Below are 105,086 nucleotides of genomic sequence, written 5' to 3' on the forward strand. Positions count from 1 at the left end.
GAGGTGACCTCCGCGGCGCTCGGCGCTACTGCCTACTCGGCGACGATCACCGTGACTTCACCGTCGGCCGCATCGGTCGGGTCGCCGGGGGCGACGAACCAGTGGGTGACCTCGCCGTCGGACAGGTCGTCTTCGACCGGGCCGCCGGGGAGGACCGACAGGGCGCCCGCGGTGGCCGAGACCAGGAATTCCTGGATGGCGGCCGGGCCGGAGGCGTGGGTGGTGAAGGTGGTGCATTCGTAGTCGACGTCGTGGGTGTCGCGCAGGGTCTTGGCGAGGGCGAGCGCGGCGCTCTGGGTGAGCGTCGAGTTCGTCTCCGCCGCGGCCAGCACGAAGGCGGGGTGGTCCTCGGACAGCGGGCGGACCCGGTCGGCGTAGGAGACGGGATGCGCCGCGGCGGCGGCGATCTCGGCTTCTACGTCGGGCAGGATCAGCCAGTCGCCCGCGACGCCGGCGACGGGAGCGTCGCTGATGCCGTAGGACGCACCGGTCGCGGCGATCTCGACGCCGGACAGCTCGCCCGCGAACAGAACCGCGGCGCCCGCCTTCTGGATGGCCCAGGCGGCGAGGACCGAATCCACGCTGCGCGGCAGCGAGATCGCGACAACATCGCCGGGGCCCGCACCGCGGGCGATGAGCACGCGGGCCAGCTGCGAGGACTTGCGATCCAGTGCGCTGTAGGCGATTTCGCTGTCGCCGCGGAGCAGGGCGGGAGCCTGCGGGTCGGCTTCGACGACCTCGCCGAGCACCTTGGCCACCGTCTGCGCACCAACGCCCGCCGTCGCGACCGGGGCCGAGACAGCAGCCGTCACACCGGATTCGGCGAGCAGCTGGGCGCGTTCGCCCGCGTCGAGGATGTCGATGTCGCCGACCAGGCCGGTCGGGTTGTCGAGCAGCTCGTCGAGCACGCGCAGCAGACGCGCGGACAGGGTGCGGACCTCGTCCTCGGTGTAGGTGCTGCGCAGGTAGCGCAGGGTGATCTCGATGGTCGACTCGGCCATCACCACCAGGGTGAGCGGGTAGTGGGTGGCGTCGTCGAGGCCGACACCGGTGACCTGCATGCCGTCGATCGAGCTCGCCGCGGTGACGGCGTCCTTGTCCATCGGGTAGGACTCGAACACCAGCAGCGTGTCGAACTGCGCGCCTGCCCCGGCTACCCGCTGGATGTCGGACAGGCCGACGAAGTGGTGGCTGAGCAGGTCGGCCTGCTCGGCCTGCACCCGCTTGGTCAGCTCCTCCGCGCTGATCCGGTCGTCGATCTGGATCCGCACCGGCAGGGTGTTGATGAACAGGCCGACCATCGACTCCACGCCGGGCAGTTCGGCCGGGCGGCCGGACACGGTCGCGCCGAACACCACGTCGTCGCGGCCGGTGAGGCGGCCGACGACGATGCCCCACGCGGTCTGCAGCAGCGTGTTCACGGTGACACCGAGTTCGCCCGCGAACTTGCCGAGCGCCCTGGTGCGGTCGTTGTCGATCTCGACGATGACCTTGCCGAGTTCGTAGCGCTCCTCGGTGCGCGGCGCTGGCGCCAGCTGGGTGGGGCCTTCGACCCCGTTCAGCGCTTCGGCCCAGACCTGCAGCGACACTTCGCGATCCCAACCCGACAGGAAGGACAGGAAGTTGCGGTAGGAGGCCACGCGCGGCAGCGCGGTGAGGTCACCGTGCACCGCGTAGAGGACCAGCAGGTCGCGCATGAGCAGCGGCATGGACCAGCCGTCGATCAGGATGTGGTGCACCGTGATCGCCAGGTGGGACTGACCATCCCCGGTCTTGTACAGACCGAAGCGGATCAGCGGGGCCGTGGCCATGTCGAACTGGTTGGCGCGGTCGGCGACCAGCAGCTGCTGCATGCGCGGCAGTCGCTCGTCCTCCGGCAGGTCGGTCAGGTCGACCTCGCGCCACGGGACCTCGAGCTCCGACATCACGACCTGCACCGGCTGACCGGCCGAGTCGGTGACGAACGCGGTCCGCAGGTTCGGGTACCGGTCGAGCACGGCCTGGGCCGCGCGCCGCAACCGCTCGGTGTCGAGGGTGCCGGTCAGGTCGAGGACGGCCTGCACGGTGTACACGTCGACGGTGGCCGAGCTGAGCATGGCGTGGAACATCAGGCCCGCCTGCAGCGGCGAGAGCGGCCACACCTCGGCCAGGGCCGGGTAGTTGCCTTCCCACAGCTCGATGTCGGACTGATCGACCCGCACCAGGGGCATGTCGGACGGGGTGAAACCGCCCGCGTCGGCGCGCTGCGCGTGGGTGGCGAGCGCGGTCAGCGCCGCCACGAACAGGTCGGCGAACTCCTGGGCCTGGTCGGCGGTGAGCAGCCCGGTCGGGAACGCGATGTTCGCGCCCAGCTGCGGGCCCTCGTCGCCGTCGTTGACGATGGCGTTGATGTCCAGCGTCGCGTTGGCGGGCATGTCCAGGTCCATCTCGGCGTCGAGCTGACCCAGATCGGCCACCGGCACCCAGCCGAGTTCGGCCAGTTCGGCGGGGATCTCGCCCGCCGTCGCGCGACCGAGGTAGTTGAAGCTGATCTGGCCGACGCTCGGCAGATCGGCACCCTCGGTGGTCAGGTACTTGAGCATGCCGTAGCCGATGCCCTTGTCGGGCACGGCGAGCATCTGCTCCTTGACCGACTTGATCACCTCGCCGAGCACGGCGCCGCCCGCGAAGGCGTCGTCGAGATCGGCACCGGCCAGGTCGAGGCGGACCGGGAAGGCGGTGGTGAACCAGCCGACGGTGCGCGAGAGGTCGGCACCGGCGACGATCTCCTCCTGGCGGCCGTGGCCCTCCAGCTTGATCAGTGCCGCTGTACCGGATTCGTCACCGCGCCAGCGGGATACGGCCAGCGCGAGTGCGGTGAGCAGGCCGTCGTTGACGCCGCCGTGGTACAGGCCCGGGATCGCGGTGAGCACCGCGTCCGTGACCTCCGGCGACAGGGTGACCTGCACCCGGTCGACGGTCGCGAAGGTGTCGACCTGTGGGTCGAACGCCCGCGCGCCGAGCCGCGGGTCGGCGGTGGCCGAGACCTCGCGCCAGAACGGCAGTTCCGCGCGACGATCGGTGGACTGCTCGACCAGGCTGTGCGCCCAGCGGCGCATCGAGGTGCCGTTGACGGGCAGCGTCACCGGCTGACCGGCGGCGATCTGGCCCCAGGCCATGCCGAGGTCCGGGATCAGGATGCGCCAGGAGACACCGTCGATCACGAAGTGGTGGCCGACGATGAGCAGCGCGTCGCGACGGCGCGGGCCGTCGGCGTTCTCGCCGAAGGCGAACCAGACGAACTGCACCATGGCGGCGTTCGCCGGATCGAGTCGGCCCATGGCCTCGTCGTATTCGACCGAAGCTTGCTTGGACAGCTGCTCGTCGGTGATCTCACCGGCCACCTCGATGCGACGCACCAGCGCGGTCACGTCGACCTCGCCCGGCGCCAGCGCCTCGAAGACCCAGCCGTTCTCGGCATCCTTGGCCACCCGCGAGCGGAGCACATCGTGGTGGTCGAAGACCGCGCCGATGGTGGCGTGCAGGACCTCCTCGGTGATGTTCTCCGGCAGGCGCAGCACCATCGACTGGGAGAACCGGTCGTAGGTGGAGCCGCTGCTCAGGATCTGGCGCATGATCGGCAGCATCGGGATATCACCGACACCGCCGCCCGGCAGTTCCTCGAGCACGATCTGGTCGGCGTCGCCCGCGAGCACGGCGATCTCGGCCAGGCCTGCCACGCTGCGCTTCTCGAACACGTCGCGCGGCTTGAACAGCACGCCGCGGTCCTTGGCGCGCGAGACGAGCTGGATGGACAGGATCGAGTCACCGCCGAGGGCGAAGAACGAATCGTCGAGGCCGACCGCGTCGACACCGAGCACCTCGGCGAAGACGGTGGCGATGATCGCCTCGACTTCGCTTGTCGGCGTGCGGAACTCGCGCGGGGCGAGGACCGGCTCGGGCAGGGCGCGACGATCGAGCTTGCCCGCGGGGGTCAGCGGGATCTCGTCGAGCACCATGACGGCAGCGGGCACCATGTGCGCGGGCAGCTGCTGCGCCGCGTACTCGACCAGCTCGGCCGGGTCGGCGGCCGCGCCGGGGGTGGCCCGCACATAGGACACCAGGATGGTGGCGCCCGCGTCGGTGGTGCGGCCGATGGTGGCGGCGAACTCGACGTCGTCGTGCGCGGTGAGGACCGCGTCGATCTCGCCCAGTTCGATGCGGAAGCCGCGGATCTTCACCTGGAAGTCGTTGCGGCCCACGTACTCCACGACCGACTTGCCGTTGACGGTGCGCCAGGCGACGACGTCACCGGTGCGGTACAGGCGCTCGCCGTCGGCGTACGGGCTGGCCACGAAGCGCTCGGCGGTGAGGCCGGGGCGCGCGTGGTAGCCGCGGGCCAGCGGGAGGCCGCCCAGGTACAGCTCACCGGCCACGCCCTCGGGGACCGGGCGCAGGCGGCTGTCGAGCACGAAGACGGTGGCGCCCGCGATCGGGCCACCGATGTTCATGGTGTCGCCGGGCAGCAGCGGGTCGGACAGGTTGGTCGCGATGGTCGCCTCGGTCGGGCCGTAGGCGTTGTAGAACCGGTGGTGCGCGGGGTCGGTGCCCGCGCTGTGCCAGTTCGCCACCAGGTCGACGGGGGCCTTGTCGCCACCGACGATCAGCGCTTCCACGTCGGCCAGCGCCGCGGGTTCCATCGACGCCGCGACCAGCGGGGTGAGGAACACGTGGGTCAGCTGCTGGCCCACGATGATCTCGGCCAGTTCCTCGCCGCCGACCACGCCGACCGGCGTGATGACGAGAGTGCCCGCCGAGCCGACCGCGAGCAGGAACTCGAGGATCGACGCGTCGAACGACGGGGACGCGAACGCCAGCGTGCGCGCGTCCTTGTCGAGCCCGAACTGCGCCACCTGGGCAGCGGCGAAGTTGGCCACACCGGTGTGGGAGACGACGACGCCCTTGGGCAGGCCCGTCGAACCCGAGGTGTAGATCATGTAGGCCGTGTTGCCGGTCCGGACGGCACCCTGGCGGTCCGCGTCGGTGATCGGCGCGGCGGACTGCTCGGCGATCTCGGCGTGCAGCGCCGCATCGTCGAGGACCAGCCAGTCGCCCAGGGCGGGCGCGGGCAGGTGATCGACCTCGGACGACACCGTGATGCCCAGTGCCGCACCCGAATCCGACATCATGTGCGCGATGCGCTCGGCCGGATACTTCGGATCGACCGGCAGGAACGCGGCACCGGACTTGATGACGGCCCAGATGGCCAGCGTGGTTTCGAGCGAACGCTGCATAGCGATGGCGACGACCGTCTCCGGTGCCGCACCACGCTCGATGAGCACGCGGGCCAGGCGCGATGAGGCCGCGTCCAGCTCGGCATAGGTCAGCGAGCGAGCCTGACCCGACTGCGCCGCCGCGAGCCCACTGGACTCGCCCGCACCTACCTCTTCGCCCGCGCGCTGCGACTCGTCCGCATCCGGCGTGCCGGTCGCGGTGAGCGCGCGGACCAGGCCGGTGTCGACCGATTCGCCGGGCGCGACGATCGCCTGACCGGCCGGGTTGGTCGCCACGGCCTGGGCCAGCAGCTCGGGCAGAGTGCTCGTCGAGGCGGCGGGACCACCGGTGCGAGTGAGCAGTTCGGCGCGCTCGACCGTGTCGAGGAGTTCGAGATCGCCGACCGGCGTGGTGGTGTCGGTGACGACCTCGGCGAGCAGACGCTGGAAGCGCTGCGCGAACGTCTCGACCGTCGACTGGTCGAACAGGTCACTGGCGTAGGAGAACTCGGCGTAGGCGCCCGCCTCGTCACCGGCCTGCGCCTCACGCACGGTGAGCAGCAGGTCGAACTTGGCGGTGTCGACGTCGAAGTCGACGGCCGAGACCGACAGGCCCGGCAGCTCGAAGCTCGCGTCGGGCAGGTTCTCGAACGACAGCGCCACCTGGAACAGCGGGTGCCGCGCGGTGGAGCGCTCAGGGTTGAGCAGTTCCACCAAGCGCTCGAACGGGATGTCGGCGTGCGCGAAGGCGGCCAGGTCGGCTTCCTTCGCCTGGGTCAGCAGCTCGGCGAAGCTGAGCTGGCCGCCGACCTGCGTGCGCAGGGCCAGGGTGTTGACGAACATGCCGATGACGTCGTCGAGTTCGGCCTCGCCACGACCGGCGATCGGGGTGCCGATGACGATGTCCTCGGTACCCGACATGCGCGCCAGGAACACCGCGAGGGCGGTGTGCACGACCATGAACAGCGTCGCGTTCTGCTCGCGGGCGATGGCGATGAGTCCGGCGTGGATCTCGGTGCCGATCGGGAACAGCACCCGGCCGCCGGCGAAGGACTGCGTGCTCGGACGCGGCCTGTCGAGAGGCAGGTTCAGCTCGTCGGGGACGCCGGCGAGGGCACGCTTCCAGTAGTCGGCCTGCTGGGAGATCAGGCTGGCGTCGTCGGCCTCGGAGCCGAGGACGTCGCGCTGCCAGACGCTGAAGTCGGCGTACTGCACCGGCATCGGCGCCCAGCCCGGGCGTTCCCCGGCGGCGCGGGCGGCGTAGGCCACCATCACGTCGCGGGTCAGCGGGCCCATGGACCAGCCGTCGGCGCTGATGTGGTGGGCGACGAAGACGAGCACGAACTCCTCGTCCGCGACCCGCATCAGCTTCGCGCGCAACGGAACTTCGTCGAGCACGTCGAAGCCTGCGGAGATCAGCGCGGCGATCCTGTCGCGAACCTGTTCGGGCGCAACGGCTTCCGGCGTCAGATCCGGAACATTGCCCTCGACCGGCAGGATCACCTGGTGCGGCGTGCCGTCCGCGGACGGGTACACCGTGCGCAGGGTCTCGTGCCTGGCCAGCACATCGGCGACCGCGAGCTGCAGCGCCTCGACATCCAGCGCGCCCGACAGGCGGACGGCGACCGGGATGTTGTTCACCGCGGAGCTGGTGTCGAACTGGTTCAGGAACCACATACGCTGCTGCGCGAGCGAGAGCGGCACCTGCTCCGGACGCGGTCCGGCGACCAGCGCGCGCCGCCCACCGGCGCCCGCACCCTGCTCGACCTTCACCGCGAGACCGGCGACGGTGGACGCCTCGAACAGCAGGCGCACGGGCACCCGGCTGTCCAGGGCGGCACCGAGACGGGCCGCGACCTGCGTGGCCAGCAGCGAGTTGCCGCCGAGGGCGAAGAAGTCGTCGTCGGCACCGACGCGCTCGGCGCCGAGCACGTCCGCGAACACGGCCGCCACGATCTCCTCGATCGGGGTGGACGGCGCGCGGAAGGCCTGGGCCTCGAACTCCGGCTCCGGCAGCGCCTTGCGGTCGAGTTTGCCGTTGACGTTCAGCGGCAGCGCGTCCATGACGACGAACGCGGCGGGCACCATGTACGACGGCAGCCCGGCGGCCAGCGTCGACTTCACCTGCGCGACATCGATATCCATGCCGACCAGGTACGCCACCAGGCGATCGCCGGTGCGCGGGTCGGACTTCGCGATGACGGCGGCCTGGGCGATCTCGGGCAGCGCCAGCAGCGCGGCCTCGATCTCGCCGAGCTCGATACGGAAGCCGCGGATCTTCACCTGGAAGTCGGTGCGGCCGCGGTAGTCGAGCTCACCGTTGTGCCAGGCCACCAGGTCACCGGTGCGGTACATGCGGGTACCGGGGGTGAACGGGTTGGCGACGAAACGGTCGGCGGTCAGGTCGGGGCGGCCGAAGTAGCCGCGCGCCAACTGCGCGCCGGCGAGGTACAGCTCGCCCGCGACGCCGTCCGGCACCGGGCGCAGCCGCGCGTCGAGGACGTACACCTGGCTGTTCCACTCGGGCCCACCGATGGAGACCGAGCCCTGGTCCGCGGCGTTCACCCGATGCGAGGTGATCGAGACCGCGGCCTCGGTGGGGCCGTACAGGTTGAACAGCTCGGTGCGCGGGAACGCGGTGCGGAACCGCTGCGCCAGCGAACCGGGCAGCGCCTCACCGATGGCCAGGACCCGCCACAGCGAATCGGGCATGCCTGTGCTCGATTGCGGCGCGCCCGAGGGCCCTGCGTGGTCACGCTTCGCTACCGCCTCCGGGCCCGCCGGGCGCGCCGTGGTGGCCAGCAGCGCGTCCAGCATCGACGGCACCACGTGCAGGGTGGTGACCCACTCGCGCGACATCAGCTCGTTCAGGTACGCCGGATCGCGATGGCCGTCGGCCGAGGCGATGACCAGGCGGCCACCGCAGACGGCGGCCGACCAGAACTCCCAGACCGAGAGGTCGAAGGTCGCGGCGGTCTTGAGCAGCACCGCGTCGGCGGCGTCCATGCCGAACTCGATCAGCTTCCACTGCAGCTGGTTGGCGATGGCGCCGTGCGGCACCGCGACACCCTTCGGGCGTCCGGTCGAACCGGACGTGAAGATCACGTAGGCGGTGTGCTCCGGACGCAGCGGCTGGGTGCGCTCCGCGTCGGAAACCGGCGTGGCGCCGACCTCGTCGAGCTCGAGCTCGTCGATGCGCACCAGCGGCGCGACATCGGTGTCGAACTCGGCCTCGGCGTTGGTCAGCACACAGACCGGTGCCGCCGTCTCGAGAATGTAGTTGGTGCGTTCGGCCGCCTGATCGGGGTCGACCGGCACGTACGCGCCACCGGACTTGCTCACCGCGTACATCGCGACGATCAGGTCCACCGAGCGGCGCAGCGCCAGCGCGACACGGGCCTCAGGGCCGACACCCAGCGAGATCAGGTGCCGCGCGAGGCGGTTCACCTTCGCGTCGAGTTCGGCGTAGGAGAGCTGGGCGCCGTCGTCGGTGACCAGGGCGGTCGACTTCGGATCGGCGGCCACCGTCGCGTCGAGCAGCGAGACCAGGGTGGCCTCGGTGTCGACGCGGTAGGCGGTGGCGTTGCGGGCGTCCAGGATCTGGGCGCGTTCGGCCGGTGCGAGCAGTTCGATGTCGCCGACCGCGGTGCGCGGGGTGGCGACGATCGCGCCGAGCAGGCGGACGAACCGCGCGACGAAGCCCTCGACCGTGGCGTGGTCGAACAGATCGGTGGCGTAGGTGAAGATGCCCGAAATGCCTTCGGGCTCACCGGCATCGCCGTAGCGGTCGGTGGCGATCAGGTGCAGGTCGAACTGCGACAGCTGGGAATCGATGTCGAGACCGGACACCGTCAGGCCCGGCAGTTCCAGGGTGGCGCGGCTGAGGTTCTGGAACGACAGGCCGACCTGGAACAGCGGGTGACGCGCGGTGGAGCGGACCGGGTTGAGGACCTCGACCAGACGCTCGAACGGCACGTCGGCATTGGCGAACGCCGCGATGTCGTCCTCACGCTGGCGGGCCAGCAGCTCGGTGAACGCCTCGTCGCCGTCGACCTTGGTGCGGAACACCAGGGTGTTGACGAACATGCCGATCATGTCGTCGAGGGCGGCCTCGCCACGACCCGCCATCGGGGTACCGATGGCGATGTCGTCGGTGCCAGAGAGGCGGGCCAGCAGCACCGCGAGCGCGGTGTGCACGACCATGAACAGCGTCGCGCCCTCGGCGCGGGCCAGCTCGACCAGCGCGCGGTGGGTGTCGGCGTCGATCTGGACGTCGACCTTGCTGCCGGCGAAGGTCTGCACGGCCGGGCGCGGGCGGTCGGCGGGCAGGTCGAGCTGATCGGGCAGGTCAGCCAGGGCCTGCTTCCAGTGCGCGACCTGCTTGGACGCCATCGAGTCCGGATCGTCCTCGCTGCCGAGCAGTTCGCGCTGCCAGATGCTGTAGTCCGCGTACTGCACGGCCAGCGGCGCCCAGCCGGGCTCCTGGCCGGTGGAGCGGGCCGCGTAGGCGGTCATCAGGTCGCGGGTCAGCGGGGCGACCGACGAGCCGTCACCCGAGATGTGGTGCACGACCATGGCGAGCACGAAGTCGCCGGAGATGGTGCGGGCGGGCCCGAAGACCGAGCTCGGCGCCGCCGGTTCGGCATCGGTGTTCTCGGCGCGGAACAGCGCGACCTTCAGCGGCACCTCGACGGTGACGTCGAACATGGTCGACATCAGTTCCGCGACAGCCGATTCCATCTCGCCGGCGGCCACGGTGCGCTCGATCAGTTCCGGCGCGGCCTGCGCGGGCGACAGGATCACCTGTGCCGCACCGGCTTCGGTCTGCGGGTACACCGTGCGCAGGATCTCGTGGCGCGACACCAGGTCGGTGATCGCGGCCCGCAGCGCGGCCACATCGAGGTCGCCGGTGAGGCGGACCGCGACGGGCACGTTGTAGGCCGCCGACTGGGTGTCGAAGCGGTTGAGGAACCACATGCGCTGCTGCGCGAGCGAGAGTGGGATGTGCTCGGGACGCGGACCGGCGGTGAGCGCCTTGCGATCACCGGTCTCGGCGTGCTGCTCGATACGGTGCGCCAGCGCGGCGACCGTGGACGCCTCGAACAGCAGGCGCACCGGAATCCGGGTGTTCAGCGCCTCACCGAGGCGGGCGGCGACCTGGGTCGCCAGCAGCGAGTTACCGCCCCAGGCGAAGAAGTCGTCGTCGAGACCGAAGCGCTTGTCGGCCCCCAGTCGCAGGACCTCGGCGAAGGTGGCGGCCACGAGCTGCTCGCTCGGGCTGACCGGCGCGCGGAACACGGCCTTCTCGACCTCGGGCTCCGGCAGGGCCTTGCGATCCAGCTTGCCGTTGGCGTTCAGCGGCAGGGCGTCGAGCTGCAGGAACACGGTCGGGACCATGTAGGACGGCAGTTCGGCGGCCAGCGCGGAACGCAGGGCCAGCTTGTCGACCTCGGCACCGGCGACGACGTAGGCCACCAGGCGATCACCGACGACGGGGTCGGTGTGGGCCAGCACCGCGGCGGAGGTGATGTCGGCCTGCCGCAGCAGCGCGGCCTCGATCTCGCCGAGCTCGATGCGGAAGCCGCGGATCTTCACCTGGAAGTCGGTGCGGCCGCGGTAGTCCAGTTCGCCGTCGGCGTTCCAGGCGACCAGGTCACCGGTGCGGTACATGCGCTCGCCGGTCACCGAGAACGGGTCGGCGACGAAGCGGTCGGCGGTGAGATCGGCGCGGCCGTAGTAGCCGCGGGCCAGCTGGGCGCCGGCCAGGTAGAGCTCACCGGAGACACCGACCGGCACCGGGCGCAGGCGCGAATCCAGCACGTAGACACGGCTGTTCCACTCCGGCGCACCGATCGACACCGACACCTGGTCGGCATCGGTCACCGCGTGGCTGGTGATCGAGACCGCGGCCTCGGTCGGGCCGTAGAGGTTGAACAGTTCCGCGGTGTTGGCGGTGCGGAAGCGCTGCGCGGTGGACGCGGGCAGCGCCTCACCGATGGCCAGCACCCGGCGCAACGTGCGCGGCAGCGCCGCACCCGACTCGGTGAGCAGTGCGTCGAGCATCGACGGCACCACGTGCAGCGTCGTGACGCCGGTGGCCCGCATCAGGTCGTTGAGGTAGGCCGGGTCGCGGTGACCGTCGGCGGTGGCGACCACCAGGCGGGCTCCCGCGACGGCGGCGGTCCAGAACTCCCAGACCGAGAGGTCGAAGGTGGCTGCCGTCTTGAGCAGCACCGCGTCGTCGGCACCGATACCGAATTCGGCCGTCTCCCACAGCAACTGGTTGACGATCGCGCCGTGCGAGACCGCGACACCCTTGGGCTTGCCGGTGGAACCGGACGTGAAGATCACGTACGCGGTGTTCGCGGGCACCAGGGCGCCACGGCGCTCGGTGATCGCGGCCGGGCTGACGGCGCTCAGGTCGAGCTCGTCGAGGACGACCACTTCGGCCGCCGCCGTGCTGAACTCGGCGTTCGCCGTGGTCAGCACGACCGCGGGCGCGGCCGTCTCCAGGATGTAGTCGGTGCGCTCGGCGGGCTGATCGGGATCGATCGGCACGTAGGCGGCACCGGTACGGGCCACCGCGTACATCGCGATGATCAGTTCCGCGGAACGGCGGATGGCCAGCGCCACCCGATCCTCGGTCCCGATACCCAGCGAGATCAGGTGCCGGGCAAGGCGGTTGACCTCGGCGTCGAGCTCGGCGTAGGTCAGCTCACGGCGACCGTCGACCTCGTCGACAACCAGCGCGACGGCATCCGGAGTGGCGGCCACGGTCGCGTCCAGCAGCGACACCAGCGTGGCGTCGGTGTCGACCGCGTGCGCGGTGTCGTTCCACGCGGTGACGATCTGCGTGGACTCCGGCGCGGTGAGCAGGTCGATATCGCCAACCGGGACGGTCGCGTCGGCGGCGACCGCGTCGAGCACGAGCAGGAAGCGGTCGGCGAAGCTCTGGACCGTCGACTCGTCGAACAGGTCTATGGCGTAACCGAATTCGGTGACCAGCTGGGCCGGTGCGCCGTCGTCGGTGTAGCGGTCGTAGAGGGTGACGTGCAGGTCGGTCTTGGCCAGCTGCGAGTCGTAGTCGACGGCGCTGACGGTCAGGCCTGGCAGTTCGAAGGTGGTGTCGGCCAGGTTCTGGAACGACAGGCCCACCTGGAACAGCGGGTTGCGCGCGGTGGAGCGCACCGGGTTGAGCACCTCGACCAGGCGCTCGAACGGCACGTCGGCGTTGGCGAAGGCTTCCAGGTCGCGTTCGCGCACGTCGGCCAGCAGCTCGGCGAACGAGGCCGCCGGGTCGATGGCGGTGCGGAACACCAGGGTGTTGACGAACATGCCGATCAGGTCGTCGAGTTCGCGTTCACCACGGCCCGCGATGGGGGTGCCGACCGCGATGTCGTCGGTGCCGGACAGGCGCGCGAGCAGCACCGCGAGGGCGGCGTGCACGACCATGAACAGCGAGGCGTTGTTGGCCCTGGCCAGCTCGTGCAGCGCGGCGTGGCGCGCCGGGTCGATCTCGAAGCGGATCGCCTTGCCCTGGAACGACTGAGCGGGCGGGCGCGGCCGGTCGGCGGGCAGTTCCAGCTGATCCGGCAGGCCCGCGAGGGCGTTGCTCCAGTACGCGACCTGCTTGGCGGCGAGCGATTCCGGGTCGGTCTCGTCGCCGAGGACCTCGCGCTGCCACAGCGCGTAGTCGGCGTACTGCACCGGCAGCGGCGCCCACTGCGGGGCCTCGCCCTGCACGCGGGCCACATAGGCGGCCATGATGTCGCGGGCCAGCGGGCCCATCGACGAGCCGTCGGCGGAGACGTGATGCACGGTGAACGCGAGCACGTGGTCGGTCGCGTTCAGCTTGAACAGGGCGACCTTGAGCGGCACCTCTTCGGTGACGTCGAAGGTGGTCATCGCGAATTCGATGACGGCGCCGAGCAGCTCGGCCTCGTCGACCTCGATGTGGTGGACAACGGCGCGGCTCTGCGAGATCGGCAGGATCACCTGGTGCGGGCCGTCGGCCGAGCGCGGGTAGGTGGTGCGCAGCATCTCGTGCCTGGCGAACACGTCGCCGATGGCCTGCTCGAGCGCGGGGACGTCGAGCTCGCCGGTGAGGCGGACGGCCAGCGGGATGTTGTCCACCGCGGAGGTGGAGGTGTCGAACTGGTTGAGGAACCAGTAGCGCTGCTGGGCGGGCGAGAGCGGGATGATCGCGGGCCGCTCCCCCGCCGTCAGGCGCGGGCGGGTCCGGCCGGAGCCGGCATTGTGCTCGGCGCGGGCGGCGAGCGCGGACACGGTGGACGCCTCGAACAGGTCGCGGACCGAGAGCTGGGTGTCCAGGGCCGCGCCGATGCGGGCGGTGACCTGGGTGGCCAGCAGCGAGTTGCCGCCGAGTTCGAAGAAGTCGTCGTCGGCGCCGACGCGGGTCACGCCGAGCACGTCACCGAAGGTGCCGGCCACGATCTCCTCGATCGGGGTCGACGGCGCGCGGAACACCTTGGCCTCGAACACCGGCGCCGGCAGCGCCTTGCGGTCGAGCTTGCCGGAGGCGTTGAGCGGGAAGGCGTCCAGGATCACGAACGCGGTGGGCACCATGTAGGTCGGCAGCGCGCCGCCGAGTTCGGTGCGCACTGCGTCGAGGTCGATGCTGGCACCGGCGGCCGGGATCAGGTAGCCGACCAGCTGGTCGCCGAGGCGCTCGTCGGAGCGGACGACCACGACCGACTGGGCGATCGACGGCAGCGCGGTGAGCGCGGACTCGATCTCGCCGAGTTCGATGCGCAGACCACGCAGCTTCACCTGGAAGTCGGTGCGACCCAGGTATTCCAGCTCGCCGTCGGTGGTCCAGGTGACGAGGTCACCGGTGCGGTACATGCGGGCGCCGTCGTCGCCGAACGGATCGGCGACGAAGCGGTCGGCGGTCAGGTCAGGACGGGCGACATAGCCGCGCGCCAGCTGGATACCGGCCAGGTACAGCTCGCCGGGCACGCCGACGGGCACCGGGTGCAGGCGTGAATCCAGCACGTACACCTGGGTGTTGAAGACCGGGGCGCCGATCGGCACCGAGGTGGTGTCGGCGTCGGTGACCTCGTGGAAGGTGACGTCGACCGCGGCCTCGGTGGGGCCGTACAGGTTGTGCAGGGCCGCGCCGGTGAGCGCGCGCAGACGCTGGGCGGTCGGTGCGGGCAGCGCCTCACCGGAGGCGAAGACCAGGCGCAGGCTGCTGCTGGTCTGCCTGCCGTCGGCCAGGGCGACGGCGGCGGACTCGGCCAGCTCGGCCACGAACACCGACATCATCGACGGCACGAAGTGCGCGGTGGTGACGCCTTCGGTGGCGATGATCTCGGCCAGGTACGCCGGATCGCGATGACCGTCGGGCTTGGCGACGACCAGACGCGCACCGATCTGCAAGGGCCAGAAGAACTCCCACACCGACACGTCGAACGTGGCGGGCGTCTTCTGCAACACCACATCGTCCGCGGTGAGGCCGTAGGCGGCCTGCATCCACACCAGACGGTTGACGATCGCGCCATGGCTGACCGCCACACCCTTCGGACGACCCGTCGAACCCGACGTGAAGATCACGTACGCGGTATTCGACGGACGCAGCGGCGCGGTGCGCTCGGCATCGGTGACCGGCGCGGCGGAGTACCTGGTCAGGTCCAGGCTCTCGATGTGCAGCGCGGTAGTCGAGCCGGCGTCGAATTCGTCAGCGGCCGTGGTCAACACGCAGACCGGCGCGGCGGTCTCGAGCACGTAGTGGGTGCGCTCGGCCGGGTGGTCGGGGTCGAGCGGCACGTACGCGCCACCGGCCACGCTCACCGCGTACATGCCGATCACCAGGTCCAGCGAGCGGCGCATGCCGAGCGCGACCATGGTGTCGGGGCCGACGCCCTGGGCGATGAGGTGACGGGCCAGGCGGTTCACCCGGGCGGCGAACTCACCGTAGGACAGACTCGTCCCCTCGAAGGTGAGGGCGGTCGCGTTCGGGCTGGTCAGCGCCTGGGCCTCGAACATCGACACCAGCGTCGCGGCCTGGTCGACCGGGTGCGTGGTGGCGTTCCAGTCGGTGACGACCTGGCGGTACTCGGCCGGAGCAAGCAGCTCGACCTCGCCGATCGCCCGATCCGGCGCGGCGACCACGGCGGTCAGCATCCGCACCATGCGCTGCGCGAGGCCCGCGATGGTGTCGGCGTCGAACATGTCGGTGGCGTAGGCGAACTCGGCGGTCATGCCGTCGGCGGAACCGTCGGCGCGGTGCCGGTCGGCCAGGTTCAGGTGCAGATCGAACTTGGCGGTGACCACGTCCAGCGGCACGCCGGCGACCTCGAGGCCGGGCAGCTCGAAGGAGGCCTCGCCGGTGTTCTGGAACGACAGCATCACCTGGAACAGCGGGTGACGTGCCTGCGAACGGGCCGGGTTGAGGATCTCCACCAGGCGCTCGAACGGCAGGTCGGCGTGGCCGAAGGCGGCCAGGTCGCTTTCCCTGGTCTGCGCGAGCAGTTCGGTGAACGTCTGGGCCGGGTCGACGCCGCTGCGCAGCACCAGCGTGTTGACGAACATGCCGATCGCGTCGTCGAGGACCGCTTCACCACGGCCCGCGACGGCGGTGCCGATGGCGATGTCGTCGTTGCCGGACAGGCGGGCCAGCAGCGCCGCGAACGCGGCGTGCACGACCATGAAGAGGCTGGCGCCGTGTTCGCGGGCCAGCGCGTTCAGGCTCGCCGCCAGTGCCGGGTCGATCGAGAACTCGTGCACGCCACCGCGGTTGGAGGCCACGGCCGGACGCGGGCGGTCGGCGGGCAGGTCGAGCTGATCGGGCAGGCCTGCCAGGTGCTGGGACCAGTACGCGACCTGCTGGGCGATCATCGAGGACGCGTCGTCCTCGGCGCCGAGGGTCTCACGCTGCCACAGCGCGAAGTCGGCGTACTGCACCGGCAGCGGCGCCCAGCCCGGCGCCTCACCGCGCGAGCGCGCGGCGTAGGCGATCATCACGTCGCGGGCCAGCGGGCGCACCGACCAGCCGTCACCGGAGATGTGGTGCACGACGAAGACGAGCACGTGGGTGTCGGGGGTCGAGCCGTCCATGGAGCCCGCGACGCGCAGCAGCGCGGCGCGCACCGGGACCTCGGCGGTCACGTCGAACCCGGCGAGCACCAGTTCGCTGATCCGATCGCGGATCTCGTCCTCGGCGACCGTGATCGGGGTGAGCGCGATCGGCACCTGGCCCGCGGGCAGCACGACCTGCACGCCCTGGCCCTCGGCGGTCTCGGGGTAGACGGTGCGCAGCACCTCGTGCCGGTCGACCACGTCGGCGACGGCCTGACGCAGGGCGTCGATATCGAGGTCGCCGGTCAGGCGGACGGCGAGCGGGATGTTGTTGACCCCGGTCGCGCTGTCGAAGCGGTTGAGGAACCACATGCGCTGCTGGGCCAGCGAGAGCGGGATCTGCTCCGGGCGCGGCCCGGCGACGAGCTCGCGGCGGCTGCCGCTGCCCGCGTGCGATTCCACCTTGACGGCCAGCGCGGCGACGGAAGGCGCCTCGAACAGCACGCGCACGGGGACGCGGGTGTCGAGGGCGGCGCCGAGGCGGGCGACCACCTGGGTGGCGATCAGCGAGTTGCCGCCCAGGTCGAAGAAGTCGTCGTCCAGGCCGACGGCGCGGTCACCGGACAGGCCGAGCACCTCGGCGAAGGTCGCGGCGACGATCTCCTCGATCGGTGTGCTCGGCGCGCGGAACTCCCGCGCCTCGAACACCGGCTCGGGCAGGGCGCGGCGGTCCAGCTTGCCGTTGGCGCTCAGCGGCATCGCGTCGAGGACGACGAACGCGGCCGGAACCATGTAGGACGGCAGCTGGGCGGCCAAATGTGTACGCAGCGAATCGATCTCGGCGGTCGCGCCCCCGGAAGGCACGACGTAGCCGACGAGCTGGTCGCCGGTGCGGGCATCCGAGCGCACGACCACGACGGCCTGCGAGACGGTGCCGTGCGCGGTGAGCGCGGCCTCGATCTCGCCGAGCTCGATGCGCAGACCGCGCAGCTTGACCTGGAAGTCGGTGCGGCCGAGGTAGGTGATGGTGCCGTCGGCGTTCCAGCGGACGAGGTCACCGGTGCGGTACATCCGCTCGCCTGCGCCGAACGGGTTCGCCACGAAACGGTCGGCGGACAGGTCAGCGCGGCCGACATAGCCGCGCGCCAGCTGGATGCCTGCCAGATACAGCTCACCCGCGACACCGGGGGCGACCGGGTGCAGACGTGAATCCAGCACGTAGGACTTGGCATTGAGCACGGGGCGGCCGATCGGCACCGGGCCCTGCACGTCGTCGGCGACCGGTGCGTAGGTGGCGTGCACCGTGAATTCGGTCGGACCGTACAGGTTGTGCAGCTCGGCGGAGCTGACCCGGCGGATCGCCTCGACGACATCGGAGGTGAACGCCTCACCGGCGACGAGCAGCGCGCGCACCGAGGCCAGCTGCGCCGGTGCCGCGACACCGGCGAACACGGCGAGCATGGACGGCACGAACGAGGTGAGCGTGACGCCTTCCGCGGCGATCAGCTCGGCCAGGTACTGCGGGTCGCGATGCCCGTCCGGCGTCGCGATCACCATGCGGGCGCCGCGGACGATGGTGCCGAAGAGTTCCCAGACCGATACGTCGAAGGTCTGCGGCGTCTTGAACAGCACCACATCGTCGGCGGTCAGCGCGTATTCGTCGGTGATCCAGCGGATCTGGTTCACCGCCGCCGCGTGCGACACCGCGACACCCTTGGGGCGGCCGGTGGAGCCGGAGGTGAAGATCACGTAGGCCAGGTTCGAATTCCGCAGCGGCGCACGACGTTCGCTGTCGTCGACCGGGGTGGCCGGGTAGCCGGACAGGTCGAGTTCGTCGACCACCAGGGTCTGGATACCGGCCGGGGCGAAGGCGTCGGACGCGGTGGTGAGCACCGCCACCGGCTGCGCCGTCTCCAGCACATAGGCGATGCGGTCGGCGGGCTGATCCAGGTCCAGCGGCACGTAGGCGCCGCCCGCGGCGAGCACCGCGTACATGGCGACGACGAGGTCGGCCGAGCGGCGGATACCGAGGGCGACCAGGGTGTCGGGGCCGACGCCGGAGTCGATGAGCTTGCGCGCCAGCTGGTGCACCCGCCCGGCGAACTCGCCGTAGGACAGAGCTGTCCCCTCGAACGTCAGCGCGGTCGCGTCGGCGTCGTGCTCGGCGAGCCGGAACAGGTCGAGCAGGGTCTCCCCGGTATCGGCCGGAACCACGAAGCTGCCGCGCCCAACACCGCCCATGCAGATGAGCTCGTTGGAGTTCCACTCCGACAAAACGAGCTCGCGTTCGCGGCCGTCGAGCAGATCGACGTCACCGACCGCACGCTCCGGCTGGGCGCCGACAGCGGCGAGCACCCGCGCGAACCGCTGCCCGAAGGCTGCCATCGTGGCCGCGTCGAACAGGTCGGTGGCGTAGATCAGCTCGGCGACGATGCCCGAGGGCGAGTCGGCGGGCTTCTCGGTGAGCACCACGTTCAGGTCGAACTTGGCCACGTCGATCGGCAGCTCGACGCCGCTGACCGTCAGGCCGGGCAGTTCCAGGTTGGACTGGCCGGTGTTCTGGAAGGCCAGCATGACCTGGAACAGCGGGTGGCGTGCCTGCGAGCGGGCCGGGTTGATGATCTCGACCAGGCGCTCGAACGGCAGGTCGGCGTGGCCGAAGGCGGCGATGTCGGCCGCGCGGACCTCGCCGAGCAGGTCGGCGAAGCTCGCGTCGCCGTCGACCTCGGTGCGCAGCACCAGGGTGTTGACGAACATGCCGATCAGGTCGTCGAGGGCACGCTCGCCACGGCCCGCGATCGGGGTGCCGATGGCGATGTCGTGCTCGCCGGACAGGCGCGAGAGCAGCAGCGCCAGCGCCGCGTGGGCGACCATGAACAGCGTCGCGCCGCGGCCGCGGGCCAGCTCGGCCAGTGCCGCATGGGTTTCGGCGTCGATCTCGAAGGTGTGGGTGGCACCGCGACCGCTGGCGACCGCGGGGCGCGGCCGGTCGGCGGGCAGGTCGAGCTGCTCGGGCAGGCCGCGCAGCTGCTGTCCCCAGAACGAGATCTGCTGGGAGATCACGGACTTGGCGTCGTCCTCGTCGCCGAGCACGGCGCGCTGCCACAGCGCGAAGTCGGCGTACTGGACCTCGAGCGGACGCCAGGCCGGTTCGGCGCCTTCCACGCGAGCGCTGTAGGCGGTCATCACGTCGCGGGTCAACGGGCCCATGGAGAAGCCGTCGGCCGAGATGTGGTGCACGACAAGGGCGAGCACGTGTTCGGTCGGGCTGATCTCGAACAGGGCGGCCCGGAACGGCACCTCGGCGGTGACGTCGAACGCGGTCAGCACCAGCTCCGAGAGGCGCTGCGGCAGTTCGGCACCCGTGGTCTCGATCGGCGCGAGATCGGGGATGACCTTGCCGGTCGGCACGATCACCTGGTGTGCCGCGCCCGCGACCTCGGGGTAGTAGGTGCGCAGCGACTCGTGGCGGGCGAGCACGTCGGCCACGGCCACCTGCAGCGCCTGCCGGTCGAGCAGACCCGACAGCCGCACGGCGGCCGGGATGTTGTCGACCGCGGATTCGGGGTCGAAGCGGTTGAGGAACCACATGCGCTGCTGGGCCAGCGACAGCGGCACCCGCTCGGGGCGATGCTGCGGGACCAGCGCGGCGCGGCGGTCGGTGCCGGAGTGCGTCTCGGCGCGCGCGGCCAGCCCGGCGACGGTGGAGGCCTCGAACAGCTCGCGGACGCCGATGTCGGTCTCCAGCGAGGCCGACAGGCGGGCGGCGACCTGGGTCGCGGTCAGCGAGTTGCCGCCGAGGGCGAAGAAGTCGTCGTCGAGGCCGACCCGCTCCAGGCCGAGCACGTCGGCGAAGGTGGCGGCGACGATCTCCTCGACCGGGGTGGTCGGGGCGCGGAACACCGCGGCCTCGAACACCGGCGCGGGCAGCGCCTTGCGGTCGAGCTTGCCGGAGGCGTTGAGCGGGAACTCGTCGAGGACGATGATGACCGCGGGCACCATGTAGGCGGGCAGGTTGTTGCCCAGTTCCTCGCGGGCGTCCTCGATGTCGACGGTGCGGCCCGGCGCGGCGATGACGTAGGCCACCAGCTGGTCGCCGGTGTGCTGGTCGCCGCGGACAACGACGACCGACTGGGCGACCTCGTCGAGGCCGGTCAGCGCCGACTCGATCTCGCCCAGCTCGATGCGCAGACCACGCAGCTTCACCTGGAAGTCGGTGCGGCCCAGGTATTCCAGCTCGCCGAGCTCGGTCCAGGCGACGAGGTCGCCGGTGCGGTACATGCGGGCGCCGTCGTCTTCGAAGGGGTTCGCGACGAAGCGGTCGGCGGTCAGGTCCGGCCGCGCGACATAGCCGCGCGCCAGCTGGGTGCCCGCCAGGTACAGCTCACCCGCGACACCGACCGGGACCGGCCGCAGGCGCGCGTCCAGCACGTACACCTCGGTGTTGAACACCGGGGCGCCGATCGGGACGGTGTCGGTGTCGGTGTCGACGACCTCGTGGAAGGTGACGTCGACCGCGGCTTCGGTGGGGCCGTACAGGTTGTGCAGCGCGGCGCCGGTGAGCTCGCGCAGGCGGTGCGCGGGCTTGGGCGGCAGCGCCTCACCGGAGGCGAACACCATCCGCAGCGATTCGCAGCGGGCGGCCGCGGCGTCGGCGACGAAGACCGCGAGCATCGACGGCACGAAGTGGGTGACGGTCACGCCTTCGACGCGAATGATCTCGGCCAGGTACGCCGGATCGCGATGACCGTCCGGCTTGGCGACGACCAGACGCGCACCGATCTGCAAGGGCCAGAAGAACTCCCACACCGACACGTCGAACGTGGCCGGAGTCTTCTGCAACACAACATCGTCCGCGGTGAGGCCGTAGGCGGCCTGCATCCACACCAGACGGTTGACGATCGCGCCATGGCTGACCGCCACACCCTTCGGACGACCCGTCGAACCCGACGTGAAGATCACGTACGCGGTATTCGACGGACGCAGGGGCGCCGTGCGCTCGGCATCGGTGACGCGGGTATCGGCGTAGCCGACCAGGTCGAGCAGGTCGATGCGGACCTGCGCCGTGTCGATCTCCAGGTCGGACTCCGAGGTGAGCACACACACCGGATCCGCCGTCGCCAGAATGTATTCCGTGCGCTCGGCCGGGTGATCGGGATCGAGCGGCACGTAGGCGCCACCGGCCACGCTCACCGCGTACATGCCGACGACCAGGTCGATCGAGCGGCGCATGCCCAGTGCCACATAGGTTTCCGGGCCGACGCCACGATCGATCAGCCAGCGCGCCAGGCGGTAGACCCGCTGGGCGAACTCGCCGTAGGACAGACTCGTCCCCTCGAAGGTCAGGGCGGTGGCCAGCGGGGTGCGCGCCAGCTGCGCCTCGAACATCGAGACGAGCGTGGCCTGCTGGTCGACCTCGTGCGCGGTCGCGTTCCAGTCGCGCACGACCAGTTCGCGTTCGGCGGCATCGAGCAGCTCGATATCACCGACGGCCACACCGGGTTCGGTGGTGATCGCGGTGAGCACCCGGATCAGGCGCTCGGCGATGCGGTGCACGGTGGCGGCGTCGAACAGGTCGCTCAGGTAGCCGGCCCGAATACGGAGCTGCGTGTCCAGCTGCGCGATCAGCGACAGCGGGTAGTGCGTGGCGTCGGCGGCGTCAAGGCCGGTGACGGCCATGCCGTCGATGTCGGCGGCCTGGGCCTTGATGCCCTCGGCGTCGACCGGGTAAGACTCGAAGACCACCAGCGAGTCGAACAGGCCACCGATGCCGGCGGCCGACTGGATGTCGGCCAGGCCGATGTAGTGGTGGTCGAGCAGGTCGGCCTGCTCGCCCTGGGTGCGGGTCAGCACCTCGCGCACCGATTCGGCGGCGTCGAAGCGCACGCGCACCGGGACGGTGTTGATGAACAGGCCGACCATGGATTCCACGCCGGACAGCTGCGCCGGGCGGCCCGAGACGGTGGTGCCGAACAGCACGTCGTCGCGGCCGGTCATCCGGCCGAGCACGATCGACCAGGCGACCTGCAGCACGGTGTTCGGCGTGACGCCGAGGTCGGCGGCGAGTGCGACCAGGCGGGCCGTGGCCGGCTCGTCCAGGTCGAACAGGTACTCGTCGGACAGGGCCGCGATCTCGCGGCTGGCGTCGGGGCGGGCCAGCAGGGTCGGCTCGGTGACGCCGCGCAGGGCGTCGGACCAGGCCGCCACCGACACCGAGTGATCCTGCTGGGCAACCCATTCCAGGAAGTGACGGTAGGAGCGGACGGCGGGCAGCGCGCTCGTGTCGCCGTGCAGGGCGTAGAGCGCGAGCAGGTCGCGCATGACCAGCGGCGTCGACCAGCCGTCGAGGAGGATGTGGTGGTTGGACACCACGAAGCGCCATTCGTCCTCGGCGATCTGGATCAGGGTGAACCGGATCAGCGGCGGCGCTGCCAGGTCGAAGCGGGCGTTGCGGTCGGCCTCGACGAGGTCGGCGAACTCACCGGTTTCGGTGCGGTCGTGCTCGGTCCAGGCCACCTTGGCGTGGTCGAGGACGATCTGGACGGCGTTGCCGTCGTGGTCGGTGACGAACGCGGTGCGCAGCGCCTCATGCCGGTCCAGCAGGGCCTGGGCGGCGGCGCGCAGACGGGTGGCGTCGACCCGGCCGGTGAGCGTCAGGACCGCCTGCGCGGTGTAGACGTCGACCGAGCTGGCGGCCAGGCGGGCGTGGAAGAACAGACCCGCTTGCAGCGCGGCCAGCGGCCACACCTGGGTCAGCTCGGGGTAGCGCTTCTCCCAGACGTCGATATCGCCCTGGGTGGAGCGCACCAGCGCGAAGTCGGACGGCGTGTGGCCGCCCGCGTCGGCCGAGTTGGCGTGCCGGGCGACGGCTTCCAGCGCGGTGACCCACAGGTCGGCGAACTCCCGCACCTCGGCGGCGGCGAGCAGAGTGCTCGGGTAGCCGATATTGGCGCTGAGCTTGTCGCCGACGACGATCGCGTTGACGTCCAGCGGCGCCATCGCGGGCATGTCGGCGTCGTAGGCGCCGCCGAGGGCGGCCAGCTCGGGCGCGGGGATCCAGCCGAAGCCGCGCAGCGCGTCGGGCACGTCGCTGTCGGCGACACGGCCCAGGTAGTTGAAGCTGATCTGGCCGGGCAGCTGGGCGGGCAGTTCCGCCGCGGTGTCGGCGTTCATGTACCGCAGCAGGCCGTAGCCGATGCCCTTGTCGGGCACGGCGAGCAGCTGTTCCTTGACGGCCTTGACCGCCTGGCCCAGCGCGGGGCCACCGGCCAGCGCGGCGTCGATGTCGATGCCGGCCAGGTCGAGCCGGACCGGGAAGATCGCGGTGAACCAGCCGACGGTGCGGGACAGATCGGCGCCGGGCGCGACCTCTTCCTCACGGCCGTGGCCTTCGAGGCGCACCAGCAGCGCGTCGCTGCCGGACCGGGCGGAGTCGGTGCGCGGGCCGTCGCGGTGCGCGGAGCCGTTGACCGGGATGCCCGCGCCGGTGGCGGGGACGCGCGTGGAGCGCCACTTCGCCGCGGCCAGGGCGAGCGCGGTGAGCAGACCGTCGTTGACGCCACCGTGGAACAGGGCGGGCACTGTGGTCAGCAGGGCCTTGGTGACCTCGGCGGACACCTCAACCGGCAGCTTCTCGATGACGCCGGAGACGTCGACCGCCGGGTCCATCGGCCGCTCGGTGAGCAGCGGATCCGGGGTGGCGACGACCTCGCGCCAGAAGTCGAGCTCGGCGGTGCGCTCGGGGGTGCGCGCCTCGTCGGCGAGCGCGTGCGCCCAGGCCCGCATCGAGGTGGCCGGGGCGACCAGCTCGGGCCGCTGACCGGCCGACAGCTGACCCCAGGCGGCGACGAAGTCGGGCACCAGGATGCGCCAGGAGACACCGTCGACCACGAGGTGGTGGGCGACGACGATCAAACGTCCGGCGCGGGTGGCCTTCGCCGGAGCCGCGGCTTCGGCGCCGGGCAGCGAAACCACGGGCGCCGATGCGCTCACGGCCGGCTCCAGCCACACGAACCGGACGACGACGCCCGCGGCCGGATCGAGCCGGTCGAGGCTGGCATCCAATGCGGCGGAGGCGATCTCGACGAGCTCCGCGTCGGTGACGGTCGCGTCGAAGGTGCTGTGGTCGATCAGCGCGTCGGCGTCGACAGCACCGGCCGGCGCGGTGTCGACGACCCAGCGGCCGTCGACCTGGTGCAGGCGCGAGCGCAGCATGTCGTGGCGGTCGATGACCGCGCCGACGGTGGCGGCGATGCCGGCGCGGTCGATGCCGACCGGAAGTTCCAGCGCCATGGTCTGGTTGAACCGGTCGAACGAGCCGGACCGCTCGGCCATGAACCGCACGACCGGGGTCAGCGGCAGCTCACCGACGCCGCCGCCGGGCAGCTCGGCCAGGGTGACCACGGAAGCCGCTGCCACATCGGCGGTTTCGGCGACCGAGGCGAGGCCGGCGACGGTGCGCTGCTCGAAGACGTGGCGCGGGGTGAACAGCACGCCACGGGCCTTGGCCCGCGAGACGAGCTGGATGGAGACGATCGAGTCGCCGCCAAGGGCGAAGAACGAGTCGTCGACACCGACGCGCTCGACACCGAGCACCTCGGCGAAGACCTCGGCGATGGTCTGCTCGATCGAGGTGCGCGCGGCGCGGAAGGTGACCTCGGTGGCGAACACCGGCTCCGGCAGCGCCTTGCGGTCGAGCTTGCCGACCGGGGTCAGCGGCACGTGGTCGATCACCATGATCGACGAGGGCACCATGTAGGCGGGCAGACGATCCTCGACGTGCGCGGTCAGCGCCGCGACATCGATCGAACGGCCCGGCGCGGCAACCACATACGCGACCAGCGAGACAGCGCCCGCGGTGCTCTTGTGGCCGACGGTGGTCGCGAAGTCGACGGTCTCGTGCGAGGCGAGGGCCGAGTCGATCTCGCCCAGTTCGATACGGAAACCGCGGATCTTGACCTGGAAGTCGGAGCGGCCGACGTATTCGACGGTGCCGGCGGCGGTCCAGCGCACGACGTCACCGGTGCGGTACATCCGCTCCCCCGGCACGAACGGATCGGCGACGAACCGGTCGGCGGTCAGACCGGCGCGGGCGTGGTAGCCACGCGCCAGCTGGATGCCCGACAGATACAGCTCACCCGCGACACCCACCGGAACGGGCTGGAGCTGGGCGTCCAGGATCAGCGAGCGCATGCCGCGGGTGGGGCCACCGATGGTGACCAGCTCGCCCGGCACCAGCGCGGCGCTGATGTTGGTCATGATCGTGGTCTCGGTGGGGCCGTAGCCGTTGTGGAAGGCACGGGTCGTGCCGTCCGCCAACGGAACCGCCCACTTGCTCACCAGATCGGCGGGCACCGCTTCACCACCGGCGACGAGGACCCGCAGCGAATCCAGGCCGCTCGGGTCGAAGGTCGCCAGCGCGGCGGGGGTGATGAACGCGTGGGTGACCCGCTCGGCACGGATCAGCTCGGACAGTTCGTCACCGCCGTAGACACCCGGCGGGACGACGACCAGCGCGCCGCCACGGGCCAGCGCCAGCAGCAGTTCCAGGATCGAGGCGTCGAACGAGGGCGAGGCGAAATGCAGTGCGCGGGTGTCGGAGTCGAGGGCATAGCGCTTGGCCTGCTCCTCGCCGAAGTTCGCCAGACCGGCGTGGGTGACGACGACGCCCTTGGGGACGCCGGTCGAACCGGAGGTGTAGATGACGTAGGCGGGCTGCTCGGGCGTGGTCGCGCGGACCAGCTCCGAGTCGTCGACCGGGCCGCCGTCGAAGGCGTCCAGATCCAGCTCGTCGAGCACCAGCCAGCGCGCCGATTCCGGCAGGCCATCGCGCACGGAGGCGACGGTGAGGCCGAGCGGTGAACCGGAGTCGGTGACCATGTGGGCGATGCGGTCGGCCGGGTAGGTCGGGTCGACCGGCACGAACGCGGCGCCGGTCTTGGCGACGGCCCAGGCGGCGAAGACCGAGTCGGCCGAACGCGGGACACCGACGGCGACGAGGTCTTCGGCGCCGATGCCCTCGGCGATCAGCAAGCGCGCCAGGCGGTTCGAGCGCTCATCCAGCTCGGCGTAAGACAGAGCTGTCCCCTGGAACACGACGGCATCGCCGGTCGGGTTCCGGTCGACGGCGTCGGCCAGCAGGCTGCGCAGGGTGCGCGCGGGCACCGGCGGTTCGCCGACGCGGAACACCAGGTCGGCCCGCTCGGCGGCGTCGAGGACGTCGATCGCGCCGATGGTCACCGCGGCATCGGCGGCGACGGCTTCGAGCACGCGCTCCCAGCGGGTCGCGATGGTGTCGACGGTCGCTTCGTCGAACAGCTCGGTCGCGTAGTTCAGTGCCAGCGCCATGCCGCCGCTGCCGGGCTCACCGAGCTCGGAGAGGGTGAACTGCAGGTCGAAGCGGGCGACGCTCTCGTCGAGATCGAGCGCCGACACGGCGAGGCCGGGCAGTTCCAGCGTGGTGCGGTCCAGGTTCTGGAAGGCCAGCATCACCTGGAACAGCGGGTTGCGCGACTGCGAACGCTCCGGCGCCAGCAGTTCCACCAGGCGCTCGAACGGCACGTCGGCATTGCCGTAGGCGTCGAGGTCGGCCTTGCGGGACTGCTCGAGCAGATCGGTGAAGGACTCGGCCGGGCGCACGCCGGTGCGCAGCACCAGGGTGTTGACGAACATGCCGACCAGGTCGTCGAGGGCCTGCTCACCACGGCCCGCGATGGGCGTGCCGATGGCGATGTCGTCGGAGCCGGACAGGCGCGAGAGCAGCACCGCGAGCGCGGTGTGCATGACCATGAACAGCGACGCGCCTTGACGACGCGCCACCTCGTCGAGCTTGGCGATGAGCTCCGGCGCGAGCTCGCGGTGCACGGTGGCGCCGCGATGCGAGGCGATGGCCGGGCGGGCCCGGTCGAACGGCAGGGTCAGCTCGTCGGGGACACCCGCGAGCTGGCGCTGCCAGTAGCCGACCTGGCGCGACATGAGCGAATCGGCGTCGTCCTCGGTGCCGAGGACCGCGCGCTGCCAGATCGCGAAGTCGGCGTACTGCACCGGCAGCGGCGCCCAGCCGGGCGCGGTGCCCTGGGCGCGGGCGGTGTAGGCCAGCATCACGTCGCGGGTCAGCGGCGCGATGGAGAAACCGTCGGCGGCGATGTGATGGACCACCACAACAAGGACGTGTTCGGTGTCGCTCACCTTGAACAGGCGGGCGCGCAGCGGAACCTGTTCGGCCACATCGAAACCGGTGGACACGAACTCGGTGACGGTGCCGAACAGCTGATCCTGCGCGACCGTGACCGGGCGCAGATCCAGCGAGATGCGTTCGGCCGCGACGATCTGCTGCACCGGGGTGCCGCCGTGCTCGGGGTACCGGGTACGCAGCGATTCGTGCCTGCGCACCAGGTCGGCCAGTGCCAGCGAGAGCGCCTCGGTGTCGAGGGCACCGGTCAGGCGGATGGCGACGGGCAGGTTGTAGGCGGCCGACGTGGTGTCGTACTTGTTGAGGAACCACATGCGCTGCTGCGCGAACGACAGCGGCACCAGTTCGCCCTCGGTGCGCTCGCGGGCGACGAGCGCCGCGCGGGCGGTGCCGCCGGTGTGCGATTCCACCCGGGCCGCGAGGGCTTCCACGGTGGAGGCTTCGAACAGCGCGCGCACCGGCACGGTGGCGCCGAGCGCGGCGCCGATGCGGGCGACAACGCGGGTGGCGATGAGCGAGTTGCCGCCGAGGTCGAAGAAGTCGTCGTCGACGCCGACCCGGTCAAGGCCGAGCACATCGGCGAAGACCGCGGCGACGGTCTCCTGCACCGGGGTGACCGGGGCGCGGAAGGCCCGCGCCTGCACCGCCGGAGCGGGCAGGGCGCGGCGGTCCAGCTTGCCGTTGACGGTCAGCGGGATCCATTCCAGGCGGACAAGGGCCGCCGGAACCATGTAGGCGGGCAGCTGCTCGGCGGCACCGCTGCGCACGACGTCGAGGTCGGGCTTGGCGTCGCCGTCGGCGACCACGTAGGCGACGATGCGCTGGTCACCCGGCTGGTCCTCGCGCACGATGACCGCGGCCTGGGCGATGCCCGGCTGCGCGAGGACGGCGGCTTCGATCTCACCGAGCTCGATGCGGAAGCCGCGGACCTTCACCTGATCGTCGGCGCGGCCGAGGTATTCGAGTTCGCCGAAGCGGTTCCAGCGCGCGAGGTCACCGGAGCGGTACAGGCGCGAACCCGCCTGGTTCGGGCCCGCGAGGGGGTTGGCGACGAAGCGGGTCGCCGTCAGGTCGGGGCGGCCGAGGTAGCCGCGCGCCAACTGCGGTCCGGCGACATACATCTCACCCGCGACACCGACCGGCACCGGGCGCAGCCGGCTGTCGAGCACGTACACGCCGAGGCCCGCGATGGCCCGGCCGACGACCGAACCGGCCGCGGCGGCAATAGTTTTCGCGTCGAGCGCGCGGAACGACACGTGCACCGTGGTCTCGGTGATGCCGTACATGTTGACCAGCGTCGGCGAGCTGTCGCCGTGGCGGGCGACCCAATCCGAGAGGCGGCGCAGTTCCAGCGCCTCGCCACCGAAGACGACGTAGCGCAGGGCCAGCGGTTCCAGGCCGGGGCCGGCGATCCGGTCGGCCTCGGCGAGCTGGTAGAACGCCGACGGCGTCTGGTTGAGCACCGTCACCTGCTCGACGCGCAGCAGTTCCAGGAACTGCTCGGGCGAGCGCGAGGTGTAGTAGTCGACGACGATCAGCGAGCCACCGAACAGCAGCGGGCCCCACAGCTCCCACACCGAGAAGTCGAAGGCGTAGGAGTGGAACAGCGTCCACACATCGCGCGCGCCGAAGCCGAAATCGCGATCGGTATTGGCGAACAGGCGCACCACGTTCCGGTGCGCGACCGCGACGCCCTTGGGGCGGCCGGTCGAGCCGGAGGTGTAGATGACGTAGGCGACATTGTCCGGCGAGAGCGGGGCCAGCCGGTCGGCGTCGGTGATCGGCAGGTCGTCGGCGTCCTCGACATTGCCGGTCTCCACGGCGAAACCGTCGAGCACCACCGAGGGCAGGTGCGCGGGCACCGTCACCTGGACGGTGGAATCGAGGACCACGCTGGTTGGGCGGGAATCCTCGAGCACGTAGGCGATGCGCTCGGCCGGGTAGGTCGGGTCCACCGGCACATAGCCCGCGCCGGTCTTGACGACGGCCAGCAGCGCGACGACCAGGTCGAGCGAGCGCGGCAGGATCACCGCGACCAGCGACTCCGGGCCCGCGCCGTCGGCGATCAGCCTGCGCGCCAGCACATTCGCGCCGCGGTCGAGCTCGGCGTAGGTCAGCGACTCGACACCGAACTTGGCGGCGATACGGTCCGGGTAGGCCGCGGCCGCCGCGTCGAACAGGTCGACCAGCGTCGTGTGCTTGTTGCCGAACAGGCCACGGCGGTGGCCCGCCGGGGTGCTGGCGTCGTGGATGACCGGCAGGGCGATCGCGTCGGCGCCGGAGGACACCCAGCGCTGCGCGACGTCGCGCTGTTCGGCCTCGCCGAGCAGGTCGATGTCGCCGACGATCACGTCGGGGTTCTCGGCGACGGTGCGCAGGACGCGGATCAGGCGGTCACCGAAGGCGGCGACGGTCTCGGGGTCGAACAGATCGGTGGCGTAGTTCCACGACATGGACAGCGAGCCGTCGGCGGCTTCGCCCACGGTCAGCTGCACGTCGAATTTCGCTGTGCCCGGGTCGAAGTCGACGACATTCAGATCGAGGCCGGGCAGGGCGACGGTGCCGGTGTCGGCGGCGGTGGCCGCCTCGAAGGTCAGCGCCACCTGGAACAGCGGGTGGTGAGCCTGCGAGCGGGTGGGGCTGAGCACGTCGACGAGGCGCTCGAACGGCACGTCGGCATTGGCGAACGCGGACAGGTCGACCTTGCGGACCTGGTCGAGCAGGTCACCGAAGCTGCCGCCGAGGTCGACCTCGCTGCGCAGCACCAGGGTGTTGACGAACATGCCGACGAGGTCGTCCAGGGCACGCTCGCCACGGCCCGCGATCGGGGTGCCGATGGCGATGTCGGTGCTGTTGGACAAACGCGCGGCCCAGGTGGCCAGCGCGGCGTGCATCACCATGAACAGGGTGACGCCGTGCGCGCGGGCGATGTCGGTCAGCGCGCGGTGCAGACCCGCGTCGACCGAGAAGCGGTACAGGTCACCGGCATTGGTGGCGATCTCGGGACGCGGCCGGTCGGCGGGCAGCTCGATCTGGTCGGGCAGATCACGCAACTGCTCGGTCCAGTAGCCGATCTGGCTCGCGGCGACCGACTCCGGATCGGACTCCTCGCCGAGCACCTCACGCTGCCACAGCGTGTAGTCGGCGTACTGCACCTCGAGCGGGGCCCACGCGGGAACCTCGCCGCGCACGCGCTCGGTGTAGGCCACGACGACGTCGCGCAGCAGCGGCCGCAGCGAGAAGCCGTCACCGCTGATGTGGTGCATGACCAGCACGGCCACGTGGTTGCGCTCGTCGACGCGCAGCAGGCTGGCGCGGAACGGCACCTCGCGGGTGACGTCGAAGTGCACGCTCGCCAGTTCCACGACGCGGGCGACGACCTCGTTGGCGGTCACCGGCTGGGCGGGCAGCGCGAAGCGGACCTCGTCGGCGGGCAGGACCTGCTGGTAGCCGGCGCCCTCGACCTCGGGGTAGAAGGTGCGCAGCGACTCGTGCCGCGCGGTCACGTCGGCGATGGCCGCCTCCAGCGCGGCGACGTCGAGGTCACCGGTCAGGCGGATCGCCACCGGGATGTTGTTGACGGCGGTGCGGTTGTCGAAGCGGTTGAGGAACCACATCCGCTGCTGGGCCTGTGACAGCGGCACCAGCTCGGGGCGCGGCTGCGGCACCAGCGGGATGCGCCCGCCGCGCCCGGTGGCGGTCTCGACGCGGGCCGCGAGCGCGGCGACGGTCGATGCCTCGAACAGCGCGCGCAGCGGCACCTGGGTGTCGAGCGCCTCGGACAGGCGCGCCGCGACCCTGGTGGCCACGAGCGAGTTGCCGCCGAGTTCGAAGAAGTCGTCGTCGAGGCCGACCTGACCGGCGCCGAGGACCTCGGCGAAGGTGGCGGCGACGATCTGCTGCACCGGGGTGACCGGTGCCTGGAAGGTGCGCGCGGCGAACACCGGCGCGGGCAGCGCCTTACGGTCGAGCTTGCCGGAAGCGTTGAGCGGGAAGGCGTTCAGCACCACGTACGCGGCCGGAACCATGTACACCGGCAGTTCGGCGCCGAGGGCGTCCTTGACCGCGTCGGTGTCGACGATGGAGCCCTGCTGCGGGATGACGTAGGCGACCAGCTGATCACCGGTGCGCTCGTCGGCGCGGACCACGACCACCGACTGCGCGATCTGCGGCAGCGCGGTGAGCGCGGACTCGATCTCGCCGAGCTCGATGCGCAGACCACGCAGCTTCACCTGGAAGTCGGTGCGGCCCAGGTACTCCAGCTCGCCGTCCGCGGTCCAGGTGACGAGGTCACCGGTGCGGTACATGCGCTCGCCGGGCGCGAACGGGTCGGCGACGAAGCGGTCCATGGTGAGGTCGGGGCGACCCACATAACCGTGCGCCAGCTGCACGCCCGCGAGGTAGAGCTCACCCGCGACACCGACTGGAACCGGCTTGAGCCGCGAATCCAGCACGTAGAGGCGGGTATTGAACACCGGCGCGCCGATCGGCACGGTGTCGGTGTCGGCGTCGGTGACCTCGTGATAGGTCACGTCGACCGCGGCCTCGGTCGGCCCGTACAGGTTGTGCAGCGCGGCACCGGTCAGCTCGCGCAGGCGCTGCGCGGTGGGCGAGGGCAGCGCCTCACCGGAGGCGAACACGTTGCGCAGCGAGACGCACTCGGCGGCAAGGGGTTCGGTGACGAACACGGCCATCATCGACGGCACGAAGTGCACCGTGGTGACCTGCTCGGCCGCGATCAGGCGGGCCAGGTAGGCCGGGTCGCGATGCCCGTCCGGCTTGGCGACGACCAGGCGCGCGCCGACCTGCAGCGGCCAGAAGAACTCCCACACCGACACGTCGAAGGTGGCCGGCGTCTTCTGCAGCACCACGTCGTCGGCGGCCAGCCCGTAGGCGGCGTGCATCCACACCAGGCGGTTGACGATCGCGGCATGGCTGACCGCCACACCCTTCGGCCGACCGGTCGAGCCGGAGGTGAAGATGACGTAGGCGGTGTTGTCCGAGCGCAGCGGGCGATGCCGGTCGGCGTCGGTGACCGGCTCGGCCGACTGGCCGGACAGGTCGAGCTGGTCGATGCGCACCTCGCGACCGGCCACGCCGGGCAGGGTCTCGCCGGAGGTCAGCACACACACCGGCTGCGCGGTGTCGAGGATGTGCTCGATGCGCTCGGCCGGGTGATCGGGGTCGAGCGGCACGTAGGCGCCACCGGCGGCGGACACGGCGTACATGCCGACCAGCAGGTCGATCGAGCGCCGCATGCCGAGGGCCACATACGATTCCGGGCCGACGCCCGCGTCCTTGAGCCAGCGCGCCAGCTTGCGCACGCGGACCGCGAACTCGGCATAGGACAGACTCGTCCCATCGAACGTGAGCGCGGTCGCGTCGGGCGTGCGCGCGACCTGCGCTTCGAACAGGGCGTTGAGGGTGGCCGGGTCGTCGTCGCTTGGGGTGCTCAGCGCGGCGTCGACGGCGAATTCGGTGTCGTTCCACCGGTCGAGCACCAGGGTGCGCTCGGCGGCGTCGAGCAGTTCGATGTCACCGACGGCGATCGACGGGTCGGCCACGATGCCGGTGAGCACGCGCAGCAGACGCGCGCCGAAGGTCGCGGCGAAACCGGCGTCGAAAAGGTCGGTGGCGTAGACGAGTTCGGCCTCCATGTGGCTGTCGTCGTCGGCGGGCACCTCGCTGAGCGCCAGCTGCAGATCGAACTTGGCCACGTGCTGGTCGATGCCCAGCTCGGAGACGGTGAGGCCGGGCAGTTCCAGGGTGGTGCGGCCCAGGTTCTGGAACGAGAGCATCACCTGGAACAGCGGGTGCCGCGCCTGCGAACGGGCCGGGTTGAGCACCTCGACGAGGCGCTCGAACGGCACGTCGGCGTGCGCGAAGGCGGCCAGGTCGTTCTCGCGGACCTGACCGAGCAGCTCGGCGAAGGAGACCGCGGGGTCGACCCTGGCGCGCAGCACCAGGGTGTTGACGAACATGCCGACCAGGTCGTCGAGCGCCTGCTCGCCACGACCGGCTACCGGGATGCCGACGGCGATGTCCTCGGTGCCGGACAGGCGCGACAGCAGCGCGGCGAAGGCGCTGTGCACCACCATGAACAGCGTGGTGCCGTGCTCGTGCGCGACGCGGTTCAGCGCGTCGACCAGCTCGCCTGGCACGTCGAAGCGGTGCGTGCCCGCCTGGTAGGTGGCCTGCGCGGGCCGCGACTTGTGGCCGAGGCGCAGCTCGTCGGGCAGATCGGCGAGCGCGCCGCGCCAGTAGTCGAGCTGCTCGGAGATCAGCGAGGTGGGATCGGTCTCCTCGCCGAGGGTTTCGCGCTGCCACAGCGCGTAGTCGACGTACTGCACCTCCAGCGGCGGCCAGCCCGGCTCGGCGTTGGCGGTGCGCGCCACGTAGGCGGTCATCAGGTCGCGCACCAGCGGGCGCAGCGAGAAACCGTCGGCGGCGATGTGGTGGACCACCATCACCAGCACGTGCTCGCGCTCACCGAGCTCGTAGACCCGCAGGCGGACCGGGGCGTGCGCGGTGACGTCGAAACCGCGGCGGGCGAACTCGTAGAGCGAGGTCGCCATGTCGGTCTCGTCGGCCTCGACGAGTTCCAGCTCGGGGATGGAAACGGCGGCCGCGAGGACCTTCTGGAAGGCGGTGCCGTCGTGCGAGGGGTAGACGGTGCGCAGCGACTCGTGCCGCGCGATGACGTCGGCGACCGCGCCGCGCAACGCGGGCAGATCGAGCAGGCCTTGCAGGCGGACGGCGACCGGGATGTTGTAGGTGCCGGTGTCGCCCAGGTCGAAGCGGTTGAGGAACCACATGCGCTGCTGGGAAAGCGACAGCGGCGGGTGCTCGGGCCGCTGACGCGCGGTGAGCTCGGCGCGCACGCCGGTGCCCGCATGCGATTCCACGCGGGCCGCCAGCGCGCCGACGGTGGGCGCCTCGAACAGGGTGCGCACGCCGACCTCGGCGTCGAGGGCCTTGCTCAGCCGCGCCGCGACCTGGGTGGCGACCAGCGAGTTGCCGCCGAGGGCGAAGAAGTCGTCGTCGACGCCGACGCGCTCGGCGCCGAGCAGGTCGGCGAAGATCTCGGCCACGATCTCCTCGATCGGGGTCGAGGGCGCGCGGAACACCTTGGCCTCGAACACCGGCGCCGGCAGCGCCTTGCGGTCGAGCTTGCCGGAGGCGTTGAGCGGGAACTCGTCGAGCACGACCAGCGCCGCGGGCACCATGTAGACGGGCAGCTCGGCGGTGATCCCCGCCTTCACCGCGGCGACATCGATGCTCGAATCCGCTTCGGGCACCACATAACCAACGAGCTGGTCACCGGCGTGCGCGTCGGCGCGCACGACGACGACCGACTGCGCGACGCCCGGCTGAGCCAGCAGCGTCGCCTCGATCTCGCCGAGCTCGATGCGCAGACCGCGCAGCTTGACCTGGAAGTCGGTGCGGCCCAGGTAGTTCAGTTCCCCGTCGCGGGTCCAGGTGACGAGGTCGCCGGTGCGGTACATGCGCGAACCGGCGGCGCCGTACGGGTTGGCGACGAAACGGTCGGCGGTGAGGTCGGAGCGGTTGAGGTAGCCGACGGCGAGCTGATCGCCCGCCAGATACAGCTCACCCGCGACACCGGGCGCCACCGGATGCAGACGCGAATCCAGCACGAACACCTTGGTGTTCCACACCGGACGGCCGATCGGCACCGACTCCACGTCGGTGTCGACGACCTCGTGATAGGTGACGTCGACCGCGGCCTCGGTGGGGCCGTACAGGTTGTGCAGCCGCGCGCCGGTGAGCTCGCGCAGGCGCTGCGCGGTGGGCGCGGGCAGCGCCTCACCGGAGGCGAACACCTGACGCAGCCGGACCGCGTCGCCATTGCCGTTGCTGCCGAGGGTCGACACGAACACCGACAGCATCGACGGCACGAAATGCGCTGTCGTGATGCCGCGTTCGGCGATGATCTGCGCCAGGTACACCGGGTCGCGGTGGCCGTCGGGCTTGGCGACGACCAGGCGCGCGCCGGTCTGCAAGGGCCAGAAGAACTCCCACACCGACACGTCGAAGGTGGCCGGAGTCTTCTGCAGCACCGCGTCGGCCGCGTCGATCGGGTACTCGTGCTGCATCCACAGCAGGCGGTTGACGATCGCGGCATGGTCGACCGCGACACCCTTGGGGCGGCCGGTCGAACCCGACGTGAAGATCACGTACGCGGTGTTCGACGGACGCAGGGGCGCCGTGCGCTCGGCATCGGTGATCGGCGCGGCGCTGAAATCGGCGGGCAGCTCGATGTTCTCGACCGCGAGCACGGTGACGCCGTCGGCCTCGAACGCGTCGCGACGGCTGGTGAGCACCAGCCGCGGCTGCGCGGTCTCGATGATGTGGCCGATGCGGTCGGCGGGCTGATCCGGATCGAGCGGCACGTAGGCGGCACCGGTCTGCAGCACCGCGTACATGGCGACGACGAGTTCGGTGGAGCGCCGGATCGCCAGTGCCACATGGTCACCGGGGCCGACGCCGGAGGCGATCAGGCTGCGGGCGATGCGGTTGGCCCGCTCCTGCAGCTCGCGGTAGGACAGCGACTCGTTGTCGAAGACGAGCGCGACGGCGTCCGGGGTCCGCTCGACCTGCGCGTCGAACAGCGAGACCAGGGTGCCCGCGGGCACCTCGCGCGCGGTGTCGTTCCAGTCGACGAGGACCTGCGCGTGCTCCTCGGGAGCCAGCAGATCGATGTCGCCGACGGCCACCTCGGGATCGGCGACGATGGCGGCGAAGATGTTGTCGAGCCTGCGCGCGAACGCGGCGACCGTCGACTCCTCGAAAAGGTCGAGCGCGTAGGAGAATTCGGCCGCCATGCCGCCGGCTTCGCCGTCGGTGTCCTGCACCTCGGTCAGCGTCAGCTGCAGGTCGAACTTGGCCAGCTGGGAGTCGTAGTCGATGCCGCTGACCGACAGGCCGGGCAGCTGCAGCGAGGCCTGCTTGTTGTTCTGGAACGACAGCATCACCTGGAACAGCGGGTGACGCGCCTGCGAGCGCGGCGGGTTGAGCACCTCGACGAGCCGCTCGAACGGCACGTCGGCGTGCGCGAACGCCTGCAGGTCGGTCTCGCGGGCCTGGTCGAGCAGGGCGGCGAACGGGGTCGCGCCGTCGACCTGGGAGCGCAGCACCAGGGTGTTGACGAACATGCCGACCAGGTCGTCGAGGGCCTGGTCACCACGGCCCGCCACGGGTGTGCCGATGGCGATGTCGCTGGTGCCGCTGGCGCGGGCAAGCAGCACGGCCAGCGCGCTGTGCATGACCATGAACAGCGAGGCGTTGTAGCGGCGGCCCAGTTCGACCAAGGCGCGCTGGGTGTCGCCGGAGATGACGAAGCCGTAGGTGCCGCCGCGATAGGTGGCGACCGGCGGACGCGGGTGATCGGCCGGGAGCACCAGCTCGTCGGGCAGATCGGCGAGTTCGCGGGTCCAGTAGTCGATCTCGGAGGAGATCAGCGACTTGGGGTCGTCCTCGGAACCGAGGACCTCGCGCTGCCACAGCGCGTAATCGGCGTACTGGACCGGCAATTCGGCCCAGGTCGGCGCCTCCCACGAGGTACGCGCGGCATAGGCGACGATGACATCGCGCGACAGCGGCGCCATCGACCAGCCGTCGGCGGAGATGTGGTGCACGACCATGCCGAGCACGTACTCGGTCTCGCTGATCTCGAAAAGCCGTGCGTGCAGCGGCACTTCGCTGGTCACGTCGAAGGCCATCGACGCCAGGTCGATCAGGTGGTCGATGAGGTTGTCCTCGGTGACCCGGTACGGGGTCAGGTCGGGGACGATCTGCGCGGCGTCGAGCACCACCTGCACCGGGCCGTTGCCCGACTCGGGGAACACGGTGCGCAGCGACTCGTGCCGGTCGATCACGTCGATGACGGCGACCTGCAGCGCGGCCACATCGAGCTCACCGGACAGGCGGATCGCGACCGGGATGTTGTTGACCGCCGAGGCGGTGTCGAAGCGGTTGAGGAACCACATCCGCTGCTGGGCCAGCGACAGCGGCACCAGGTCGGGCCGCTCGCGGGCGACCAGCGCCTTGCGCGCGCCGTCACCGGCCTGGGACTCCACCCGCGCGGCCAGGGCCGCGACCGTGGGCGCCTCGAACAGCATGCGCACGGGGACACGGGTGTCCAGGGCGATGCCGATGCGGGAGGCGACCTGGGTGGCGATCAGCGAGTTGCCGCCCAGCTCGAAGAAGTCGTCCTCGACACCGACGCGCGAGAGCTCGAGCACGTCGGCGAAGACCTGCGCGACGATCTGCTCGATCGGGGTCGTCGGGGCACGGAACTCGCGCACCTCGAACACCGGCGCCGGCAGCGCGCGGCGATCGAGCTTGCCGTTCACCGTCAGCGGGATGGCGGCGAGCACCATGATCGACGACGGCACCATGTAGGCGGGCAGGCGCTGCGCGACATGATCGGTCAGTGCGGGGATATCGATCGAACTACCCGGCACCGCGACGACATAGGACACCAGCGAGGTGCTGCCGCCCTTGTTCTTGTGGCCGATGCTGACCGCGAAGTCGACGGTCTCGTGCGAGGCGAGCGCGGAGTCGATCTCGCCGAGCTCGATACGGAAACCGCGGACCTTCACCTGGAAGTCGGAGCGGCCGACGTACTCGACATTGCGGTCGGCGGTCCAGCGCACCACGTCACCGGTGCGGTACATCCGCTGACCGGGCGCGTACGGGTTGGCGACGAAGCGATCCGAGGTCAGCGCGGCGCGCGCGTGGTACCCGCGCGCCATACCGACGCCGCCGATGTAGAGCTCACCGGCGACGCCCACCGGCACCGGCCGCAGGCGGTCGTCGAGGATCAGCGTGTGGACACCGCGGATCGGGCCACCGATGACGACCCGCTCCCCCGGGATCAGGCCCTCGGAGAGGTTGGAGGCGATGGTGGTCTCGGTGGGGCCGTAGACGTTGCCCAGCATGCGGCGCGAGCCGTCGGGCAGGCGCACCGCCCACTTGGTGACCAGCTCCGGCGGGACCGCCTCGCCACCGGCCGCGAGCACCCGCAGGTGATCCAGGCCGCGCGCGTCGAAGGTGGCCAGCGCGGCCGGGGTCACGAACGCGTGGGTGACCTCCTCGGTGATGAGGATGTCGCGCAGTTCCTCACCGCCGTACACACCCGGCGGGACGACGACGAGCGTGCCGCCGCGGCCCAGCGCCAGCAGCAGTTCCAGCACCGACGCGTCGAACGAGGGCGAGGCGAAATGCAGTGCGCGGGTGTCGGAGTCGAGCGAGTACAGGTCGATCTGCTCGGCACAGAAGTTGGCGACGCTGGCATGGGTGACCACGACGCCCTTGGGCACACCGGTGGAACCGGAGGTGTAGATCAGGTACGCGGGCTGCGCGGGATCGGTCGGGCGGACCAGCTCGCGCGGCGCCAGCGGGTCATCGGAGAAGTCGTCGAGATCGACGTCGTCGATCTCGATCCAGCGCACCGACTCGGGCAGCTCGCCTGCCTCGGAGGTGACGGTGATACCAACGGACACACCGGCATCGGTGATCATGTGCGCGATGCGGTCGGCCGGGTAGTTCGGGTCGACGGGTACGAACGCGGCGCCGGTCTTGGCGACCGACCACACGGCAAGCACCGACTCCAGCGAGCGCGGCACCGCGACGGCGACGAAGTCCTCGGCGCCGAGCCCCTGCTGAATCAGCAAGCGCGCCACCTGGTTCGAGCGGCGATCGAGCTCGCCGTAGGACACAGCTGTCCCCTCGAACACGACCGCGGTCGCCTCGGTGTCCAGGGCGGCCTGCGCCATCAGCTGCGGCAGCGTGCGCGCGACCGCGGCGGGCGCGCCGTAGCGGGTGACCAGGTCGGTGCGCTCGGCGTCGTCGAGCACGTCGATCGCGCCGACGGTGACGGCCGGGTCGGCCAGGATCGCGCCGAGCACGCGCCGCCAGCGCAGCAGCAGTTCCTCGACGGTCGACCGGTCGAACAGGTCGACGGCGTAGGTGAGCACGCCGGTCATGCCCGACAGCGAGCCCGAACCGGTGTGCTCCTCGGTGAGGGTCCACTGCAGGTCGAACTTGGCCATGTCGACCTCGACCTCGTCGGCATCGACCGACAGACCGGGCAGTTCCAGGGTGCCGTGCGACATCTCCTGGAACGAGAGGACCACCTGGAACAGCGGGTGGCGGGCCTGCGAACGCGACGGGTTGAGCACGTCGACGAGCCGCTCGAACGGCACGTCGGCATTGGCGAACGCGCTCAGATCGGTTTCGCGGGTCCGCGCGAGGAATTCGCTGAACGGCTGGGTCGGGTCGACGTCGGAACGCAACACCAGGGTGTTGACGAACATGCCGATCAGGTCGTCGAGCGCCTGCTCGCCACGGCCGGCGATAGGGGTGCCGACCGCGATGTCGGTGGTGCCCGACAGCCGCGCCAGCAGCACGGCCAGCGAGGCGTGCACGACCATGAACAGGGTGACGCCGTTGGCGCGCGCCAGCGCGGCCAGCTGCTCGTGGGTGTCGGCGTCGATGTCGAAGCCGACGCGCGCGCCGCGGAAGCTCTGCTGCTGCGGACGCGGGCGGTCGCTGGGCAGGTCGAGCTGGTCGGGCAGGCCGTCCAGCGCCCGCTGCCAGTAGTCGAGCTGGCGCGCGGCCATCGACGCCGGATCGCTCTCGGCGCCGAGCAGTTCGCGCTGCCACAGGGTGTAGTCGCGGTACTGCACCGGCAGCGGCGCCCAGCCGGGGGCCTCGCCCGCCGAGCGGGCCAGGTAGGCGGTGGCGACGTCGCGGGCCAGCGGACCGAAGGAGAAACCGTCGGCCGCGATGTGGTGGACGACGAAGGCGACCGCGAATTCCGGTGTGCCGTTGGTGGTTCCGCCGGTGACCTGGTAGATCCGCACGCGGATCGGCAGTTCCAGGGTGACGTCGAAACCGGTGGAGGCGAAGTTGATCAGCTCGTCGTGCAGCAGCGACTGGTCGATCGGGGTCACCGTGATGCCCAGGTCGAACTCGTCGGCGCCGAGCACCTGCTGGAAGCCGCCGTCGGCGTCAGGGAAGATCGTGCGCAGCGATTCCTGGCGCACGACGACATCGTTGAGTGCGGCGATCAGCGCGTCGACGTCGACGCGGCCCTTCATCCGCACGACGAAGGGCAGGTTGTAGGTCGGCGCGGCGGGGTCGAACTGGTTGATGAACCACATCCGCTGCTGCGCCAGCGACAGCGGCACCTGATCCGGATGCTGCTGGGCGACCAGCGGCGGACGCGCGGCCGAAACATCCGCAGGCGAGGCGGCTTCGGCGCGCGCGGCAAGCCCGGCCACGGTCGGGGTCTCGAACAGCGCGCGCACACCGAGCTGGATGCCGAACGCGGCGCCGATCCGGGCGACGACCTGGGTGGCGACCAGCGAGTTGCCGCCGAGTTCGAAGAAGTTGTCGTCGGCGCCGACCCGCTCCTGGCTGAGCACATCGGCGAAGATGCCGGCCACGATCTGCTCGGCCGGGGTGCGCGGTGCGCGGAAATCGCCCGCGGCAGCGCTGAACACGGGCTCGGGCAGGGCCTTGCGGTCCAGCTTGCCCGAGGTGTTGAGCGGGAACGCGTCGAGCACCATGATCGACGCGGGCACCATGTAGGTGGGCAGCTTCTCGGACACGAAACGGGTCAGCGTCGCCGGATCGGCGGACTGGCCGGGCGCGGACACGATGTAGGCCACCAGCTGCTGGCCGGTCGCGGTGTCGACCACGAGCACCGCGGCCTGGCTGACGGTCGGGTGCGCGAGCAGGTCGGTCTCGATCTCGCCGAGCTCGATGCGCTGACCGCGGAACTTCACCTGGAAGTCGGTGCGGCCGATGTACTCCAGGACGCCGTCGGCGTTCCAGCGCACCAGGTCACCGGTGCGGTACATGCGCTCGCCGGGGGCGCCGACCGGGTTGGCGACGAAGCGGTCCGAGGTCAGGTCGGGGCGGCCGCGGTAGCAGCGGGCCAGCTGACGGCCCGCCAGGTACAGCTCACCCGGCGCGCCGATCGCGGCCGGGCGCAGGCGCGAATCCAGTACGTAGACTTCGACATTCCACTCGGGGATACCGATCGGCACCGTGACGGTGTCGGCCTCGGTGGCCTCCCAGTAGGTGACCGAGACCGCGGCCTCGGTCGGGCCGTACAGGTTGTGCAGGCCCGCGGTGGAGATCGCGCGCAGACCGGCGGCGGTCTCCGGCGGCAGCGCCTCACCGATGACGAAAACCGCACGCAGCGTCGAGCATTGGGCCTGGGTGGCGTGCGAGACGAAGACGGTGAGCATGGACGGCACGAAGTCCGTCACGGTGACGCCGTGGCGTTCGATCATGTCCGCGACATAGAGCGGGTCGCGGTGGCCGTCGGGTGAGGCGATGACCAGCTTGGCGCCGACCATCAGCGGCAGGAAGTAGCCCCACAGCGACACGTCGAAGGTGGTGGCGGTCTTCTGCAGGTAGACGTCGTCCGCGGTCAACCGGTACTCGTCGAGCATCCACAGCTCTTGGTTGACGATCGCGTGGTGGGTGACCGCGACGCCCTTGGGGCGGCCGGTCGAACCCGAGGTGTAGATGACGTAGGCGGTGTTGTCCGGGCGCAGCGGCGCCAGGCGCTCGGCGTCGGTGATCGGGGTGTCGGCGAACGCGGTGGTGTCGAGGGTGTCGATCTCCACCCTGGCCACGGTGTCCGGGAGGTCCAGGTCGTCGCCGGTGGTGGTCAGCACGCAGACCGGTGCCGCGGACTCGAGGATGTAGGCGGTGCGGTCGGCCGGGTGGTCCGGGTCGATCGGCACGTAGGCGCCACCGGCCCGCAGCACGGCGTGCATGCCGATGACCAGGTCCAGCGAGCGGCGCATGCCCAGCGCCACCAGCGACTCCGGGCCGACCCCGTCGGCGATCAGGAACCGGGCCAGCTGGTTGACCCTGGCGCCGAACTCGGCGTAGGTGAGGGTCTCGCCCTCGAAGTCGAGGGCGATGTTGTCCGGGGTCAGCGGGATCTGCGCGTCGAGCAGCGCGGGCAGGGTGGTCGCGGGGACCTCGTGCGCCGAGTCGTTCCACTCGGTCAGCGAGCGCTCCAGCTCGGCCGCGCCGGTGACGGGCAGGCTCCACACCGGCGCCACCGCGTCGGCGGCCAGGAAACGGTCGAAGAACTCGAGGAACCGGCTGTGGTGGGTGGCCGCGTCGGCCGCCGAGTACAGGTTCGGGTTGGTCTCGAAGTCGATGTGCGAGCGGGTGCCGCCGTGCGACTGATAGAAGTTGACGCCGAGGTCCTCGATGGAACCGGTGGAGAGCACGTTGAGCGTGCCGTCCATGTCACCGAAGCGCAGCTCGTTGTCGAACAGCATGATGTTGACCCACGGGCCGAAGAACTCCGTGGCGACCATGCCGTCACCCGCCGAGTCGCGGCGGATGTCCTCGTGGCGGTAGCGCTGGTGGCGCAGCGCGCCGGAGACCTCGGTGGTGACCGAGCGCAGCAGGTCGGCGACGGTGGTGTCGTGGCCGACGCGCAGGCGCAGCGGGACGATGTTGGAGGTCACACCGCCGGAGCGGCGCATCACGGCGGTGGTGCGGCCGGTCACGGGCAGGCTGAGGATGACGTCCTCGGTGCCCGTGATCTGTGCCAGGTATGCCGCGAAACCGGCGATCAGCAGCGGGGCCGAGGTGGTGTCGTGGCGGGTGATGGCATCGCTGAACAGGGTGTCCTGCGCCGGGCTCAGTGCCGCGCTGGTGACATCGTTGACCGGCGACGGCGCCGCCGAGCGGCCGGTGAGGCTGCTGCCCTCTTCCAGTCCGGCCACGCGCTGAGCCCAGTGCGCCTTGTCGGATTCGAAGCGGGTGCTGTCGCGGTAGGCGATCTCCGACTCGTAGAGCGTGCGCAGATCGGTGGCCTTGTCGGCCGGTGCCTCGGTGCCGGTGACGGCCGCGGTGTAGAGCTGTGCCGTGCGGGTGACGAAATTGTTGGCGCCGAAACCGTCGAGCACGATGTGGTGGACGCGGGCATACCAGTACCAGCGCTCGTCCTCGAGCTGTAGCGCGGCGGCCTGGACCAGGCGGTCCTTGACGATGTCGAGCGGGCGGCTGTACTCGCCGCGCATCCACTCCGCGGCGGCGGCCTCGGGGTCGGCCTCGCCGCGCAGGTCGACATAGATCAGCGTGTCGTCCTGGGTGAGGTCGACGGTCTGCCTCGGTTCGCCGTCGATCTCGACGATGCGCAGGAAGCCCGACTGCTGCTCCGCGGCGGCCTCGGAGCTGGCGCGCTCGAGGGTCGCGACATCGAGGCGACCACGCAGGTCGACGAACTGGGCGATGTTGATCGGCACCAGCGGGTCGACGTGCTGCGCGTACCAGATACCCAGCTGTGCGGGCGAGAGCGGGAAGTACTCCGCAGAGTCTCCACGTCCGTCACCAGTTTCGCCGTTTCCGCCGAAATCCAGCCGGTCCAACCCAAACCTCGTTTCCGGAACACCCGAGCAGGCGCTCCCCCGACGACACCGGAACGCAGGCGCCTCAGCCAGAACTAGCTTGGCGCCTGCGTCTCGGGTTCAATTCTCGAAATCAATCAGGCAAAAAATGTCCATTGGCACTATCTGTCGGCCCGTCCGATCTTGTTACATGGCCGAGACCATGCTCATGATCGAGGACCCGGCAGCGCCGGTGTGCTCTTCGCAAACCATCGCACCAATCTACCGGTGCGCTCGCCAGGCAACCAACCACCTCCATAGCGACGCGACATCGGCCCAGGTAGACCGCAAGCGGCCCGTTAGCTGACGCTTGTCTGTGCGCTCACATCGTCGCGCGAGCACCTCCGCACCGTAGCGAGTGAGGCGTGGATCACACCAATTGGTTTGTTGTGACTACTGACTGAGGCCTCTCACCCTGACCGGGTCGTAGAGGTGGGACTGGGCACAGTCGATCGACGGGGCCAGCGCGCGGCCGACAAGGATGACGGCGGCTTGGCGGAGGCCTGCGGCTTCGACCTGGTCGGCGATGTCGGTGAGGGTGCCGCGCAGGACCAGTTGTTCGGGCTGGCTGGCGCGGTAGACGACGGCGACCGGGCAGTCGGCGCCGTACTCGGTGACGAGTTCCTCGGCGATGACCCTGATACGGGTGATCGCGAGGTGCAGGGCAAGGGTGGCACCGGTGGCGGCGAAGTTGGCCAGGGCCTCCCCCGCGGGCATCGCGGTGGAGCGGGCCTGGGTGCGGGTGAGGACGACCGACTGGACGACTTCGGGAACGGTCAGTTCGGTGCCGAGGGCGGCGGCGGCTGCCGCGTAGGCGGGGACGCCGGGGGTGATGTCCCAGGGGACGCCATGCGCGTCGAGGCGGCGGGTCTGTTCGGTGAGGGCCGAATAGAGGGACGGGTCGCCCGAGCACAGGCGGGCCACGTCATGGCCTGCCTGATGGGCGCGGACCAAGTGGTCGGTGATCTGGTCCAGGTCGAGGCGCTGGGTGTCGATCAGTTCGGTGTCCGGTGCGCAGTGGGCGAGGACCTGGGGGTCGAGGTAGGTGCCCGCGTAGAGGCAGACCGGGCTCTCGCGCAGCAGGTTCACCGCGCGCACCGTGAGCAGGTCGGCTGCGCCGGGGCCCGCCCCGATGAAATGCACCGTCATGCCAGCAGCGTAGATCCCGTCGATGCCCCTATCCCGGCCGCATCGACGGTTCGCGGTGCCGCACGGGTCCGGTCGCGGACGTCGGTGACCGCACGTCCGTGACTCAGCTCCAGCTTGCCCGGACGAAGGTCGACGCGAGATGCAGGTTGTTCAGCGGGTTCAGGTCGGTGCTCGCGCTCGACGCGTGCAGGAACGAGGTGATCAGCGCCAGCCTCCGTGGCGCTTCCAGGACGACCGTGAAGGTCCTGGTCTCGCCCGCCTCCAGCATGGGCAGCAGGAACCGCACGAGTGTCGGCCGCACCTCGCCACCGCCGGGATCGACCAGCCGGTCCCAGCCCTGGGTCGACAGCCTGGCCTCGACATCGGTGGCTTGCCGTCCGCCGACATTGGTGACGGTGATCGTCGCCGTCACCCGTTCACCGGGGTCGGCGGTGCGCGGCAGGTCGAGGTGAACGTCGACATCGCCGGGGTGGTCACCGGGTGACTGGCCGGCCTTCAGCACCCACAGCGTCATCGTGCCGCGGCTCGGCGCGATGCCCGTCGACGCGTCACCGGAGTAGTCGGCGGTGACCTGGTGGGTGCCGAAACCGAGGTGGTCGATGTCGACATCGCGGGCGATCGCCGTGCCGTTGTCGACGGGGACCGCCGCGCCGAGCGGCTTTCCGTCGGCGGAGAACTGGACGGTGCCGGTGTCGATCTCGCCCGCGGGGTCGCGGGCGACGGTCGCGGTGAGGTCGAGCTGTTCGAAGTAGGTGACCGGATTGTGGTTGGCGGTCACCGTTGTCGTCGAGGTCGCGGTGTAGACGGTGAGGTCGACCCGGCCCTGCGACCGCGCGTAGACCGCGTCGCCGAGATAGTGCGCCTCGACGGTTCCCGAACCTGCCCGCAGCGGCGGCGAACTCGCCGTGCCGTCGGCGGCGATCGGCACCGGAGCGCCGAGTGGGGAACCGTTCTGCGAGAACTGGATCGCGCCGGTTGGTTTCGGTGCGTCCGGCTTCGGGGTGGGCACGGTGACGGTGGCGCCGACGACCGCACCGGCGAGGACCGGGGGCGGCGGCACCGTCAGATGGACCTCGGTGGGCACCTTCACCGACTGCACCAGCAGACCGACACTGCCGAAGACCGGCGCGAACACCCTGGTGGGATCGTCTGCCAGAAAGGTCGCGAGTACGTGGTGGGTGCCCGGCGGCAATCCGCTGATCGCGGGCAGCGTCGCGACTCCGTCGACCAGCTCGATCGGTCCCGGCGTCGCGACACCGTCGATCTCGAACCGCACGTGCCCGGCGGGTGTGCCGAATGCCGGTGTCGTGCCAGGCTTCTGGCTCACCATCGCGCTGAAGCTGACCGGCTGACCGACCTGCGAGATCTGGCCGGGCGCGCTCGTGGTCACCTCGATCTCGGTCGGCACCTGGTCGTCGTGCAGCCGGAACACCGCGCCGCCGATCAGGTGGGCCGGGTCATCGGTGGCGGCGGCGTGCACCAGGAATCCGCCGGGCAGCTCGCCCTGCCGCACCGCGGGCAGGGCGGACAGCTCGGCCTGCGCGAAACCGTCGGCATCGGTGGTCACCTGGATGGTGTCGGCACCGTTGGCGAACACCGCGGCGGGCGGCTGGCCCGCGGGCATCGAGAAGGTGACCGACTTACCCGCCTGCGGGCCGTGGATCGCGTCGACGAACCGCACCCGCAGCGGCCGCGCGAACGGCTGCCCCGAGTACGCGCTCTGACTGTTGCCCGAGATCAGTTCCACCCGGCTGCGTTTCGACGGAATCGGCACGATCAGCCGCACCTTGCCGTCGTTGAGCCGATCGCGATTGCCGTAACTGCCGTCGGGCCCGTTGTAGAAGTGCGGCCGCTGGTTCGCGACGGGCCTGACCGCCGACTGGCCGCCGCCACCACCACCGCCACCACCGTCGTTGCCGTCCTGCGCGCCGTGGCCCTTGCCGCCGCCGTGGCTGCCACCACCGCCGCCGCCACCACCGCCACCGGTGGTGCTGCCCGTCGCGTGGCCGCCGTGCACGCCACGTTCGCTGCCGCCCTCGCCGCCGAAGCCACCACCGAACCCGCCGCTGGTGCCGTCGCCCGGTTGCGGACCACCGCTGCCCCCGTCGCCGCCGTCGGCGCTGAAACCGTTGCCGCCACCACCGCCACCACCGCCCGCGACGACGATCGGTTCGCTGTCGCGAGACGGTCGTGTCCCGCACTCGGCGTCGTTCTGGCTCACCGCCGACGCGCCACCGCCACCCGCACCGCTGTAGGACGCGCTGGAGTCGGCGGTGCCGCGAGAACCACCCTTGCCGTATCCCCAGCCGCCGCCCGGTCCGCCGTAGTGACCGACCTCGATCTTCACCTGCTTGCGTTCCTGCACGGCGATGACCGCCTGCACGCCACTGCCCGCGCCACCGGTGCCGACATCGCCGAAGTCGTTGCCGCCGCCCGCGCCCGCCGCGCCGAGCACATCGGCGAAGATCTCGTCGACGCCGTCACCGACGCAGTAGTACTGCGCGGAATCGCCGTGCACGCCGAAGGTCGTCGTCCTGACGCCGTCGGCCGAGGTGAGGAACAGGACGTAGCCGTCGCCCGAGACCGACGCGGTGGTCACGCTCGCCTTCGACAGTTGCGGCGACGCATACGAAGTCCCGCCACCGCCACCCGCACCACCCGCACCGGGCGAGGCGTGCGGACCGTGCGTGATCGGTGTCTCCGGCGCGGCCGCGCCACCACAGCCGCCGCCCTGTCCGTCGCCGCCTTGGTAACCACCGCCACCGCCGCCGCCCCCACCGCCGCCGCCGGTCTTGTCGAAGGTGTGGCCCGCACCGCCCGTGCGCGGACCGCCGCAGGTGAGGCCGCTCGGGGTGGTGCCCGCCGGATTGTTCTCGCCCGCGCCGCCGATCCACGGCGGACCTTCCTGCCAGCCGACCGCCGCGCTCCCGTCACCACCGTTCCCGCCGTCGCGACGCGAGCCGCCGCCGCAGTAGAAGAAGGTCGAATCCTGCACGGGCGACACCGAATAGCAGTCGGGCGCGTTACCGCCCGCCCCTCCGCCGCCACCCGCGACCAGCACCGGTGCGTTGTCGGCGCCGAGCACGGCCGACGCTCCCCCGCCGCCACCGCCGTCCCAGCCACTCGAATAGACCGTCCCGAAATTCGTCACCTGGTCGACGGCTTCGCCCCTCGGACCGCCGGACGCGTACGGCGAGAACCCGCCGTTCTCCCCGCCCGCGCAACCGACCTGGACCTGGAACTCCTGTTCGGGCGTGACCCGCAATCCCCCACTGACCTGACCGCCGAGCCCACCGATCCCGGTGAAGTTCGGATTCGGCGTCTGCCCCTGACCGCCGACCGCCTCGATATAGAGGCTCGTCGTCCCGGCGGGCACCTGGTAGGTCTGGGTTCGCGAGCTGCAATAGAACACGTCGATCGACAGGCCGGACGCCGGATCCTCGAAATGCTCGGAGACGCGCTCGGCGGGCTGACCCGGCGGCTGGGACCGCGCGAGGGTCGCGGTGCCGAGGACGAGCACCACACCGAGGGACGCGGCGACCCACGCGCGCATCGCAGTTCGTCCGGCCATGCCAGAGCTCCGTTCGCCAGCGTCGTTGCCTACGAAACTTGACGAAACGGTAACGGTGGTCGAGGCCTCAACTCGGCAGCGACGCGCGACTTCGGGCTGGTCACCAGGGTTGTCGGCACCGAGTACGGGTGCCGCGAGCGGCGGGCAAGTATGTTCAGAACCGTCGGCGGACGCCGGCACGACGACAGGGGACGCGGTGCGGGTTTCGAACACGACGAGCAGTGCGCGGCGCACACGCACCGCCGCAGCGGGTTTCGCGGTCGCCACCGCCGCGCTCTTCGCCGTCGGCTGCACGACAGGCGACAAGCTGGACGGCACCGCCACCGCCTCGATGGACTCCTTCGTGCCGTCCGCGGACAACCAGGATCCAGCCGGCGAGATCCCCGGCATCGTGATCACCGAGTTCCCGCCCGGCCTGCACGTGACCAGCACCCAGCGGGTCGCCTACCCCGCGATCCCGCCGCTGGGCGGACCACACGACAGCCGGTGGGCGGCCTGCGACGGCGTCGTCTACGACAAGGGCGTCCGCACCGAGAACATGGTGCACTCCCTGGAACACGGCGCCGTCTGGATCGCCTACAACCCGGACAAGGTGGATGCCGACGATCGCGCCGCGCTCGCCGCGCGGGTCAAGGACAGGCCGTACACCGTGATGTCACCCATTCCCGGCATGGACCACCCGATCTCCCTGCAATCGTGGGGCCATCAGCTGAAACTCGACAGCGCCGACGACCCGCGGATCGACCAGTTCATCGTGGCCCTGCGCGAAAATCCCTACACCACACCGGAACCCGGCGCGACCTGCTCGTCACCGCTGTTCGACCGCACCAATCCACCGCCGTTCGATCCCACCGAGCCCGGCCCCGGCGCCGTGGATCCGAACAGCGACGGGGCCGCGACGCCCGACGTTCCTACGCCGTCACCTGGAAGTGGGCGATGACCTTGGTCGGCCGCACCCGCACGACGAGCTCACCCGCGACCCCGTTGCGCTTGCCGAATTCCTCGGCCTTGTCCGGCCCCATGTAGCGAGCGGCGATCTCGGTAGCGGTCCGGACGAGCTCGCCGAGATCCTCGGACAACGTCACCGTCCCCTGCACCTCCACCAGCGCGTACGGCGGCTCCTCGAGATCCACACACAGGGCGACCCGGGGATCCCGCGCGAACGCCCGCCCCTTGGCGGTGTTCTTGCCGGTATTGAAGACCAGCTCGTCCCCTTCGACGATGAACCAGACCGGGGTGACCAGCGGACGGCCGTCGGCGCCGGTGAAAGCCACCTTGCCCGTTCGTGTTCCATGGGAGAGGAATTCGCGCACCTGAGGATCAGCGAGTGAGGCCATCCGGTCAGGGTAGGCCGGACCGGATGCACCGCGCGCGACCCACACCGAACGAGCCCGCATACGGCCGTACTTTCGCGCACCGAGCCGCCGCGCTCGGCGAACGGGGCCGAATCGAGGTTCGGCGGTCAGATCGCGCCCTGTGCTCGCGCGGTGGCGACAGCGGAAGTCCGCGACTTCACGCCGAGCTTGGCGTAGATGTGCACCAGGTGCGACTTCACGGTGGTCTCGCTGAGGAACAGTTGTTTGGCGATGTCGCGGTTCGACAGACCTGCGGCGACCAGGCGCAGTACCTCGACTTCGCGCGGGCTGAGAGTGGTGTCGGCGCGGCGGACGCGGGTCATCAGGCGGGAGGCCACGGTCGGTGAGAGGACGCTTTCGCCCGCGGCGGCGGCGCGGACAGCGGCGAGAAGCTCGGTGGGTGGGGTGTCCTTGAGGAGGTAGCCGACGGCGCCCGCTTCGATCGCGCCGAGGATGTCGGCGTCGGTGTCGTAGTTGGTGACCACAAGGACGTTCGGCGGAGCGGGCAGCGCGCGCAGGCCCGCGGTGGCGGAGGCACCGGAGCGGCCGTCGCCGAAGCGCAGGTCCATCAGCACCAGGTCGACCGGGTTGACGGCGCAGAAGGCGACGGCGGCATCGGCATCGGCGACATCGCCGACGACGGTGATGTCGTCGGCCGCCTCCAGCAGGGCACGCAGACCGGCCCGGACGATGGCGTGGTCGTCGGCGAGCAGCAGCCGGATCATGAGACCGCTCCCAGTGGGAAGGACGCGGTGACGGCGGTGTGGCCGGGCTCGGATTCGATCGTCATCGCACCACCCTGCTGTTCGACGCGACTGCGCATGGCGGCCAGCCCGAACGCGCCGGATCGCGGCCCGCGCAGGACGTCCGGCGCGATGCCGATGCCGTCGTCGACGATGTCGAGGTGCACGTCGGTGTCGTCGTAGGTCAGCGTGACCCGCATCCGCGCGGCCTCGGCGTGCTGGACGACATTGGCGACCGCGCTCTGCGCGATCCGCACCAGTGCCGCCTCCACCGGCATCGGCAACCGCTCCGGATCCCCTTCGACCAGCAGCTGGGCCGACAGCGACGGCGACTGCGCGCGCTCGCAGATTCGTTCCAGCGCTTCGGCCAGCGACTGCCCGTCCAGCGCGGCCGGTGACAATTCGTCGATGAGCCTGCGGGTTTCGGCCAGGTCCTCGGCGGCGGTCTCGCGGGCGAGCCGAATGCGATCCAGCGCTGGATGATCCGGTGCCGCCTGCTCGGCGGCGTGCAGCAGGAGCTGGATACTGCTGAGCCCCTGGGCGACGGTGTCGTGGATCTCCTTGGCCAGTCGCTCGCGTTCGGCGAGTTTGCCCGCGGTGCGTTCCTGGGCGGCGAGAACCGCTCTGGTGTCGATCAATTCGTTGATCAATCGCTCCCGTTCCACCGCTTCGCGATACAGCGCCTGGTATCCGAGCCCGATACCGATGGCGACCAGCGCGCCGAGTACCGGCCCGACCACGGCCCCGGCCGACCAGCCACGGTGCGCCGCGAATCCGACGACCCCGACGGCCGTGGCCAGCACCACCGCGACCAGATTCCACGGTCGCGGCAGCAGATGCAGGTAGACGAAGAACAACCCGAAGGCGAGATACACCGCGTCCGGGGTGAGCCCGAGCAGTGCCAGCCACAGCACGGTGAGGGCGGCCAGCCACACCGACACCACCCACGAATTCCACACCGGTGCCGGAGACGGAGGCGCGACCGCCGCGCTCCGCGGACTTGTCGCGCGCGCGGCACCCGGCTCGGCGACCGACGCCGGAGCGCCCGCGGCGACCCGGTCCCCCGAGCGCCGAGGCAGCTCGGTGCCCGCGAAGTAGACGGCCAGCCACACCACCGTCAGGACGAGCACCCACACTCCGTGCCCGCCGCCCCCGGGCAACAGCGCCCGCACCACGACCACCGCCGCCAGCACCGTCACCAGCACATGCAGGCCGAGCCGCAGCGTGGTGACCACCGGGGTCAGCGGGGACGAGCGCACCCGACCAGCTTATGTGCGGCAACCGGCCCGGCATCCATCGAAAGGTGTAAACGCGGGCAGACCTTCGGTGGACGGCGTTTCGTGCGCCGGTGCGATGGCCCGGCGGCCGGGCGCGGCGAGAGTGGAGGCATGTTCGTCGCACTCCGAGATCTGCGGGCCGCCCGCGGCCGCTTCCTGTTGATCACCACCGTCGTCCTGCTGGTGGCGGTGCTGGTCAGTTTCCTCAGCGGCCTCACCGCCGGGCTGGCCCACCAGAACATCTCGGCCGTCCAGGGCATCGACGCCGATCAGGTGGTCTTCGCCGAGACCGGCACCGATCCGTCCTTCGACTCGTCGGTACTCACCGAGCAGCAGGTGGCGCGGTGGCAGTCGGCCGGTGGGATCACCGCCACTCCGATCGGCATCTCCCGCGCCCGCGCCGAGCACGCGGGTGCCAGCCCGGAGCAGGTCGCGTTGTTCGGCGGCGACCCGTCGGCGTTCGGCAATCACCCTGCTACCGCTCCGGGAGCCGTGGTGCTGAGCTCGGCCGCGGCCAGGGAACTGGCCGCGGGCACCGGCGACACCATCCTGCTCGCCGGCCACGAGTTCACCGTGGCCGACGTCGCGGGCGACGAGTGGTACAGCCACACCCCGGTGATCTGGACCAGCATGCGGGATTGGCAGGCCGCGAGCCCGCGCTCGGGCGCGGCGACGGTGCTCGCGGTGACCGGCGACGCACCGCGTTCCGACTTCGACGCCGAGGCCGGGACGCACACGGTGCCCGCGCGGGACGCCGTTCAGGCGATCGGCTCCTACCAGGCCGAAAACAGCTCGCTCACCCTGATGACGGTGCTGCTGTTCGCGATCTCCGCGCTGGTCATCGGCGCCTTCTTCACGGTATGGACCGTGCAGCGCCAGCCCGATATCGCCACTTTGAAGGCCCTCGGCGCGACCACCGGTTCGCTGGCCGTCGACGCGCTGGCGCAGGCCGCGATCGTGCTGGTCGCCGGCGTCACGCTCGGTCTCGGTATCACCGCGGTGGCCTCGTTGTTCCTCGGTGATGCGATGCCGTTCGTGCTCTCGCTGTCGACCACGCTGGTGCCGGCCCTGGCCCTGATCCTGCTCGGCCTCCTCGGCGCCGCGGTCGCGCTGCGCTTCCTGTTCACCACCGATCCGCTGACCGCGCTCGGCGCGACCCGCTGAAGGACCTCCCATGGCACTGACCCTCACCGATGTCACCCTCACCTACCCCGACGGCGCGGGCAGGCTCACCGCCCTCGACCGGGTGTCCATGCATGTCCCCGGCGGCACGATCGCCGCGGTCACCGGCCCGTCCGGCTCGGGCAAGTCGAGTCTGCTCGCCGTGGCGGCGACGCTGATCCGGCCGGACTCGGGCGCCGTCCTCCTCGACACCGACACCGGCCGCACCGATCTCGCGCGGCTGAGCAGGCGCGCCGCGTCCGAGATCCGTCGCACCGCGATGGGCATCGTCTTCCAGCAGCCGAACCTCATCCCGGCGCTGACGGCCCTCGAACAGCTGGAGGTCACCGCCCATCTCGGCGGCAAGTCGCGCGCTGGTCGCAGCGAAACCAAGTCCCGTGCAAAAGAATTGCTCGATGCCGTGGGCTTGTCCGAGCACGCGGGCAAGCGCCCGGCCCAGCTCTCCGGCGGACAGCGCCAGCGCATCAATATCGCCCGCGCGCTGATGAACGACCCGGCACTGCTCGTCGTCGACGAGCCGACCAGCGCGCTGGACTCCGAACGCGGCGCGGCCGTCCTCGACCTGATCACCACCATCGCCCGCGAGCACAGGGCGGCGACGATCCTGGTCACCCACGATCCCACCCATCTGCACCGCATGGACGCGGTCTACCGGATGACCGACGGTCGCCTGAGCACCGTCGAGGCCGGCGCCCCCGCCCGAGCCTGATTCAGTGCGCCCGCCACGCGTCGATGGCGCACCGGGCAGACTGAACCGATGAGCGATCCGAGACAGCTGATCGTGGTCGACGCGGCCAATGTCGTCGGTTCCCGGGCCGACGGCTGGTGGCGGGACCGAGCCGGCGCCGCCCGGCGGCTGCTGTCGGAGATCGCCGACCTGACCACCCGGCTACCGGAATCGACCGACGTGACCGTCGTCCTCGAAGGTGCGGCCAAAGCCGCCGCCGACGGCGACGAACCCACGGCACCGCGGCTGACCGTCGTCCTGGCCGAACGCTCAGGCGACGACAAGATCGTCGACGTAGTGTCCGAGGCCGCCGGACACATCACCGTCGTCACCGCCGACCGCGAACTCCGTTCCCGAGTCCAGGCGCTCGGCGCCGAGACCGTCGGCCCCGGCTGGCTTGTGAGCCAACTGAACTGACAGCCGGATGCGGTCACCCGATCAACGGCGCTGGTCGTCGATCAGGCCGGAGACGATCCCGTTGCCTGGAACCGGTTCCGCCGCCGGCTGTTTGCGCTGGCGAGCAGGCTGAATCCGCGACGCCGCCTGGGGCGACTCCGACAATGCCGCGAGCGCCATCTGCCGCAGCACCGGCCGGGCCCTCGTCGCGATCGCCGGGGTCGCGCTGTGCGGGGTGGAGTTGATCAGACCGAAGGCCGCGTGGGCCTGTACGCGGGCGGTTTCCTCGGCGAGGCCGGGGTGCACCTCACGCAGCACCTGCACCCACACCTCGACGTACTGGCGCTGGGTGCGGCGCAGGGTGCGGCGGTCGGCGGCGGGGACGTTGTCGAGGTCGCGGTCCTGGATGCGGATGAGTTCGGGGTCGTCGAAGGCGAAGTCGAGGTGGAAATCGACGAGGCCTTCCAGCGCCTCGGCCGGGGACGCCGCCGCCTCGACGACAGCGCGGCCGCCGTGGAGCAGCCGCTCACTGACGCCGACGAGGAGTTCGACGAGCAGGGCCTCTTTGTTCGCGAAGTGCCGGTAGACGGCCGGACCGCTGATGCCGACCGCCGCGCCGAGGTCGTCGAGGCGGACACCGAAGAATCCGCGATCGGCGATCAGCCGGGCACCCGCGTCGAGCAACTGCTCCCGACGCTGGGCTTTCATCAATTCGCGCCGGGTCACCGGGGCGGGCTCGAGCGTGGCCAACCTCGACTCCCTTCCACCGGGTCTGGACAACTTGGTTAGTCAAGATTAACCTGAATTTCAGTTATTGGCGATTAACCGGATGGCAGGATGGCGTGATGACCGTTACGCACGACCTCGACAACGGCACCGCGGCCGCGACGAGCAACCGGGCCGCGCACCACGCGCTGGTCGACGAGCTGCGGCAGCGGCTGGCCAAGACAGCGCTCGGCGGCCCGCAGAAGTCGCGCGAGCGGCACGCGGCCAGGGGCAAGCTGCTCCCCCGGGAGCGGGTCGACCAGCTGCTCGACCCCGGCAGCCCGTTCCTCGAACTGTCCCCGCTGGCCGGCAACGGCATGTACGGCGACGAGTGCCCCGGCGCGGGCGTGATCGCGGGCATCGGCCGGATCGCGGGCCGCGAGTGCCTGGTGCTGGCCAACGACGCGACGGTCAAGGGCGGCACCTACTACCCGATCTCGGTGAAGAAGCACCTGCGCGCGCAGGAGGTGGCCGCGCAGAACAACCTGCCGTGCGTGTATCTGGTGGACTCCGGCGGCGCCTTCCTGCCGCACCAGGACGAGGTGTTCCCCGACCGCGAGCACTTCGGCCGCATCTTCTACAACCAGGCGAACATGAGCGCCAAGGGCATCGCCCAGATCGCGGCGGTGATGGGTTCGTGCACCGCCGGTGGCGCCTACGTGCCCGCCATGGCCGACGAGGCCGTCATCGTGCGCGACCAGGGCACCATCTTCCTCGGCGGCCCGCCGCTGGTGAAGGCCGCGACCGGCGAGGTCGTCACGGCCGAGGAACTCGGCGGCGGCCTGCTGCACTCGCGGACCTCCGGCGTCACCGACCACCTCGCCGAGGACGACCGCGACGCGCTGCGCATCGTCCGCGATATCGTCGCCACCCTCGGTCCGCGCCCCGAGGCGCCGTGGGAGGTGCTGCCGAGCACCCCGCCCGCCAAGCCGGAGGACGAGCTCTACGACGTGGTCCCGGTCGATCCGCGCACGCCGTACGACGTGCGCGAGGTGATCGACCGGATCGTCGACGGCGAGGCCGGATTCCATGAGTTCAAGGCCGAATACGGCAAGACCCTGGTCACCGGGTTCGCCCGCATCCACGGCCACCCGGTCGGCATCGTCGCCAACAACGGCGTGCTGTTCGCCGAATCCGCCATGAAGGGCGCGCATTTCATCGAACTGTGCGACAAGCGCAAGATCCCGCTGCTGTTCCTGCAGAACATCACCGGCTTCATGGTCGGGCGCGACTACGAGGCGGGCGGCATCGCCAAGCACGGCGCCAAGATGGTCACCGCGGTGGCGTGCGCGCGGGTGCCGAAGCTGACCGTGGTGATCGGCGGCTCCTACGGCGCGGGCAACTACTCCATGTGCGGGCGCGCGTATTCGCCGCGCTTCCTGTGGATGTGGCCGAACGCGCGGATCTCGGTGATGGGTGGCGAGCAGGCCGCCTCGGTGCTGTCGACCGTGCGCGGCGACCAGCTCGACAGCGCGGGCAAGCCGTGGTCGGAGCAGGATCAGGAGGCCTTCAAGGCGCCGATCCGGGAGCAGTACGAGACCCAGGGCAACCCCTACTACGCGACGGCGCGGATCTGGGACGACGGTGTCATCGCGCCCACCGACACCAGAACCGCGCTCGGACTTGCCCTCTCGGTGTGCGCGCAGGCGCCGCTCGAGCCCGTTTCCTACGGCGTCTTCCGGATGTGAGCGACATGCTGAACAAATCCCACCCCGTCGAATTCGACACCGTCCTGGTCGCCAATCGCGGCGAGATCGCGGTGCGCGTCATCAAGACATTGCGCGCCATGGGCATTCGCTCGGTCGCGGTGTACAGCGACGCCGACGCCGGCGCCCGCCATGTGCGTGAGGCCGATGTGGCGGTGCGGCTGGGGCCCGCGCCCGCTCGCGAGAGCTACCTGTCGATCGAGAAGGTCGTCGACGCGGCCCTGCGCTCCGGCGCTCAGGCCGTGCACCCCGGTTATGGCTTCCTGTCGGAGAATTCGGCGTTCGCGGCCGCGCTGGCCGACGCCGACATCGTCTTCCTCGGGCCACCCGCCAAGGCGATCGAGGTGATGGGCGACAAGATCACCGCCAAGAAGACCGTCACCGCGTTCGGCGTTCCGGTCGTTCCCGGCATCGCCGAACCCGGCCTCACCGACGAGCAATTGATCACCGCCGCCGCCGAAGTCGGCTATCCCGTGCTGGTGAAGCCGTCGGCCGGTGGTGGCGGCAAGGGCATGCGCCGGGTCGACCGGGCCGAGGACCTGCCCGCCGCACTGGTCAGCGCGCGCCGGGAGGCCGGCGCGTCCTTCGGTGACGACACCCTGTTCCTGGAGCGGTTCGTCACCCGGCCCCGCCACATCGAGGTGCAGGTCCTGGCCGACAAGTTCGGCAATGTCGTGCACCTGGGCGAACGCGAATGCAGCTTGCAGCGTAGGCATCAGAAGGTGATCGAGGAAGCGCCGTCGCCGCTGCTCGACGCCGCGACCAGGGCCCGCATCGGCACCGCGGCCTGCAATACCGCGCGCAGCGTCGACTACGTCGGCGCGGGCACCGTGGAGTTCATCGTCTCCGCCGACCGGCCCGACGAGTTCTTCTTCATGGAGATGAACACCCGGCTGCAGGTGGAGCATCCGGTGACCGAGATGGTCACCGGCGTCGACCTGGTGGAATGCCAGGTGCGCGTCGCCGCCGGGCAGAAGCTGGCGCGGACGCAGGACGAGATCCACCTGGCCGGGCATGCGATCGAGGCGCGCGTCTACGCCGAGGACCCGGGTCGCGGATTCCTGCCCACCGGCGGCACCGTGCTCGCCCTCGCCGAGCCGAACGGCCCTGGCGTGCGGGTGGATTCGGGCCTGTCCGAGGGCACCGTGGTCGGCAGCGACTATGACCCGATGCTGTCGAAGGTGATCGCCCGCGGCACCACGCGCGCCGACGCGCTCGCCGCGCTGGACCGCGCGCTCGAGCAGACCGTGCTGCTCGGCGTCACGAGCAATATCGAGTTCCTGCGTTTCCTGCTCGCCGACGACGACGTCCAGGCGGGCCGCCTCGACACCGCGCTGCTGGACCGCCGGGTGGCCGACTTCCGGCCCGCCGCCGTCACCGACGACGAATTCATCGCCGCCGCGGCGTATCACTGGCTGCGCCGGTGGCCGAGCACGGGTGGTGACCCGTGGTCGGTGCCGTCGGGCTGGCGCCTCGGCACACCGGCGCCGACCGTGATCCGGCTCGCCGGGGGCGATCAGATCCGCCACGTCTTCATCACGGGCACACCGGAATCCGCGACCGTTCGGCTCGAAACCGACGACACCGCGCGGCCGGGCGCGCACACCGACGAGTCCGACACCCGCTCACTCGCGGCCACGCTGCTCGCCGACCGTCTCACTCTCACCGTGGACGGACTCCGGCGTGCGCATCGCGTCGCCGAGGCCGACGGTCAGCTGTGGGTGAGCGGCGAAGCCGGTGTCGCCGTGCTGCGCGAGGTCGCCGAGGCGAGCGTGCGTGGCGACACGGCACACGTCGGCGACGCCGAAATCCGCAGCCCCATGCCGGGTTCGGTGATCGCGACACCGGTCGCCGACGGCGCGACCGTCGAGGTCGGCGACCCGGTGATCGTCATCGAGGCCATGAAGATGGAGCACGCGCTCACCGCCCCCGTCGCGGGCACCGTCGAACTCCTGGCACAGCCGGGCGCCCAGGTGAAGCTCGACCAGGTGCTGGTCCGCGTCATCGCCCATCCCACCGACACCGCCGACGCGGAAGGAACCCCCGCATGACCGACTTCCTGTCCACCGGATCGCTGCCGGACGAATACCGCCAGCTCGCCCTCACCGTGCGCGACTTCGCCCAGCAGGTCGTCGCGCCCGTCTCGGCGAAACACGATGCCGAGCACAGCTTCCCGTACGAAGTCGTCGCCGGGATGGCCGATATGGGCCTGTTCGGCCTGCCGTTCCCCGAGGAGTTCGGCGGCATGGGCGGCGACTACTTCGCCCTGTGCCTGGCGCTCGAGGAACTCGGCAAGGTCGACCAGAGTGTCGCCATCACGCTCGAGGCAGGCGTCTCGCTCGGCGCGATGCCGATCTACCGCTTCGGCGACGACAAGCAGAAGACCGAATGGCTGCCCCAGCTCACCAGCGGGCGCGCGCTGGCCGGTTTCGGTCTCACCGAACCCGACGCGGGCAGCGACGCGGGCGGCACCCGCACCACCGCGATCGAGGACGGCGAGAGCTGGGTGATCAACGGCGCCAAGCAGTTCATCACCAACTCCGGCACCGACATCACCCGGCTGGTCACCGTCACCGCGGTCACCGGGCAGACCGGCGGCAAGAAGGAGATCTCCACCATCCTGGTGCCGACCAGCACGCCCGGTTTCGTCGCCGAACCGGCCTACAACAAGGTCGGCTGGAACGCCTCCGACACCCACCCGCTCAGCTTCACCGATGTGCGGGTGCCGAAGGAGAACCTGCTCGGCGAGCGCGGCCGCGGCTACGCCAACTTCCTGCGCATCCTCGACGAGGGCCGCATCGCCATCGCCGCGCTCGCGGTGGGCGCCGCCCAGGGCTGCGTCGACGAGAGCGTGCGCTACGCCGGCGAGCGCCAGGCGTTCGGGCAGGCCATCGGCCGCAACCAGGCCATCGCGTTCAAGATCGCCAGGATGGAGGCGCGCGCCCACGTCGCGCGTACCGCCTACTACGACGCCGCCGCGTTGATGCTGGCGGGCAAGCCGTTCAAGAAGGCCGCCTCGATCGCCAAGATGGTCGCCAGCGAGGCCGCGATGGACAACGCGCGCGACGCCACCCAGATCTTCGGCGGCAACGGTTTCATGAACGAATACCCCGTGTCCAGGCACTACCGTGACAGCAAGATCCTGGAAATCGGTGAGGGCACGACGGAGGTGCAGCTGATGCTGATCGCACGGGAGCTGGGTCTGTGACGCGGCGCGTCGTCCAGCGTGGATTGTGGTTCGAGGAGTTCGAGGTCGGGACGATCTACGAGCACCGGCCCGGCCGCACCATCACCGAGGCCGACAATGTCCTGTTCACCACGCTGACCATGAACACCCAGGCGCTGCACCTGGACGCGGCCTTCGCCGACGCGCAGCCGCCGTTCAACCAGCGCCTGGTGAACTCGATGTTCACACTGTCGACGCTGGTCGGCCTCTCGGTCGCCCAGCTCACCCAGGGCACCCTGGTGGCCAATCTCGGCTTCTCCGAGATGGCGCTGCCAGCGCCGCTGTTCCACGGCGACACGATGTACGCCGAAACGCTGGTCACCGACAAGCGGGAATCGAAGAGCCGCCCGGGTGAGGGCATCGTCAGCCTCACCCACACCGCGCGCAATCAGGACGGCGTGATCGTGGCGAAGGCGGTCCGGCAGACCCTGGTCAGGAAGGCGCCCGCGGCATGAGCGGGCAACGCCCGGAGGAACTGGCGTGCCGCACCATCCCCGGGCGTCCCGGCCCGCCGAAAGGACACAGCATGACGATGACGGGAGACAGCGTGAGCGCATGGGAGCCGAGCGGACCGGCCTGGCTGTTCTGCCCGGCCGACCGCCCCGAGCGCTTCGCCAAGGCCGCCGCCGTGGCCGATGTGGTGATCCTCGATCTCGAGGACGGCGTCGCCGCGGGTGACAAGGCCGCGGCCAGGAAAGCACTGATCGAGACCCCACTCGACCCGCAGCACACCGTGATTCGCGTCAACGCGGCCGACACCGACGAGTACGCGGCCGACCTGGCAGCCCTCGCGCAGACCGCCTACCGGCGCGTCATGCTGCCCAAATGCGAATCGGCCGAACAGGTTCGGAGCCTGGCCGGGTATGAGGTCATCGTGCTGATCGAGTCGCCGCTCGGTGCGGTGCGGGTGGCCGAATCGGTCGCGGCCGAGAACGCGATCGGCGTGATGTGGGGCGCCGAGGATCTGGTCGCGGGGCTGGGCGGCAATTCCAGCAGGCATGCCGACGGCAGCTACCGCGATGTCGCCCGGCACGTGCGCTCGGCGAGTCTGCTGGCAGCCAAGGCCTTCGGCCGGTTCGCCCTGGATTCGGTGTTCCTGAACATCAAGGATCTGGAGGGGCTGGCGGTGGAGACACTCGACGCGGTGGCCGTCGGTTTCGATGCCAAGGTGGCCATTCATCCGAGTCAGGTGGCGGTGATCCGCGAGGGATTCGCGCCCGATCCGGACGAGATCAATTGGGCACGAAGGGTTCTCGCCGAGGTGCCCAACCATCGCGGAGTCTTCGCGTTCGAAGGCCGCATGGTCGACGCACCGGTTCTTCGGCACGCCGAGCAGATCGTCCGCCGGGCCCGCTGAGTACATCCCGGCGCGCCGGGTAACCATTCGCCGGAGACCCCGGTTCACGTGCAATCCAGAGGAGGACATCCGGTGCAACCGCAATGGGAGCCGAACGCCCAGGACATCGCGTCGGCACGGATCACCGGCTTCGCTGCCTTCGTCAGCGCCAGGACAGGCAAGGCGTATCCCGACTACCAGGCACTGTGGCAGTGGTCGGTCGACGATATCGCCGGGTTCTGGCAGGCGCTGTGGGACTACTTCGAGCTCGGTGAGACCGCCGGTGCGGTGCTCGGCTCGCGGGAGATGCCCGGCGCGCAGTGGTTCCCCGGTACCCGGCTGAACTATGTCGACCAGATCATCCGGATGGCCCAGTTCGGCCGTCCCGCGATCATCGCCCTGCACGAGGACGCCGAGCCGCGAGAGATCGCCTGGTCCGAATTGATCGAGCAGGTCACCGTTTTCGCGCGAACGCTGCGTGAGCAGGGCGTCGAGGCGGGCGACCGGGTGATCGGCTACCTGCCGAATATCCCGGAGGCGATCGTCGCCTTCCTCGCCACCGCGAGCATCGGCGCGGTGTGGAGCGCGTGCGGGCAGGACTACTCGGCCAAGGCGGCGCTGGACCGTCTCGGCCAGCTCGAGCCGACCGTGCTGGTGACCACTGACGGCTACCGGTTCGGCGGTAAGCAGCACGACAAGCGCGCCGACATCGCCGCGCTGCGAGAAGGTCTGCCCAGCCTGCGCGCCACCGTCGCGGTGTCGCAGCTCGGCCTCGAGGTTCCGGACAGCGTGGCATGGTCCGATGCTGTCGCCGAGGTCGGTCTCGGCGTCATCGACACCACCGCGGTCGATTTCGATCATCCGCTGTGGATCGTGTTCTCCTCCGGCACCACCGGCCTGCCCAAGGGCATCGTGCACGGACACGGCGGCGTGCTGCTGGAACACCTCAAAGCCGTTGCGCTGCAGTCCGATATCGGACCTGACGACACGTTCTTCTGGTACACCAGCCCCAGCTGGATGATGTGGAACTTCCAGGTGGCCGGGCTGCTGGCCGGCGCGACCATCGTCACCTACGACGGCAGCCCGGCCGCTGGCGCGCCGGATGCGCTGTGGCGCCTCGCCGCTCAGGTGCGCGCCACCGTCCTCGGCACCAGCCCCGGCTATGTCCTCGGCTGTATCAAGGCGGGATCGGTGCCGCGCACCGATCACGATCTGTCGGCCCTGCGCACCGTCGGCATCACCGGCTCGGCGCTGCCGGTGTCGAGTGCGCTGTGGCTGAACGAGAACGCGGGCGAGCACGTGCAGGTGAGCTCGATCAGCGGCGGCACCGACGTGGTGTCGGCCTTCATCGGCGGCGTGCCCACCGTGCCGGTCTGGCCCGGCGAGCTGTCGGCGCCGTATCTCGGTGTCGCCCTCGACGCCTTCGACGAGCAGGGCACACCGGTGCGCGGCGAGGTCGGCGAGCTGGTGGTGACCCAGCCGATGCCGTCGATGCCGGTCAGTTTCTGGCGCGACGAGGACGGAAAGCGCTACCACGACGCCTATTTCGACACCTACCCCGGCGTGTGGCGGCACGGCGACTGGATCACCCTGACCGAGCGCGGCAGTGTCGTCGTGCACGGCCGCTCCGACTCCACCCTCAACCGGCACGGCATCCGCATGGGCAGCGCCGACATCTACCAGGTCGTCGAACAGTTCCCGGAGATAGCCGAGGCCTTGGTGATCGGCGCCGAACAACCCGACGGCGGCTACTGGATGCCCCTGTTCGTCGTCCTCGCGCCCGGCGCCGAACTCACCGACGACCTCAAAACCCGCCTCGCCACCGCGATCCGCACCGAGGTCTCCCCCCGCCACGTCCCCGACGAGATCCGCGAGGCCCCCGGCATCCCCCACACCAGAACCGGCAAGAAACTGGAAGTCCCGATCAAGAAGCTCTTCCAGGGCGCGGACGCGAGCCGCGTAGTCGAACGCAGCGCCGTCGACGACCCGGCACTGCTGGACTGGTACGCGCAAATCACCCCACCCCACAAGCCCTGAGGGCTCGCTACGGACGCCCGCGAAGGGCCGTGTCTGATCACCCGCAAAGCCCTCGGACACGCTGCAATACACTTCGCGTATGAATGTCGGCGAGTCTCGTGGAGCACGTGGATCGGTAGTCGGCGGGGCGAAGGATGGTGTGCGGCGGCGGCCGAAGAATCGGCGTGCGCAGATCGCGGCCAGCTCGGCGGTGGCGTTCGGCGCCGCCGGGTATCACGGGGTGAGTATGGAGGACATCGCGGCCGGGTTAGGCATCAGCTCGGCCGCGCTGTACCGGCACTACCCGAGCAAGTACGCGCTGTTCCGGGAGGAGCTGCTGCGGGTCGGGCAGGCCTTCACCGCCTCGATCACCGCATCCGTTGACGCGACACCCACCGCAGCGGAACGGTTGCGGCACATGCTGACCGGGCTCATCGGCGCGACAGTCGAGAACCGGGCGACGGTCACGCTCGTGCGCTGGGAGGGCCGCTATCTGGAGCCCGCCGATCGGCTGGTGCTCGACGAGCAGCGCGCCTGCGTGCAGGTCGCGCTCGACGAGCAGCTGGCCGTGCTGCGCCCCGAACTGACCGCACTGGATCTACGGATGCTGTCCACCGCGATGTTCGGCGTCATCACCAGCATCGCCGACCATCACGCCGCCCTGCCCGCCCGCACGCTGAACCGGCTGCTCGGCGCCGCCTGTCTCGCCCTGGCCGAGGGCGGATTGCCGCCCGCGGCAACGGTTTCGGAGCAGCCGACCCAGGTCGAGATCCCGGACTCGTTCAAACACGAACTGCTGCTGCGCAAAGCGGTCGAACTGTTCCACGAACGCGGCTACCCGAACGTCAGCGTCGAGGACATCGCCTCGGCCGCCGGCCTGTCGGCCGCCTCGGCGGTCTACCGCTTCTACCGCGGCAAGAGCGACATCCTCGCCGCCGCCTTCCGCCGCGCGGCGGACCGCGTGTCCGGCGCGATCGGCCCCGCCGTCGCGAACACCCCCGACAGCGGCGCGGCGCTCGGTGTCCTGATCGACCAGTTCGTGACCGACACCTTCGACGAACGCGCACTCGCCGTCGTCTACTACGCCGAATTCGGGCACGTCCCCGCCGAGGAACGCGCGGTCCTGCGCAATATCCAGCGCCTGAGCGTCCAGGAATGGGCCCGCCTTGTCCGCGAGGAACGCCCCGACCTCTCCGCCGCCGAGTCCCGCTTCCTCGTCCACGCGGCCTTCGCCATGGTCATCGACCTAGGCCAGGCCTTCGCAGGCGACCCCATCGCGTGCCGTGCCAGAGTCGCCTACCTCATGCGCCGGGTCCTACTCGGCTGACCCGCGCATCACGCTGGTGACGAGCTTTTCGTAGTCACCAGCGTGAACTACCATAAGGTAGTCAAATGTGATGACTACCTAATCGTAGTCGGGAGGCAAGATGGCATACACCGGCAAGGTCACCAGCCCCGAGTCGCTGGGCCGCATCCTGCAACAAGCCCGCCTGCTCAGCGGCCTCAGCCAACGTGAACTCGCCGACCGGCTCGGCACCAGTCAGCGCTACATCTGGGAGATGGAGGCGGGCAAACCGTCTATCTACACCGACCGACTCTTCGCCATGATGCGCGAGACCGGCATGCACCTCACCGCCACGATCGCCCCGGCAGACACCGATGACTGACCTCGTCGTCGAGCTCTACGAAACCCGTGTGGGCACACTGACCGGCAGCCGACAGGACTTCGAGTTCGTTCCCGCCCCCTCGGCCATCGAGACCTTCGGCCTTGACAGCACGATCCTGTCGCTGGCAATCCCCTTCGCTGTCGTGCCGACACGCTCGGGAAAAGGCCGCCGCCAGAACTTCTTTCGCGAGTTGCTGCCGGAGGGCCGGATGCTGAGCCGGCTGGCGCAGGAGGCGGGACTGGCCGAGCGTGACACCATCGGATTGCTGCGCCGCTACGGTCGCGATGTCGCCGGAGCACTGCAGATCTGGGATCCCGAGATGCCGGGCGAGCCGAAGGAGCCCCGGCTCGAACCGCTCACCGAGGCCGGCGTCGCGCACCTGCTCATCAACGTCGGCGAGAACCCGTTGGGCAACAAACCGGTCGGCGGCAAGACTTCTCTGGCCGGCGTCCAGGACAAGATCGTTCTCGCCCGCGCCGGATCTGGCTGGCATCGCGTCCTCGATGGCTACCCGTCGACACACATTCTGAAGCCGGAATCCCGCGATTACCCCACGTCCATCTATGACGAGGAATACGGCGCTCGGATAGTCCGGGCCGCCGGTCTCGCCGATTTCCAGACCTGGATCGCGGAATTCGACGGGGTTCCGGCGTTGGCGATCGAGCGCTACGACCGGTCGCGGAATGCGCCGGACGGCCGAATCCACCAGGAGGACTTCAGCCAGATTCTGGGCGCAACCGGCGACCAGAAGTACCAGCGGTTCGGCGGGCGGGTGTCTCTCGAGCGCATTGCGAAGACCCTGATGACGACAGTCGGCCGTGAGCCGGTGGCACGCCTGCTCCGCATGACGACGGCGGCTGTGGCGGTCGGCAACCTGGACATGCACGCGAAGAACATCTCGTTACTGCACCCACCGGACGGCTCCGCCGGATTGGCTCCGGCTTACGATTTCGTGCCGCAGGTCCACCAGCCCAACGACGGTGAGATGGCGTTGGCCATCGATCAGGAATACCGGCACCGGGCGATCACGCGTGCGCAGCTGGTCGCCGAAGGGCAGCGATGGGGTCTGCGGAATGCCGATGCTCTCGTCGAGAGTGCGCTCGTGTCCGTCCTGGACACCGTCGAGACCGAACTGCCACACCCCCGTGCCTACCCCGAACTGCAATCGGATATCACCGGATTCGCGAGCAATCTGCGCGCCGGACGACCGGCGGGCAAGCACACCTAACCGGCAAGAACATCTCGGTGTCCTACAGCCTGCCTGACCCCAAACTCGGCTGACCTGCGTATTTCATCCTCTGCGTGTGAGGTGGAGTCGGGCGGGAACGATTTATGGTGGCCGTCGATACGCTCGAACGGAGAGTGGATGGATGGTCTCGCGGGTGAATACGGCGGGCTGAGCAGGCGTGGGCTGCTCGGGCTCGGCGCTGCGGGTGTGATGGCCGCGGCGCTGCCCGGTTGCGGCGGTGACGATCCGGAGCGGGGGCCGAGGCGGACCACCGGTCCGCCGGACGTTCTCGCGCTCGCCATCGACGCCTATATCTTCGGCTATCCGATGATCATGCTGGACATGTTGCGGGCGGCGAGCGGGCCGACGAACACCGTCGATCACAGCGGGCTGCCCGATCCGGACACCCGCGTCGCCCGGCTCAGCCACGACATGGTCTATTCGCAGGCCTGGCTCGACCTCGCCGACGAGCCGCTGGTGCTGCAGATACCGGGGATGGAACCCGGCCGGTTCTGGCTGTTCCAGGTGCTCGACGGGTGGGCCAACACCGTGCACGATCTGACCAGCGAAGATCCACGCACCTCCGCCGATGGCGCAGGGCGGCCCGACACCTACGTCATCACCGGACCGGAGTGGTCGGGCACGGTGCCCGCACAGACCACCCGGTTGCGCATGCCCGCGGTGATGTCGACGATCGTGGGCCGCATCCAGATCAACGGGCCGGGAGACGCGTCCCGGGTGAGCGGCCTGCAGCAGCAGATCAAGCTGATCCCGTTGAGTGCCTGGCAACGCGGCGAATTCGACAGCACCGTGAGCCGCTTCCAGCCGATCTACCGCGGGCCGGAACCGCCGGTGAAGCGGATCGCGGCAATGGACGGCCGCACCTACCTCAATCGACTGTGCCGGCTCCTGCTGACCACACCGCCCGCACCCGCCGACGCCCCACTGATGCGGGAACTCGCCGCGATCGGGGTGCGGCCGGGTGGCACCGTCGACGGTCAGCCCGTCGACGTGCTCGACGAGGCCGTGCGCCAGGCGAATCGCCGGATCGTCGACTGGCGCGACCCCACCGCCCGGCACGTCAACGGCTGGGAAATCCCGATCGACCTCGGCGACTACGGCACCGACTACCTGCGCCGCGCGGCAGTAGCGATGCGCTCCCCCGGCGTCGCCCCGATCCGCAACGTCCTCTACGCGACGCTCTGGTCCGCCCCCGCCACCGACGACCAGGGCCGTCCTCTGCGCTATCGCATCCGCTTCGCCCGCGACCAATGGCCACCGGTAGCCGCCTTCGCTTCCCTCACCGCCTACGACCCCCAGGGCTTCCTGGTTCCCAACCCGAACGCGATCTACGCCGTAGGCCACGTCCCCCCACCCGTGGCCGCACCCGACGGCTCGATCGATATCGCCGTCCAATACGAGGACCCACGCCCCCGCGTCCCCACCGGAAACTGGCTCCCCATCCCACCCACCGGCGACTTCTCCCTCACCCTCCGCCTCTACGCCCCGAAAGAAGCAGCTCTCGACGGCACGTGGCAGCCGCCGCCGATGACGCTCGCGGACTGAACCGGGGGACGGAAGCCGGCGGGGTGTCAGCCTTCGTTGGCCATGGCGGCGATGAGGGAGTTGGGGCGCATGTCAAGCCAGTGGGCTTCGACGTACTGGAGGCAGGAGGTGCGGGTGGCGGCGCCGAAGGCTACGGTCCAGCCGCCGGGGACGGCGGCGAAGGTGGGCCAGAGGGAGTGTTCGCCTTCGGCGTTGACCAGGACGTAGAACTGGGCGTTCTCGTCGTCGAACGGATTGCTCATCGGATTTTCCTTTCGGCGGGGGTGCTGAGGTCGAAGGAGTCGCTCGGGGCGTCGGGGTCGGCGGTGAGCAGGCCGAGTGCGCGGGAGAAGCGACGCAGCAGGGTGGCGGCGGTGCGGTCGTCGAAACGGTCTGTGCTGTATTCGATTTCGAGGCCGAGATTGCCGTCGGGGTCGGCGTTGGCGGAGACGATGAAGTGCATGCCGTCGGCCACGGTCGAGCCGTCGAAGCGCATCGCGGTGAGTTCGAGGCCGGGGACGTCGAATGCGCCGGTGTCGAGGTAGCTCAGTGTCACCTCGCCCAGCGGGCCGGTGACGGCGCACGACTCGCTGGTAGCCGCGGTGGCCGAGGCGACCACGGGATCCGGCTCGGCACAGAGGATTTCGGAGAGAGTGGTGGCGCCGGCGACGGCGGCGCCTGCCTGCCAGGCGAGCAGGACCGTCATCGCCGCTCTGACCACCGCGAACGGCGGGACCGCGTGCCTGCGGGACAATTCGGCGATCCGCGCGCCGATCCCGGCGCCGATCCGGGCTCGCATGCTCGCGCCGCACACCGGGAACGATTCCAGTGCACCGGTCTTCAGCAGGTCGACGGAACCGAGGCGAACCAATGCCGCTGTGGTGCCGTCGATCTCCCAGCGCGCCAGCTCGCCGGTGCGGAACATCCGTTCCCCGGGGATCCCGAACGGGTTCGACACGAAACGATCGGCGGTCGCCACCGGGTCGTCGCGATATCCGCGGGCCAGTTGCGCGCCGGACAGGTACAGCTCCCCCACGACGCCGGGGCTCGTCGGCCGCAGGCGCGGGTCGAGCACATAGACGCGGCGGTTCCATTCGCGGACCCGCACGGCGGGCGGCTCGGGGGTGTCGGTGCGCGGTGCGGGCGGGTAGGTGAGGGTGACGGTGGCCTCGGCCCGGCCGTAGTCGTGGTGCAGCCGGGCGCCCGTCACCGCGCCGAAGGCACGGACCTCGGCCGCGGTGAGCGGCGCACCGAGAACGACGACGCTGCGCAGCGAGACGATCTCGGCGCGCAGGCCTGCCCGGTGGATGTGCTCGGTGAAGGCGGCCAGGCGCTGCGGGGTGAAGTCGGCCGTGGTCACGCCGTAGTCGGCGACCAGGCCGGCTAACCGGACCGGATCGGGTGGTTCCGTGAGGACGACGGTCGCGCCGACCCGCAAGGGCAGCACATAGCCGTGCCATTCGGTGACCTCGCCGATGGCCGCCTGATGCAGATAGACGTCGCGGTTGGTGAAGGCGTGGCGGCCCTGGATGCCGGTCAGCCGGTGCATCGCGGCGATGTGGCTGATCGTGATGCCCTGGGTCGCGCCGTGCGGGTACAGCACGAACGCGGGATGCTCCGGCAGCACGGGCGCGCGGCGTTCGGCGCGGGTGATCGGTTCGTCGGAGTAGTCGGCGAGCGGCGCCTCGTCGACGACGACGGCCGGAATGTCGTACAGCGCCAGGTGATCGCGGTCGCGCACGGTCAGCACCAGTGCGGAGTTCGCGACCGGCGGTAAGACGGCCGTCGCGGTGTCGACGGGTACGACGGCGCCGCCCGCTTTGAGGACGGCGTACATCGCGACGATCAGTTCCACCGAGCGCGGAACATCCACGAGCACCGCTGATTCCGGACCGACGCCGAGCGCGGTCAGGTGCCGGGCCAGCTGGTTGGTGCGCCGGTCCAGGTCACCGTAGGTGATGATCGAGGCCGGGTCACCCGTGCTCGGGGTGTACACGACCGCCGGGTCGAAAGGGGTCGCGGCGGCCTGCGCTTCGAATTCGTCGAGCAGCAGTTCGCCGGGGAGCCCGCCCAGGCGCGGCGCCTCGGACCCGAGCTGGTCGCGATCGTCGACGCGGCCGATGAACTCGAGTTCGGCGGTCCAGCCGTCGCCCGGCGGCCTGCGGCGCACGAGGTCGCCGGTGGCGAACATCCGGTCGTCGACCGGGCCGATCGGGTTGGCCAGGAAGGTGGCCGCGGTCGCTTGCCTGCCCAGGTATCCGCGCGCCAATTGCACACCGGAGACGTAGAGTTCGCCGACTTCACCGTCGGGGACCGGGCACAGGTGCTCGTCGAGGATCAGCAGTTCGACGTCGTCGGCGGCCGAGCCGAGCGGCACCACCTCGAGGTCGGCGCCGGTGACCTCGTGGGCAACGACCTCACCCGCGGTCTCCGGCCTGCCGTAGACGTGCCACAGGGTCGCGCCGCTCACGGCGCGCAAGGCGGCGGCGGTCTTGACGGGCAGTGGTGCGCCGCAGCTGAGCACGATGCGCAGGGAATCGAGGCGCTCTTCGGCATCGGGCAGCGCGGCGAGCGCGGCGAGCTGATCGGGATCGAAACAGGCCGCGGTGACGCCGGTCTCGGAGATCGAGCGGGCCAGCGAGGCACCCGTCGGGAGGACGAGGGTGGCGCCGGTCTGCAGGGCGAGCAGCATCTCCCCCACCGTCGCCTGACCGGACAGTGGCGCGTGCCAGAGCACGGCGTCACCGGGGCCGACGCCGCAGAGCCGCTGCCGCCACACCGAATTGGCCTGGGCGGCACGGTGTCCGACGACGACCGCGCTCGCCGCCGCCACATCGACCACGAGGTAGGCCGGATTGTCGGCCCCCGGTCCCGGTAGCTCGTCGGCCGCGACGTCACCGCAGGGTTCGGTGTCGATCGCCAGTGCCGGGACACCGTTCGGATGGGGTGTGTCCGGCGCGGTGATCATCAGAACCGGCGCCGCCAGCGACACCGTGCGCTGCCGCACGTCGGCGGGGGCGTCCGGATCGAGCAGGACGAACGCGCCGCCCGCGGCGATCACCGCGTGCACGGCGACGACCAACTCGGTCGAGCGCGGCAGCGACACCGCGACGGTGGTCTCCGGTCCGACGCCGCGTGCGGCCAGGCAGGCCGCCAGCGCGTCGACCCGTTCGCCGAGCTCGCCGTAACTGAGCTCGGTCGCACCGTCACGCACCGCGACAGCGTCGGGGTCGTGGCGGAGCTGGGTGGTGAAAGCGGCGAGCAGCGTCGCCGGGTCACGCCTGCGCTCGTCCTCGGGGTCACGCAGCAGCGCGTCGATCGAGACAGCGGCCGTGACCGAATCCGTGTGCGACATCAGAGTTGTCCTTCCGTGTCGTCAGCCGACCCCGACCCGGCGATCACCGCGGCGGCATCGGTCACCAGTGTTTGCAAAGTGGTGGTGAGTCCGGACGCACCGAGAGCGGCGAGCACACCGGGCACCAGCCCGGCCAGCGCGACGTTCACCAGCGCTTCGGGTTTCATCGCGGCGCCCATCGCCTTGCTCACCGCGGTGAGCTTGGCGTCGAGCGCTTCGAACGAGATGGCGTGCTCGCCGTGGGCGAATGCCACGGTCGCCGGCGCGAGCCGGGCCGCCGAGCCGACGAGGCCCGGCAGATCGGCAATGGTGTAGGCGCGCGGACGCGGTGTCTGTTCCGCGTCGGTGCGCACGTCGATCGCCCGCACCACCACGGCCGGGTCGGCCGCGACGGCCGCGAGGACCTTGCGGAACCGTTCGGCCAGTATCCGGATGGTGGATGCTTCGAAAAGATCTGTGGCGTAACCGAAGTGCACGTCGAGTCCGTCGAGTGCGCCGTCGGTGTCGTAGCGCTGGAGGGCGGTCAAATGCAGGTCGAACTTGGCTTCGCCGAGTCCGGGGTCCAGCGTCCGCACGTGCAGCCCGGGTAGCTCGATGCCACCCGGTGGCATGTTCTGGAAGGTGAGCATCACCTGGAACAGCGGGGTGTAGGCGCCCGAGCGGGCCCGGCCCATGGCATCGACGACCTGCTCGAACGGGACGTCGGCGTGCGCGATGGCGGCGAGGTCACGTCGCCTCGCCTGGGCGAGCAGGTCGGTGAACGGCGCTCGCGAGTCCACTTCGGTGCGCAGGACGACGGTGTTGACGAACATGCCGACCAGGTCGTCGAGTTCGCGAGCGCCGCGGCCTGCGACCGGTGCGCCGATGGTGATGTCGGCGCTGCCGGACTGCTTGGCCAGCAGCACCGCCAAGGCGCTGTGCACCAGCGTGAACAGGGTGGTGCCGTTGGCGCGGGCCACCTCGTCGAGACGGCGGGTGAGCTCGGCGTCGACCTCGAACTGTTCGGCCGCACCGCGCATCTCGCGCCGGGTGGCCCTTGGCCGGTCGGTGGGCAGCGCGAGGAGTTCGGGCGCACCGGCCAGTTCGCGGGTCCAGTAGCTCAGCTGCTGGGTGAGCACGCTGTCCGGGTCGCTGTCGGTGCCGAGCAGCTCGTGCTGCCAGGCGCTGAAGTCGCCGTACTGGATTTCCAGTGGCGCCCAGCCGGGTTCGCGGCCTTCGGTGCGGTCGACATAGGCGCGCACCAGGTCCCGGGTGAGCGGAGCGATGGAGTAGCCGTCGGCGCTGATGTGGTGCACAACGACGACGAGGACGTAGTCGCCCGCACCACGACCGGCGTGCTCGGCGGCAGCGGAGCGTGACCACGGAGAGCCCTCGGGAGTGGCGCCGTCGGACGCAGTGCCGAGACCGTAGAGCGCCACCCGCACCGGCGGTGCCGCCGTGATATCGAACGGCTGCGCGACCAAGGCGGCGATCCTCGCCTCGAGATCGGTGGGCGAGACCGGGATCGGGGTCAGTTCGACCGCGGCGGACCAAGCGGGCATCACCTGCTGGACCGGGCCCGCCGCGGTGTCGGGGTAGCGGGTACGCAGGGTGTCGTGGCGGGCCAGCAGGTCGCCGACCGCCGACTGCAGGGCGGGCAGGTCGAGGTCGCCGGTGAGCCGGATGGCGGCCGGGATGTGATAGGCCGCCGACTGCGGCGAGAGCTGGTGCAGCACCCACATGCGCTGCTGCGCGGGCGAGAGCACCGCGGGCCCGTCACCGGTGCGCCGGGTCAGCGGCGGACGGGCGATCGAGCGATCGATGCCGCCGAGCCGTTCGGCCAGCGCGGCCACGGTCGGGGCGTCGAACACCGCGGCCACCGGCACCTGCGCGCCCAGCGCCGCACCGAGCCGGGCAGCCAGGCGGGTCGCCATCAGCGAGTTGCCGCCGAGGGCGAAGAAGTCGTCGTCCAGGCCTGCGCTCGCGCAGCCGATCACCTCGACGAAGGTCTGCGCGACCAGCTGTCCGGTCGCGGTGACCGGCGCGCGGAAGGCCGCCTCCGCGAACTCCGGCTCGGGCAGCCGGGCCCGGTCGACCTTGCCGTTGGCGTTGAGCGGCAACGCGTCGAGTACGACCAGCGCGGCAGGCACCATGTACGCGGGCAGCTCAGCGGCGAGTTCACCCCGCAGCCGGGCGGCGATCGCCGGCTCGTCGCCGGGGGTCAGATCGGCGACAGCGGCGTAGGCGATCAGGCGCGAACCGGCCCGCTCATCGGTCTTGGCGATCGCCACCGCGGCACGCACTCCCGCGCACCGCAGCAATGCCGTCTCGACCTCGCCGAGCTCGATCCGGAATCCACCGATCTTCACCTGGAAGTCGGCGCGCTCCAGGTACTCGAGGGTGCCGTCGGCACGCCAGCGGACGATGTCGCCGGTGCGGTACATCCGCGAACCGTGGGCAGGCGAGGTCGCCGCAGCGCCTGCGTCCGCCCTAGCGGTGAAAATTGCTGTGTCTGTGGCTGTTCCACCTGCGGTAGTCGCGGCGACCGTAGTCGCGGATACGGGCGAGCCGAGAGCGGCGGTCGATGCCGCGCCACGTGCAGGAGCCCCGAACGGGTTGGCGACGAAGCGGTCGGCGGTGAGGGCCTGGCGGCCGTGGTAGCCGCGCGCCAGTTGGTCACCGGCCAGGTAGAGCTCACCCGCGACCCCGATGGGTACGGGGCGAAGGCGGGCGTCGAGGACGTAGAGGGCGCTGTTCCAGGCGGGAGTGCCGATCGGCACCGCGTGCGTGGGGTCCTGTGCCACTTCGTATTCGGTGATCGACACTGCCGCCTCGGTCGGCCCGTACAGGTTGTGCAGGCGGGCCGCTGTGCCGCAGGCGCGGAACTGGGCGGCCGTGGTGGCGGGTAGCGCTTCGCCGATCGCGAGGACGGCGCGTAAGGAGTCCGGCAGTCCGGCTTCGGTGGCCAGCAGCATGCCGACCAGCGACGGAACCGCGTGCAGGACCGTGACGCCGTGGCGGGTCATGGTGGTGCGCAGGCGATCCGGATCGCGTTCGTCGCCGGGGCGGGTGACGATCAGGGCGCCGCCGGAGGTCAGCGGGGACCAGAACTCCCATACCGACAGGTCGAAGGTGGCGGGGGTCTTCAGCAGGACGCGATCGCTGCCGGTCATGGTGAAGCGGTCGCGTAGCCAGGCCAGCTGGTTGACGATCGCGGCGTGCGGGACGGTGACGCCCTTGGGCAGGCCGGTCGAGCCGGAGGTGAAGATCACGTAGGCGGGGTGCTCGGGGCGCAGTGGTGCGGTGCGTTCGGCATCGGTGACCGGGTGGTCCGAGAGTCCTTGCAGCGCGAGGTGGTCCAGTTCGAACACCGGCACGTCGACGGCGAGCGGAAGACCGTCGCCCGCGGTGGTCAGCACGCACAGCGGGGCCGCGGTGGACACGATGTAGGCGATCCGGTCGACCGGGTGATCGGGGTCGATCGGCACGTAGGCGCCGCCCGCACGCACGACGGCGTGCATGGCGATCACCAGGTCGAGACCGCGCCGCATGGCCAGCACAACGGTGCGTTCCGGGCCGACGCCTTCGGCGATCAGCAGCCGGGCGATCCGGTTGACGCGGCCGTCGAAGGCGGCGTAGTCGAGCGATTCGCCGGTCTCGCCGTCCACCAGCGCGAGCGCATCGGGGGTGGCGGCGGCCTGGCGGGCGCCGAGGTCGGCCAGGGTGGTCCGCTCGACCGGGTGCGCGGTGGCGTTCCAGGTGTCGAGCACCAGGGTGCGGTCGGCGCCGAGCAGATCGAGATCGCCGACGACGGTTTCCGGTGCGGCGGTGACGGATTCGAGCACCCGGCGCAGCTGATCGGCGAACCGCTCGGCAGTGTCCGCGTCGAAGAGATCGGTCGCGTAGCCCAGCGCCATCTCGATACCGGCGGGTGCGCCGTCGGCGGTGTAGTGATCGAGCGCGAACAGATGCAGGTCGAATTGGGCGACGCCGGAATCGAATTCGATGTCGGAGACGGTCAGTCCCGGCAGCTCGAGCTGACCGCGCTCATGGTTCTGGAACGAGTAGCCGACCTGGAACAGCGGGTGCCGGGCGGTGGAGCGGGCCGGGTTGAGGACCTCGACCAGGCGCTCGAACGGCACATCCGCGTGCGAGAACGCGGCGATGTCGGCGGCGCGGGCGGCGCCGAGCAGGTCGGTAAAAGGCGCATCGGCCGCGACCTGGGTGCGCAGCACCAGGGTGTTGACGAACATGCCGATGACCTCGTCGAGCTCGGCTTCGCCGCGGCCCGCGTTGGGGGTGCCGACGGCGATGTCTGCCGTACCCGAGAGGCGGGCCAGCAGGGCGGCGAAGGCCGCGTGCACCACCATGAACAGGGTGGCGCCCGCGCCGCGGCCAAGGGCGACGAGCGCGGCGTGCAGGTCGGCGTCGACGGTGAAACTCACCTTGTCGCCGCGCAGGCTCTGCCGGGCAGGGCGGGGCCGGTCGGTGGGCAGGGTCAGCTGATCGGGCAGTCCGGCCAGCTGGGTCCGCCAGTAGCCGACCTGTTGGGCGGCAACCGATTCCGGGTCAGCTTCGTCACCCAGCAGCTCGCGCTGCCACAGCGCGTAGTCGGCAAACTGCACTGCGGGCGGCGCCCAGCAGGGCGCGGTGTCGGCCAGGCGCGCGGTGTAGGCACGCATCAAATCGGCGACGAACGGGGCAATCGAAGAGCCGTCAGCGGCAATGTGGTGCAGGACGGCGGCGAGCACGAATTCGCCTGCGATGGTTCCGGCGGGGCCTGCGGTAGAGGTGGCAGTACCCATGCCAGTACCCGTGGCGATACCGGTGCCGGTGCCGCTGCCGGTGGTGGTGGTGGTGTCGGTGGCCGAGCGGGACTCCGCAGGGCCCTCGGGAGCGCGACCATCGGTTACAGCGCCCACCTGGAACAGGCGCAGCCGAACCGGGATCTCCGCGGTGACATCGAAGGTGGTCGCGGCCAGTTCACCGATCGCGCCGGGCAGCTCGGCCTCGGTGACAGCGATCGGCTCGAGCGACGGAACGGCCTGAGCGGCAGTCATGATCGACTGCACGGGCGCCCCGTCGAACTCCGGGTACACCGTCCGCAGCGATTCGTGGCGGGCGACCAGATCGCCCACCGCGGCTTGCAGCGCGGCCACATCGAGATCACCGGACAGGCGCAGCGCGAACGGGATGTTGTAGGCCACCGAGGCGCGGTCGAAACGGTTCAGGAACCACATCCGCTGCTGCGCGGGCGAGAGCGGCAGCTGCTCGGGACGGGCCCGGCCGACCAGCGCGGGACGGTCGACCTTCGCCTGCGCGTCCACGGCCGCGGCCAGCTCGCCGACGCGCGGTGTCTCGAACAGGGTCCGCACGCCGACCCGCCGGTCCAGCGCGGCGCCGATCCTGGCCACCGCCTTCGCCGCGAGCAGCGAGCTGCCGCCGAGGGCGAAGAAGTCGTCGTCGGCGCCGATCGGCTGGTCGTCGGCGGCGGTGCGGCCGAGCACCTCGGCGTAGACCGCGGCGATGATCTCCTCGGTCACCGTGGCCGGCTTGCGGTAGACGGTGGTCTCGAAGACCGGAGCGGGCAGCGCGGCCCGGTCCAGCTTGCCGTTGACGGTCAGCGGAATGCGCTCGACGGGGACGACGGCGGCCGGGAGCATGTGCTCGGGCAGCGTGCGGGCCAGTTCCTGGCGGATGGCGGCGGCCTCGACGCGCCCGGTCTCCGGGCCTGCGACCAGGTAGGCCACGATCCTCGGCTCGTCGACCAGGTCGGTGCGAACCAGCACCGCGACCTCGCGCGGAGCCACCGAGCTGTGCAGCAGCGCGGCTTCGATCTCGCCGAGCTCGACGCGGAAACCGCGCAGGTTGACCTGCTGGTCGGCCCGGCCCAGGTACTCGAGTTCGCCGAAGGCGGTCCAGCGCGCCAGGTCACCGGAGCGGTAGGCCAGGCTGCCCGGCGCGCCGTAGGCGTCGGCGACGAATCGGCTCGCGGTCAGCGCGGGACGAGCCAGGTAGCCGCGCGCCAATTGCGCCCCGGAGACATAGATTTCGCCGGGCACGCCAACCGGAACAGGCCGCAGGCGCGAATCCAGCAGGCGCACAGTCAGTCCCGCGAGAGCACTGCCGATCACGCTGGCCGAACCGGTGTCCGGCGTGATCTCCCGATAGGAGGAGTGCACCGTGGTCTCGGTGATGCCGTACATGTTCACCAGACGCGGCGAGTGCGGGTAGCGGGCGAACCAGCCCGACAACCGCTGCGGTTCCAGCGCCTCACCACCGAAGATCACCGTACGCAGCGCGTAGTGAGCGGGCGCAGTATCCGACGGCGCCGCTCCCGAGGACCGTGCGTGGTTACGCTCCGCTACCTCCTCCGGGCCCGCCGCTCGCGGCGCAGCCAGATCGGCGGCGATGAGCTGGTAGAACGCCGACGGGGTCTGGTTGAGCACGGTCACCCGCTCGGCGAGCAGCAGTGCACGGAACTGCTCGGGCGAGCGCGAGGTGAAGTAGTCGACCAGGACCACCGAGCCGCCGGTCAGCAGCGCGCCCCACAGTTCCCAGACCGAGAAGTCGAAGGCGTAGGAGTGGAACATCGTCCACACGTCCGACGGGCCGAAGCCGAAGTGGCCGGCGCTGTTGTCCAGCAGCGCGAGGACGTTCGTGTGCGGGATCACCACGCCCTTGGGGCGGCCGGTGGAGCCGGAGGTGTAGATGACGTAGGCGGTGTTCGCCGAGGTCAGCGGCGCGCGGCGGTCCGCGTCGGTCAGCGGTGCGACCGAGTGGCCGCTCAGGGTGTCGGCGGCGGGGTCGAGTACAGGGCCGCCGAACCAGTCGCGAGCCAGTCCGGCGCCGGCGGTGGCGATCGCGCAGAGCGGACGGGCGTCGTCGAGGACGTACTCGATGCGGTCGGCCGGGTAGTTCGGGTCGATCGGCAGGTAGCCGCCGCCCGCCTTGAGCACGGCCAGCAGTGCGACGGCCAGTTCCACCGAACGCGGAAGGGCAACGGCCACCAGTGTTTCCGGGCCGACGCCGGCTCCGACGAGACGCCGGGCCAGACGGTTGGACCAGGCGTCGAGCTCACCGTAGGTGAGGGCGTCGGGGCCCGCCTTCACCGCGACGGCCTGCGGGTCGGCCGCGGCGACGTGAGCGAACCGGTCCAGCATGGTCTCGGTGTCCGAGGCCACCGAGCTGCCGGTGGTCGCCCAGTCGTGCAGGGTGCGCTGCTGTTCCTCGGCGCTGAGCAGCTGGATGTCACCGACCACGACGGTCGGATCGGCGACGACGGCGGCCAGCACCTGGGTGAACCGGCGGGCCAGCACCGCGATGCTGCCCGCGTCGAACAGATCCGTGGCGTAGGCGATTTCGATGGCCATGCCGTCGGCGCGGCCGTCGACGTCGTCGGATTCGCGGACGGTGAACTGCAGGTCGAACTTGGCGACCGCGGCGTCGAAGTCGACGGGCGCGACTGTCAGCCCGGCGGCCTCGAGCGCGGGCACGGTGAAGTTCTGCAGGACCAGTGCCACCTGGAACAGCGGGTGGCGGTTGCGGGAGCGGGCCGGGTCCACCGCGTCGACGATCTGCTCGAAGGGGATGTCGGCGTGGGAGAGCGCGTCGAGGTCACCGGCGCGCACGGCGTCGAGGGTGGTCTCGAATTCGGCGCGGGGGTCGATCTGGCTGCGCAGCACGAGGGTGTTGACGAACATGCCGATCAGCCCGTCGAGCGCGGCCTCACCACGGCCGGCGACGGGGGTGCCGATGGCGATGTCGCTGCCGCCGGAGAGCCGGGCCAGCAGCACCGCCAGCGCCGCGTGCACGGTGCTGAACAGGGTGGCCTCGTGCTTGCGGGCCAGTTCACGCAGTTCGCTGTGCAGATCGGAGTCGATCTGGAACCGGTGCACGCCGCCACGGAAGCTGGACTCGGCGGGGCGGGGGCGGTCGGTCGGCAGTTCCAATTGCTCAGGGAGACCGGCCAGACCGCGACGCCAGAACGCCAGCTGGGTGTGTGCGAGGGAGGTGGGATCGGTCGCCTCGCCGAGGTTCTCGTCCTGCCAGAGCGCGTAGTCCGCGTAGTGGATCGGCAGCGGCGACCACGCGGGGGCGGTGCCGTCGCGGCGGGCGGCGTAGGCGGTCATCAGGTCGGCGGCCAGCGGGCCGAGGGAGAAGCCGTCGGCGGCGATGTGATGGATCACCAGCACGAGGACGTGATCGTCAGCCACGGCGAACAGCGCTGCGCGGAAGGGGATTTCGGTGGTGAGGTCGAATCTGATCGCGGCGCAGGACAACAGGCGCAAGGGCAGCTCGGCCTCGGTGATCGGCTCCGGCCGCAGTACGAGGCGTGCGGCGTCGGCGATCAGCTGCTCGGCGCCTTCCGGGCCGTCCGGGTAGCTGGTGCGCAGGGTTTGGTGCCGGTCGACGACATCGGCGATGGCCGCTTCGAGCGCGATGATGTCGAGCGCACCGGACAGGCGCAGTGCGACCGGGATGTTGTCGACGGCGTCGCCGGGGCCGTCGGCATCGGCGAGGTAGCGGTTGAGGAACCACATCCGGCGCTGCGCCGCGGACAGCGGAATCCGCTGCGGGCGTTCGCGAGTGGCCAGCGGGAGGCGACGGCCGGTGCCCCGCAGCGCGACGCACCGTTCGGTCAGGGCTGCCACGGTCGGCGCGTCGAACAGCAGTCGCACGGGCACCTGGGTGTCGAGGGCGTCGCCGAGTCGGGCGGCCACCTGGGTGGCATTGAGCGAGTTGCCGCCGAGGGCGAAGAAGTCGTCGTCCAGGCCGACTTCCCGGTCGGCGGGGAAACCGAGCACGGTGGCGAACGTGATCGCCACGATCCGCTCCACCTCGGTGACCGGGGCGCGGAACACGGCGGCCTCGAAAACCGGCTCGGGCAGTGCCGAGCGGGCGAGCTTGCCGGAGGCGTTGAGCGGGAAGGCGTCGAGTTCGACGTACGCCGCGGGAACCATGTAGGCGGGCAGCGTGCGGGTGAGAGCAGCCTTCACCCGATCGGTGTCGATGTCCGTCGCCGCGACCAGATAGGCCACCAGCAGGTCGTCGCGGACGACGACCGCCGCCTGCGCGACCTCGGCCAGGTCGGCCAACGCGGCCTCGATCTCACCGAGCTCGATCCGCAGACCGCGCAGTTTCACCTGGAAATCGGTGCGGCCCAGGTACTCCAGCTCGCCGTCCGCGGTCCACGCGACCAGGTCACCGGTGCGGTACATGCGCGAGCCCGCGGGGCTCTCGGGAGCCCCCGCAGCGGACACGGCGAACGGGTCGGCGACGAAACGGTCGGCGGTCAGGTCGGCGCGACCCGCGTAGCCACGGGCGAGCTGGGCGCCGGCGAGGTAGAGCTCGCCGGGGACGCCCACCGGGACCGGCCGCAGCCGCGCGTCGAGCACGTAGACGCGGGTGTTGTGGACGGGCTCGCCGATCGGCACGGTGAGCACATCGGCGTCGACGACCTCGTGGAAGGTGACGTCGACCGCGGCCTCGGTCGGACCGTACAGGTTGTGTACAGCCGTGCCGGTGAGGCGGCGCAACAGCTGAGCGGGTGCGGGCGGCAGCGCCTCACCGGACGCGAACACCATGCGCAACGACGCGCACCGTCCGGCCGCCGTACCGGTCACGTTCCCGGGGAGCGCGCTCGCCGAGGCGCCGCCCGCGACCGTCCCGATGCTCGTGTCGTCGACGAGGGCGGTCGAGGACGCGCCGAGAGCGGCGACGAACACCGACAGCATCGACGGCACGAAGTGGACGACAGTGACCGACTCGGCGTCGATCAGGTCGGCCAGGTAGGCCGGGTCTCGATGGCCGTCGGGCCGGGCCAGCACCAGCCGAGCACCGATCTGCAAGGGCCAGAAGAACTCCCACACCGAGACGTCGAAGGTCGCGGGGGTCTTCTGCAGCACGGTGTCGGCGGCGGTGAGGCGGTAGGCGTCCTGCATCCACACCAGGCGGTTGACGATCGCGGCGTGCGAGACGACGACGCCCTTGGGCTTGCCGGTCGAGCCGGACGTGAAGATCAGATAGGCGGCATCGGCCGGTGTGAGGGTCGCGAGGCGGTCGGCATCGGTGATCGGCTCGGCCGGGTAGTCGGCGGTGTCGAGCTGCTCGAACTCGAGCACCGGGACCGACGTCGTCGCGGGCAGGTCGAGTTCGTCGATCGAGCGGGTGAGGACGCAGACCGGGTCCGCCGCGTCGATGACGTCGGCGAGGCGTTCGGCCGGGTGCTCCGGGTCCAGCGGCACGTAGGCGCCGCCCGCGGCGAGCACCGCGTACATGGCGACGACCAGGTCCGTGGAGCGGTGCATGCCGATGGCCACGGTGCGGTCCGGACGGACGCCGATCGAGATCAGCAGGCGCGCGAGGCGGTTGACCCGCTCGGCGAAGTCGGCGTAGCTGAGCGATTCGTCCTCGCGGGTCAGCGCGATCGCGCCAGGGGTGCGCGCCGCCTGGGCCGCGAACAGCGAGACCAGCGTCATGGACTCGTCGACCGGGTATTCGGTGGCGTTCCAGGTGTCGAGGATGCGGGTGCGCTCCGCGGCGCCGAGGAGGTCGATGTCGCCGATCACGACGCTGGGATCGGCGGTCACCGTATCCAGCACCCGCAGCAGGCGGGTACCGAAATCTGTGATGGTCTGCGCGTCGAACAGGTCGGTGGCGTACTCGAAGCGGGCGAGCAGGCCGTCGGTGGTCTCGCGCAGGGTCAGCTGCAGGTCGAATTTGGCGGTGTAGGTGTCGATCTCGATTTCGGAAGCGGTGAGGCCCGCCAGTTCGAGTTCGGTCTGGGTGTTGTTCTGGAAGTCGAGCATCACCTGGAACAGCGGGTGCCTGGCGGTGGAGCGCTCGGGGTTGAGCGCTTCGACGAGCCGGTCGAAGGTGACATCGGTGTTGGCCAGGGCGCGCAGGTCACCGTCGCGGACGGTGCCGACGAGTTCGGCGAAGGTGGCGTCGGAGCGGATCTGGGTACGCAGCACGAGGGTGTTGACGAACATGCCGACGAGCTCGTCGAGCGCCTGATCGCCACGGCCCGCCACCGGGGTGCCGATCGAAATGTCCTGCTGGCCGGACAGTTTCGCCAAGGTGGCGGCGAAGGCGGCATGCAGCACCATGAACAGCGAGGCCTGGGCGTCGGCGGCGAGCGCGCGCAGCCGGTCGGTGATCGTGGCCGGAACGGCGAAGGTGTGGCGGGCGCCGCGGCCCGAGGCGACCGCGGGGCGCGGACGATCGGCGGGCAGGGCGAGCAGGTCGGGCAGCTCGGCGAGTTCGGTTGTCCAGAAATCGATCTGGCGCGCCATCGGCGAATCGGGATCGTCCTCGGCGCCGAGCGCGGCACGCTGCCACAGGGCGAAGTCGGCGTACTGCACCGGCAGCGGGGTCCATCGCGGTGCGGTGCCCGCGAGGTGGGCGGCGTAGGCCACCATCACGTCTCGGGTGAGCGGGGCGACCGACCAGCCGTCGGCGGCGATGTGGTGCAGCACCAGGACCAGGACGTGCTCGTCGGCGGCGGTGCGCAGCAGATGCAGGCGCACCGGCGGTTCCTGGTCGACCGCGAAGGGCACCGCGGCGACGGTACGAATCCGGTCATCGAGCGCGGCAGGGTCGACGGCTTCGGGCTCGAGCGTGATCGTCAGCTGTTCGGCGGCGAGCACCTGCTGGAAGGGGATGCCGTCGACGGACGGGTAGCGGGTACGCAGCGCCTCGTGGCGGGCGAACACCGCGGCGACCGCGGCGGTCATGGCGGCGTGGTCGAGCGCGCCGGTCAGGCGGATGGCGGCGGCGATATTGTCGGCCACCGAATCCGCGTCGAACTGGTTGAGGAACCACATGCGCTGCTGCGCGTAGGACAGCGGAATCCGTTGCGGCCGTTCTCCTGCCACCAGCGGCAGGCGGACCGCTGCCGTCTCGCCCGTGCCGAGGCGGGCCGCGAGCGCGGTGACCGTCGGCGCCTCGAACAGCACCTTCAGCGACACCGTCACACCGAGCGCGGCGCCGAGGCGCGCGACCACCTGGGTGGCGACCAGCGAGTTGCCGCCGAGCGCGAAGAAGTCGTCGTCGGCGCCGACCCGCTCGACACCGAGCACCTCGCCGAACACCCGCGCAACCACGGTCTCGGCACCCGCGGCGGGCGCACGGAACGCACGAGCGGCGAACACCGGCTCGGGCAGCGCACGGCGGTCGAGCTTGCCGCCCGGGGTGAGCGGCAGCGCGTCGATGACGACGAACGCGGACGGCACCATGTGCGCGGCGAGGGACCCGCGCAGGGCGGTCTCGATCGCCACGACATCGACCTCGGGCCGCACAATCTCGCGTGGCGTGACCGTCTCGACACCGATGCCGGGCGTCTCCACGCCCTTTCGCGACACATCAGAGTTCACTTCGGCATCGACACCGGCCGACCCACGGTCGTGCGACGAATTCGCGTTCGCAACGACCCCGATTCCGTTGGCCCTGAAACCTTCTCGCGCATCGGCGGCCCCGCGCAATGCGGCGTCGGCGTTGACGGGCACCAGGTACGCGACCAGCTGGTCACCTCTGTGCGCGTCGGCGCGCACCAGCACGACCGCCTGGCGCACCGACGGCTGGGCGAGCAGGGCGGCTTCGATCTCGCCCAGTTCGATGCGGAAGCCGCGGAGCTTCACCTGGTCGTCGTTGCGGCCCAGGTATTCCAGGGCGCCCTCGGCGGTCCAGCGGACCAGGTCACCGGTGCGGTACATGCGCACGCCCGGCTCCCACGGGCAGGCGACGAAGCGGCCCGCGGTGAGGGCGGCGCGGCTGCGGTAGCCGCGGGCCACCTGCGCGCCCGCGACGTACAGCTCACCCGGGACGCCGGCGGGGACCGGCTGCAACCGGTCGTCGAGGACCCACTGGGCGATGCCGCGCAGCGGGGTGCCGAGGGTCAGTGGCGCGCGAGCGGACAGCGGGGCGCTGATATTGGTGGCGACCGTCGTCTCGGAGGGGCCGTAGGCGTTGACGAACGCGCGGGGCACGGCGCCCTCGGTCCAGCGGGCGACCAGGTCGGGCGGGCAGGCTTCGCCGCCGACCATCACCATGCGCAGGTCGTCGAGCTGCGCGGGATCGAGCACCGCCAGACCCGACGGGGTCATCAGGGCGTGGGTGACCCGCTCCTCGGCCAGCAATAGCGCGAGGTCGGCGCCCACGTGACGGCCCATCGGCGCGATCACCAGGGTGGCGGCGGAATTCACCGCGAGCAGCAGCTCCATCACGGAGATGTCGAACGAGGGCGACCCGACCTGCAGCACCCGCGCCTCGGGGCTGCCGAACATGCGGTCGGTCTCCTCGGCGGCGAACCCGGCTATGCCCGCCTGGGTCACCAGCACGCCCTTGGGCAGGCCGGTGGAGCCGGAGGTGTAGATGACGTAGGCCAGATGCTGGGCGCGCAGCGGGCGCACCCGGTCGGCGTCGGTGACGGGATCGCTGGAGCGGGCGGCGCAGTCGGCCATCAGCTTCAGCTCGTCGAGGACGAGCCAATCGGCCGGGCCAGGCAGTGCGTCCTGCGCCGCCGACACCGTAAGACCTACTCGCGCACCGGAATCGGTCACCATATGGGTGATCCGCTCGAGCGGGTAGCTCGGGTCGACGGGCAGCCAGGCGGCACCGGCCTTGGCGATGGCCCACACCGCGAGCACCGACTCGATCGAGCGCGGAATACCCACCGCGACAATGTCATCGGGGCCGACACCGCCGTCGATGAGCACCCGCGCCAGCCGGGAGGACGCCCGGTCGAGTTCCCGGTAGGTGAGGCCGCGGTCGCCGTCGGTGACCGCGACCCGATCATGGTCGGCCGCGACGGCGGTGGCGAGGAGGTCGGGAAGCAGACCGGTGGCGGTGACGGGTGCGCCGCGCATGCCGGTCAGACGCGCCTGTTCGGCCGCTGACAGCAGTGGAAGATCGCCGACCGGCGTCTCCGGTGCGGACACCGCCGCGCCGAGCAGGCGCACGAAACGCGCGCCGAGGTCGACGATCTCGGCATCGTCGAACAGGTCGGTGGCGTAGAGGGCAACGGCGTCGATGCCCGCGGCTTCGCCTGCGGCACCGCGCCGTTCGGCAAGGGTGATCTGCAGGTCGAACTTGGTGATGTCGAGTTCGATCTCGTGCACCGACACCGGGGCGCCACCGAGTTCGAAGCTGGTGTCGAGTACGGCCTGGAAATTCAGTGCCACCTGGAACAGCGGGTGCCGAGACTGCGAACGGGCCGGGTTCACCACGTCGACCAGCCGGTCGAACGGGACCGTGGCGTGCGCGAACGCGGCGAGGTCGGTCTCGCGGGTGTGTTCCAGTACCGCGGTGAAGCTCGCGGCCGGGTCGATCTCGGTACGCAGCACGAGGGTGTTGACGAACATGCCGATCAGATCGTCGATCGCCCGGTCGCCGCGGCCCGCGACGCCAGTGCCGATCGCGATGTCGGTGGTGTCGCCGAGCCGGGCCAGCAGCACGGCCAGCGCCGTGTGCAGCACCATGAACAGCGACGCGCCCGCCTGGTTGGCCAGCTCGGACAGCTGCCGGTGCAGGCCGGCGCCGATGGTGAAGCCGGTCCGGGCGCCGCGCATGCTCGGCTCGACCGGACGCGGCCGCGCCGACGGAAGTTCCAGCTGATCGGGCAGACCCGCCAGAGTTCGCTCCCAGAAAGCGATTTCGCGGGCGGCCAGCGACTGCGGATCGGTTTCCACCCCGAGCAGTTCGCGCTGCCACAGCGCGTAGTCGGCGTACTGCACACTCAGCGGCGCCCAGCCTGGCTCGATGCCCGCGGTGGCGGCCTGGTAGGCGGTGAGCACATCGCGCACCAGCACCTGCAGCGAAACACCGTCGGCCGCGATGTGATGCAGGACGACCGCAAGCGCGCACTCGTACGGTTCATCCGTGACGACGAAGATGTGCGCGCGGAACGGCGCCTCGCGTTCGAGATCGAAACCGGCGCGGGCGAATCGGGCGAGTTCGGCGTCCAGGTCGACGGCGGCGACCGTGGTCGGCTCACCGATCCGCACGATCCCGGCGTCACACACGACCTGCTCGGCCACCTCGCCGCCGGGCACATCCACCGCGGGGAACACGGTGCGCAGCGCCTCGTGCCGCCCGACGACGGCGGTCAGCGCGTCGACGAGCGCGGACAGATTCGCGGTGCCGCGCAGCCGGACCACGAACGGCATGTTGTAGCCGGGCGCCGACGGATCGAACCGATTGAGGAACCAGATCCGCTGCTGCGCGGGTGAGAGCGGGATCAGCGCGGGACGCGGACGCGCCGCCAGCACCGGCAGCTGGGCGGAGATCCCGGCGTCGGCGCGCTCGGCGATCGCGGCGGCCAGCCGGGCGGGGGTGGTCGCGCCGAAAAGATCGCGCACGCCGAGCCGGCAGCCGAGGTCGGCGCCGAGCCGGGCCGCCACCTGGGTCGCGACCAGGCTGTTGCCGCCCAGCGCGAAGAAGTCGTCGTCGCGGCCGATCCGGTCGAGCCCGAGGACCTCGCCGAACACCCTGGCCACCGTCTGCTCCACCGGGCCGACCGGCTCGGCGTAGGCGACGACGATACGGGCGGGCGCGGGCAGCGCCTTGCGATCCAGCTTGCCGGAGGCGTTCACCGGCAGGGCGTCGAGCAGCACGAACGCGGCGGGCACCATGTACCCGGGCAGCGCGCGCAGCGCCGCCTCCCGCAGCTGCTCGACCGCGACCGTGCCCGGCTCGGATTCCACGACATAGGCGACGAGCTGTTCGCCGACACCGGCATCGCCGCGGACGACGACCACCGCGCGCACCGCGCCCTCGACGCCTTCGAGCACGGCTTCGATCTCGCCGAGCTCGATCCGCAGACCACGCAGCTTCACCTGGAAGTCGGTGCGGCCCAGGTATTCCAGTTCCCCGTTGGTCGTCCAGCGCACCAGGTCACCGGTGCGGTACATCCGCGCACCCGGCGCGGTCGGGTCGGCGATGAAGCGGCCCGAGGTGAGCTCGGGACGTCCGACATAACCCCGGGCGAGCTGTACCCCCGACAGATACAGCTCACCCGAAGCCCCGACCGGTACCGGCCGCAGCCGCGAGTCGAGAACATGGAGCCGGGTGTTGAACACCGGCGCGCCGATCGGCACCGTGACCCGGTCGGCGTCGTTCACCTCGTGGAAGGTGACATCGACGGCGGCTTCGGTCGGGCCGTAGAGGTTGTGCAGCCGCGCTCCGGTGAGCAGCCGCAGCCGCTGCGCCAGTGCAGCGGGCAGTGCCTCGCCCGAGGCGAAGACCAGTCGCAGCGAGGTGCGCTCGGCGATCTCCTGCTGGGCGAGAAAGGCTTCCAGCATCGATGGTACGAAATGCGCGACCGTGACGCCGTATTCGCCGATCACCTTACGCAGGTACCCGGGATCGCGATGACCGTCCGGCTCGGCGAGCAGCAGCGTCGCGCCGATCTGCAAGGGCCAGAAGAACTCCCACACCGAGACATCGAATGTCATCGGGGTCTTCTGCAGCACCACGTCGATGCCGTGTAGCCGGTAGCTGTGCTGCATCCACACCAGCCGGTTGACGATCGCGGCATGCTCGACCGCGACGCCCTTGGGCAGGCCGGTGGAGCCGGAGGTGAAGATGACGTAGGCGGGATGACCGGGGCGCAGCGGTGCGGTGCGCTCGGCATCGGTCAGCGAGGTGTCGGCACAGCCGCTGAGATCGAGAGCGTCCACGGCCAGCACCGGCAGCGCGTCGGCGCCGGGCGCACCGTCGCGGGTGGTGGTCAGGACGGCGGCCGGTGCGGCAATGCCGAGGATGTGCGCGATGCGCTCGGCCGGATGATCCGGGTCGATCGGCACGTAGGCCGCGCCAGCGGCGAGGACCGCGTACATCGCGACGACCAGGTCCGGCGAACGCCGAATGCTCAGCGCCACCAGCGATTCCGGGCCGATGCCGTCGGCGCGCAGCCGCCGGGCCAGCCGGTTGACCCGCTGGGCCAGCTCGCCGTAGGTCATGGTCGCGTCGTCGTCGCCCGCCATCCGCACCGCGACGGCGTCGGGCGTGCGGGCGACCTGCGCTTCGAACAGCGCGGGCAGCGTCGCGGCGGCCACGCGGCGCTCGGCCAGCGCGGCCTCGACGTCGAAGGTGGTCGCGTTCCAGATCTTGGTGCTGACCTCCAGTTCCAGCTCGGTCGCCACCTCGACGGCGGCGATCGAAGTGTCCAGGTCGGCGGCCGAGAGGCGCTCGAGGAAGCCGAGGAACCGGCTGTGGTGGCGGGCCAGGGTGTCGGCGTCGTAGAGGTTGGGGTTGGCCTCGAAGTCGACGTGCACGCGATCGCGGTCGCCGTAGTAGACGTTGAGGCTCAGGTCCTCGATCGGGCCGGTGGACAGCACCCGGTAGCGGCCGGTGGTGGTGCCGAGGGTGAGGTCGCTGCGGAAGAGCATGAAGTTGGCGAGCGGGCCGAACAGCGCGCGCCGGGCGGGGCGGCCGTCGTCCTCGGCGTCGCGGCGGATGTCCTCGGCGCGGTAGCGCTGATGCCGCAGCGCACCGGCCACCTCCACCCGCGCCGCGCGCAGCAGCTCCCCCCACGTGGTGGTGGCGCCCGCCGCGCCGGTGGGCAGGCGCAGCGGCACGATGTTGGACAGCATGCCCGCCGAGCGGCGCATCACCGCGGTGGTGCGGGCGGTGACGGGCAGGCTCAGCACCGCGTCCGGGGTGTCGGTGAGCCGGCCGAGGTAGGCGGCGAAGGCGGCGAGCAGCACCGCCGAGATGGTCGAATCATCGCTGGCGGCAATGGTTTCCAGCCGATCGACCAGCTTTTCCGACAGGCGTCCGCCGGTCACCAGATTGATCGCGGCGCGCGGGGCGGTGCGGGTGTCGAGCCCGGTCGGGCTGTCCAGGCCCGCGATGCGCTCGGCCCAGTGTTCGCGGTCGCCCGCGAACCGGGTGCTCTCGCGGTAGCGCTGTTCGCCCTCGACGAGTTCGGCCAGGTCACCGGGCACGACCTCGCGTGCCTGGGTGCCGAGCACGCGGGCGGTGTAGAGCTCGGCGATGCGCTGGGAGTTGGTGAAGGCGCCGTAGCCGTCGAGCACGATGTGGTGTCCGCGCAGGTACCAGAACCAGCGCGCCTCGCCGACCCGCAGCACCGCACCCGCCACCAGCCGGTCGGCGAGCAGGTCGATCGGGGCGCCGAATTCCGCGCGCATCCACTCGTGCGCGGCGGCGACCGGGTCGTCGTGGTGGCGCAGATCGATCATCGGCAGCTCGGTCTCGACCGGGATGGTGTGGTCGACGACCTGGTACGGAACGCCGTCGGATTCGCCGATGCGCACCAGCGGGGAGCCGTAGGCGTGCGCAGCCTCGGCCGTGACCTGTTGCAGCACAGCGGCATCCAGCGCACCGGTGATGTCGACGTACTGGGCGATGGTGATCGGGACATCGGGGTCGAGCAGCTGTGCGTACCAGACACCCAGCTGGGCGGGGGTCAGCGGGAACGGCGCCGACGCGGCCTCCGCTTCCTGTGGTCGCGCACTGAACCCACCCAACTCCGTACCGTGCACCAGAGCCTCCTCGAATCGCGAAAAAACAGCAGACCGAACGTTTTTCGGGCAGCACGAAGACACCTGACGTACTCCGTGAGACCGAGAAATTCGGCATGAGCGCAGTGGGCGTGACGCCGCACTCGCGCAGGATCCCCGACAGATCATGTGGACGAGATCGACGACCGGTCGGCCGTCGGCGCGACAGACGGTTCGTGTCCGTCGCGGTGCCTAGCTGTTGATCGTTCCTCCAACATCGCGGCCGCGGCTCGAACCTCGCGCCTCGGCGTTGTCACTTACATCACATGGCTGCCTGTCCATGCATTGCAGACACTAGGCGGTCAGTTAATAAAAAGGAACTTTTTCCGATAAAAAAACCGAACAAGCGCCCAGTTGGTTTGGAGGGTAGCCCACGACCTGGGCAGCAGTGTGTGCCACGCCACATCCTCGGCGGATGTGTGAGCTGCCACACTTTCAGAACCGGAGACTATGAGCCGAAACGTTGCATCTGCGTTGCATCGGCCCCGAGGCGCCGGTCGAGCACCCGGATCTTGGCCTCGATCTGCGCATACAGTGGCGAATCGCGGTCGACGGTGGCCCGGTACGCGGCCCATGCGGCGGCGTCGTCACGCCCTTCCGGACCCGCTGTCCACCGGCGCAGCACGCCGGGATCGGCCGAAGCGAGCACCGCGGTGCGCAGCCGCACGCGAAGCTCGTCCCGGATGTCGCAAATGCCGGGCGCCGAGGATCGCGGCAGCACCGGACCGGCGTACAAGCGCAATGCGGATTCGATATCACCGGAGTCGAGCGCGGCCCGCAGCGCCTCCACATCGGTTGCGACATGCACCCGGAGACGGTATGGACGCGATCCGACGACCGTCGCGCCGACCACCGACCGCAGGCGCGACATCGCCGCGCGGATCGTGCCGTTGTCCAGATCGGTGTCGTCGAGCAGTAGCGCCAGATGATCGGCGCCAAGGCCTTCGGGATGCTCGGTGAGCAAGAGCAGGATCTCGGCATGGCGTTGCGAGAGCGGTACCCGCTCCCCCGCCACACTCAGCTGTGGCTGTCCGAGGCCGAGCACATCGAGCCCGAGCCGGGCCGGACCCGCGTCGGCGCCCGCGTCGCCGGTGCGTTGCGGCTCCGCGGCCGGGCCACCGCGGCCCGCGCGCATCGCCCGCAGGACGAGATCCATCTCGGCCGCCGTGGCCGCGGCTTTCACCAGAGCGAGGATCTCGGGCTTGGCCACCCGCATCCCGCCGGCAATCATCAGCACGCCGATCAACCGGCCGTCCGGCTCGTGCACCGGCGCCGCAGCGCCGGTGATCTGGTGCATGCGATGGAGGAAATGTTCGGGTCCGTGGATCCAGGTCGCGCGGCCGGTGCGCACGACGAGGCCGACCGCGTTCGTGCCGATCCGGCGTTCGCTGAGATCGTCGCCCTCGCGCACGCCGATCTCGGCGGCGGCGGCGACCTGCTCGGGATGGCCGTGCACCGACAGCACCCGGCCGAACTGGTCGGCGACCGTCACGATCAGTCCGGCGCGCGCCGCGTCCTGGACCAGCAGTTTGTCGATCAGTGGCATCAGTGCGGCGATGGGATGTGCATCCCGGTAACGCACCAGATCGGCACCACGAAGACCGCGACTGTCGAGGACGTCCGTCGGATCGACTCCGCCACGCACACCGCGTAGCCAGGATTCGAGTACGAGCGGACGCAGCAGGCCGGCCAGCTGGGTCAGCTGTTCACCACCGGCACTGAGAAAACCATGGGCCTGTGCGGCATAGGCTTCCAGAGCACCGAGCTGTGCGCCCGTCTCCGCCGCCTGCCGTGGGGGCCGCCCACCTGCGAGATTGCTGACCATTTGCCTTTCTTTCCCGCTACAAACTGTACCGGTCAGTTATCAGCCGCTTCGCCAGAAGTGTGGGTTTGTCCCGCAGGTCACATTGTGGTAGCAAATGTCACTTCGTCACACCGCATGGAGATCGGCTATCAGTGCCGCCAGCAGCACCACCGCGGCCTGCGGACCACGGCGCAACGGCACCGGGACAACGGACAGATCGGCGACCGTGAGGCCCTCGATGCCATGCACCCGGCCGGTCTCGTCGACGACGGCGCGCGGGTCACCGGCGTGGCCCATCCGGCAGGTACCCGAAAGATGCTGGGACGTCCCCAGATGCGCGCGTAGCCAGGTGTCGTCGACGGTGCGCAGCGGTAGGCCGAGCACTCGCGCCGCGACCTCGACCCCGGCGCGCAGCCGGTCGCGATCGCGGGCGCTGCGCAGATAACCCTGGTCGATATGGGCCGGGACGGACGGGTCGGCCGAGCCGAGCGTCAGTTCGCCGGTCGACTCCGGAGACATCAGCGCGACGCCGAGCCTGCGCAGGCCCGGCGTGAACATGGGGGTATACGGGCGCAGCTCGAGATCGTCGAGTTCCAGGACGTATTCGAGCGCGACCGTCGCCGATTCCGGCACAGGTCCCGGGTATTCGATACCGATCTCCGGATGATCGGTGCACCAGGCGCCGACCGGTGCGGGCAGCACGACCGGAACACCGAGCGAGCGCAGCCGCGACTCGGGGCCGATCCCGGAGCGGATCAGCAGCGCCGCCGATTCCACGGCGCCCGCGCACACGATCACCCGGTCGGCGAAGGCCGTTCCGCGTTCGCGACCGCGCGCCCACTCCACGCCGACGACCCGCGAACCCCGCAGCATCAGCCGGGTCACCGTTGTCCTGCCGGTCACGGTCAGGTTGGACCGGGCGAGGGCTGGATAGAGATGGGTGAGTGCCGGACCGGCTCGGCGGCCGCGCGACAACGCCAGCGGTACGCGACCGAAACCGTCCACCCGGTCGACGCCGGGCGGCGTTTCCGCGGGGATGGCGTTGAGATCGGCGACTTCGGTGAAGCCGAGTGCCGCGCAGCGGAGGGCGAATTCCCTGCTGACCGGCGCCGGGTCGGTGGTGCGCTGGACCGGGATCGGGCCGCGTGCGCCGTGTCCGGGCGCGGAACCGAAATCCCGATCGGATTCCAGCTCGGCGAGCAGCGGCAGCACCGCGTCGAACGACCACAGCGCGCTGCCGGCCGCCGCGCTCCACTCCGCGAAGTCGGCGGCGGTCGGCCGGATGAAGTAGCTGCCGTTGATCGCGCCCGACCCGCCGATCAGCTTGCCCCGCACGATATTTCCCTGGTACCGCCACACCACGCCGGAGTCAGGGCCGACCGGAAGATGCCCAGGATCGAGCAGGTGGGCAGGCACCTCGGCGGCCGACGCCCAGACCGGTCCCGCCTCCAGCACCAGGACCGTGTGCGCCGGGTCGGCACTGAGCCGGGCCGCGAGCACGCACCCGGCCGACCCGGCCCCGACGACGAGAGTGCTGGTCACGCAGCGAAACTCAGCGGGGCGGCACGCTCGGCTTGAGCGCCTCGAAGCTGCGCGCCCTGATGACGCCGAGCCACAGGCCGCTGCCGTAGGCGACGTCGTCGAGACGCTTGTAGGCGACATAACGCACCGGGTCGAGCCCACCGGAATCGCGATGGGTGAACCAGTCGGCCAGTCCGTCGGCCAGCGCCATGGTGATCGCGATCTTGCGGATCCGCCGCGAGGCGAGCACCGCGACCAGCGTCACCGGCCAGTAGTCGCGGCACATCGCCGAAGCCAGCCGCCACATTCCGGCGAAATAGCCGCGCGCGAGATACACCGCAGCGATGCGGGTCGGATTGTCCAGTTCGGTGAACACCCGCCGCATCCGCACCAGCGCGGTGGCCAGCGTGACCAGCCCGCCGAGCAGTCCCCACTTGGACAGCGTCGCGAACAGAATGCTCGCCAGCACGGTCCAGGTCGGTACCGACAGCGGCGAGACCATCCCCGCGTGCCGCTTGCCGAGCGGTGCGGCGCCGGTGCCGTAGAACAGCTTTCGGCCGAACCAGGCGCGGAAGGCCACCCGGTGGTCGTGGGCGACATGCGCGGCGGGCTCGTAGCGCAGCCGCCAGCCCGCCCGTTCCAGCCGCCAGCACAGGTCGACGTCCTCGGCCACCTGCATCGACTCGTCGAAACCGCCCTCACCGAGCAGCGCCGCGCGCCGGGCGAGCAGCGCCGCGCTCGGCACATAGGACACGACACCGCGCGCGTGCACCGCGGACTCGCGCCTGCCCAGGTCGAGCGAGGACCGGGTGTGCTCGTAGCGGGCCAGCGCGTTGGACTCCTTGTCCAGCGCGACGATGCGCGGCGCGACCAGCGCGACCTGCGGATCGCTGAAGTGCCCGAGCATGACTTCCAGCCAGCCACTGCGGGGGACCACATCGGAGTCGAGGAACGCGACGAAGCCCGTTGTCGCCGCCTGTAATCCGGCATTGCGGGCGGCCGCCGGACCCAGCGGGATCTCGTGGCGCAGCACTGTCACCTGACCACGGCCCTGACGTGGCGGGATGCGCACTGGTTCGTCGGAGCCGTCGTCGACGACGATGACGTTGTGCCCGCGCAACGTGGCCAGCAGGCGCAGCAGGCCGTCGGCGTTGTTGTAGAGCGGGATGACGACGGTGACATCGTCGAGCGAGGGCAACAGCCGCGGCCGCGGGTTCGCCACACCGGAATCGAGCAGCCGGCGGGCGACGATCGCGGACTTGGTATCGGTCACCTCCAGGTACCCGTCGCCGATCAGCTCGGCGGCCTCCGGGGCCAGGCGCATGATCCGCGCGGGCGATCCACCGATCAGGATCCGACCCCCGGAAAATGCGCGTACCCGTGGATCGATCCGTACCCCGAAGCCGTCGGGCAGACGATCATGGCGCATTCCTCGCATGCTATTCGCACTCGAGCTCGCAGACATCATCACCCCACAAAAAAGGAGGAAAGTCCGCCAGAAATGCCGCCGTGACCGTTAGCCGGACGCGTCAACAAGATCGGCAGCGCACTTTCGGCAACCGGCCCGTTTATCCGAGCGGACTCTCGTTGCACGCCTTGGCAGGAGCACGCTTCACGGTCAACGGCAGCGACACCCGGCCTCGGGTACGAACCGGGCGCGAATGGTCGACCGCGGGTCTGGGAATCGTGCGTCCAGGCATCGACAGCGCCGCTTCGCCATAGCCCTGAACACATTCCGGGTCGGGACCGTTGGCGGGCAGGCCGGTGAAGAACTTCGCCGCCATGCAGCCGCCGCGGCACGCGTCGTAGTGCGAGCACTTGGTGCAGGCGCCACCGTCGACCGGCTCGCGCAGTTCGGCGAACAGCTCCGAGGTCGTCCACACCGCGTCGAAACCGCCGTCGGCGACGATGTTTCCGGCCTTGAATCGGTCGTGGATGGCGAACGGGCAGGCGTAGACGTCGCCCACCGGATCGACCAGGCACACCACCCGGCCCGCGCCGCACATGTTCAGGCCGGGCAGCGCGGAACCGAAGGCGGACAGGTGGAAGAACGAGTCGCCGGTGAGCACGCCCTCGCCGTTGGCGACCAGCCAGTCGTAGAGCTCACGCTGCTGTTCGGGCAGCGGGTGCAGTTCGTCCCAGACGTCGGCGCCGCGGCCCGACGGGCGCAGGCGGGTCAGGCGCAGGGTCGCGCCGTAACGGTCGGCGATGGCCTTGAATTCGTCGAGCTGGGCGATGTTGTGCCGGGTCGCGACGACCGAGAGCTTGGCGTCCTTGAAGCCCGCGTTGTGCAGGTTTTCCAAGGCGCGGATCGCGGTGTCGTAGGAGCCGGGGCCACGCACGGCGTCGTTGACCGCGGCGTCGGCGCCGTCGAGGGAGATCTGCACGTCGACATAGTCACTGGCGGCCAGCCGGGCGGCGACCTCCTCGTTGATGCGAACGCCGTTGGTGGAGAACTTGACCCCCACGTGGTGGGCGGTGGCGTAGTCGACCAGTTCCCAGAAGTCCGGGCGCACCGTCGGCTCGCCGCCGCCGATGTTGACGTAGAAGATCTGCATGCGCTCGAACTCGTCGATCAGCGCCTTGCACTGCTCGGTCGTCAACTCGTTCGGGTCGCGGCGACCCGACGAGGACAGGCAGTGCACGCACGACAGGTTGCACGCGTAGGTGAGTTCCCAGGTCAGGCAGATCGGTGCGGCCAGACCCGATTCGAAGCGGTCGATCAGCCTGCCGCCCTGGGTGGTGTCCGTAGAGGCAGGCATGCTCACCGGTGTCACCGGCGTGACCGGGCCCGGTGCGGGCACGATCATGTCGGTGTCGGCCAGCTGCGCGAGCGCCGCGAGGTGCGCGTCGGACGCACCGACGCCCTTGGCCCGCAGCGCGTCCCGCACCGAGGCATGGGCAGGCAACGACTGCACCACGTCGACCAGGTCGCGGCTCTTGAGGAACGAGAGCTTGCGAGTGCCGAAGTGATACAGCAGCGCACCGAAGGATTCCGGGCGCAGCGAGACGCGCGGATGCAGCGCCCAGCGGGTGTCGAGATCGAGCACGCCTGCCTCCATGGTCAGTACACGCCGCACATGCCGTCGATGCTGACCTCTTCGATCAGCGTCTCGGTGACCAGGTCTTCGTCGGATTCGACGGTCGCACGCGTTGCGTTCTCGGGCATGACTACCTCCATTGTATTGCCGGTCACCGCCGACTTTAACGTCAGTCACTGCCATAAAGGGGCGGAATTCGAAAATCTCGATGGCCGCGAGCGCTCTGGGCCGCCCCTCTAGACTTCCGGGAGCAGGACGGGAGCGGGCCGATCGCCCGGTGGCAGTAGAGGTGAGGCGGAAGTTTGCGTAACCACGGAGGGGCAGGGAGCGGCGCGCATTCCACACTCTCGGAGTCGGAGATCGTCGAGGCCGCGCTACGAGTCGTGCGCGAGGACGGCGTGGAGAAGCTGTCGATGCGCAGACTCTCCCGCGAGCTCGGCGTCTCGCCGATGGCGCCGTACTACTACGTCGCCGACAAACGGGAACTGCTCGACCTGGTGGCCAGCGCCGCGCTACTCGGGGTGCGCAAGCCATCGCGCGAGTCGGGGCCGTGGCAGGAGCGCCTGCGCGATCTGATCGATCAGATAGACGATAAACTGCGCAGGCATCCCGGCCTGGGCGACATCCTGCTCGAGCAGATGCTCGGCAAGCAGCTCGACCTGATCGACGCGGTGATGGAGATCCTGTTCGACGCGGGCTTCAGCGACCGCAACGTGCTGGCCGCGTACGCGACCATCCACACCTACCTGTTCGGCCGCAGCCGGGTGAATCCGCGTGACCGCTCCGCGCCGGCGGACGTGCTGTTGCCCGAGGCGGTGGCACGGGCCACGAAGTACATGGCGGACCTGCGCGGCAAGTACTCCTACGACTTCGGGATGGAGGTACTGGTCGCCGGTCTCGAGGCACAGCTTGCCCTGCAGGCGCGTCCCGACCTAGCATGAAACTGAAACACGTTCTAGTTTTGTTCGAGAGGACGACATGACCACAGTCGAGGTTCCGCACGGTTCGCGCTCGGTGGTGCTGCGGGTGGCCGCGGTGATCGCCGAAACGGCCGACACCAACTCCGTGGTCTTCGAGGTACCCGCCGACCTCCGCGAACGCATGACCTACTCGCCGGGCCAGTTCCTGACCCTGCGCATCCCCAGCGACCAGACCGGCTCGGTCGCGCGCTGCTACTCGCTGGCCAGCTCGCCGTTCACCGACGATCTGCCCAAGGTGACGGTCAAGCGCACCGAGGGCGGGTACGGCTCGAACTGGCTGTGCGACAACGTCGCCGCGGGCGACCAGCTCGAGGTGCTGCCGCCCTCGGGCGTCTTCACCCCCAAGAACCTCGACGAGGACCTGCTGCTGTTCGGCGCGGGCAGCGGCATCACCCCGGTGATGTCGATCCTGAAGTCGGCGCTGTCGCAGGGCACCGGCAAGGTGGTGCTGGTCTACGCCAACCGCGACGCGAACTCGGTGATCTTCGCCGACGAACTGCGCGAGCTCGTCGGCAAGCACCCGCAGCGGCTCACCGTTATCCACTGGCTCGAACCGCTGCTCGGGCTGCCGACCGCCGACATGCTCGCGACGCTGGTCGCGCCCTACACCGCCTTCGAGGCGTTCATGTGCGGGCCGAAGCCGTTCATGGACCTGGTGCACGACGCGCTGGCCACGCTGGAGGTGCCGCGCGCCCGCACCCACGCCGAGGTGTTCAACTCCCTCGCCGGTGACCCGTTCGCCGACCACGCTCCGGTCGAGGTCAGCGACGCAGAGGCCGCCGACGCCGCGACGGTCGAGGTGGAGCTCGACGGGCAGGTGCACGAGCTGTCCTGGCCGCGCAAGCAGACCCTCGTCGACATCATGCTCGACAAGGGCCTCGACGTGCCCTACTCCTGCCAGGAGGGCGAGTGCGGGTCCTGCGCCTGCACCGTGCTCGAGGGCAAGGTGGAGATGGGGAACGCCGAGATCCTCGACCCCGAGGACATCGAGAACGGGTACATCCTCGGCTGCCAGGCGCGACCGGTCACCGACCACCTGAAGATCCAGTTCTGAGCCGGGTCCCGGGCCGGCTCGACCCTGTCACCGCATCGCGCGGTAGGCGGCGCGTCGCTCCGGGGCCAGGTGCTCGACGGCGTAGCTCAACGCGGTGCGGCCCATGCTCGGCGCGTAGACGTCGAGGAAGCCGGTGAGCACCGCGGGGTCGACGCGTTTGCCGACCTCGCGCAGCATCCAGCCGAGCGCCTTCTGGATCAGGTCGCGGCGGTCGTCGAGCAGCTTGGCGGCCAGTTCCAGCGTCGTGCTCGGGTCGCCCGCCTTGATGAAGGCGAAGGTCGACAGCAGCGCCACCCGCCGCTCCCACAGCGAATCCTGCTGTGCCAGGTGGAACAGCGGGGCGCGGTCCTCGTCGAGCAGCCAGGGGCCGACGATGTGCTCGGCGGAGGCGTCGACCAGATCCCAGTTGTTCACCCGGCCCCGGCGCACGGCGTCGAGGTAGAACTCGACCATCTCCGCGCGGGCGGCGTCGTCGCGGGTGCGCGGTTTCGACGCGGCGGCGAAGCGGGCGTTCAGGATGAGCAGGGCGGCCAGGCGCTCTTCGTGGACCGGGCTGTCGAGCAGCTCGCCGATCTGCTTCAGCGGAAGGGTGGCGAACTGTTTCGCGACCTTTCTGGTGGCGGGGACGCGGACGCCGAGGAAGACGTCACCCTCGCCGTATTCGCCGGGGCCCGTCTTGAAGAAGCGCTGTAAGTGCCGCGCGTCAGCCGGATTCGCCAGTTCGGCCAGCGCGGACCGCACCTGGTCGGCAGTGGGAGCCTCGGACACCACGCACACCTCCGATCGACGGACAGCCACCCGTATTCAACACCGGTGCACCGACAAATCCGTGGCAGGCAGCCGCGGGCCCCAGCACCGCCCGATCGCGGTCTCGGTCGCGCCGCCGGGGAAACGGTTCGGTCAGAGGTCGGTGGCGCCGAGTAGCCGACCGGATTCGAATGTCGCCGCGCTGGACGGCAATGCACCGGGAAGGCCGCTCTTGCGGACCGTGACGGTGCCGTTGCCCGTCGTCGGGCGGCCGAGTTCGTCCATCTTGCGCATGGTCTGCGCGGCGACGGCCTGGGCGCTGTCGAACAGGCGCACACCGTCGGGCAGCGCGGCCACGATGGCATCGATGACCAGCGGATAGTGCGTGCAGCCGAGGACGACGCCCTCGACGTCGGCCGGCGTGCGCGCTGCGGCGTCGGCGATGGAGTCGCGGATGGCGGGCAGGTCGCCGCGGTCGATCGCGTCGGCCAGGCCGTGGCAGGCTACGCCGACGACCTTCGCGTCACCGGCGAAGCGGGCGATCAGGTCGGCCTGGTAGCGGCTGGCGGTGGTCGCCGCGGTCGCCCACACCGCCACCGACCGGCACTGCGCCGCCGCGGGCTTGATGGCCGGCACGGTCCCGATCACCGGCACCGATTCCCCCACCGCGGCCCGCACCTGCTCCAGCGCCGTCACGCTCGCGGTATTGCACGGCAGCACGATCACTTCGGCGCCCAGTTCGAGCGCCTGCCGCGCCGCGCCGAGCACCCGCTCGACCACCCAGTCCTCCGGTTTGGGCCCCCACGGTGCGCCCTCGGGGTCGAGCAGGAGCAGCAGATCCACATCGGGCCGCAACTTGCGCAACCACGCAGCCGTCGGCAGTAGGCCTAGGCCGGAATCGATAAGCGCGACGATCACGGGGTCCACCGTATTACAGGCACCCGAATCGGCCCGTCGCGACCGTGTCCCCCGCCGATTCGGCGCGGCTAGACCAATTCGATCTCGTCGAACCCGACCGTCAGATTGTGCCGCCGCTCGCGCAGGACGCCGCCTTCGCGGTGGGCGACCCCTTCGGCGAACTCGAGCCGCAGCGTCGCGCGCCGGACATCGACCTCACGGACGACGCCACAGATTCCGACGAACGGCCCCGCCGGGAACTGGACTACATCACCGGGCGCGTAATCGGTAAACCCCACGCCGCCACAGTAATCCAGTTCCGCGGCGCCGGACAGAGCCTTCGGGTCAGCCCGCGGCGGCGAGGAGGTCCGCCACCGGGGTCTCGGTGGCCAGTTTGGCGCGCAGCTTCATCACCTGGCCGGTCAGGCCCGCACCGAGGACGGCGGTGAGGATGCCGTCGCGGGAGTAGTAGGCGAGGAACTTGCGGCCGTCGTCGGTGACCACAATGACGTCGTCGGTAGGTGACGGGGTGCCGAGGGCCTGGATCTTGACGTCGTACTGGTCGCTCCAGAAGTACGGCACCCTGGCCGCGGTCGGGGCAGCCCCGCCGAGTAGCGCGGTGACCAGGAGTTTCGCCTGTTCGCCCGCACTGGTCCAGTGTTCGACGCGCTTGCGGACGCCGGTGTCGTGCTGCCAGGCGGCGACATCGCCGACCGCCCAGACACCCTTGGCGGAGGTACGGCCGACCTCGTCGGCGAGCACACCGCCCCCGACGGCCTTGTCGGCGAGTTCGATGCCGGAATCGGCCAGCCAGTCGGTGACCGGGACCGACCCGACGCCGATCACGACCAGGTCGGCGTCGATCTCGGTGCCGTCGGTGAGCACCGCGCCACGCACCCGCCCGGCATCGTCGGCGCGCAGCGTGTCGACGCCGACGCCGCAGCGCAGGTCGACGCCCTCCTCGCGATGCATGCGGGCGACGAGGCCGCCGATCCGCTCGCCCAGCACCGAGGCCAGCGGGGTCGGCTGCGGCTCGACGAGGGTGACCTCGATGCCCGCCGCGCGGAAGCTGGCCGCCAGTTCGCAGCCTATGAAACCGGCGCCGATGATCAGCGCCCGGTTCGCGCCGTCCAGTTCGGTGCGCAGGGTCTCGGCGTCCTCATGGGCGCGCAGCACGTGCACGCCCGCCACCTCGGACAGTCCGGGCAGCCTGCGCGGGCGCAGACCCGTCGCGATGATCAGCTGCTCGTAGCCGAGGGTGGTGCCGTCGGCGAGGGTGATCGTGTGCGCGGCCGTGTCGACGCCGGTGACCGCAGTGCCGAGGCGCAGCTCGATGTCCTTCTCCGCGAAGAACTCCGGCGGGCGCAGGGTGGTGTCGTCGGTCTCGCCGCGAACGAACTGCTTCGACAGCGGCGGGCGGTCGTACGGCGGGCGCGTCTCGTCACCGAGCAGCAGCACACCGCCCTCGTATCCGGCCCGGCGCAGTTCCTCCGCCGTGCGCAGGCCAGCCAGACCCGCTCCGACGATCACGATGGGCGCGCTCATACCTGTGTCCTCTCGCCATGTGCGGCGCCCTACGTGCTCGCGCGAGCCATCGCCGCCGGGAGCTGACCGCCCATGTCCTTGTGTCGCGGGCCACTACGGCCCCCAGATGTTTGTACCAGTGCGGCCGGTCACCAGTGATACCCACGTCGCAACACAACCGTGCCGGTTCCGGTATCGACCGGGCGGTCAATCAGGAGTAGACCGAGGTCAGAAGCATTTTTCTTCGCACCGAGGAGGCATTTCCCCATGTTCACCGACAGCCGTGCACAAGATTTTCTCGCCGTCGTGCTCGGCGCATTCACCGCGCTGTCGCCCCTGTGGGTCAGCACCAACGACAACGCCCGCTGGACGTTGATCGTGCTCGGCGTGCTCATCGCGGCGACCGGGCTGATCCAGATGGTCAGGGCGGAGATGGCCGCCGCCGACTACGCCATGGGCCTGTTCGGCGTCCTGCTGTTCATCTCGCCGTGGGCGATGGACTTCACCGCCTTCAGCGGCGCATCCTGGACCGCATGGGTCGTCGGGGTGGTGACGGCGGTGGTGGCGGTCGCCGCGCTGCCCGCGATGAACGCCCGCCTGCACAATATGGCTCCACATCACTGATGCCGGGCCGACACGTCGGGCGCCGCAACGCGAAACGCGATGGCGACGCCCGGCAACTCATTCTGGATGCCGCCGAAGACCTGTTCGCCGCACAAGGTTTCGACGCCACTCCGACCGCGGCCCTGGCCGCGGCCGCCGGTGTGCCCAAGGGTCTGGTCTTCTACTACTTCCCCACCAAGACCGCGATCCTGTCCGCGCTCATGCGCGAACGCGTCCCGGAACACCCGCTCGACAACCTGGACGCCGTCGTCGCCCCCGGTGACCCGGCCACCAGCCTGATCAACCTCGACACCGCCGTCAACCTGCGCGACCACCACTCCTCGGTCCTGCGCGTCATCATGTGGCGCGAGGCCGACACCCACCCCGACGTCCGCCGCCGCCTGCGCCAACTACGCGACCAGCTCCTCGACGTCACCGCCCGCGTCCTCCAGGAGAGCGTCCCCACCCCCATCCGCCCCAGTACCCTGCGCGCCTGCGCGGCCGCCTGGGTCTCGGCCATGTTCGCCATCGCGGGCACCGACCGGCTACACGCCCTCGACGACATGCCGGTCCCCACCACCGACGATCTGATGAACGTCGCCCGGGTCGTCGCCGCCGGGATGACCCAGCTCGGCTGACCGGCGCAGCACGCGCACGGCCAGCAGGCCGAGCGCGGCGTGCAGCAGCCCCGCGGTCACGGCGACCACGTGCAGTCCGTCCACGAACGCGGCGCGCGCGTCCGCGAGCGCGACCGGCGCGAGAGCGGGCAGGCGCAGGGTCTCGCCGAGGGTCGGCGCGAGGTCGGGGCCGTGCAGCCGGAACAGCAGCGCGGCAAGCGAGCCGAAGACCGCGATCCCGAAGGCGTTGCCGAGTTCGTTGCCGGTCTCGGCGAGCGCGGCGGCCGAACCGGCCCGTTCGGACGGCACCGCGGCGACGGCGATGTCGGCGACCACGCTGAACGAGATGCCGTAGCCGATGCCCGCGACGGCGGTCGAGGCGATGTACCAGCCCGCGCCGCCCGTATCACCGGCGAACAGCAACAGGAACAGTCCCGCGGCGATGGCGAAGTGCGCGCCGATCAGCGCCGCCGACTGTCCGATCCGGGCGACGACCGCGGGCGTCACGACCGCGGCCACGGTGAGCACGACGGCACCGGGAACCGCGAGCAAGGCCGCGTGGGCGACCGTCAGCCCGAGCACGGACTGCAGATAGGCGCTCGTGAGGTAGGCGGTCGCCGACCAGGCGGCCAGCGGCAGGAATCCGGTGACGATCGCGATCGTGAACACCGGACTGCGGAACAGCCCGAAGTCGATGAGCGGGTGTGTGATCCGGAACTGCCTGCGCACGAACCAGATCAGCAGCGCGAGGCCGGCGAGCCCGGCCACCGACCCGGTCGCGGACAGACCGTCCGCCGCCGCGTGCTTGACCGCGTACATGGTGAGCAGCAGCCCGGCGGCCGAGGCGAGCACACTCACCACATCGACCCGACCGACGCCGGACTCGCGCACCTCACGCAGCAGTACGGGTGCGAACACCAGGAACACCAGCAGGACAGGCAGATTGATCAACAGCACCGATCCCCACCAGAACCTGGTGAGCAGCTGCCCCGCGACGATCGGGCCGACGGCGAACCCCGCGGCGAAGGTGGCGGCGAAGATCCCGATGGCCTGCGCGCGCCGGCGCGGGTCGGCGAACAGGGTGCTCAGGATCGCCAGCGCCGACGGCAGCAGCGTCGCTCCCGCCACGCCCATCAGCACCCGCAGGCCGATCAGGATCTCGGCGCTCGGCGCGAAAGCCGCTGCTGCCGAGGCCAGCCCGAACACGGCGGCGCCGATCATCAGCAGCCGGAGCCTGCCGTACCGGTCGCCGATGCCGCCGAACGCGATCAGCAGCGAGCCGACCGCGAAACCGTAACCGTCCAGGATCCACAGGGATTGGTCCGCGGTCGGGGTGAGCGCGTCGGTGATCGCGGGCATGGCGAGGAACAGCACGGAGCCGTCCATGGCGACCAGCAGGCAGGGGCCGAGGATCACCACCAGACCCAGCCAGGCCCGCAGCGTCGAAGGGGGTGTGTCGAGTCGAGTCATGACCCCGAATCTGCGGCAGCCCGCCACCGGCAGCCAGACCCGGTGATGGGTACACCTCGCGGGGATACCCGCCGGGCGGCCGCCGTGCCTACGATCGGAAGACATGGAACTGGAAAGCCTCGGCGCATTCCTCAAGACCCGCCGCGACCGGACCACACCCGAGCGCATCGGGCTGCGAACCTACGGCGCCACCCGCCGGGTGCCCGGGCTGCGCCGCGAGGAGCTGGCCCAGCTGGCCGGTGTCAGCGCCGGTTACTACACGCGACTCGAACAGGATCAGGCGGGAACGGCATCGTCGCAGGTCATCGAGGCCATCGCCCGGGTGCTGCGGCTCGACCCCGCCGAGACCACCCACCTGCACAACCTGGCCGGACTCCCCGCAACGCCGCGCCTGACCCGCTCCGGACCCGAACGCGCCCACCCCAGGGTCCTCGCGCTGCTCGACGCGCTCGGCGACACCATGCCCGCCGTAGTCCTCGGCCGCCGCGGTGACGTGCTGGCCTGGAACCGCACCGGGCACGCCCTGTTCGCCGAACACCTCGACTTCGCCGCCCCCGCCGACCCGGCCCTGCGTCCCTCGATCCCGCGCATGTTCTTCCTCGACCCCCTCACCAGGGACCTGCACCGCAACTGGTCCGAGCTGGCCCGCATCCACGTCGCCTACCTGCGCCTCACCGCGGGCCGCTACCCCACCGACGGTCACCTGGCGGAACTGATCGGCGAACTGTCCATGCGCAGTTCCGAATTCGCCGCCCTGTGGGCCGAGGGCGAAGTCGCCGACTGCACAGTCGGCGCCATGCACCTGCATCACCCCACCGTCGGGCCCGTCGACGTCGACTACCAGGTGTGGCTGCAACCGGACAGCCCCGACCACCGACTCGAGGTCTACACCCCGCGCGACGCGAGAACGGCCGACGCGCTACGGCTGCTCGGCGCTGCGACAGCGGAGAGTGCGCACGACCAGCATCGTGTCCTCGCCGCCGAGTGACCGACGCGTGATCTACCGCACCGAGGCGCGCATCATGTCGGCTCGCTGCCGACGGCGTGCACCGCACAGAACTCGGCGAGCCCAGCGGCGGTAGGCGGTGGTAGCGACCTGCCGAGGCGAGTAACCCGGTGGCGTCGTCTCCACTGGATACGACGC

General features: G+C 70.5%; 38 protein-coding genes and 1 pseudogene. 19 read left to right on the forward strand and 20 right to left on the reverse strand.

Annotation, left to right across the window (positions count from 1 at the left end; translation table 11 throughout):
• Nucleotides 1-32: 32 nt before the first annotated feature.
• The 3 genes from ACFWF2_RS07765 to ACFWF2_RS07775 all read right to left on the reverse strand — a co-directional run bounded on the left by ACFWF2_RS07765 (nt 33) and on the right by ACFWF2_RS07775 (nt 48,657).
• Nucleotides 33-43,919, reverse strand: coding sequence for a non-ribosomal peptide synthase/polyketide synthase (locus ACFWF2_RS07765; protein WP_379305736.1), 43,887 nt, complete (start codon nt 43,917-43,919; stop codon nt 33-35).
• A gap of 411 nt (nt 43,920-44,330) precedes the next feature.
• The gene (gene cobM, locus ACFWF2_RS07770) at nt 44,331-45,086 is read right to left on the reverse strand and encodes a precorrin-4 C(11)-methyltransferase (protein ID WP_379305738.1); all 756 of its coding nucleotides are present in this window, start codon (nt 45,084-45,086) and stop codon (nt 44,331-44,333) included.
• A gap of 103 nt (nt 45,087-45,189) precedes the next feature.
• A complete protein-coding gene (locus ACFWF2_RS07775) occupies nt 45,190-48,657 on the reverse strand; it encodes an Ig-like domain repeat protein (RefSeq protein WP_379305740.1) in 3,468 nt (1,155 codons plus the stop codon).
• Between the two features lie 196 nt (nt 48,658-48,853).
• Between ACFWF2_RS07775 and ACFWF2_RS07780 the strand changes: the two genes are divergently transcribed.
• Nucleotides 48,854-49,597 (forward strand): DUF3105 domain-containing protein, encoded by a 744-nt coding sequence (locus ACFWF2_RS07780; protein ID WP_379305742.1) that lies wholly within the window; start codon nt 48,854-48,856, stop codon nt 49,595-49,597.
• On the opposite strand, the gene ACFWF2_RS07785 is transcribed toward ACFWF2_RS07780, so the two are convergent.
• The 3 genes from ACFWF2_RS07785 to ACFWF2_RS07795 all read right to left on the reverse strand — a co-directional run bounded on the left by ACFWF2_RS07785 (nt 49,569) and on the right by ACFWF2_RS07795 (nt 52,014).
• Nucleotides 49,569-49,994: a PPOX class F420-dependent oxidoreductase gene (locus ACFWF2_RS07785; protein ID WP_379305744.1), complete on the reverse strand. Its 426-nt coding sequence runs from the start codon at nt 49,992-49,994 to the stop codon at nt 49,569-49,571. The two genes, ACFWF2_RS07780 and ACFWF2_RS07785, sit on opposite strands and share 29 nt — an antisense overlap.
• A 125-nt stretch (nt 49,995-50,119) precedes the next feature.
• Entirely contained in the window at nt 50,120-50,737 is a 618-nt protein-coding gene (locus ACFWF2_RS07790) for a LuxR C-terminal-related transcriptional regulator (RefSeq protein WP_379305746.1), read from the reverse strand.
• Complete coding sequence (locus tag ACFWF2_RS07795; RefSeq protein WP_379305748.1) at nt 50,734-52,014, reverse strand: sensor histidine kinase; 1,281 nt, start codon at nt 52,012-52,014, stop codon at nt 50,734-50,736. Before ACFWF2_RS07795 ends, ACFWF2_RS07790 begins: the two co-directional genes overlap by 4 nt.
• 129 nt (nt 52,015-52,143) lie before the next feature.
• On the opposite strand from ACFWF2_RS07795, the gene ACFWF2_RS07800 reads away from it, so the two are divergent.
• From ACFWF2_RS07800 to ACFWF2_RS07810, 3 genes are read left to right on the forward strand one after another with little or no spacing between them, the layout of a single operon-like run.
• Entirely contained in the window at nt 52,144-53,196 is a 1,053-nt protein-coding gene (locus ACFWF2_RS07800; protein ID WP_379305750.1) for an ABC transporter permease, read from the forward strand.
• Between the two features lie 10 nt (nt 53,197-53,206).
• Nucleotides 53,207-53,923: an ABC transporter ATP-binding protein gene (locus ACFWF2_RS07805; protein WP_379305752.1), complete on the forward strand. Its 717-nt coding sequence runs from the start codon at nt 53,207-53,209 to the stop codon at nt 53,921-53,923.
• Nucleotides 53,924-53,971: 48 nt separating this feature from the next.
• A complete protein-coding gene (locus ACFWF2_RS07810; RefSeq protein ID WP_379305754.1) occupies nt 53,972-54,358 on the forward strand; it encodes an NYN domain-containing protein in 387 nt (128 codons plus the stop codon).
• A gap of 138 nt (nt 54,359-54,496) precedes the next feature.
• On the opposite strand, the pseudogene ACFWF2_RS07815 reads toward ACFWF2_RS07810, so the two are convergent.
• Nucleotides 54,497-55,045 (reverse strand): annotated as a pseudogene (locus ACFWF2_RS07815) (TetR/AcrR family transcriptional regulator); the annotation flags it as partial.
• A 137-nt stretch (nt 55,046-55,182) separates the two neighbouring features.
• Between ACFWF2_RS07815 and ACFWF2_RS07820 the strand changes: the two are divergent.
• The 10 genes from ACFWF2_RS07820 to ACFWF2_RS07865 all read left to right on the forward strand — a co-directional run bounded on the left by ACFWF2_RS07820 (nt 55,183) and on the right by ACFWF2_RS07865 (nt 67,847).
• The gene (locus tag ACFWF2_RS07820) at nt 55,183-56,790 is read left to right on the forward strand and encodes a carboxyl transferase domain-containing protein (RefSeq protein ID WP_379305756.1); all 1,608 of its coding nucleotides are present in this window, start codon (nt 55,183-55,185) and stop codon (nt 56,788-56,790) included.
• Between the two features lie 5 nt (nt 56,791-56,795).
• Nucleotides 56,796-58,859, forward strand: coding sequence for an acetyl/propionyl/methylcrotonyl-CoA carboxylase subunit alpha (locus tag ACFWF2_RS07825; RefSeq protein ID WP_379305758.1), 2,064 nt, complete (start codon nt 56,796-56,798; stop codon nt 58,857-58,859).
• Nucleotides 58,856-60,016, forward strand: coding sequence for an acyl-CoA dehydrogenase family protein (locus ACFWF2_RS07830; protein ID WP_379305760.1), 1,161 nt, complete (start codon nt 58,856-58,858; stop codon nt 60,014-60,016). The genes ACFWF2_RS07825 and ACFWF2_RS07830 overlap by 4 nt, the downstream gene beginning before the upstream one ends.
• Entirely contained in the window at nt 60,013-60,489 is a 477-nt protein-coding gene (locus tag ACFWF2_RS07835) for a MaoC family dehydratase (protein WP_379305762.1), read from the forward strand. The genes ACFWF2_RS07830 and ACFWF2_RS07835 overlap by 4 nt, the downstream gene beginning before the upstream one ends.
• Before the next feature lie 71 nt (nt 60,490-60,560).
• Nucleotides 60,561-61,391, forward strand: a complete 831-nt coding sequence (locus ACFWF2_RS07840; protein ID WP_379305764.1) for an HpcH/HpaI aldolase/citrate lyase family protein — start codon at nt 60,561-60,563, stop codon at nt 61,389-61,391.
• Nucleotides 61,392-61,463: 72 nt separating this feature from the next.
• Nucleotides 61,464-63,407, forward strand: coding sequence for an acetoacetate--CoA ligase (locus ACFWF2_RS07845; RefSeq protein ID WP_379305766.1), 1,944 nt, complete (start codon nt 61,464-61,466; stop codon nt 63,405-63,407).
• 79 nt (nt 63,408-63,486) lie between these two features.
• Complete coding sequence (locus ACFWF2_RS07850; protein WP_379305768.1) at nt 63,487-64,713, forward strand: TetR/AcrR family transcriptional regulator; 1,227 nt, start codon at nt 63,487-63,489, stop codon at nt 64,711-64,713.
• Between the two features lie 100 nt (nt 64,714-64,813).
• Complete coding sequence (locus ACFWF2_RS07855) at nt 64,814-65,053, forward strand: helix-turn-helix domain-containing protein (protein ID WP_379305770.1); 240 nt, start codon at nt 64,814-64,816, stop codon at nt 65,051-65,053.
• On the forward strand, nt 65,046-66,281 hold the full coding sequence (locus tag ACFWF2_RS07860) for a type II toxin-antitoxin system HipA family toxin (protein ID WP_379305772.1): 1,236 nt from the start codon (nt 65,046-65,048) through the stop codon (nt 66,279-66,281). Before ACFWF2_RS07855 ends, ACFWF2_RS07860 begins: the two co-directional genes overlap by 8 nt.
• A gap of 138 nt (nt 66,282-66,419) precedes the next feature.
• Nucleotides 66,420-67,847: a DUF1254 domain-containing protein gene (locus tag ACFWF2_RS07865; RefSeq protein WP_379305774.1), complete on the forward strand. Its 1,428-nt coding sequence runs from the start codon at nt 66,420-66,422 to the stop codon at nt 67,845-67,847.
• Between the two features lie 26 nt (nt 67,848-67,873).
• Here the strand turns inward: ACFWF2_RS07865 and ACFWF2_RS07870 are convergent, their stop codons facing one another.
• The 8 genes from ACFWF2_RS07870 to mftA all read right to left on the reverse strand — a co-directional run bounded on the left by ACFWF2_RS07870 (nt 67,874) and on the right by mftA (nt 96,178).
• Nucleotides 67,874-68,089: an MbtH family protein gene (locus ACFWF2_RS07870; protein WP_308426088.1), complete on the reverse strand. Its 216-nt coding sequence runs from the start codon at nt 68,087-68,089 to the stop codon at nt 67,874-67,876.
• The gene (locus tag ACFWF2_RS07875) at nt 68,086-71,181 is read right to left on the reverse strand and encodes an AMP-binding protein (protein ID WP_379305777.1); all 3,096 of its coding nucleotides are present in this window, start codon (nt 71,179-71,181) and stop codon (nt 68,086-68,088) included. Before ACFWF2_RS07875 ends, ACFWF2_RS07870 begins: the two co-directional genes overlap by 4 nt.
• Nucleotides 71,181-89,666, reverse strand: a complete 18,486-nt coding sequence (locus tag ACFWF2_RS07880) for a non-ribosomal peptide synthase/polyketide synthase (protein WP_379305779.1) — start codon at nt 89,664-89,666, stop codon at nt 71,181-71,183. The genes ACFWF2_RS07875 and ACFWF2_RS07880 overlap by 1 nt, the downstream gene beginning before the upstream one ends.
• A gap of 466 nt (nt 89,667-90,132) precedes the next feature.
• Nucleotides 90,133-91,509, reverse strand: a complete 1,377-nt coding sequence (locus ACFWF2_RS07885) for a GAF domain-containing protein (RefSeq protein ID WP_379305781.1) — start codon at nt 91,507-91,509, stop codon at nt 90,133-90,135.
• A gap of 105 nt (nt 91,510-91,614) precedes the next feature.
• Nucleotides 91,615-93,030: a mycofactocin system GMC family oxidoreductase MftG gene (mftG, locus tag ACFWF2_RS07890; protein WP_379305783.1), complete on the reverse strand. Its 1,416-nt coding sequence runs from the start codon at nt 93,028-93,030 to the stop codon at nt 91,615-91,617.
• Nucleotides 93,031-93,040: 10 nt separating this feature from the next.
• A complete protein-coding gene (gene mftF, locus ACFWF2_RS07895; RefSeq protein ID WP_379305785.1) occupies nt 93,041-94,438 on the reverse strand; it encodes a mycofactocin biosynthesis glycosyltransferase MftF in 1,398 nt (465 codons plus the stop codon).
• A 139-nt stretch (nt 94,439-94,577) separates the two neighbouring features.
• On the reverse strand, nt 94,578-96,071 hold the full coding sequence (mftC, locus tag ACFWF2_RS07900; protein ID WP_379305799.1) for a mycofactocin radical SAM maturase: 1,494 nt from the start codon (nt 96,069-96,071) through the stop codon (nt 94,578-94,580).
• Nucleotides 96,072-96,073: 2 nt separating this feature from the next.
• Complete coding sequence (mftA, locus tag ACFWF2_RS07905; protein ID WP_189025716.1) at nt 96,074-96,178, reverse strand: mycofactocin precursor MftA; 105 nt, start codon at nt 96,176-96,178, stop codon at nt 96,074-96,076.
• Nucleotides 96,179-96,352: 174 nt separating this feature from the next.
• Here mftA and mftR2 point away from each other — a divergent pair, with 174 nt between their 5' ends.
• Together mftR2 and ACFWF2_RS07915 are read left to right on the forward strand one after the other, a co-directional pair.
• Nucleotides 96,353-96,991 (forward strand): mycofactocin system transcriptional regulator MftR2, encoded by a 639-nt coding sequence (mftR2, locus tag ACFWF2_RS07910; protein ID WP_379305788.1) that lies wholly within the window; start codon nt 96,353-96,355, stop codon nt 96,989-96,991.
• A gap of 37 nt (nt 96,992-97,028) precedes the next feature.
• The gene (locus ACFWF2_RS07915) at nt 97,029-98,084 is read left to right on the forward strand and encodes a 2Fe-2S iron-sulfur cluster-binding protein (protein WP_379305789.1); all 1,056 of its coding nucleotides are present in this window, start codon (nt 97,029-97,031) and stop codon (nt 98,082-98,084) included.
• Nucleotides 98,085-98,111: 27 nt separating this feature from the next.
• Here the strand turns inward: ACFWF2_RS07915 and ACFWF2_RS07920 are convergent, their stop codons facing one another.
• From ACFWF2_RS07920 to ACFWF2_RS07935, 4 genes are all read right to left on the reverse strand, one after another.
• A complete protein-coding gene (locus ACFWF2_RS07920; protein ID WP_379305791.1) occupies nt 98,112-98,852 on the reverse strand; it encodes a DNA alkylation repair protein in 741 nt (246 codons plus the stop codon).
• 132 nt (nt 98,853-98,984) lie between these two features.
• Nucleotides 98,985-99,749 carry a glutamate racemase gene (locus ACFWF2_RS07925; RefSeq protein WP_379305793.1) on the reverse strand — a complete coding sequence of 255 codons (765 nt, stop codon included), beginning with the start codon at nt 99,747-99,749 and terminating at the stop codon, nt 98,985-98,987.
• A gap of 68 nt (nt 99,750-99,817) precedes the next feature.
• Nucleotides 99,818-100,027 carry a hypothetical protein gene (locus ACFWF2_RS07930; protein ID WP_189025706.1) on the reverse strand — a complete coding sequence of 70 codons (210 nt, stop codon included), beginning with the start codon at nt 100,025-100,027 and terminating at the stop codon, nt 99,818-99,820.
• Between the two features lie 46 nt (nt 100,028-100,073).
• Complete coding sequence (locus ACFWF2_RS07935) at nt 100,074-101,273, reverse strand: NAD(P)/FAD-dependent oxidoreductase (protein WP_379305794.1); 1,200 nt, start codon at nt 101,271-101,273, stop codon at nt 100,074-100,076.
• A 246-nt stretch (nt 101,274-101,519) separates the two neighbouring features.
• Here ACFWF2_RS07935 and ACFWF2_RS07940 point away from each other — a divergent pair, with 246 nt between their 5' ends.
• Both ACFWF2_RS07940 and ACFWF2_RS07945 read left to right on the forward strand, forming a co-directional pair.
• Nucleotides 101,520-101,876: an SPW repeat protein gene (locus ACFWF2_RS07940; protein ID WP_379028751.1), complete on the forward strand. Its 357-nt coding sequence runs from the start codon at nt 101,520-101,522 to the stop codon at nt 101,874-101,876.
• On the forward strand, nt 101,876-102,493 hold the full coding sequence (locus ACFWF2_RS07945) for a TetR/AcrR family transcriptional regulator (protein ID WP_379028753.1): 618 nt from the start codon (nt 101,876-101,878) through the stop codon (nt 102,491-102,493). The genes ACFWF2_RS07940 and ACFWF2_RS07945 overlap by 1 nt, the downstream gene beginning before the upstream one ends.
• On the opposite strand, the gene ACFWF2_RS07950 is transcribed toward ACFWF2_RS07945, so the two are convergent.
• Nucleotides 102,401-103,942 carry an MFS transporter gene (locus tag ACFWF2_RS07950; RefSeq protein WP_379305795.1) on the reverse strand — a complete coding sequence of 514 codons (1,542 nt, stop codon included), beginning with the start codon at nt 103,940-103,942 and terminating at the stop codon, nt 102,401-102,403. The genes ACFWF2_RS07945 and ACFWF2_RS07950 overlap by 93 nt on opposite strands.
• 103 nt (nt 103,943-104,045) lie before the next feature.
• On the opposite strand from ACFWF2_RS07950, the gene ACFWF2_RS07955 reads away from it, so the two are divergent.
• Nucleotides 104,046-104,930 carry a helix-turn-helix transcriptional regulator gene (locus tag ACFWF2_RS07955; protein ID WP_379305797.1) on the forward strand — a complete coding sequence of 295 codons (885 nt, stop codon included), beginning with the start codon at nt 104,046-104,048 and terminating at the stop codon, nt 104,928-104,930.
• The last annotated feature ends 156 nt before the right edge of the window (nt 104,931-105,086 follow it).

The sequence above is a fragment of the Nocardia sp. NPDC060259 genome (genome assembly GCF_042728775.1).
In the GTDB taxonomy this organism is placed as follows: domain Bacteria; phylum Actinomycetota; class Actinomycetes; order Mycobacteriales; family Mycobacteriaceae; genus Nocardia.

Bases quoted from the DNA above. Each gene is read 5' to 3' on its own strand.
- cobM (WP_379305738.1), bottom strand. From the start codon at position 45,086: ATGACGGTGCATTTCATCGGGGCGGGCCCCGGCGCAGCCGACCTGCTC.
- ACFWF2_RS07775 (WP_379305740.1), bottom strand. From the start codon at position 48,657: ATGGCCGGACGAACTGCGATGCGCGCGTGGGTCGCCGCGTCCCTCGGT.
- ACFWF2_RS07785 (WP_379305744.1), bottom strand. From the start codon at position 49,994: ATGGCCTCACTCGCTGATCCTCAGGTGCGCGAATTCCTCTCCCATGGA.
- ACFWF2_RS07790 (WP_379305746.1), bottom strand. From the start codon at position 50,737: ATGATCCGGCTGCTGCTCGCCGACGACCACGCCATCGTCCGGGCCGGT.
- ACFWF2_RS07800 (WP_379305750.1), top strand. From the start codon at position 52,144: ATGTTCGTCGCACTCCGAGATCTGCGGGCCGCCCGCGGCCGCTTCCTG.
- ACFWF2_RS07805 (WP_379305752.1), top strand. From the start codon at position 53,207: ATGGCACTGACCCTCACCGATGTCACCCTCACCTACCCCGACGGCGCG.
- ACFWF2_RS07810 (WP_379305754.1), top strand. From the start codon at position 53,972: ATGAGCGATCCGAGACAGCTGATCGTGGTCGACGCGGCCAATGTCGTC.
- ACFWF2_RS07820 (WP_379305756.1), top strand. From the start codon at position 55,183: ATGACCGTTACGCACGACCTCGACAACGGCACCGCGGCCGCGACGAGC.
- ACFWF2_RS07825 (WP_379305758.1), top strand. From the start codon at position 56,796: ATGCTGAACAAATCCCACCCCGTCGAATTCGACACCGTCCTGGTCGCC.
- ACFWF2_RS07830 (WP_379305760.1), top strand. From the start codon at position 58,856: ATGACCGACTTCCTGTCCACCGGATCGCTGCCGGACGAATACCGCCAG.
- ACFWF2_RS07840 (WP_379305764.1), top strand. From the start codon at position 60,561: ATGACGATGACGGGAGACAGCGTGAGCGCATGGGAGCCGAGCGGACCG.
- ACFWF2_RS07850 (WP_379305768.1), top strand. From the start codon at position 63,487: ATGAATGTCGGCGAGTCTCGTGGAGCACGTGGATCGGTAGTCGGCGGG.
- ACFWF2_RS07855 (WP_379305770.1), top strand. From the start codon at position 64,814: ATGGCATACACCGGCAAGGTCACCAGCCCCGAGTCGCTGGGCCGCATC.
- ACFWF2_RS07860 (WP_379305772.1), top strand. From the start codon at position 65,046: ATGACTGACCTCGTCGTCGAGCTCTACGAAACCCGTGTGGGCACACTG.
- ACFWF2_RS07865 (WP_379305774.1), top strand. From the start codon at position 66,420: ATGGATGGTCTCGCGGGTGAATACGGCGGGCTGAGCAGGCGTGGGCTG.
- ACFWF2_RS07870 (WP_308426088.1), bottom strand. From the start codon at position 68,089: ATGAGCAATCCGTTCGACGACGAGAACGCCCAGTTCTACGTCCTGGTC.
- ACFWF2_RS07875 (WP_379305777.1), bottom strand. From the start codon at position 71,181: ATGTCGCACACGGATTCGGTCACGGCCGCTGTCTCGATCGACGCGCTG.
- ACFWF2_RS07885 (WP_379305781.1), bottom strand. From the start codon at position 91,509: ATGGTCAGCAATCTCGCAGGTGGGCGGCCCCCACGGCAGGCGGCGGAG.
- mftF (WP_379305785.1), bottom strand. From the start codon at position 94,438: ATGCGCCATGATCGTCTGCCCGACGGCTTCGGGGTACGGATCGATCCA.
- mftC (WP_379305799.1), bottom strand. From the start codon at position 96,071: ATGGAGGCAGGCGTGCTCGATCTCGACACCCGCTGGGCGCTGCATCCG.
- mftA (WP_189025716.1), bottom strand. From the start codon at position 96,178: ATGCCCGAGAACGCAACGCGTGCGACCGTCGAATCCGACGAAGACCTG.
- ACFWF2_RS07915 (WP_379305789.1), top strand. From the start codon at position 97,029: ATGACCACAGTCGAGGTTCCGCACGGTTCGCGCTCGGTGGTGCTGCGG.
- ACFWF2_RS07935 (WP_379305794.1), bottom strand. From the start codon at position 101,273: ATGAGCGCGCCCATCGTGATCGTCGGAGCGGGTCTGGCTGGCCTGCGC.
- ACFWF2_RS07940 (WP_379028751.1), top strand. From the start codon at position 101,520: ATGTTCACCGACAGCCGTGCACAAGATTTTCTCGCCGTCGTGCTCGGC.
- ACFWF2_RS07945 (WP_379028753.1), top strand. From the start codon at position 101,876: ATGCCGGGCCGACACGTCGGGCGCCGCAACGCGAAACGCGATGGCGAC.
- ACFWF2_RS07950 (WP_379305795.1), bottom strand. From the start codon at position 103,942: ATGACTCGACTCGACACACCCCCTTCGACGCTGCGGGCCTGGCTGGGT.
- ACFWF2_RS07955 (WP_379305797.1), top strand. From the start codon at position 104,046: ATGGAACTGGAAAGCCTCGGCGCATTCCTCAAGACCCGCCGCGACCGG.